At 56.4% G+C, this 115,343-nt stretch carries 96 protein-coding genes, 2 tRNA genes, 1 other RNA gene, 20 pseudogenes and 1 riboswitch (2 of these 120 only partly in view); of the genes and pseudogenes, 37 read left to right on the forward strand and 82 right to left on the reverse strand.

The window, feature by feature from the left end; genetic code table 11:
• The 7 genes and pseudogenes from AC0L7U_RS08245 to AC0L7U_RS08275 form a co-directional block, all read right to left on the reverse strand.
• Positions 1-85: pseudogene (locus AC0L7U_RS08245) on the reverse strand (CheR family methyltransferase); it reaches 782 nt to the left of the window's first position.
• Positions 82-1,295 (reverse strand): annotated as a pseudogene (locus AC0L7U_RS08250) (protein-glutamate methylesterase/protein-glutamine glutaminase). The pseudogenes AC0L7U_RS08245 and AC0L7U_RS08250 overlap by 4 nt, the downstream one beginning before the upstream one ends.
• Before the next feature lie 21 nt (positions 1,296-1,316).
• On the reverse strand, positions 1,317-1,682 hold the full coding sequence (locus AC0L7U_RS08255) for a response regulator (RefSeq protein WP_473695225.1): 366 nt from the start codon (positions 1,680-1,682) through the stop codon (positions 1,317-1,319).
• A 33-nt stretch (positions 1,683-1,715) separates the two neighbouring features.
• Positions 1,716-2,195, reverse strand: a complete 480-nt coding sequence (locus tag AC0L7U_RS08260; protein WP_473695226.1) for a chemotaxis protein CheW — start codon at positions 2,193-2,195, stop codon at positions 1,716-1,718.
• Positions 2,192-4,902 (reverse strand): annotated as a pseudogene (locus AC0L7U_RS08265) (hybrid sensor histidine kinase/response regulator). Before AC0L7U_RS08265 ends, AC0L7U_RS08260 begins: the two are co-directional and overlap by 4 nt.
• A 134-nt stretch (positions 4,903-5,036) precedes the next feature.
• Positions 5,037-5,682, reverse strand: a pseudogene (gene chpT, locus AC0L7U_RS08270) (histidine phosphotransferase ChpT).
• 102 nt (positions 5,683-5,784) lie between these two features.
• On the reverse strand, positions 5,785-6,246 hold the full coding sequence (locus tag AC0L7U_RS08275) for a YHS domain-containing (seleno)protein (RefSeq protein WP_473695228.1): 462 nt from the start codon (positions 6,244-6,246) through the stop codon (positions 5,785-5,787).
• Positions 6,247-6,392: 146 nt separating this feature from the next.
• On the opposite strand from AC0L7U_RS08275, the pseudogene AC0L7U_RS08280 reads away from it, so the two are divergent.
• The 3 genes and pseudogenes from AC0L7U_RS08280 (at position 6,393) to AC0L7U_RS08290 (ending at position 9,517) form a co-directional block, all read left to right on the forward strand.
• Positions 6,393-7,009: pseudogene (locus AC0L7U_RS08280) on the forward strand (DUF1134 domain-containing protein).
• A gap of 94 nt (positions 7,010-7,103) precedes the next feature.
• Positions 7,104-8,507: a hypothetical protein gene (locus tag AC0L7U_RS08285; protein ID WP_473695230.1), complete on the forward strand. Its 1,404-nt coding sequence runs from the start codon at positions 7,104-7,106 to the stop codon at positions 8,505-8,507.
• A 236-nt stretch (positions 8,508-8,743) separates the two neighbouring features.
• Positions 8,744-9,517, forward strand: a complete 774-nt coding sequence (locus AC0L7U_RS08290; RefSeq protein WP_473695232.1) for a DeoR/GlpR family DNA-binding transcription regulator — start codon at positions 8,744-8,746, stop codon at positions 9,515-9,517.
• A gap of 143 nt (positions 9,518-9,660) precedes the next feature.
• Here the strand turns inward: AC0L7U_RS08290 and AC0L7U_RS08295 are convergent.
• Together AC0L7U_RS08295 and AC0L7U_RS08300 are read right to left on the reverse strand one after the other, a co-directional pair.
• Positions 9,661-9,736 (reverse strand) — tRNA-Glu (locus tag AC0L7U_RS08295).
• An 87-nt stretch (positions 9,737-9,823) separates the two neighbouring features.
• Complete coding sequence (locus AC0L7U_RS08300) at positions 9,824-10,207, reverse strand: hypothetical protein (RefSeq protein WP_473695234.1); 384 nt, start codon at positions 10,205-10,207, stop codon at positions 9,824-9,826.
• A gap of 31 nt (positions 10,208-10,238) precedes the next feature.
• Here AC0L7U_RS08300 and AC0L7U_RS08305 point away from each other — a divergent pair.
• Positions 10,239-11,232 (forward strand): annotated as a pseudogene (locus tag AC0L7U_RS08305) (RluA family pseudouridine synthase).
• 180 nt (positions 11,233-11,412) lie between these two features.
• Positions 11,413-12,323: pseudogene (gene rpoH / locus AC0L7U_RS08310) on the forward strand (RNA polymerase sigma factor RpoH).
• Positions 12,324-12,494: 171 nt separating this feature from the next.
• Here rpoH and AC0L7U_RS08315 read toward each other — a convergent pair.
• The 26 genes and pseudogenes from AC0L7U_RS08315 to ruvC form a co-directional block, all read right to left on the reverse strand.
• Positions 12,495-13,440: pseudogene (locus AC0L7U_RS08315) on the reverse strand (ABC transporter substrate-binding protein).
• Positions 13,441-13,598: 158 nt separating this feature from the next.
• Positions 13,599-14,021, reverse strand: a complete 423-nt coding sequence (locus tag AC0L7U_RS08320; protein ID WP_473695236.1) for an ABC transporter permease — start codon at positions 14,019-14,021, stop codon at positions 13,599-13,601.
• A gap of 57 nt (positions 14,022-14,078) precedes the next feature.
• Positions 14,079-14,252 carry a hypothetical protein gene (locus AC0L7U_RS08325; RefSeq protein ID WP_473695238.1) on the reverse strand — a complete coding sequence of 58 codons (174 nt, stop codon included), beginning with the start codon at positions 14,250-14,252 and terminating at the stop codon, positions 14,079-14,081.
• Positions 14,253-14,386: 134 nt separating this feature from the next.
• Positions 14,387-14,494: riboswitch (TPP riboswitch) on the reverse strand.
• Positions 14,495-14,548: 54 nt separating this feature from the next.
• The gene (locus AC0L7U_RS08330; RefSeq protein ID WP_473695240.1) at positions 14,549-15,061 is read right to left on the reverse strand and encodes a hypothetical protein; all 513 of its coding nucleotides are present in this window, start codon (positions 15,059-15,061) and stop codon (positions 14,549-14,551) included.
• Positions 15,021-16,580 carry a hypothetical protein gene (locus tag AC0L7U_RS08335; protein ID WP_473695242.1) on the reverse strand — a complete coding sequence of 520 codons (1,560 nt, stop codon included), beginning with the start codon at positions 16,578-16,580 and terminating at the stop codon, positions 15,021-15,023. Before AC0L7U_RS08335 ends, AC0L7U_RS08330 begins: the two co-directional genes overlap by 41 nt.
• Before the next feature lie 250 nt (positions 16,581-16,830).
• Positions 16,831-18,126, reverse strand: a complete 1,296-nt coding sequence (locus tag AC0L7U_RS08340; protein WP_473695244.1) for an adenylosuccinate synthase — start codon at positions 18,124-18,126, stop codon at positions 16,831-16,833.
• A 254-nt stretch (positions 18,127-18,380) separates the two neighbouring features.
• A complete protein-coding gene (locus AC0L7U_RS08345) occupies positions 18,381-19,529 on the reverse strand; it encodes a phosphoserine transaminase (RefSeq protein WP_473695246.1) in 1,149 nt (382 codons plus the stop codon).
• 206 nt (positions 19,530-19,735) lie between these two features.
• On the reverse strand, positions 19,736-19,963 hold the full coding sequence (locus tag AC0L7U_RS08350; protein ID WP_473695248.1) for an outer membrane protein: 228 nt from the start codon (positions 19,961-19,963) through the stop codon (positions 19,736-19,738).
• On the reverse strand, positions 19,866-20,495 hold the full coding sequence (locus tag AC0L7U_RS08355) for an outer membrane protein (protein ID WP_473695250.1): 630 nt from the start codon (positions 20,493-20,495) through the stop codon (positions 19,866-19,868). Before AC0L7U_RS08355 ends, AC0L7U_RS08350 begins: the two co-directional genes overlap by 98 nt.
• 294 nt (positions 20,496-20,789) lie before the next feature.
• Entirely contained in the window at positions 20,790-22,133 is a 1,344-nt protein-coding gene (gene glmM, locus AC0L7U_RS08360) for a phosphoglucosamine mutase (protein ID WP_473695252.1), read from the reverse strand.
• Positions 22,134-22,303: 170 nt separating this feature from the next.
• Positions 22,304-24,223, reverse strand: a pseudogene (ftsH, locus tag AC0L7U_RS08365) (ATP-dependent zinc metalloprotease FtsH).
• A gap of 279 nt (positions 24,224-24,502) precedes the next feature.
• Positions 24,503-25,693 (reverse strand): tRNA lysidine(34) synthetase TilS, encoded by a 1,191-nt coding sequence (gene tilS, locus AC0L7U_RS08370; RefSeq protein ID WP_473695254.1) that lies wholly within the window; start codon positions 25,691-25,693, stop codon positions 24,503-24,505.
• Between the two features lie 125 nt (positions 25,694-25,818).
• A complete protein-coding gene (ybgF, locus tag AC0L7U_RS08375; RefSeq protein WP_473695256.1) occupies positions 25,819-26,418 on the reverse strand; it encodes a tol-pal system protein YbgF in 600 nt (199 codons plus the stop codon).
• Positions 26,419-26,974: 556 nt separating this feature from the next.
• Complete coding sequence (gene pal / locus AC0L7U_RS08380; protein ID WP_473695258.1) at positions 26,975-27,487, reverse strand: peptidoglycan-associated lipoprotein Pal; 513 nt, start codon at positions 27,485-27,487, stop codon at positions 26,975-26,977.
• 139 nt (positions 27,488-27,626) lie between these two features.
• Positions 27,627-28,946 (reverse strand): Tol-Pal system beta propeller repeat protein TolB, encoded by a 1,320-nt coding sequence (gene tolB, locus AC0L7U_RS08385; protein WP_473695715.1) that lies wholly within the window; start codon positions 28,944-28,946, stop codon positions 27,627-27,629.
• Positions 28,947-29,010: 64 nt separating this feature from the next.
• Positions 29,011-30,087, reverse strand: coding sequence for an energy transducer TonB (locus tag AC0L7U_RS08390; protein ID WP_473695260.1), 1,077 nt, complete (start codon positions 30,085-30,087; stop codon positions 29,011-29,013).
• Between the two features lie 69 nt (positions 30,088-30,156).
• Positions 30,157-30,615, reverse strand: a complete 459-nt coding sequence (tolR, locus tag AC0L7U_RS08395; RefSeq protein WP_473695262.1) for a protein TolR — start codon at positions 30,613-30,615, stop codon at positions 30,157-30,159.
• Between the two features lie 4 nt (positions 30,616-30,619).
• Positions 30,620-31,327, reverse strand: a complete 708-nt coding sequence (tolQ, locus tag AC0L7U_RS08400) for a protein TolQ (RefSeq protein WP_473695264.1) — start codon at positions 31,325-31,327, stop codon at positions 30,620-30,622.
• 265 nt (positions 31,328-31,592) lie between these two features.
• Positions 31,593-32,045 (reverse strand): tol-pal system-associated acyl-CoA thioesterase, encoded by a 453-nt coding sequence (gene ybgC / locus AC0L7U_RS08405; RefSeq protein WP_473695266.1) that lies wholly within the window; start codon positions 32,043-32,045, stop codon positions 31,593-31,595.
• A gap of 106 nt (positions 32,046-32,151) precedes the next feature.
• Positions 32,152-32,292, reverse strand: coding sequence for a hypothetical protein (locus tag AC0L7U_RS08410; protein WP_473695268.1), 141 nt, complete (start codon positions 32,290-32,292; stop codon positions 32,152-32,154).
• A gap of 4 nt (positions 32,293-32,296) precedes the next feature.
• Positions 32,297-32,755 carry a methyl-accepting chemotaxis protein gene (locus AC0L7U_RS08415; RefSeq protein WP_473695270.1) on the reverse strand — a complete coding sequence of 153 codons (459 nt, stop codon included), beginning with the start codon at positions 32,753-32,755 and terminating at the stop codon, positions 32,297-32,299.
• A complete protein-coding gene (locus AC0L7U_RS08420) occupies positions 32,697-34,235 on the reverse strand; it encodes a HAMP domain-containing protein (protein ID WP_473695272.1) in 1,539 nt (512 codons plus the stop codon). The genes AC0L7U_RS08415 and AC0L7U_RS08420 overlap by 59 nt, the downstream gene beginning before the upstream one ends.
• 124 nt (positions 34,236-34,359) lie before the next feature.
• A complete protein-coding gene (ruvB, locus tag AC0L7U_RS08425; protein WP_473695274.1) occupies positions 34,360-35,394 on the reverse strand; it encodes a Holliday junction branch migration DNA helicase RuvB in 1,035 nt (344 codons plus the stop codon).
• Entirely contained in the window at positions 35,384-35,626 is a 243-nt protein-coding gene (locus tag AC0L7U_RS08430; protein WP_473695276.1) for an endonuclease, read from the reverse strand. Before AC0L7U_RS08430 ends, ruvB begins: the two co-directional genes overlap by 11 nt.
• Positions 35,626-36,243, reverse strand: coding sequence for a Holliday junction branch migration protein RuvA (ruvA, locus tag AC0L7U_RS08435; RefSeq protein WP_473695279.1), 618 nt, complete (start codon positions 36,241-36,243; stop codon positions 35,626-35,628). The genes AC0L7U_RS08430 and ruvA overlap by 1 nt, the downstream gene beginning before the upstream one ends.
• Positions 36,240-36,749 carry a crossover junction endodeoxyribonuclease RuvC gene (gene ruvC / locus AC0L7U_RS08440; protein WP_473695280.1) on the reverse strand — a complete coding sequence of 170 codons (510 nt, stop codon included), beginning with the start codon at positions 36,747-36,749 and terminating at the stop codon, positions 36,240-36,242. The genes ruvA and ruvC overlap by 4 nt, the downstream gene beginning before the upstream one ends.
• A 99-nt stretch (positions 36,750-36,848) precedes the next feature.
• Here ruvC and AC0L7U_RS08445 point away from each other — a divergent pair, with 99 nt between their 5' ends.
• Positions 36,849-37,610, forward strand: coding sequence for a TSUP family transporter (locus tag AC0L7U_RS08445; RefSeq protein ID WP_473695282.1), 762 nt, complete (start codon positions 36,849-36,851; stop codon positions 37,608-37,610).
• A 41-nt stretch (positions 37,611-37,651) separates the two neighbouring features.
• Here the strand turns inward: AC0L7U_RS08445 and AC0L7U_RS08450 are convergent, their stop codons facing one another.
• From AC0L7U_RS08450 to AC0L7U_RS08480, 7 genes are all read right to left on the reverse strand, one after another.
• Positions 37,652-37,966 (reverse strand): MazG-like family protein, encoded by a 315-nt coding sequence (locus AC0L7U_RS08450; RefSeq protein WP_473695284.1) that lies wholly within the window; start codon positions 37,964-37,966, stop codon positions 37,652-37,654.
• A 104-nt stretch (positions 37,967-38,070) separates the two neighbouring features.
• A complete protein-coding gene (locus AC0L7U_RS08455; RefSeq protein WP_473695286.1) occupies positions 38,071-38,814 on the reverse strand; it encodes a YebC/PmpR family DNA-binding transcriptional regulator in 744 nt (247 codons plus the stop codon).
• Between the two features lie 118 nt (positions 38,815-38,932).
• Positions 38,933-39,757 carry a TIGR00282 family metallophosphoesterase gene (locus AC0L7U_RS08460; RefSeq protein ID WP_473695288.1) on the reverse strand — a complete coding sequence of 275 codons (825 nt, stop codon included), beginning with the start codon at positions 39,755-39,757 and terminating at the stop codon, positions 38,933-38,935.
• A 14-nt stretch (positions 39,758-39,771) separates the two neighbouring features.
• The gene (locus AC0L7U_RS08465) at positions 39,772-40,335 is read right to left on the reverse strand and encodes a 5-formyltetrahydrofolate cyclo-ligase (protein WP_473695289.1); all 564 of its coding nucleotides are present in this window, start codon (positions 40,333-40,335) and stop codon (positions 39,772-39,774) included.
• A 46-nt stretch (positions 40,336-40,381) separates the two neighbouring features.
• Positions 40,382-40,535, reverse strand: a non-coding RNA gene (gene ssrS / locus AC0L7U_RS08470) — 6S RNA.
• Between the two features lie 166 nt (positions 40,536-40,701).
• Entirely contained in the window at positions 40,702-41,073 is a 372-nt protein-coding gene (locus tag AC0L7U_RS08475; RefSeq protein ID WP_473695290.1) for a cell division protein ZapA, read from the reverse strand.
• Positions 41,074-41,079: 6 nt separating this feature from the next.
• Complete coding sequence (locus AC0L7U_RS08480) at positions 41,080-41,400, reverse strand: DUF4164 domain-containing protein (RefSeq protein WP_473695292.1); 321 nt, start codon at positions 41,398-41,400, stop codon at positions 41,080-41,082.
• Between the two features lie 440 nt (positions 41,401-41,840).
• On the opposite strand from AC0L7U_RS08480, the gene tkt reads away from it, so the two are divergent.
• The 11 genes and pseudogenes from tkt to AC0L7U_RS08535 all read left to right on the forward strand — a co-directional run bounded on the left by tkt (position 41,841) and on the right by AC0L7U_RS08535 (position 54,156).
• Positions 41,841-43,835 carry a transketolase gene (tkt, locus tag AC0L7U_RS08485; protein WP_473695294.1) on the forward strand — a complete coding sequence of 665 codons (1,995 nt, stop codon included), beginning with the start codon at positions 41,841-41,843 and terminating at the stop codon, positions 43,833-43,835.
• Between the two features lie 140 nt (positions 43,836-43,975).
• Entirely contained in the window at positions 43,976-44,986 is a 1,011-nt protein-coding gene (gene gap, locus AC0L7U_RS08490) for a type I glyceraldehyde-3-phosphate dehydrogenase (RefSeq protein WP_473695296.1), read from the forward strand.
• Positions 44,987-45,140: 154 nt separating this feature from the next.
• The gene (locus tag AC0L7U_RS08495; protein ID WP_473695298.1) at positions 45,141-45,767 is read left to right on the forward strand and encodes a LysE family translocator; all 627 of its coding nucleotides are present in this window, start codon (positions 45,141-45,143) and stop codon (positions 45,765-45,767) included.
• 17 nt (positions 45,768-45,784) lie between these two features.
• Positions 45,785-46,981 carry a phosphoglycerate kinase gene (locus AC0L7U_RS08500; protein WP_473695300.1) on the forward strand — a complete coding sequence of 399 codons (1,197 nt, stop codon included), beginning with the start codon at positions 45,785-45,787 and terminating at the stop codon, positions 46,979-46,981.
• 260 nt (positions 46,982-47,241) lie between these two features.
• Complete coding sequence (fba, locus tag AC0L7U_RS08505; RefSeq protein WP_473695302.1) at positions 47,242-48,309, forward strand: class II fructose-bisphosphate aldolase; 1,068 nt, start codon at positions 47,242-47,244, stop codon at positions 48,307-48,309.
• A gap of 132 nt (positions 48,310-48,441) precedes the next feature.
• Complete coding sequence (locus AC0L7U_RS08510) at positions 48,442-49,083, forward strand: thiamine phosphate synthase (RefSeq protein WP_473695304.1); 642 nt, start codon at positions 48,442-48,444, stop codon at positions 49,081-49,083.
• A gap of 208 nt (positions 49,084-49,291) precedes the next feature.
• Positions 49,292-50,146 carry a tetratricopeptide repeat protein gene (locus tag AC0L7U_RS08515; RefSeq protein WP_473695306.1) on the forward strand — a complete coding sequence of 285 codons (855 nt, stop codon included), beginning with the start codon at positions 49,292-49,294 and terminating at the stop codon, positions 50,144-50,146.
• Positions 50,147-50,497: 351 nt separating this feature from the next.
• Positions 50,498-51,061 carry an elongation factor P gene (efp, locus tag AC0L7U_RS08520; RefSeq protein ID WP_473695308.1) on the forward strand — a complete coding sequence of 188 codons (564 nt, stop codon included), beginning with the start codon at positions 50,498-50,500 and terminating at the stop codon, positions 51,059-51,061.
• A gap of 68 nt (positions 51,062-51,129) precedes the next feature.
• Positions 51,130-51,927: an inositol monophosphatase family protein gene (locus AC0L7U_RS08525; protein WP_473695309.1), complete on the forward strand. Its 798-nt coding sequence runs from the start codon at positions 51,130-51,132 to the stop codon at positions 51,925-51,927.
• Between the two features lie 198 nt (positions 51,928-52,125).
• Positions 52,126-53,121, forward strand: a complete 996-nt coding sequence (locus AC0L7U_RS08530) for a flagellar motor protein MotA (RefSeq protein ID WP_473695311.1) — start codon at positions 52,126-52,128, stop codon at positions 53,119-53,121.
• A gap of 2 nt (positions 53,122-53,123) precedes the next feature.
• Positions 53,124-54,156 (forward strand): annotated as a pseudogene (locus AC0L7U_RS08535) (peptidoglycan -binding protein).
• 123 nt (positions 54,157-54,279) lie between these two features.
• On the opposite strand, the gene AC0L7U_RS08540 reads toward AC0L7U_RS08535, so the two are convergent.
• Positions 54,280-55,050, reverse strand: coding sequence for a DUF1013 domain-containing protein (locus AC0L7U_RS08540; protein WP_473695313.1), 771 nt, complete (start codon positions 55,048-55,050; stop codon positions 54,280-54,282).
• A 196-nt stretch (positions 55,051-55,246) separates the two neighbouring features.
• Complete coding sequence (locus AC0L7U_RS08545; RefSeq protein WP_473695315.1) at positions 55,247-56,248, reverse strand: NAD(P)H-quinone oxidoreductase; 1,002 nt, start codon at positions 56,246-56,248, stop codon at positions 55,247-55,249.
• Between the two features lie 710 nt (positions 56,249-56,958).
• Between AC0L7U_RS08545 and rcdA the strand changes: the two are divergent.
• A pseudogene (gene rcdA, locus AC0L7U_RS08550) lies at positions 56,959-57,493 on the forward strand (protease adaptor protein RcdA).
• A 261-nt stretch (positions 57,494-57,754) separates the two neighbouring features.
• Here the strand turns inward: rcdA and rpmE are convergent.
• Positions 57,755-57,979: a 50S ribosomal protein L31 gene (gene rpmE / locus AC0L7U_RS08555; protein WP_473695317.1), complete on the reverse strand. Its 225-nt coding sequence runs from the start codon at positions 57,977-57,979 to the stop codon at positions 57,755-57,757.
• A 351-nt stretch (positions 57,980-58,330) separates the two neighbouring features.
• Between rpmE and AC0L7U_RS08560 the strand changes: the two genes are divergently transcribed.
• Entirely contained in the window at positions 58,331-60,055 is a 1,725-nt protein-coding gene (locus tag AC0L7U_RS08560; protein WP_473695717.1) for an ABC transporter transmembrane domain-containing protein, read from the forward strand.
• Positions 60,056-60,164: 109 nt separating this feature from the next.
• On the opposite strand, the pseudogene AC0L7U_RS08565 reads toward AC0L7U_RS08560, so the two are convergent.
• Both AC0L7U_RS08565 and AC0L7U_RS08570 read right to left on the reverse strand, forming a co-directional pair.
• Positions 60,165-60,957 (reverse strand): annotated as a pseudogene (locus tag AC0L7U_RS08565) (SDR family NAD(P)-dependent oxidoreductase).
• Positions 60,958-61,293: 336 nt separating this feature from the next.
• The gene (locus AC0L7U_RS08570; protein WP_473695319.1) at positions 61,294-61,473 is read right to left on the reverse strand and encodes a YdcH family protein; all 180 of its coding nucleotides are present in this window, start codon (positions 61,471-61,473) and stop codon (positions 61,294-61,296) included.
• A gap of 455 nt (positions 61,474-61,928) precedes the next feature.
• Here AC0L7U_RS08570 and AC0L7U_RS08575 point away from each other — a divergent pair, with 455 nt between their 5' ends.
• The 3 genes from AC0L7U_RS08575 (at position 61,929) to AC0L7U_RS08585 (ending at position 63,883) form a co-directional block, all read left to right on the forward strand.
• Positions 61,929-62,129 carry a YdcH family protein gene (locus AC0L7U_RS08575; RefSeq protein ID WP_473695321.1) on the forward strand — a complete coding sequence of 67 codons (201 nt, stop codon included), beginning with the start codon at positions 61,929-61,931 and terminating at the stop codon, positions 62,127-62,129.
• Positions 62,130-62,267: 138 nt separating this feature from the next.
• A complete protein-coding gene (purE, locus tag AC0L7U_RS08580) occupies positions 62,268-62,750 on the forward strand; it encodes a 5-(carboxyamino)imidazole ribonucleotide mutase (RefSeq protein ID WP_473695323.1) in 483 nt (160 codons plus the stop codon).
• A gap of 107 nt (positions 62,751-62,857) precedes the next feature.
• Positions 62,858-63,883 (forward strand): 5-(carboxyamino)imidazole ribonucleotide synthase, encoded by a 1,026-nt coding sequence (locus AC0L7U_RS08585; protein WP_473695325.1) that lies wholly within the window; start codon positions 62,858-62,860, stop codon positions 63,881-63,883.
• 60 nt (positions 63,884-63,943) lie between these two features.
• Here the strand turns inward: AC0L7U_RS08585 and AC0L7U_RS08590 are convergent, their stop codons facing one another.
• Positions 63,944-65,353 carry an MATE family efflux transporter gene (locus AC0L7U_RS08590; RefSeq protein ID WP_473695327.1) on the reverse strand — a complete coding sequence of 470 codons (1,410 nt, stop codon included), beginning with the start codon at positions 65,351-65,353 and terminating at the stop codon, positions 63,944-63,946.
• A 275-nt stretch (positions 65,354-65,628) separates the two neighbouring features.
• Between AC0L7U_RS08590 and rpsU the strand changes: the two genes are divergently transcribed.
• Positions 65,629-65,853, forward strand: coding sequence for a 30S ribosomal protein S21 (gene rpsU / locus AC0L7U_RS08595; protein ID WP_473695329.1), 225 nt, complete (start codon positions 65,629-65,631; stop codon positions 65,851-65,853).
• 283 nt (positions 65,854-66,136) lie between these two features.
• Entirely contained in the window at positions 66,137-66,985 is an 849-nt protein-coding gene (locus tag AC0L7U_RS08600; RefSeq protein ID WP_473695331.1) for a tetratricopeptide repeat protein, read from the forward strand.
• Between the two features lie 240 nt (positions 66,986-67,225).
• Here the strand turns inward: AC0L7U_RS08600 and AC0L7U_RS08605 are convergent.
• The 5 genes and pseudogenes from AC0L7U_RS08605 to AC0L7U_RS08625 form a co-directional block, all read right to left on the reverse strand.
• Positions 67,226-67,899 (reverse strand): annotated as a pseudogene (locus AC0L7U_RS08605) (pseudouridine synthase).
• 93 nt (positions 67,900-67,992) lie between these two features.
• Positions 67,993-68,274: an aa3-type cytochrome c oxidase subunit IV gene (locus tag AC0L7U_RS08610; protein ID WP_473695333.1), complete on the reverse strand. Its 282-nt coding sequence runs from the start codon at positions 68,272-68,274 to the stop codon at positions 67,993-67,995.
• 143 nt (positions 68,275-68,417) lie between these two features.
• Positions 68,418-69,794, reverse strand: a complete 1,377-nt coding sequence (locus AC0L7U_RS08615; protein WP_473695335.1) for an ABC1 kinase family protein — start codon at positions 69,792-69,794, stop codon at positions 68,418-68,420.
• Between the two features lie 112 nt (positions 69,795-69,906).
• Positions 69,907-70,821 (reverse strand): heme-dependent oxidative N-demethylase family protein, encoded by a 915-nt coding sequence (locus tag AC0L7U_RS08620; protein WP_473695337.1) that lies wholly within the window; start codon positions 70,819-70,821, stop codon positions 69,907-69,909.
• A 109-nt stretch (positions 70,822-70,930) separates the two neighbouring features.
• A pseudogene (locus AC0L7U_RS08625) lies at positions 70,931-72,761 on the reverse strand (M3 family oligoendopeptidase).
• 198 nt (positions 72,762-72,959) lie between these two features.
• Here AC0L7U_RS08625 and AC0L7U_RS08630 point away from each other — a divergent pair.
• The 3 genes from AC0L7U_RS08630 (at position 72,960) to AC0L7U_RS08640 (ending at position 76,730) form a co-directional block, all read left to right on the forward strand.
• Positions 72,960-74,651, forward strand: a complete 1,692-nt coding sequence (locus AC0L7U_RS08630; protein ID WP_473695339.1) for a sigma-54-dependent transcriptional regulator — start codon at positions 72,960-72,962, stop codon at positions 74,649-74,651.
• Positions 74,652-74,864: 213 nt separating this feature from the next.
• A complete protein-coding gene (gene mepK / locus AC0L7U_RS08635) occupies positions 74,865-75,794 on the forward strand; it encodes a peptidoglycan L,D-endopeptidase MepK (protein WP_473695341.1) in 930 nt (309 codons plus the stop codon).
• A gap of 84 nt (positions 75,795-75,878) precedes the next feature.
• Complete coding sequence (locus tag AC0L7U_RS08640) at positions 75,879-76,730, forward strand: hypothetical protein (protein WP_473695344.1); 852 nt, start codon at positions 75,879-75,881, stop codon at positions 76,728-76,730.
• A 120-nt stretch (positions 76,731-76,850) separates the two neighbouring features.
• On the opposite strand, the gene AC0L7U_RS08645 is transcribed toward AC0L7U_RS08640, so the two are convergent.
• The 5 genes from AC0L7U_RS08645 to AC0L7U_RS08665 form a co-directional block, all read right to left on the reverse strand.
• Positions 76,851-77,633, reverse strand: a complete 783-nt coding sequence (locus AC0L7U_RS08645; RefSeq protein ID WP_473695346.1) for a MetQ/NlpA family ABC transporter substrate-binding protein — start codon at positions 77,631-77,633, stop codon at positions 76,851-76,853.
• A gap of 27 nt (positions 77,634-77,660) precedes the next feature.
• The gene (locus tag AC0L7U_RS08650) at positions 77,661-78,329 is read right to left on the reverse strand and encodes a methionine ABC transporter permease (protein WP_473695348.1); all 669 of its coding nucleotides are present in this window, start codon (positions 78,327-78,329) and stop codon (positions 77,661-77,663) included.
• Complete coding sequence (locus AC0L7U_RS08655; protein WP_473695350.1) at positions 78,319-79,389, reverse strand: methionine ABC transporter ATP-binding protein; 1,071 nt, start codon at positions 79,387-79,389, stop codon at positions 78,319-78,321. Before AC0L7U_RS08655 ends, AC0L7U_RS08650 begins: the two co-directional genes overlap by 11 nt.
• Before the next feature lie 419 nt (positions 79,390-79,808).
• Positions 79,809-81,245: a pyruvate kinase gene (gene pyk / locus AC0L7U_RS08660; protein ID WP_473695352.1), complete on the reverse strand. Its 1,437-nt coding sequence runs from the start codon at positions 81,243-81,245 to the stop codon at positions 79,809-79,811.
• Complete coding sequence (locus tag AC0L7U_RS08665) at positions 81,242-81,730, reverse strand: DUF1036 domain-containing protein (protein WP_473695719.1); 489 nt, start codon at positions 81,728-81,730, stop codon at positions 81,242-81,244. The genes pyk and AC0L7U_RS08665 overlap by 4 nt, the downstream gene beginning before the upstream one ends.
• A 439-nt stretch (positions 81,731-82,169) precedes the next feature.
• On the opposite strand from AC0L7U_RS08665, the gene AC0L7U_RS08670 reads away from it, so the two are divergent.
• Complete coding sequence (locus AC0L7U_RS08670; RefSeq protein WP_473695354.1) at positions 82,170-82,472, forward strand: DUF1244 domain-containing protein; 303 nt, start codon at positions 82,170-82,172, stop codon at positions 82,470-82,472.
• A gap of 355 nt (positions 82,473-82,827) precedes the next feature.
• Positions 82,828-83,094, forward strand: coding sequence for a DUF2312 domain-containing protein (locus tag AC0L7U_RS08675; protein ID WP_473695356.1), 267 nt, complete (start codon positions 82,828-82,830; stop codon positions 83,092-83,094).
• 170 nt (positions 83,095-83,264) lie between these two features.
• Here AC0L7U_RS08675 and AC0L7U_RS08680 read toward each other — a convergent pair whose 3' ends face one another.
• The 5 genes and pseudogenes from AC0L7U_RS08680 to cpdR form a co-directional block, all read right to left on the reverse strand.
• Complete coding sequence (locus AC0L7U_RS08680; RefSeq protein WP_473695358.1) at positions 83,265-84,269, reverse strand: alpha/beta fold hydrolase; 1,005 nt, start codon at positions 84,267-84,269, stop codon at positions 83,265-83,267.
• 108 nt (positions 84,270-84,377) lie between these two features.
• Positions 84,378-84,881, reverse strand: a complete 504-nt coding sequence (locus AC0L7U_RS08685) for a tetratricopeptide repeat protein (RefSeq protein ID WP_473695360.1) — start codon at positions 84,879-84,881, stop codon at positions 84,378-84,380.
• 417 nt (positions 84,882-85,298) lie between these two features.
• On the reverse strand, positions 85,299-85,418 hold the full coding sequence (gene ykgO / locus AC0L7U_RS08690) for a type B 50S ribosomal protein L36 (protein ID WP_473695362.1): 120 nt from the start codon (positions 85,416-85,418) through the stop codon (positions 85,299-85,301).
• Between the two features lie 171 nt (positions 85,419-85,589).
• Positions 85,590-85,664 (reverse strand) — tRNA-Val (locus tag AC0L7U_RS08695).
• Positions 85,665-85,813: 149 nt separating this feature from the next.
• Positions 85,814-86,174 (reverse strand): annotated as a pseudogene (gene cpdR, locus AC0L7U_RS08700) (cell cycle two-component system response regulator CpdR).
• Positions 86,175-86,357: 183 nt separating this feature from the next.
• Here cpdR and AC0L7U_RS08705 point away from each other — a divergent pair.
• Both AC0L7U_RS08705 and hisN read left to right on the forward strand, forming a co-directional pair.
• Positions 86,358-87,275, forward strand: a complete 918-nt coding sequence (locus AC0L7U_RS08705; RefSeq protein ID WP_473695364.1) for an N-formylglutamate amidohydrolase — start codon at positions 86,358-86,360, stop codon at positions 87,273-87,275.
• A 419-nt stretch (positions 87,276-87,694) separates the two neighbouring features.
• Positions 87,695-88,469 (forward strand): annotated as a pseudogene (gene hisN / locus AC0L7U_RS08710) (histidinol-phosphatase).
• A 43-nt stretch (positions 88,470-88,512) separates the two neighbouring features.
• On the opposite strand, the gene AC0L7U_RS08715 reads toward hisN, so the two are convergent.
• A complete protein-coding gene (locus tag AC0L7U_RS08715; protein ID WP_473695366.1) occupies positions 88,513-89,469 on the reverse strand; it encodes an alpha/beta hydrolase in 957 nt (318 codons plus the stop codon).
• Positions 89,470-89,616: 147 nt separating this feature from the next.
• Positions 89,617-90,036, reverse strand: coding sequence for a hypothetical protein (locus AC0L7U_RS08720; RefSeq protein WP_473695368.1), 420 nt, complete (start codon positions 90,034-90,036; stop codon positions 89,617-89,619).
• A gap of 285 nt (positions 90,037-90,321) precedes the next feature.
• Between AC0L7U_RS08720 and AC0L7U_RS08725 the strand changes: the two genes are divergently transcribed.
• On the forward strand, positions 90,322-90,768 hold the full coding sequence (locus AC0L7U_RS08725; protein ID WP_473695370.1) for an Hsp20 family protein: 447 nt from the start codon (positions 90,322-90,324) through the stop codon (positions 90,766-90,768).
• 118 nt (positions 90,769-90,886) lie between these two features.
• On the opposite strand, the pseudogene AC0L7U_RS08730 reads toward AC0L7U_RS08725, so the two are convergent.
• From AC0L7U_RS08730 to AC0L7U_RS08755, 6 genes and pseudogenes are all read right to left on the reverse strand, one after another.
• Positions 90,887-91,943 (reverse strand): annotated as a pseudogene (locus AC0L7U_RS08730) (threonine aldolase family protein).
• A gap of 73 nt (positions 91,944-92,016) precedes the next feature.
• Entirely contained in the window at positions 92,017-92,613 is a 597-nt protein-coding gene (locus AC0L7U_RS08735) for a DoxX family protein (RefSeq protein WP_473695372.1), read from the reverse strand.
• A 22-nt stretch (positions 92,614-92,635) separates the two neighbouring features.
• The gene (locus AC0L7U_RS08740) at positions 92,636-93,061 is read right to left on the reverse strand and encodes a hypothetical protein (protein ID WP_473695939.1); all 426 of its coding nucleotides are present in this window, start codon (positions 93,059-93,061) and stop codon (positions 92,636-92,638) included.
• Between the two features lie 127 nt (positions 93,062-93,188).
• Positions 93,189-93,422 (reverse strand): annotated as a pseudogene (locus AC0L7U_RS08745) (HvfC/BufC N-terminal domain-containing protein); the annotation flags it as partial.
• 29 nt (positions 93,423-93,451) lie between these two features.
• On the reverse strand, positions 93,452-94,324 hold the full coding sequence (gene bufB / locus AC0L7U_RS08750; RefSeq protein WP_473695721.1) for an MNIO family bufferin maturase: 873 nt from the start codon (positions 94,322-94,324) through the stop codon (positions 93,452-93,454).
• Between the two features lie 166 nt (positions 94,325-94,490).
• Entirely contained in the window at positions 94,491-94,790 is a 300-nt protein-coding gene (locus tag AC0L7U_RS08755) for a BufA1 family periplasmic bufferin-type metallophore (RefSeq protein WP_473695374.1), read from the reverse strand.
• A gap of 607 nt (positions 94,791-95,397) precedes the next feature.
• Between AC0L7U_RS08755 and gltB the strand changes: the two are divergent.
• Both gltB and AC0L7U_RS08765 read left to right on the forward strand, forming a co-directional pair.
• Positions 95,398-100,131: pseudogene (gene gltB / locus AC0L7U_RS08760) on the forward strand (glutamate synthase large subunit).
• Between the two features lie 90 nt (positions 100,132-100,221).
• A complete protein-coding gene (locus tag AC0L7U_RS08765; RefSeq protein WP_473695376.1) occupies positions 100,222-101,664 on the forward strand; it encodes a glutamate synthase subunit beta in 1,443 nt (480 codons plus the stop codon).
• Between the two features lie 113 nt (positions 101,665-101,777).
• Here AC0L7U_RS08765 and AC0L7U_RS08770 read toward each other — a convergent pair whose 3' ends face one another.
• The 5 genes from AC0L7U_RS08770 to AC0L7U_RS08790 form a co-directional block, all read right to left on the reverse strand.
• Entirely contained in the window at positions 101,778-102,227 is a 450-nt protein-coding gene (locus AC0L7U_RS08770; protein WP_473695378.1) for a DUF459 domain-containing protein, read from the reverse strand.
• Positions 102,160-102,975 (reverse strand): DUF459 domain-containing protein, encoded by an 816-nt coding sequence (locus AC0L7U_RS08775; protein WP_473695380.1) that lies wholly within the window; start codon positions 102,973-102,975, stop codon positions 102,160-102,162. The genes AC0L7U_RS08770 and AC0L7U_RS08775 overlap by 68 nt, the downstream gene beginning before the upstream one ends.
• Positions 102,976-103,145: 170 nt before the next feature.
• On the reverse strand, positions 103,146-103,859 hold the full coding sequence (locus tag AC0L7U_RS08780) for a lytic murein transglycosylase (protein ID WP_473695382.1): 714 nt from the start codon (positions 103,857-103,859) through the stop codon (positions 103,146-103,148).
• Positions 103,837-104,406: a lytic murein transglycosylase gene (locus AC0L7U_RS08785; RefSeq protein ID WP_473695384.1), complete on the reverse strand. Its 570-nt coding sequence runs from the start codon at positions 104,404-104,406 to the stop codon at positions 103,837-103,839. Before AC0L7U_RS08785 ends, AC0L7U_RS08780 begins: the two co-directional genes overlap by 23 nt.
• Positions 104,407-104,511: 105 nt before the next feature.
• Positions 104,512-106,131, reverse strand: a complete 1,620-nt coding sequence (locus AC0L7U_RS08790) for an outer membrane beta-barrel protein (protein WP_473695386.1) — start codon at positions 106,129-106,131, stop codon at positions 104,512-104,514.
• Between the two features lie 253 nt (positions 106,132-106,384).
• Here AC0L7U_RS08790 and AC0L7U_RS08795 point away from each other — a divergent pair, with 253 nt between their 5' ends.
• The 3 genes and pseudogenes from AC0L7U_RS08795 (at position 106,385) to AC0L7U_RS08805 (ending at position 109,181) form a co-directional block, all read left to right on the forward strand.
• Positions 106,385-107,356, forward strand: coding sequence for a KpsF/GutQ family sugar-phosphate isomerase (locus AC0L7U_RS08795; protein ID WP_473695388.1), 972 nt, complete (start codon positions 106,385-106,387; stop codon positions 107,354-107,356).
• 182 nt (positions 107,357-107,538) lie between these two features.
• A complete protein-coding gene (locus AC0L7U_RS08800) occupies positions 107,539-108,306 on the forward strand; it encodes a motility protein A (protein WP_473695390.1) in 768 nt (255 codons plus the stop codon).
• A 23-nt stretch (positions 108,307-108,329) separates the two neighbouring features.
• Positions 108,330-109,181 (forward strand): annotated as a pseudogene (locus AC0L7U_RS08805) (flagellar motor protein MotB).
• Positions 109,182-109,287: 106 nt separating this feature from the next.
• On the opposite strand, the gene AC0L7U_RS08810 reads toward AC0L7U_RS08805, so the two are convergent.
• The 6 genes from AC0L7U_RS08810 to AC0L7U_RS08835 form a co-directional block, all read right to left on the reverse strand.
• Entirely contained in the window at positions 109,288-109,761 is a 474-nt protein-coding gene (locus AC0L7U_RS08810; RefSeq protein WP_473695392.1) for an NfeD family protein, read from the reverse strand.
• Complete coding sequence (locus AC0L7U_RS08815; protein WP_473695394.1) at positions 109,758-110,768, reverse strand: SPFH domain-containing protein; 1,011 nt, start codon at positions 110,766-110,768, stop codon at positions 109,758-109,760. Before AC0L7U_RS08815 ends, AC0L7U_RS08810 begins: the two co-directional genes overlap by 4 nt.
• A 149-nt stretch (positions 110,769-110,917) precedes the next feature.
• Positions 110,918-111,949, reverse strand: a complete 1,032-nt coding sequence (hemH, locus tag AC0L7U_RS08820; RefSeq protein WP_473695723.1) for a ferrochelatase — start codon at positions 111,947-111,949, stop codon at positions 110,918-110,920.
• 266 nt (positions 111,950-112,215) lie between these two features.
• On the reverse strand, positions 112,216-112,935 hold the full coding sequence (locus AC0L7U_RS08825; RefSeq protein WP_473695396.1) for a hypothetical protein: 720 nt from the start codon (positions 112,933-112,935) through the stop codon (positions 112,216-112,218).
• Positions 112,902-114,881 carry a TRAP transporter large permease gene (locus tag AC0L7U_RS08830; RefSeq protein WP_473695398.1) on the reverse strand — a complete coding sequence of 660 codons (1,980 nt, stop codon included), beginning with the start codon at positions 114,879-114,881 and terminating at the stop codon, positions 112,902-112,904. The genes AC0L7U_RS08825 and AC0L7U_RS08830 overlap by 34 nt, the downstream gene beginning before the upstream one ends.
• Positions 114,881-115,343, reverse strand: the 3' portion of a protein-coding gene (locus AC0L7U_RS08835; RefSeq protein WP_473695400.1) for a TRAP transporter small permease subunit. 332 nt of this gene lie beyond the right edge of the window; only the last 463 of its 795 coding nucleotides appear in the window; the start codon falls outside the window, past its right edge — the gene reads right to left on this strand; the stop codon is at positions 114,881-114,883. The genes AC0L7U_RS08830 and AC0L7U_RS08835 overlap by 1 nt, the downstream gene beginning before the upstream one ends.

Consider the following 115,343-nt stretch of genomic DNA (forward strand, 5'->3'; position numbering starts at 1 on the left):
ACCAGATATTGCTTGTCGTTTGAAAGCACCAGCCCAGAGCGCTCTTTCAAAAAGTCTTCAGAAATTCAAAATCGGCCGGTGTCATCTGGCAGTCCCTTTCAGAATACGCGAAACTTTGGGTCCGATTTCAGGCAATGGCAAAACTTCATTACACATGTTCGTATGCGCCGCAGCCCCCGGCATTCCCCAGACCACACTCGTGGCTTCATCCTGGGTCAGAATGTTACCGCCGGCCTGGGCAATCGCCCGAACACCTTCAGCTCCATCATGCCCCATACCCGTCAGGATCACACCAAGTGTGGCGGATCCATAAATCTTCGCCACACTGTTGAACAATGGATCAACGGCTGGCTTGCAGAAATTAACCGGCGGTTCGTCCGTCAGACGGATCTTCACCACGGTGCCTTCCTTTTCCAAAATCATGTGCTTTCCGCCTGGCGCAACATAGATTTCGCCGGGACGCAGCAATTCTCCGTTCTCACCTTCCTTGGCAGGGCGCAGAGAAACCTTGCTGATGTGTTCAGCCAGAATAGCCGTGAACGTCGGCGGCATGTGCTGCGTGATAACCACCGGCACATCCCCCATGGAACTGCCAACTTCCTTCATCATCTGCTGCAAGGCCTGAGGGCCACCCGTGGAGGACCCAATAGCAAGAATACGCGGACGCGCGCCCGTATAAGGCCGCGTCTGAAAGGTTGCGCCCCGTCCAGGAGGAACAGCCCGCGGTGTCGCAGCCACTTGCGCAGCCGTTCTCGGGCGCGCAATCGGAGCCGCCTGCGAAGCCTGACGACCAGCCGTTGTGGATGCACGCATAACCCGGGAGGCCCCGCGCATACGCACGGCACGCGCGCCCAATGCCTTAACCTTGTCGATCAACTCGCGACGGAAGTCGACCGATGTGGTCACTTCCGACGTGCTTTCAGGTTTCGGTACGTAGTCGGCAGCCCCCAATGACATCGCCCGCAGCGAAATTTCAGCATTTCGCCGCGTCAGCGTCGACGCCATGATGACCACTACAGGTCACGTTTCTTCGCCAACATGAGCGGCAACGCCGTCATGCCATCCATTTCCGGCATCTCGATATCAAGCACAACCACATCCGGGTTGCTTTTCTCGATGTCTTCGACCGCCAGCTTGCCGTTCCGGTGCGACCCCACGACAGTGATATCGCTATCGGCATCAAGCCAGCGGCTCAACAAGCCGCGGATGACAACAGCGTCATCAACAACCATGACCCGGATTGCATTTGTCCCGGGGGTTGTCCCCGCCGTGAGAGTTCTTTGCGCAAATGCCATGAACGCGTTCCAGTCGCAGAGTTAGATAAGCCCGACTTCCTGAAATTTCGCTTCCACGATTTCCCGGTCAAATGGCTTCATGATGTACTCATTTGCGCCAGCGCGAATCGCGCGCGCAATATGGGCAACATCGTTTTCCGTCGTGCAGAAAACGACGATCGGCTTTTCGCCGCCCTCTTCGGCACGCAGGCTCGTCAGGAATTCCAATCCGTCCATCACTGGCATATTCCAGTCGAGCAGGATCGCATCTGGCATATGCTTGCGACATTCGTCGAGCGCAAGCTGCCCGTCTTCTGCTTCCGTGATCTCAAAGCTCATATCTTCAAGAATTCGACGCGCGACCTTTCGAATGACGCTCGAGTCATCCACAACAAGGCAAGTTTTCATTTCCCAATACTCCGTTGAAGACCCGGGCTTTGATTATGCCGCTGCGACCGGTTCGGTGAACATAGAGCCCAGCAGGCGGGCGACATCAAGAATGACCATCAAACGCCCGTCAAGGCGATGGACCCCTCCCGAAATCTCGGCCCAGCGCCGATCTAGATTGGATGGGTTCGGTTCGATGGAATCTGCCGGCAGGTTCAAAACCTCTCCGACAGTGTCAATCACAAGCCCATAGCTCTCATGTTTATATTCAATGCCCACGGCCATCATCTGCCCTTCATCCCTTTGCGGGAGGTGCAGACGACGACGCATGTTGATAGCTGTCACGATGCGGCCACGCAGATTCAACACACCCGCGACTTCCGGAGCGGAGAGCGGCACGCGCGTGACACTCTCAGGCACAAAGACATCGTGAACCTGGGAAATCGGCAGTCCGAACAACTGCCCACCAATGATCACAGTGACGTACTGAATCATATGATGACCAGCGGTGACGCTTGTATCGACAGTCGTCATGCGGCAACTCCCATTTCACCCGAGAAGACATCTTTCAATGCCGCGATCAGACCAGGCCGGTCGAACTTGGCAACGTAATCGTCAAAGCCAGCCTGACGGCCACGCTCAATAGACGCCGGAGTGACCAGCGACGACAGCGCCAGGATCGGGATTTCCCTGAACCGTGGATCGCGACGAAGCGTTTCACAGAACTCGAAACCGTTGATCTCGGGCATTTCGATGTCGCTGACAATGGCATTGAACGACGCGCCATTCTCCAGCAGTTCCAAAGCCTGCTTCACGGAAGAACACGTTGTCACATCGTAACCGGCAGCCTTGAGAACAGGGGTCAGCATGTTACGGAAGAAAGATGAGTCATCAACGAAGAGAACCTTCTTCGTCAGCGAGGAAATATCCATTTCCTTTCGCATGAACCAATCTTCAAAGGCCTGCGGCAGATAGAAGCCAAGGTCGATGATTTCCGTCGCGTGTTCCTTGACGATCGCGGACCCCAGAACGCCCGGGCGCTCAGAACCGACCTCAATATTCATGCGATCCTCGACAATATCGACGATCTCGTCGACCACCAGCCCCATGGACCGGCCACTGTCGGAGAACACCAGCATCGGCTGTGTGCCTTCAAGCTTATGCTGTCCGCATCCATCGATGTAGACAAGCGGCATGAGAGCGCCACGGTACTGAACCAGATCGCGTCCGTTGGAACGCTCGATCTTGGACACCTCAAACTCTTCGAGGCGTGTCACCAGTGACAAGGGAACAGCTTTCGGTTCAGGCGATCCGGCGCTGAACAACAGCAGCGACACTGTCGACTGGCTGGATATTGTCCGAGCGTGGAGATCTTCTTCGATTTCCTCGTTCTGCTCCGCAATAGCGCTGGTTGCATGGCTGGCCATAGCACCGGCGATGCCATTCGGGTCAACAATCATGATCACCGAGCCATCGCCCAGAATGGTGTTGCCGGAGAACATTGTCAGATTGCGCAGCATCGTCGACATCGGCTTGACCACGATTTCTTCCGTATGGAAGACACCATCGACCACGACACCGAATGTCTGGCTACCGACCTGCATGACCACAATGAAACCATTGTCCTTGTCGAGGGATTCATCCGCATCACTTTCCTCGGTCAGACCGAGCAAGTAGGACAAATGAACCAGCGGCAGCAACTTGTTGCGCAAGCGCAGGACCGGCGTGTCCTTAATGCGCTCGATACGATGTTCGGAATTGTTCTGAACACGAACCAGCTCAACAACCGAAAGCTGCGGGATCGCAAAACGATCGCCACCAGCCTCGACAATCAACGTCGAGACAATCGCCAGCGTCAGCGGGATCTTGATAATGAAGCTCGTACCCTTTGCGGGAACCGAGCGCAAATCAACCGTACCACCGATGACTTCAATGTTGTTACGCACAACGTCCATGCCCACGCCGCGTCCGGAAACGCTGGTGACCTGCGGCTGCCGTCGAGAATCCGGCAGAGAAGATGAACTTGTGGATCTGGGCATCCGTCATCTTGTCGATTTCGGCTTCGGTCGCCAGACCACGCTCCAAAACCTTGGCCTTGATCCGATCGACGTCCAGTCCCTTACCATCATCCCGTACTTCGATGATGATATGACCGCCTTCATGATATGCAGCAAGCGTAATCGTGCCCTTGTCCGGCTTTCCGGCGGCGCGACGTTCTGCTGGCATTTCAAGACCGTGGTCAGCCGAGTTGCGAACCATGTGGGTCAGCGGGTCCTTGATCATTTCAAGAACCTGCACGATCCAGTTCGGTTTCAGCCCCGACCATCTCCAGTTCGATTGGCTTTTCCAGTTCCTGGCTCAGATCACGCACAATGCGCGGCAGCTTCTGCCAGGCGTTGCCAATCGGCTGCATGCGGGTGGCCATAACGCCTTCCTGCAATTCCGCAGTCACATTGGAAAGGCGTTGCAGCGGAACCTTGAATTCGCTGTCTTCATGACGACGCACGATTTCCAGAAGCTGATTACGTGTCAGCACCAGCTCGGACACCATCGTCATCAGATGTTCCAGAGTGTCAACGGCGACACGAATGGACTGATTGGAAACGGATGAACCACCAGATTTCTTTTCAGCGGCTTCAGCTTTGGCCGGAGCTGGCTTCTTTTCTTCTGCCTTGGGCTCAACCTTGGCTGCCGGAGCGACCTCAGGAATCACGGGTTCTTCAACAGCCGCTTCGACCTCGACTTCCGTCTCTCGGAAGGCGCGTTCAAGTTCATCAAGCGACACTTCACCTGGCCGCAGGGCGCGTTCTTCGACAACCGGCTCAGGCTCAGGTTCCTTCACCGCGCCAGCTTTTGCGGCATCGGCGCTGGTCGACATGCGCTCAAGCTCGGAAATCAGATCGCTGTCATCTCCGGCTGGCTCATCGCCTTCTGCGGCTTCAAGCTCCCCGATGATGTCCTTGATCCGGTCAATCGAATTGAGAATGAGAGAAACAGCATCCTGTGTCACTGCCGCGCCTTCGCGGAACTTGCCCATCAGCGTTTCCGCTGCGTGGGCAATTCCTTCCAGACGGGGCAGCCCCAGAAAGCCACAGGTCCCCTTGATCGTATGAACAAGGCGAAAAATGTTATCGAGAATCTTCGCATCGTTGGGGTCTTGCTCGAATTTAACGAGCTCAACGTCAACTACATCCAGACTTTCGTTTGTCTCAGTAATGAATTCCCTGAGAAGGTCGTCCATGGCCTGCTCTCACCCGACTTGGTTACATACCCTGCGCCCAGGACCGGGCAACAGGAGGAAAATGTCCATGTCTTGAAGGTGAAGCGAAACAGTTAAGATAGCCTGAAACAGGTCTATCCTTTTAGATCAGAAGTTTAGGCGACAGGAACCGCTGTTATTTTTACGGTGTCTACTTCCTTAACAATATCGATCTTCATGTCACTTTCGCGCGCCAGAAGCAATGTGTAGATCGGCTGAACGGAATGCGCATCCACCCGCTCCGGCTCTTCGCCAGACAGGGTTTCCTTCATTCCAAGAGGTATACGCGGATTGACGCCACTGGCGGTCAGAACAAACGACGGCTTCTCTGGCACCCCTGTCATCTCGACAACAATTTCGCCCCCACGCGGCACGCACTGGTTGGCAATCAGGATCAGGTTAAGCAGCATCTTCACGAAGTTTTTAGGCATCAAATGGCGTTCAAGACGCCAATCGAGATTGGATTTCTCGTTTTCCATGAAGCCGGTCGCCACAACCTGCGCGTCACCCATATCAATATTGGCGCCGGCGGATCCCGCCGCGCCAAAGGCCAGGCAGGGCAAATTGCAACTTGGCGGACGCCTGTCGGGCACTCTTGCGGATCAGATCCATGGCGAACTCGCGCATGTCTTCGGATCCCTCCTCATCCAGCACTTCCAGGCCATTGGTAATGGCCCCGACCGGAGAGATGATGTCGTGACAGACACGGCTGGCAACCAGTGCCGCCAGATCGAGGGAGGTGATGTCTTTGAGTTCGGACATGGCGTTTCAAAGGTCTTTCGGAAACGAGGCCAGATTTACGATTCGATTAAACATCATCAGGGATACACAGGCAAACAGCCCGTGCCAAGCCAAAGTGACACACTACTTGTGCGGTTCACACTTCAATTCCTTGGCGTTATCCCCTGCCCGTTTCATCAATTCGGCTTCATTGGCCAAAAAGAGGAACCGATTCACGACGCTGTGAAAAAACACGAGCTTCTTGTCAACCATAGCAAAGATTGATGGATTGCCGGACGCGGCAAAGCCCTGGGCCAGAGAATACGCCCCACAGGCGGCAAATACTGGAGCATAGATCGTCGGATCTCGCTTGAAAGCCGCCATGTTGCCCTGATTGAGGAACTTCCACGACGTGCCCCTCAGGGACAGCGTGAATTTTTCCAGCCCGCTTTCCGGGTAACCATCAATAAAATAGGCGACCGGGTCAAATCCTTGAATGGCATAGCCAGAGATTGGATCCGGGACGAAGGGGGATGGTCGTGCCATCACGGGCGTAGCAAGTGTCACGCAGACAAGAGCGGCACTTGCGCCAGCAACCCGCACCATGCGCCTTAAATGTGTCCTATTTTCAGTCCATCGGAACATGGCATTCATTTCAAATTATCGCTTCCAGAGAGAATCCCTCACTATGGTTAACGATTTCTACACCATAGGGGTATGTTCTCCGGGGAGTGTGCCGCAAGGCTTTTCTGATGGGAGAAACACAGAAAATGAATTCTCTAAGCCGTTTCAGGATCAGAGATTTGGCTGTTTCCGCCTGTCTTTTGATCGCCGCCAGCCTGATGCCGACAATGGCCTCGGCTCAGACGACGAACCAAGGGCGAGGCGACACCTACGGCCAGGATGAAATCGTCGCGGCAGGACACAAGTTTTTCGGAGCAATTTCCGGAAGTCTGGCGACCGTGATCGAAAAGGCATTTGATCGCTACGGTGAACCCAACGGCTATATTCTCGGCCAGGAAGGCTCCGGGGCAATTGTCGCAGGCGCAGTCTACGGCGAAGGCTATCTTTATACCCGCAACGCCGGCAACCATAAGGTGTTCTGGCAAGGACCCTCTATCGGATGGGACTTCGGTGGCAACGGATCGCGCGTCATGATGCTGGTCTACAAACTGCCCAATATCCGCGACATGTATCAGCGCTACGCTGGCGTCAATGGCTCAGCCTACGTCATCGGCGGTGTTGGCATGACGGTTCTGTCGAACCACGACACGCTGGTTGTTCCAGTCCGCGCCGGCGTTGGCGCACGTCTGGGGATCAACATGGGCTATCTCAAGTTCACTCGCAGACCGACTCGAACCCGTTCTAAAAGCCAGTTTGCCGGCGCCGTTTCCGGCGGGGGAATTGACCCTCTGCCCTATTGATGGGAAGCTGATTCCTGTCTGATAACCATGGAGCAAGCCGTGATCGCGCCGGCAATGTATATAATTCTTGGCTTTTGCCTTGCCAGCCTGATCGGATTGGCTCTCCTCCCGGTTTTTTACGGGCGCGCCGTGCGCCTCACCCGCGAAGCGATGCAGGCGGTCAATCCCTCCAGCTACCGCGAAGTTCAGGCCGCGATTGACGCGACCCGCGCACGCCATGCGCTGGAGGAATTACGCCTCGACCGACTGCTCGAAAAGGAACGCAAGACCAGCGTTGAGCACCGAATTGAGAGCGGGCGTCTGGCACGCGAGCTCGCGGACCTTCGTCGCACGAGCGACCGCAAGATTTCCCATCTGGAAAAAGAGCTGACCCGAATATCGGGCACGTCCACCGCAGATGGCGCAGGCGCGCCGGGGATAGACCTTTCTCAGCAATCAGCGGCAAGCCTGCCCTTCAATCTGAGCGAGGCCGAAGAGGAACTAAGCGCAGCACGTGAAGAAATCCGCCGCCTCAATGCTGTCCTCGACAGCTCTGCTCCAACAGAAACCAATCAGAATGCCGTGCTTCTAGACCTGACGCGGACCACCGCACTGGAAGCAGAAGTGGCAGCGCTCAGAGCCCGCCTGACGGTTCAGTCCCAGTCGGAAGCTGGTCTCCCAACAGAGGGAGCCGACCCCGAAGCTATAACGCACCTGGAGCAGATCATTGCCGATCTTGAGGCACGCCTCATCGAAAGCGATGCGCAGCAAATTCGAGCACGAACCGAGATCCGACAATTAACTGCACGTCTCCAAACACGCGAAGAGGGTGACACGTCCGAAAGCAGCGACCTAGAGACAACCTTGCAGCAAGCCAATGATGCCAATGCGCGCCTTGAGGCGCAATTGCTCGAACGCGGCCGGGCCGTAAAACGGGCGGAAACCCAGGTCCGCCAACTGCGTCGGGATCTGCGCGCCCTCCCCGAACTTGGCAATGTGCATCAGGATTTGCTGCGCCTCACGCGCCAACTGACCGAAGAGCATTCTCCCTTTTCGGAAACGGCCGCCCGATTTGCCCGCAACCTGTTGCACCCAGCAGGTGCGAAAAAAACCACATCCTCTTCTGACACAAAGAGCGCCGCAGACGGATCGTCTGCAAAGACACCAGACGCAACCGCAACGCCATCACAGACCCCTGCCACGAGCGCTCATGTCGGCAGTCTGATCAGCAAGATCGTCAAGTCGAGCGCCAAACGCGCGCCTGCGACACCGGCTGCGGACGCCAATCCCCTGCCTGCGCAGAAAGATGCAAAGGCAAAATCCAGCAGCGCCACGGCGGACATCCCGTCAGCCAGTGAAAATGGTGATACAGGGACACAGACAGGCAGCAACGCCCAGTCAGACACGTCAGCGGATGAGACTGCCTCACCCAAAAAAACGGCGGGTCGACGCGACGTTGCGTGACATGCCGAACGTCTCCGACACCCGGCCTTCTCAGACGCCCGCCCGTGCGGCAGGTCGACATTTACAGCGCGCGCAGGACGTCTTTTGCATGCTTTCACGGCATAAACCTGCGAACAGGTCCGACATGACCCGGATCTTTCACTGGCGCTTCGTGCTACACAGGGTGGCGTGGAGATGGTCGCCTTTGACCATGCAATGCTTTATTCCTTTGATTGACCTATTAGAAATTCGACAAGATGCTCATCGCTAGACACAACATGATCCTGGAGCTGGCCCGTCAAAACGGACGTGTCAGTGTTGATGATCTGTCACGCCGCTTCGACGTCAGTCCGCAGACGATCCGCAAAGACCTCAATGAGCTCTGTGATCGTAAGCTTCTGGCGCGCACCCACGGCGGCGCACTGTTGTCATCGGGAACGGAAAACCTGGGGTATGAAGCGCGCCGGATCATTTCCAGCGTTGAAAAGAATGATATCGCCAAACAGGTGGCTGCAATCATTCCCGACAATGCGTCAATGTTCGTCAACATCGGCACGACAACAGAGGCAGCGGCACAAGCACTGCTGCAACATCGCGGCCTGATGGTTGTCACCAACAACATCAATGTGGCGACCCTCATGCGCGGATACAGCCAGATTGAAGTCATCCTGGCCGGCGGTGTTCTGCGCCACTCAGATGGCGGCATTGTCGGCGAAGCGACCGTGGACTTCATCAATCAGTTCAAGACCGACTTTGCCATTATCGGTGTCTCTGCCATCGACGAAGATGGCACACTGCTGGATTATGACTATCGTGAAGTGCGTGTGACACAGGCCATCATAGAAAACGCCCGCCACGTCATTCTGGTCGCAGACAGCACCAAATTTGACCGCAATGCGCCAGTTCGGGTCGGCCACATCTCAATGGCCCAAACCTTCGTCACTGACCAGTGTACCTTGCCAGCGATCCGCGAGTACGTTCGCCTCAACGAGATTGAGATGATCGAGACCAGTCCATTTCGAGGAGACTGACGGCAGCGGTCCTGCGCAAGTATTTTTTCAAATGAGGTTCATGATCGACGCGAAACGCAAGGCAAAGCATCGTTCGCGCGCAACGTACAAGTTTTTTCATGATGATATGAAAAGGAAACATGCGACCACCTTGCGAAGGAAGGTGGTACGCCCAACGGGAATCGAACCCGTGTTTCCGCCGTGAAAGGGCGGCGTCCTAGACCGCTAGACGATGGGCGCGCGGTAAGTCGAGAACCTTGTCTCAACCCGATGAGGGAGCTAATAGAGGTCATAGCTCCCCGGTGCAAGTCATGAAATCGAGAAAATTCAATTGTCCTGTTTATAACCTCCAGGAACCCCGGAAATCAGGCTCGTCGTCCCAACCGACTTTCCTGTGATCGCGTCGAAGTGCATCAGCTTGAAAATTCCATCCTGTCGCACGAGCAGCACGAGCTGACCGCCTTCCAGCGCCATATCGACAACCTCGGTGTTCTTGCCGATATTGATCGTGTCTGGCACCGAGATTTTTGCCGCGCTGTGTTCGGAATGGTTGATCTTGTAAAAGATAGCTGCGAATACAGCGATAAATCCAAGAACCATGACAAGGGATGAGCCGGCCAGAAGCCTTCTCAATTTTCCCTGGATGCGGGCAACAGCCGGATCCAGCTCCTGCTCTTCCTGTCTCTTGTCGTTACGCTCAGGTTGTTTCATGAAAGACGTCACTCCCGAAGATCTGGCCGATATGGACGGGACCTTCACATGCAAGGTTGAACCGGACGATGCCGGCAAGAGACTGGATGCCGTATTGGCATCCAAGCTGGATACACTTAGCAGAAATCGCGTCCAGGCTCTGATCCGCTCAGGCGATGTGACCGTGGACGGGCGCAAAGTAGAGGAGCCCAAATACCGGGTCAATGAGGATGAAACGCTGTTTCTGACGCTTCCCGAACCGGAAGATCCAGAACCGCAGGGAGAGGCCATTCCCCTCAGCATTGTCTTTGAGGACGATGACCTCATCGTCGTCGACAAGCCGGCAGGTCTCGTTGTGCACCCGGGTGCCGGCAACTGGACAGGTACGCTGGTCAACGCGCTGATCCATCACTGTGGCGACACGCTCTCCGGTATTGGTGGCGTACGACGCCCCGGCATCGTACATCGACTGGACAAGGATACCAGCGGCCTGCTGGTTGTGGCCAAGACAGACCGCGCCCATCAGGGACTTGCTGCCCAATTCGCCGACCACGGCCGTTCCGGTCCGTTGCAGCGCGCCTATTCAGCACTCGTCTGGGGCGCGCCGTTCAGCCACAAAGGCACTATCAACACCAATCTGGCGCGATCAAACGCCAATCGGCAGAAAATCGCGGTGGTCAAGACAAGTGGGCGCAATGCCATCACCCATTGGCAGGTGAAAGAACGATTTGGCCCCAAGGATCAGCCTGCCATTGCCAGTTTGGTGGAATGCCGATTGGAAACAGGGCGCACCCATCAGATCCGTGTTCACATGAGCCATATCGGTCATCCGCTGATCGGAGATCCGGATTATGGTGCAGGCTTCAAGACCAAGGTCAATCGGCTGGAAGAAAACGTCCGTGACGGCATCAATGCCTTCACCCGTCAAGGCACTCCATGCCGGTCTTCTGGCCTTTGAGCATCCGGTCTCCGGAGAGACGATGAATTTTACAAGCCCATTTCCTGAGGATTTTAGACAGCTTTTGGAAACCTTACATAAAATTTAGAAACCTTTTCCAATTCAAGCCCTCCAAAAACCACAAAAGCAAACTTATATTTTTAAGGCGGGCCAATGAACGGCCGCGTCTTTTATGCGTTTGCCTTAGCAGAAGGCGACGAGACATCTATTTCCGGTCTCGTCGTCCACCCAAAGGGAATGCTATCTCGGGAGAAAGGGGGCGCATTTTATGGCCCAGAACATACCGATGTTAACAGCCGGGGAAGGTGGCCTGAGCCGCTACCTCGACGAAATTCGTAAGTTCCCGATGCTGCAACCGCAGGAAGAGTACATGCTCGCCAAGCGGTACAAGGAACACGAAGACCCAGGCGCTGCCGAGCGCCTCGTCAATTCTCACCTGCGCCTCGTTGCAAAGATCGCCATGGGCTATCGCGGCTACGGCCTGCCGATTGGTGAAGTGGTATCTGAAGGCAATGTGGGCCTGATGCAGGCCGTCAAGCGCTTCGAGCCAGACAAAGGGTTCCGCCTGCAGCAACCTATGCCATGTGGTGGATCAAAGCGGCTATTCAGGAATATATCCTGCGCTCCTGGTCTCTGGTCAAAATGGGCACAACCGCCAATCAGAAGCGTCTGTTCTTCAACCTGCGTCGCCTCAAAGGTCGCATTCAGGCGCTGGAAGAAGGTGATCTGAAGCCGGAACAGGTTCAGGAAATCGCTACAAAACTTGGCGTCAGTGCTGAGGAAGTGATCTCCATGAACCGCCGTCTGGGCGGCGATGCCAGCCTTAACTCTCCGATCCGGGCAGAAACCGAATCCGGTGAGTGGCAGGATTGGCTGGTGGATGAGAGCGAAAATCAGGAATCTCTGCTGGCAAAGCAGGAAGAACTGGATGTTCGCCGCAAGATGCTGTCCGACGCCATGGACGTTCTGAACGACCGGGAACGCCGCATCTTTGAAGCGCGCCGCTTGGCAGAAGACCCGATGACACTGGAAGATCTCTCCGGAGAATTTGGTGTCAGTCGGGAGCGCGTGCGCCAGATCGAAGTTCGCGCCTTTGAAAAGGTACAAAAAGCGGTCAAAAACAGCGCCACTGCGCTGGAACAGCAGCAGACAAACGCACTGGAACACGCCTCCCATTAAGGGCAGGCCTGTTCCGGGTGCACGCTCTGCAAGCGTGAGCAGTCTCCCGCACACAACAGAAGAACCGGGCTTAGCGCCCGGTTTTTGTTTGTCTACCAGACTATCCGCCTGAATTCTCCGCACCTGACACCTCACGATGAGATGCTACAGGCATGGAAAACCGCGAGAGAATCAGCGCAGTTCGACAGCGTAATCACTGACAGGCTGCACCGTCTTGATAAGCCCCTCGCCGTGCAGGAACTCTGCGAACCGCTTGTAACGACCTGCATCCAAGGCAGCCGGACGCTTGGCGAAACGTGGCAGCGTATCGAACCAAGGCCTTGCGATTCAGCTTGTCGTTCAGACTTGGGTACGCCTTGATGAACTCTTTCCACGCAGCTTCCGGGTGATTTGTCAGATAAAGCGTCGCCTTTTCAATCGCCGCCAGGAACTTGGGAAACCGCGGATCCTTGATCTTGTCCTTGTTGGCAATAAAGATCAGCTCGTCATAAGGCGGCACCCCGTGTTCCTCGGGGAAGAAAGCCCGACCCGGCGTTCCTTCGGCAGCCATCTGGTTGAGCTCGAAATTACGATAACCACCAATGAAGGCGTCCACCTTGTCGGAGAGCAACGACGGCGTCAGTGAAAAATTGACGTTGATCAGGTCAACATCCTTCATCGTCAACCCTGCCCCTTGCAGCATCTTGTGCAGCATCGCATCTTCCATACCGGAGACCGAATAACCAATGCGCTTGCCCTTGAGGTCCTTCAAGGTCTTGATTGGACCATCTTTTTTGACGATCACGCAGTTCAACGGCGTGGAGATCAGGGTGCCGATCCGCATGACCGGCAGGCCTTCTTCAACCTGCGAGTTCAATGTCTGCTGATAGCTGACCGCAATATCACCCTTGCCCGCCGCCACGAGTTTCGGTGGCATGGACGCATCCGCAGGCTCGACGAGGTCAACAGCAAGCCCCTCTTGCTTGAAGAAGCCGTGGGTTTTGGCAATGACAATCGGTGCGTGGTCCGGATTGACGAACCAATCCAGCAGAACTGTGAGCTTTACCGTGCCGGATGCTTCGGACGCATCAGAAGACGCCGCACGGGCTGGAACGGTGGCGACCAACAACAAGAACATCAGGCCGGTGATGAGAGTTTTCAAGAGAACCTCCAAAGGGTCTGGTCCGTCTGCCCGTCAGCTTTCCTGCTGCCAGGGCACAAGACGGCGCGTGAGCACATCAACACAGAAACGTAAGATGAGAACCATCACGGCCAGCAGGAACAAGGCAGCGAACATCATGTCCGACTGCATGCGGGCATTGCTTTGCAACATGATAAAGGCAAGCCCCCCTTGGCACCAACCCACTCGCCCACAACTGCGCCGATCGGAGCAAAAACCGCAGCAATCCGTACTCCAGATGCCAGCGCAGGCAGCGCCGCTGGAATACGGAAATAAGCAAGCTCTTTGACCCGTGAGACACGGTAGAGACGCGCAAGATCAACCAGTCCTTCATCGACACGACGCAGACCGTCGTAGAAGGACGACGTGATGGCAAAAAAGATGATCAGGACCGCCATGACAGCTTTAGACGCAAGGCCAAACCCCAACCACAACACCAGGATGGGTGCAATGGCAAAGACCGGCAGAGCTTGTGACACCAGCACGATAGGCAGAACAGCCCGTCGCACCAAAGGTGAAAACCACAAGATAAGCGCCAACAGACTGCCTGCCGCCACACCGAAGACAAAGCCGACCAGCGTTTCATAGGTCGTCAGTCAGGCGTGGTAGAGCAGGAAAGGCCAGCGGTGGATGAGGACCTCGGCAACGGCCAGGGTCCAGGCGATCATGTATTTCGGGATATCCAGCACACGGACGAAAACCGCCCAGAAAGCTGCAAAACCGGCACACCACAAACCAGCACGAAGGATACGTGAGAAAACATGCATCATATCAACTCTGCTCCAGCACACGATGCGGAGCAGAAAATGTCGACAGATACACAAGCACGCAGGGCGCGCGACAAAATCCACATAAGGATCTCCCGTCTTCGGACAAGCCGAAAGTGACACTGGAGATCCGGGAAAGGCTAAAGGTTTTCCGTCCCTTCGCCGGCATGACCCGGATCAGGTTCTAAGGGTTCGGCATCTCGCCATCTCAGTTCCTGCTTGCAGGAACACCCCTCGGACCAAGATGCAAGATGCCCCGCCTTGCCGGAAAAAGCAAGACGGGGCATCAAAGTTCCAGATCACTCGGCCAGTCTCCTGGCCAGTGTGCGGACAAGACGATGCCAGAAACCTATTTCCGCCAGGACAGCTAATGCCTTGTCAAAGGCCTCAGAACCGGTCTTGCCCTTTTCAAGCGTCAGGATACCGCGCTTTCCATTGCCATAAAGCATGGGAATATCGATCCAGCCGCGGTCCCTCAGAAGCGAAAGATTGCGCTGTTGCTCGGAATCGATGTTCGACAAGGCAATCCAGAAATATTTTGGCGAAACCTTCACGGAGGCGCCAATCAGAGCATCGCCGCGCGCCTCTTCCGTCGGCTTCATCACCAGACCCGGAACATTCACCACATCACCCGGCCCAAAATCCTTGGGCAGCTCGAAGCGGATTTCAACAAGATGGCTGGCCGGCAAGGAACCGTCATCATTCTTCTTGATCTGAATGTTGACGGTGACATTCCGCTCCGGAATGCTCGCCTTGGCGATCAGGATCGGTTCATTCTTGTTCTTGGTCTGCTCCAGGCATCCAGGCGACATTGCCGCGGGCAGCGGTGCCGGATCCGTCCTTGCCTTCGCCTTCTTCATACAGAATAGCGCGCTGCTGGCCGGCCACAGGCTCACTGTCTTCGACCGATCCATTGGCAGCCTTCAAGGTCGCCAAACCGCTGGTGATCGATTCTGCACTGGCAGCAGCAGAGCCGTCGTCGTCATCAGTCGCAGACCCACCGTCCTGAGCATCCGCTGCGCTGGTGTCATTGCGCACTTCCGAAGACGAGGTTGTATCGCCGGTCGTACCTGGACGAATGGTCGTGGTTGTCACGGTACGTGCATCAGGCGCTGCAGCAGGCTCACCGCTATCATTCAGAAGCCGGTCTTCGATCTTGCCGGACTTATCATCCCCAGCCGTTGTGTCACTCAAATCGGTCGGCATCGCCGTGTTTGGAGACGCGGCAGGTGTCTGCTCAGCCGTTTCTTCCTGCGCTGGCGCCATGATCTCGGACACCAGATCACTCTGACTGTAGACAATCACACCGATCCCGCCAAGGATCAGCAGCAACACCACAACGAGGAACAACGGACCTGTCTTGGACTTCTGTCGTTCGCCTTTACGTGAACGTGCAGGCGCGGACTTAACATCAGAGTTGCGCCGTGTCGCCCCTTCGCCCTGAGCGCGACTGACACCATCGAAAGACGATGCATCAGACGCCTCATAGGGGCGCTGCGGCTGCTCCGCACCAAAAGATGGTTCGATAGCAGCATGCGCTTCCTTGCCGGTGCGGCTGGTGCTGCGTGGTATCGAAACCTCATCATCGCTACCACCGAAAACCGGTTCGCGGCGGTAATCAGGCTTCCCGGCAGCCGACATGCTGGACGACAGGGCCGTGGAATTTTTCGACTGCGCTGGTTCAACGTGGGTTTCGTGCTCGATCTCCGCTTCGCGCGAAAATGTTTCCTGCTCAGGCTCTTCATGCACACCAGGCAATTCTGCGGCATGGTAGCCACGTTCATCGTAGTCTGACACATCCGGCTCATGAAGATCATCATCATACTGATATGCTTCAGAAGCGCGCCCATAGGCTGGACGGTCTTCGGGCGCAGGCCGCGTCGGCTCGGCACGCTCTCTGGCACCATATCGGGCCGCGGCATTTCCGTAATCCTCGGCAGGGGAACGGGCATATGAACCGGGAGCGGGAGCCGCTGGGGCAACCGGAGCATCCGGGGCCCGTCTTGGGGCGCTGAGCTGCGGAGCCACGGGCGGTGCGCTCAACGCAGGCTGGCTGGCCGAAGATGCGCTGGCACCGCTTCCACGCGCAGGAGCGGACGGACGCCGCATCGAGAGGCTTGCACGGGCAGCTTCCGCCTCAACCTTGCGAATTGCCTCCTCCAGCCTGAGCTGTTCAGCGGTGATTTCAGAAGGAGAAAGCGGCGGTTCGTAGGCTTTCAGCTGATTGACGATTGCATTGCGGGCACGACTGTAGACGCTCCGCCGCGATCCACCGTTGTTCTCCGGCAAGGATTCAATCGTTCGCTTCAAAATTGAATAATAGTCAGCCATATTCCTGCCCGTTGGCCGTATGTATGCTTTTGCGCACGCCCCTTAATAAGGCATATACCATGTTTTTCTGAGCGCGAAGCCCTCGCAATCGTCTCAAGGTGTCTCAAAACAGCGAGAAGTTGGCCCGAAGAGGGCAAACATGCGAAAATACGCAAGTTTCAAGAAGAAAATATCGTTTTTTCAAGAAGATGGTCGGCAGGATCACGAAGAACCCTGCCGACACGCCCAGCCAGAAGGCTGGGGATAGTTCTTATTGATCGTGAAAGGGATTCTGAACCAGAATCGTGTCTTCCCGCTCTGGACTGGTCGACAACATCGCCACTGGCGCCTCGATCAGCTCTTCCACAAGGCGAACGTATTTCACGGCCTGTGCCGGCAACTGGGCCCAGCTGCGCGCGCCTTCCGTGGTTTCCTTCCAGCCCGGCAGAGTTTCATAAATCGGAATCACACGATCCTGCGCGCCCTGAGAGGCTGGCAGATAATCAATGCGTTCTCCATCCAGCTCATAGGCAACGCAGATCTTGATTTCGTCCAGACCATCAAGAACGTCAAGCTTGGTCAGAGCAATGCCGCTGATGCCAGAGGTTTTGACCGTCTGACGTACGAGAACCGCATCAAACCAGCCACAGCGACGCTGACGACCGGTGACCGTACCGAATTCGTGCCCCTTGGTGCCCAGGAACTCACCAACTTCATTTTTCTGTTCGGTCGGGAAAGGGCCCTCGCCCACACGCGTCGTGTACGCCTTGGTGATCCCAAGAACATAATCCAGAGCATTCGGACCCAACCCACATCCCGCAGCAGCCTGACCGGCCACCGTGTTGGAGCTGGTCACGAAAGGGTAGGTGCCATGGTCAATATCCAGAAGCGCGCCCTGTGCGCCCTCGAACAGAATGCGCTTGCCGTCTTTCTTGGCCTGATCCAGCAAACGCCAGACCGTATCCATATACGGCAGGATCTCGTCTGCAACACTGGCCAGCTCTTCGAAAATGACTTCCGGTGAGATCGGCTCCTGATCAAGCCCACGACGCAGCGCATTGTGGTGCGCCAACAGACGGTCAATCTTTGCCGGAAGCGTCTTGAGGTTTTTCAGATCCATCAGCCGAATGGAGCGGCGACCAACCTTGTCTTCATACGCCGGACCGATACCGCGCTTCGTCGTGCCAATGCGTGTGCCGGTATTGGAATTCTCGCGCAGCGCATCCAGTTCACGATGCAGCGACAAAATCAGCACGACATTATCGGCAATACGCAGGTTGGCCGGGGAGATCTCTACGCCCTGCTCACGCAGGCGCGATGCCTCATTGACGAAGGCATGTGGATCGAGAACCACGCCATTGCCGAGTACAGACAGTTTGCCCTTGCGCGCCACACCGGAGGGAAGCAGCGACAGCTTGTAGCTGACACCGTCGATCACCAGCGTATGGCCGGCATTGTGCCCACCCTGAAAGCGTGCGACGACGTCAGCCTGCTCAGACAGCCAGTCGACGATCTTGCCCTTACCCTCGTCACCCCACTGCGACCCAACGACAACCACATTGGCCATTGCTTGAAAGCTCTCCTAAAGCGGTTATTCTTCAATACCGCTCTCAGGCGGCAGAACACAGATATCCCCGGAGCGTCAGCGCCCGAGGCAAACGCGGCGGACTATAGACTTTCGAACACAAACTTGCGACCCCTATTCGGGATTTTTAAATCGCGCTCGAAGTCTTTGACGCTTTAGAAATTTTATTCTTTAAATTCAATTTATTAGCACCTCCACCGAGACAAGCATCGAGCGACGTCAACACTTAACTTGCCTCAAGCAGGCGTCTGAAGATCAGCCGACAAGGTTGCAAAGGCCCAGTCGAGCCATCCGACAAGAGCAACCACATCGTTCGTCTCAACCGTAGCCCCGGTCCAGATCCGCAAGCCACTGGGCGCATCACGGTGTGACCCGATATCAAGCGCCACCCCTTCGCTTTCCAGCAGCTTCACCATGCGCTTGACAAAAGCGGCACGATCATCAGCGTCCAGTGCCAGGATCGCTGGATCAACCACTTTGAGGCAAACCGACGTATTGGAACGTGTCTCTTTCGTCTCTGCCAGAAAATCGACCCAGGGTGTCTGCGCAACCCAACCTTCAATGGCCGCCAGACTTGCATCCGCACGTTCCCTCAACGCCGTCAAACCGCCCAGCGACTTGCCCCACCTGAGCGTGTCCAGATAATCTTCCACACACAGCATCGAGGGCGTGTTGATGGTTTCGCCGTGAAAAATTCCCTCGATCAGCTTACCGCCTTTTGTCATGCGGAAAATCTTTGGCATCGGCCAGGACGGTGTATGGCTTTCGAGACGCTCAACAGCGCGCGGCGACAGGATGAGCATGCCGTGAGCCGCCTCCCCACCCATGGCTTTTTGCCAAGAAAACGTCACCACATCGAGCTTGGAAAACTCCAGATCCTGCGCAAAGGCCGCCGATGTTGCATCACAGATTGTCAAGCCAACCCGATCAGACGGGATCCAGTCGGCATTCGGCACACGAACCCCTGCCGTCGTGCCGTTCCAGGTGAAGACGACATCGTGATCGAAATTCACCGCACTCAGATCCGGCAGGTGGCCGTAAGGGGCCTCAAGCTTGCGCATGACTGGCAAGCGCAACTGGTTGATGACATCGTTCACCCACCCAGCCCCGAAGCTTTCCCAAGCCATCATGTCGACAGGGCGGGGGCCAAGCAGAGACCACAAGGCCATCTCGACAGCCCCCGTATCAGAAGCAGGCACAATACCGATCCGATACTCCGCTGGCACCTGGAGAACCTCTCGAGTCAGCGAAATAGCTTCTGCCAGTTTTTCCTTGCCGAGATCAGAGCGATGCGAGCGACCAAGTGCAGCATCTTGCAGCGCCGCAAGTGACCAGCCTGGACGCTTGGCGCAAGGACCCGAAGAAAAATTGGGGTTATCCGGCACTGGTGACCGGCTTCACGATCTCGACAGTCATTCTATTCTTGCCCTTAAACTGGCGGCGCGAAAATATGCGTCCGCTCGCTTTGGATAGGACTCTTGAAGAAACAGGTCAAATACAAAGACCCGACAACCTTGTGACCGATACAAACAAAAAAGAAGCCGGATGTCAGAGACACCCGGCCGCAGGCAAAAAGGAATATATAGTCAGATCAGAAATTGCTGCTGATCGGCTGATCGTTGAAGCCTGACGGTGCAACGTAGCTGTCGAACTGGTATCGCATACCGATCCGAACTTCCTGGGCAGCAAGCCCCTTGTATTCGATGCGTGAGTTCCCTGCGTCAAAGATCTTGACGGTCTTGGCCGTACCCATGCTCTTGTACTGGTAGCTGGCGTCGATGCTCCAGTTCGGCGTCAGCGCATAGGATGCACCGGCCATCAGAGCCCATGGCCAGATTCCACTCACCGTTGGACCCGCCATAAGGAATGTCCGTGCCTGTGTTGTTGGAGATCTGGTCCTTGGTATTGACATAAGCCACACCGATACCAGCACCCACATAAGGCGTCAGATTGTGCCAGGTGCCGATGTCATAATAACCATTGAGCATCAACGTCCAGACATCGATTTTAGCACGCTCGGTTGAATACGAGTTAGTACCACAACTTGCGCGACACGGAGACCGCCCGCTGACCTTCGCCGGCGTTTCATAATCCAGCGTCAAGTCGGTGCGGAACCTGTCATTGAACTTGTACCCGACACCGACACCCGCCATCCAGGCATCGTCCATGTCTTCATGCGTAAACCGCAGATCACCAGTTGTGGAACTGTTGTAGTCCCCACTTGGATCATCATACAGCTTGTACCCAACGTCGCCACGCAGATACCAGCCACCTGCAGCAGGCACAGGTGCAACATAATTGATTTGTGGCGCGGGCAAATCCGCCGCATAGGCGGACGAAGAAAGTATCAAGAACGCGCCGACGCTAAACAGACGTCGCAAAAACATAGTATGAGCCTTCCGTAACGACACCCCAGAAATTGGGTTCACAACTCTCGCTAGAAGAGATCATTGTCAAAAATATTTAATTCTGTATTAACCCAAGTCTTTAACCCAGAATATTTACCTTTAAAATTCCTTACCTTCAGCTTACGTCAGAAAGATCTTGGTAAAACATGTTAACGGCACAAAAACGCCGGATCCTTTCCAAGACCCGGCGAGATAAAACACCATTGAACAATATTGTTCAGAGAACAACTCTCTGAATCACGCAGCACTGCTCGACAAAACACCAACAATATCAGAGACAACAGAGCGAACGAGATGATCATCGTCTCCCTCTGCCATAACGCGGATCAACGGCTCGGTCCCCGATGCCCGGATCACCAGGCGGCCCTGACCGTTCAGTCGACCTTCGCCATCTGCAATAGCTTCCTTAACGTTTGCAAGCTGCAGAGGCTGACCACCGCTGTAGCGAACATTCTGCAAAATTTGTGGCACACGCTCAAACCGCCGACAAACTTCAGACGCAGGAGCGCCATGATCCTTGATGCAGGCAAGAATTTGCAAAGCCGCAATCAGTCCATCACCGGTTGTGGCAAAGTCCGACAGGACGATGTGGCCTGACTGTTCACCCCCAACATTAAATCCTTCAGCTCGCATCCGCTCAACGACGTAGCGGTCACCAACCTTGGTGCGCGCCAGCTCAAGACCCAGCGACCCCAGATAGCGCTCCAGACCCAAGTTCGACATCACCGTCGCAACGATCCCTGGGCGGGACAAACGGTCATTCGCATGCCAGAACTGAGCAATCACCGCCATCAACTGATCGCCGTCAACTTCCTCGCCCTTTTCGTCGATAATGATCAGGCGGTCCGCATCACCGTCCAGCGCGATACCAACGTCGGCACGCACTTCATGCACCTTTTCAGCCAGCGCAGCTGTTGAGGTGGAGCCGCAGTCCTTGTTGATGTTGTATCCATCCGGGGTGACCCCCATCGTCACCACATCTGCACCCAGCTCCCACAGCGCTTCAGGGGCAACTTTATAGGCAGCACCATTTGCACAGTCGACAACCACGCGCAGGCCTTCAAGGCTCATCTCGCGGGGCAAGGTGCGCTTGGCAAACTCAATATAGCGCTCTTGTGCACTTTCGACGCGCTTGGCACGCCCAAGGTCCGAGGCCACCGACAATTGCGGCGCCAATTCAGTTTCCATCAGGCTTTCGATTTGCCGCTCGACGTCATCACTCAGCTTGAAGCCATCGGGCCCGAAAAACTTGATGCCATTATCTTCAAACGGATTGTGCGAGGCAGACACCATGACGCCAAGGTCGGCCCGCAACGACCGGGTCAACATGGCAACTGAGGGCGTAGGCATCGGCCCCAGCAGCATGACATCCATTCCAACAGAGGTAAAACCAGCCACCAGTGCATTCTCCAGCATATAGCCAGACAAGCGCGTGTCCTTGCCAATCACAACGCGATGCCGATGCAGCCCGTTCTTGTAGGCCAGGCCTGCAGCCATGCCGACACGCATCGCCATTTCGGCGGTCATCGGATAAACATTGGCTCGTCCACGGATACCATCCGTCCCAAAAAACTTGCGCATCGGTTAATCGATCCTTGCTCGTCGCATTTCAAACGTCGCGGGTATGCGTCTTGTATCGTGAACCACCGGTAAACGCGCTTCAAAAAATATATTGCTTTGTTACGCAGAACGCAAAAATGCCCGGACGGATCCGGGCATTCTCAAACGTCTCAGTGATGGAAAATCAGGCCTCAGGGCTGAGGTTCCATGCCGCCACTGGCTTCGCTCTCTCCGCGCTTGGTGCCCGTGGGCGGAACAGCAGAGGAACGGCCAACCGGCTGATCGTCATCGGTATCACGTACGGGCGGCTTGCCGTCCAGCAGATCCTTGATCTCCACGCCGGACAGCATTTCATATTCGAGCAAACCCTGCGCAATGGTATGAAGCTGATCTTCAAACTCGGTCAGAATCGCCTTTGCAGTCTCATATCCGGTGTTGACGAAGGTCTTGATTTCCGCATCAACAATCTGCTGGGTCTCGTCGGCAACACTTTGATTGCGACCGACAGAATGGCCCATGTACATCTCTTCCTGGTTGTCGCCATAAAGCAGCGGCCCCAACTTGTCGGACATACCGTATTGCGTGGCCATAGCCCGCGCCAGCTTCGTCGCCATCTGGATATCACCAGAGGCTCCAGACGTGACTTTCTCGTAACCGAAAATCATTTCCTCGGCCACACGGCCACCCATCGCAACAGCCAGATCGGCCTTGCACTTGGCACGTGTCAGCGAAACCTGATCCTTCTCCGGAAGGCGCATGACCATACCCAACGCACGTCCACGCGGAATGATCGTCGCCTTGTGGATCGGATCAGACGCTGGCTGATGCAAAGCCACCAGAGCATGACCAGCTTCATGATAAGCCGTCAGCTTCTTTTCTTCTTCGGTCATGACCAGCGTGCGGCGTTCCGCACCCATCATCACCTTGTCTTTGGCATCTTCGAACTCGGCCATCATCACCAGCCGCTTCGACCGGCGGGCAGCCAGAAGCGCTGCCTCATTGACGAGATTCATCAAATCCGCACCCGAGAAACCAGGCTGTGCCACGTGCCAATGTCTTGACATCGACATCGGGAGCCAACGGCACCTTGCGCATGTGGACCTTGAGGATCTTTTCACGGCCAGTGATGTCCGGATTAGGAACAACGATCTGACGGTCAAAACGGCCCGGTCGCATCAGCGCCTTGATCAAGAACGTCAGGACGGTTGGTCGCAGCAATGATGATGACGCCTTCGTTGGCTTCAAAACCATCCATCTCCACCAGCAACTGGTTCAAGGTTTGCTCGCGCTCATCATTGCCACCGCCCATACCGGCACCACGGTGACGACCGACGGCATCAATTTCATCAATGAAGATGATGCAAGGAGCATTTTTCTTGGCCTGTTCGAACATGTCGCGCACACGACTCGCACCAACACCCACGAACATTTCAACGAAATCAGACCCGGAGATGGTGAAAAATGGCACATTTGCTTCACCAGCCACGGCTCTCGCCGTAAGCGTCTTCCCCGTCCCCGGAGGGCCGACAAGCAGAACACCACGGGGAATACGACCACCAAGACGCTGGAACTTTTGCGGATCCCGCAAAAACTCAACAATTTCCTGAAGATCTTCCTTGGCTTCGTCAATGCCGGCGACATCTTCAAATGTCACCCGTCCATGCGCTTCGGTCAGCAGCTTGGCCTTGGACTTGCCAAAGCCCATTGCCTTGCCACCAGACCCCTGCATCTGACGCATCACAAAAATCCAGATCCCGAGAATGATGATCATCGGCAACCAGTAAATCAGGGCAGTCAACAACGATGAGCGCTCGGACGGCGGACGCGCGGTGATCTGAACACCCTTGTCGCGGAGCTGCTTGAGATAAGTTGAAGCCCCTTCAGGCGCATAACTCTTGAAGGTGCCACCAGTGTTGTAATGACCGGAGACCTGCTGCTGCTGAATAATAACGTCGCGAACCTCACCTCGATCGACCTGGTTCAGAAACTGCGAGAACGCGACCTCATTGGAGGCGGTCTGCTGGCCAGCGACTTTGAAACAGCTGAAAGAGCGCGATCAACAGCAGTGCGATGATCACCCAGAGTGCGAAGTTGCGAAAATTTGCGTTCATTTCGATCCCTTGTCCGCCCGAGCGGCGACTAGCACGGGTTTTCTTCCTTATGACAAAGATAGGTTGCTTGTAGGCCTCTGCCAAGGCGGTGACGTGTTCTACCGTACCTCCTTTGACTTTTTCTTAAGAGAAAGTGCATCCACAGCCCTTGCAGACCCCGCCAAGGCCAGAGTTGCGAAACCTTGAGAAACTCTGGTGTGTCATGGCACCAGCGCTTCACACATCACACGTTTGGCGAGACCTGCCTGCTTCAGCTTCTCACGTCAAGTCACCATCCAGTCAGGTCAAACGTTCAATCAGCCCCAAGAGTTGCCTCTGATGTGCACCCTGCAAGGGGTCGGTGGCTTTTTGAAGGCCCGGCACCACCAGCAACCCCGCATCATTCCAGAGCGCCGGTGCGCGCTGAAATGCAATCTTCGGCCAGTCACGTGGAACATCCAACTCTGTGCTGACAACTGGGGCCTGAGCCAGGGCACCAAGATGCAGATCATCAGAGATCATTTCCTTGTGAGCGGCATGCGTCAAGCGCAAGCAAAACCGCCGGTCCCAGACGAAATCGCCGCCGCTTAGATAGTCGGCGACACGAACTGTCTCCGGCGGCACCCGCCCCATCTCGCGCCAAACAGCAACATGCCCAGCGTGAAGTGCAAATTCAGCCCCTCCGAGCGACTGCCGGACGGCATCGCTGCGCAAGGCCTCAGACACCGCTTCAAGCTTAACCAGACGAGGTGTTTGAACCTGCCCCGTAACTTGACGGATCAAGCGCGCAAGAAGACGTAGCCGCACTTCATCGGGCAGCGTGTCAAGCACGGAAAAAGGCAGTCGGACCGGGCCTGCCGGATGAACCTCTAATGCTGAGGCCAACACTTGATCAACCCAGACGTCAATCGCAGCCCCTGCCCGGTGAAGCCGAAAAATGGTTTCAGTCAGGCGCGCCTGCGACAAACCCTCACGGCGCAGATCCTCCGCGACCCGGCGAAGGCGTGAACGTTTGTAGGATCGATTACGGTTGCTTGGATCTTCGCACCAGCCCTGCCCGCGCTGCCGAAGAAATGCCACGAGCGCGGCTCGTTCCACGGTGAGCAAAGGCCGCAACAGATGCAGCCCGCAAGGGCCATGTGGCTCGTCGGCAGCCATACCACCTAGGCCGTAAACACCACTCCCTCGCGTCAACCGATCCAGAAACGTCTCGGTCTGGTCGTCAGCATGGTGGCCAAGCAGCAGCCGAGTTGCCCCGAAAGCCGTCATCGCGGCACCAAGCAACTGATACCGGGCGCTGCGTGCTTCTGCCTGCCGGTTGCTCTCGGGCTTCGGACCGTCCCACGTCAGGATCTGATGAGGCAAACCAAGACGCTGCGCAATTTGAGCGACAAAGGCTGCTTCTGCACCGCTTTCAGATCGAAGCTGATGATCAACGGTGAGAACCACAGCCCGCCCGGTCCAGCGAGACCGCTCCTTCCAGAGTCGCAAAGGCCATCAGAAGAGCGATTGAATCAGCTCCTCCCGAAACAGCCAGCGCAACCGCTCCCTGATCCAAAAGACCCTCAAAAAGATGGATCAAGTCACCCTCAGGCAAAGAGAACCCCTCCTGCCAGTCAGGTACAGCGATTGCGCTGGCTTTCCTTACGCGCTTTTTCCAAGGTCGCAGGAGCAGCGCCCGGGAACTTGGTCACAAGCTCCGAGAATGTGGCACAAGCTGCCTGCTTTTCTCCCAACCCTTCAAGCGACAAACCCAGCTTCAGCAAACTGTCTGTTGTCTTTTCGCTGTCCGGATGGTCCGTGTATGCCTTGAGAAAGGCGTCCGCCGCATCCTTGTAATTCTTCTGCGCGAAATAACTCTCGCCCAGCCAATATTGCGCGCTCGCCGCCAATTTGTCGTCGGGATACTGCGCAACAAAAATCTTGAACTCACGCTCTGATGTTTTGTAGTCGCCGTTCACAGCCTTGTTGTAAGCATTGTTGTACAGTTCTTTTGGCGGCAAATTAGATGTTTCAGCTGTGGCCGTGCCATCCGAGCTGCCTTGATCATCCGTCATATCGAACCCGGAATCGCTGCCACCGCCGCCAGAGGCGAGTGTGGACAAGTCAATCGGAGCGCCATTGCCGCCGGTGTCATCCTGATTGGGGTTGTTGCTCGACCATTCGTCCTGATCGGAATTGCTTTGGCTTGCAGCGCGTTGGGTACTCGCAGACACCGCAGCGGTCTCGGACGCCCCACTGTTCTGCCTGTAGTGCTGCCAGCATCAGAGCGCTTGCCCGGTTTATTTCCTGCACCATTTGAACCACCGGCACCGTTGCCCTCAAGCTGATCAAACCGGTATTCGTTATCGGATTGCGTACGGCGCAATTCATCCTGCAACTGACGCACCTGATGCGACAACTCTTCGATCTTGCCCGTCATCGTGCGCATGCGGTCTTCAAGCTGATTCAGCCGAAGACCTGTATCATCCCCAGTCGATGCCTTGTGACCGAAAAACTGGGCTTGGGAAGGCGTCGCAAAGACAAGCGCGACTGCCGCCACAGATACAAGGAGCTTGTAGCTCCGCAAACTCGCCATGATTACCTCCAGAAAAACCAGATCTGCCGATCATTGAATGATTTCGGCAAGGAATAGCACAAGGCCACTTGGAGTTCGGCCAAAATTTGGCAGTGCGGCATTTTTCCCGTTGTTGGCGGGAAATAAAACAAGAAAAGGGGCGTTGCCGCCCCTTTTCCGCCTGAGATCAGATTTGCGTGATCAAAAATGATCGCTTAGTTGCCGCCCCGCAGAACGGTGACTGCACGACGGTTCTGCGACCAGCAGCTTTCGTTGTCACACACAGCGATCGGGCGTTCTTTACCGTAAGAGATCGTCTTGATACGCGATGCGGCAATACCGCGCGACACGAGATAGTCACGCACCATTTCGGAACGACGAGCGCCCAGCGCCAGGTTATATTCACGCGTTCCACGCTCATCGGCATGACCTTCAATGGTGATGCCATAGTTGGAGTATTTACCCAGCCACTGAGCCTGCTTGTCGAGAATCGAACGGGCTTCAGAGCTCAGGGTCGTCTGGTTTTCCAGGAAGTGAACGCGGTCACCGACGTTAACGGCAAAATCCTGGCTGGACCCACGCGGGACATTGGCGTTCATGCCATTGGCACCACCATTGGCACCATTCATGTTGCCGCGATCAGTCGACGCACAGGCGGCGACCATCAGGACGGCACCCAGAACGGCAACAAATCGCATGCCGCGCAAAATTTTCGTTACTTCGAACATTTTTCAATTCTCCTTGACCTCTCCGATTTGCGGCGAGGATTTTGGTCTGTCTCATCTTGGTCGGGGACCACCGAACACGCGCTTTCACAAGTGCATCGGTTCCCCCACCCTCTTCACAGGAGGAGGGTGGAATTACACATCAATCTATCAGCGGCGACCACGATGGGTCAGACGCAAAGGCGGGTGTCGGAATCCGTTGCTCATTGTAACCGGTGAGGTCCACCGTCCAGAGCTGCGGCCCCCCGTTGGCACCCGGAGTGTCACGGAAGAAGGTGATCACGCGACCATTGGGGGCCCACGCCGGACCTTCGTTGTGATAGCCTTCGGTCAGAATACGTTCACCGCTTCCATCGGGCTTCATAATGCCGATCATGAAACGCCCCTTATGCTGCTTTGTGAAGGCAATGAGGTCTCCACGCGGCGACCAGACCGGCGTCGAATAAAGACCGGGACCAAACGAGATCCGGTGCTGATTGCTGCCGTCCTCGTTCATGACGTAGAGCTGCTGCGAGCCGCCACGGTCGGATTCGAACACCACCTGCTTGCCATCCGGAGAGAAGGACGGGCTCGTATCAATGGCGGGCGTATCCGTCAGTCGGGTCGTCTTGCGCGACCGCAGGTCCATTTCATAGATATTGGCATTGCCACCCTGTTGCAGGCTCATCACCACATCCTGACCGTTAGGAGAGAACCTTGGTGCAAACGTCATGCCGGGGAAGTTTCCGACAATCTCGCGCTGACCTGTTTCAATATTCAACAAATAGACGCTCGGCTCCGACCCACCATAGGACATGTAGGTGATTTCCTGAGAACTGGGCGAGAAACGCGGCGTCAGAACCAGATTGGCGCCCTTGGTCAGGTAGCGCACATTAGCTCCGTCCTGATCCATGATTGCCAGACGTTTGACGCGTTTGTTCTTTGGTCCGGTCTCGGCGATGAAGGCGATACGGGTATCAAAATAGCCTTTTTCACCCGTCAGACGCTGATAGATCGCATCCGCGATGATATGCGCCAGACGCCGCCAGTTGTCCGGTGTGGTATAGAACTGCTGGCCCAGCATCTGCTGCGAAGCAAAGATGTCCCACAAACGAAACTCTGCCCGCAGACGGCCATCGCCCTGACGCGTCACCGTGCCAGCGACCATGGCCTGCGCCCCGATCGTGCGCCAGTCGCCAAACCGCGGTTTGGTGGTGACGCCAATATTTTTCTGAATGTAGCTGGCCGGGTCCAGAGGTTTGAACAACCCGGACCGTTTGAGATCGGCCGAAATCACCGAGGTCATGTCGGCTGCCAACTTAGCATCCTCGCCCTCGCCGGAAAACGACGGCAAGGCGATCGGCATGGGCTCAACGTGGCCTTGTGTTACGTCGATCTCGACCAATGCAAAGGCCGGGGACGACGCCAATGCGCCAAACAGGGTCAACAGGCAAAGGGCGGCCACCGCTCGGAAACGGGACATGAAATAAGCGATACTATTCGCGTCACGCATTTTTGACATAGCTCCTTGCTTCCTCTGCAATGTCCTAACCGCCGAGGAGTTCACGGGGGTCAAAATTGATGATGACTTCTTTCCAGGCTTCATATTTGTCAGCCGGCAACTTGTAAGGCCCGCACCGCATCACCGCACGCACGGCGCTGCTCGACGCAGCCCGAAACGCCGGATTAGAACTGCTGTTGACGACCTGTGGTGAGCCGGTCACCTCGCCATTTTGAGACAACGAGAAACGAACCTTCACATCCAGCGTGTCGGCTCCCACCGCACCAATCGGCGGGTTCCAGCAGCGGGCAATCTGTCCGCGCAAGGCATCCAGCTCGGACATGGTCATCTTGACGTTTTCCTCGCCCGTATGGCTCCCCAGCGACGCTGGTTGCTTCGACTGGTCAGGCGAACCGCCTTCAGGCTGAACCTTGTTCAAAAGGGCAGCAATCTGGTTCGGACTGAAATCGTCTTTCTTCTTCTGCTCTTCCGGCGGCTTGCGCGTCGTGTCTTCCTTCGGCTTCGGCGGCGCGGGCTTGCTCATCGGCATCGTGTTGGTGCGGATGGGTTGCGGCTTCGCCTCCTCGGCCTTGGCAACCTTGGTCTCTTCCGTCTTCGGCGTCTCGGGCTTTTCCTCGGCCTTTTTCTCTGGCGGCTTCTTCTCGTCCGGCGTCTTTTCCTTCGGAGCATCCGCTGGCGCCGGATCCGGTGCTTTCTCAGGTGCTGGCGGTGTCGCAGCCGTCTTCACCGGTTTGGCAGGTTCCACTTTCGGCTCTGCTTTTGCAGGCTCAGGCGCCGGTTTGGCGGGTTCCGCCTTTGCCGGCTCTGGTGCAGGCTTCGGCGGTGTCTGCTTCGGCGCAGGCTTTTCAGGCTGCTTCTGAGGTTCAGGAGCCGGTTGCGGCGCGGGCGGCGGTTGCCGTTGTGCCTTCTGGTCTCCCGGCGTCTTCGCAGCTTCTTCAGATTTTTTCGGCGGCGTCTTGGTCGTTTTCAGCGCCCCCTTGTCCAGAATCTTCGTCTCGGTCTTCTCACCCTTCTGAAGTTTCGTGAACTCGTCGATTGGCACCAGGTCGACAGGCATCGACTCGACCGGTTTGACATTAAACCGCTCGGCGTCTGGGAGCACGATCACCCCCCACAACAATATGGCCGCGTGCCCAACAAGGGACGCCATGAGACCTGCGCGCATATGCCGTTACTGATCCTGTTTATTCTGCAGTGTCACAAGGCCGAGGCGCTTGAACCCTGCTGCATTGATCCGACCCATGATCTCCATCATCGTACCGTAGTCCGCATCCTTGGACCCACGGACATAGATACGTTCATTGTAGCCGTTCTTGGCAATCGCCTTGAGCTTGGGAACGACCTGATCGACCGCAAGCTCTGTGTCCTGAATGTAGATCTGCCCCTTGGAATCGACCGAAATCGTGATCGGCTCCTTATCCCCTTCCAGCGCCTTGGCCTGAGTCTTCGGCAAATCAATCGGCACTCCGACTGTCAACAGAGGGGCCGACACCATGAAGATGATCAACAGCACGAGCATGACGTCAACAAATGGCGTCACGTTGATTTCGCTCATCGGCTGATGGCGACGGCGTCGGCGACCTCGCCGACCCCGGCCTGCACCTGCTCCGGCGCCCGTCTGCATGGCCATGGGATCAGGACCTTTCGTCTATCTGACGCGACAGGATGGCGGTGAACTCGTCCGCGAAAGCTTCCATCCGGCCGATCGTTCTCGACACGTCGGAGGACAGCTTGTTGTAGGCGATAACCGCCGGAATGGCCGCCAGAAGACCCAACGCCGTAGCGAACAAGGCTTCCGCAATCCCCGGCGCCACAACTGCAAGATTGGAACTCTCCGAACTCGCAATGGCCTGGAATGCGGTCATGATACCCCAAACCGTACCGAAAAGGCCAATGAAAGGACCCGCAGACCCAACGGTGGCTAGCACGAGCAGTCGGCTCTCAAGCCGCTCCGCCTCGCGTTGGATAGTGACATCCATCACCCGATCGATGCGCTGTTGCAGGCTGGCAATGGCCGGACGCGCGCCTTCGTGGCTGCGCTTCCATTCGCGCATCGCAGCGACGAACAAGGCCGCCATACCGTGATTGGTTCGGCTTTGCAGCGTACCGTATAATTCTTCCAGCGACTGGCCCGACCAGAACACGGTCTCAAACCGGTTCATCTGACGGCGTGTGCGAGAGAAAAGCATGAGTTTGTCGACGATGATCGCCCAACACCAGACGGAAGCGCCCAGCAGTCCAACCATGACGATTTTGACAACGATATGCGCTTCCCAGAACAGGGAAAAAAACGAAATGCCGCCGCCAGGACTGGATAGCGTCGATTGGACGAGGTCATTCATGAAACTATAGCCCTCTTGGCCGTGTGTATTGCTGATAGTTTTCCGAAGCGGAGTTTCAGGGTCCCCGCATCAAAGGACTCCAGATCCAAAGTCTCTGTGACGGTCGATTTTGGCAAAACTGGGACCCGATACAGACTTTAGATTACCGCCCAAGAGAATCAATTAAGGTTACTGGAAGCTTAAGAGCATCAGTATTTATTGGAATAAATGTGACTGCCTCGTTTAGGGCAGCATTCATCCTTGGCACCAAAACGGCGGGAAGTCGTCATTTTTCACGGAGATAATCAACAAGAAGCGCAAGAACGTCAGCAGGCAGGCGGACCGGGCGATTTTGATCGGAAATGACTGCGACCGACAAATCAGCCTGCACAAGTATTTCTCCGTCACGCACAATTTCTTGCTGCATGATCAGGCGAGCGCCCCGAGCAGACACCAAAACCGTGCGCACCTCGAGAAGATCGTCGATGGTTGCAGGCCTGAAAAATTCCAGATCCAGCTTGCGCACAGCGAAGACAATGGAACCGTCTTCGCGCAATTGCAATTGCTGATGTTGCACTCCGGCGAGACGCAGAAAGTCAGATCGTCCACGTTCAAAGAACCGAACATAGGAGCCATGATAAACGACGCCGGTGAAATCGGTGTCTTCATAATAGACCCGCACCGGGAGCACATGCACTCCCGCATCAAGATGTCCGGCAAGATCCGGCCAAGTCGCCATGAGCAAGGTTCCCATTGTCATTTGTTTCCCTTGCCGGGCATATCAGACAGCCCCTTCGAGGTGCAAACAACAAACGGCCCTCACAATGCCAACGCCAGTTCCCGGATCAAACTGCGGCCACGTCGCGCAAGAAACTTTCAACGGACACATTCATCCTTTCGGCCTGTGCTTTCACCGTCTCCATTGCCTGTGTCATTTCGGCAATCGCCGTCGAATTCTCGTTGATGTCATGATTCAGAATACTCACCGCCTCAGACACCTGCATGGAGCCCGCCGCCGCCTGTGGTAATGTTACTGGTGATCTCGTTCGTGGCATAACCTTGCTGGCGTACAGCGTCTGCGATTGTCTCACTATAGGCACTGACGTCTTCCATCGATGTGGAAACGCGCTGGATCTCTTCGACAGCTGTCGCCGTAGACGATTGGATTGCCGAAATCTGTGAAGAAATTTCGCCCGTCGCTCGCGCGGTTTGCTCAGACAGGCTTTTGACTTCCGATGCCACAACGGCAAATCCTTTGCCCGCCTCGCCTGCGCGGGCGGCTTCGATAGTCGCATTCAATGCCAGAAGATTGGTCTGCGCCGCAATATCCGAGATGAGCGACACGACATCGCCAATCTTGCTAGCGGCCTGCGCCAAGCCCGCGACCTTATCATTGGAAGCCTGCGCGGTGGCCGCTGTGCTGGCAACGATCTCTGCCGAACTCGTCACCTGTCGAGTGATTTCGCCGATTGAAGCATTCAACTCTTCCGTCGCCGACGCCACCGCCTGCACATTGGAAGATGTATCGGCAGCATTCTTTTCCGATACAGTGCCCCGCTCCGCCGCCTGTATCCGACCGCTTGCTCAAATCAGCCGACAAATGGGACAAACGCTCCATATTGTCTTCAACCGACGACAGGATCGACTGAGCTTCCGCGCGAAAATGGCTGATAAGATCATCGACCTTTTCTTCCCGCCCCTTGCGCATTTCCACGTCTGTCTTTTGCAGGCCCGCCAAACGTTCTCGTTCCTGCGAATTTTCCTTGAAGATGGCAATACACCGCGCTAGGGCACCGATCTCATCGCTTCGGGTCAACGACGAAACCTCAACCGACAGATCTCCATCCGCCAGTTTACGCGTCGACGCCTCAAGGCTTGCCAATGGGGCAAACAAGCGCCGTGTCAGCCAGAGGATGAAAATCGCAACAGGAACAAGGCAAAGAATACCAACCCCCACGGCCATCAACGTGATGTGACGGGCTGGCGCCAGCAACTCGGTTTGACGAATGACTGTGAAAATCGCATAGGGCTTCCCCACAACAGAACCTTCGACACGAGTGAAATGGTAAGATTCACCATCGAGGTTCAGCTCTCCGGTCTTATCGTCAAACACCCCCATCGGCAGCAGTTTCCCCTCGGAACTGCCGAGCTTGACTGCCAAAAGCTGTCCTGCACTGTCCCGAAGCAAACCATGTTCGCTTGCCCCCATACCTGTATGGCGTGCAACGATGTCGATGATATTCTGTGTCTTGAGCCGAAGCCCTGCGACGCCGAAAAAACGATCCAGATAAAACACCGGTACCGCCATGACCAGCGACACCTCTCCTGAAGACGAGGTCACAAATCCGGAACTGACCAGACCAGAGCCTTTTTGCTTTGGATCGGGCTTGCTGTCGATCACAGATTGAATGGCGTTGGCCATCGGATTCCCGCTCAAGCTCGGATCATTGGCCTGCTGTGCGAACTCTGGACCTTTATTGTAGGTATAAAGAATATTGCCATTGGGATCGGACAAGGCCAGATCGGAAAACATGCTTTGCTGGAGATAATCGCCCACACTCGCCTGAACCGTCTCATGATTGCGAACGTAGAAATTTTTCACGCCCTCGGCGAGGTAGCGATATCGATCCGGAGCTTTTTCAGGATTATCGTCTATGAAAATCTTTCGCAGGATATTTGACTGATCCTGCTTCAGGTTCTTCCAGCCTACCGTCATTTTCATCAAGGCATTGCGGGCCTGCTCAAGAGAACTGAACAACCGTGTCTCGCTTCCGGCCTGGCGAAGCGTGAGATCCAGGATGGCGTTCTTCCCGGCCGTCGCCCCCATAAGCGCAGTGTTGGCCTGCATGACCGCTGCGCGCTGCGAGGCAAACGACGTGACTGCGATAATTGAAATGCAAAGGAACAGTGCTCCAACAAGAAACACCATGGACACTTTAATCGATAGACTTTTCCGCACAGCGCTCACCATTTTGACTTTTGCATAGTGTGAGCAGGGAAACAAAACAAAGATTTAACGCTGGGGCAGTTTAAGTAAAATACCGTATTATAGTTTACTCGTTAAAAAGACCTACCTGAACACTGTCCATCTTTTCAGGCACAGCCAGCCCCAAATGCTGAAAGGCGCGACGAGTCAACACGCGCCCCCGCGGCGTCCGCTGCAAAAAGCCAGACTGGATCAGATAGGGTTCGACGATTTCCTCGATGGCGTCGCGCGGTTCGGACAAGGCCGCCGCAATCGTCTCGATGCCCACAGGGCCGCCACCGAAATTGAGAGCAATCTGATTGAGATACCGCAGATCAAGGCTGTCGAGCCCTGCCGCATCAACCTCGAGTTGAGACAGCGCGCGATCCGCCAGCCCCCGATCCACCGTGTCAATTCCAGCAACCAGAGCAAAATCACGCACCCGACGCAGCAAACGACCGGCAATGCGCGGTGTGCCTCTGGACCGCTTGGCAATTTCATGAGCGCCATCCTCAGCCATGCCAATTCCCAGAATGCGCGCGCCGCGATTGACGATGTGCTCCAACTCGGGAACGGTGTAAAACTGCAACCGTACAGGAATGCCGAAACGATCTCTGAGTGGGGTCGTCAGCAATCCAAGGCGCGTGGTGGCCGCCACCAGTGTGAACCGGGCAAGATCAATCTTGACCGAGCGTGCCGCTGGTCCTTCGCCGATGATCAGATCAAGTTGATAATCCTCCATCGCGGGATAAAGCACTTCCTCGACGGCCGGGTTCAACCGATGAATTTCGTCGATGAACAAGACGTCACGCTCTTCCAGATTGGTGAGCAGCGCAGCAAGATCACCTGCCTTGGCGATCACCGGGCCGGAGGTGGCGCGAAAATTCACGCCCAACTCGCGCGCCATGATCTGCGCCAGCGTTGTCTTGCCAAGACCGGGAGGTCCGACGAACAGCACATGGTCCAGTGCTTCATTGCGCGACTTCGCCGCCTCGATAAAGATCTTGAGATTGGCCCGCGCTTTCGCCTGCCCCACGAATTCGTCGAGGCCTTGAGGACGCATCGTCGTATCAATTTCATCGCCGCGAATTTCCGGCGTCACGAGCCGCTTGTCATCCGACATGAGAGACCACCAGAATCAGGATTGCCACAAGCACCACGCAATAGACCATGCGGATGAGATTGTATTTGCGAAACTGCCGCCGCACATAGGGGTCATCGCTGATAATCCGCCGCCCCTTGACGGCAAACGAACAACCATCGACGGTCTGCGAAAAGCGATAGTCCAGATACAGCACGCCAAAAATAGACGACGTCAGAAACAGGATCGCAATCAACCCATACACAAAAACCATTATCGCGCGAGTTCCTTCAAACCAACCCGGATCAGAACTTCGGTTGTCGCGTCGTCGCCCTGCGACTGAACCGCCCGCGCCACCGCAGCACTTGCTTCTGCCTGAGCATAGCCGAGGTTGGTGAGAGCAGAAACAGCTTCCGCCACCGGCCGCCCGGAGACCGGATCCTGCGCTGCCTGCGACACGCTGATGGTGTCGCTGTCGACGCTTGCAAAGGCCGGAGCCTTTTCCCTGAGTTCTGCCAGGATGCGCTCTGCCACGCGTTTGCCCACACCCGGCGCACGCGAAATGGTTGCCTTGTCACTCAAGGCAATGGCATTGGCAATTTCGCTGGCCTTGAGGATCCCCAAGATAGCAAGAGCCACCTTGGCACCGACGCCCTGTACTGTCATCAGCAGGCGGAACCACTCGCGCTCCGCTTCATCATAAAAGCCATAGAGGCGAATCATATCCTCGCGCACGATAGTCTCAATGGACAGAACGGCTGGTTCGCCCGCCCGTGGCAATTGTTGCAAGATCCGCGAAGGACAATGCACCTGATACCCGACGCCATGCACATCAAGGATGACATAATCCTCGCCATAGCTGTCGATGGAGCCTCTCAGTTTTCCGATCATTTGGCCCCTGCCTGTGCCATACGCCCGGTTGTCGCGCTGCGGTGGTGAGCATGACAGATAGCGATGGCCAGCGCATCGGCTGCGTCATCGGAATTAAACGTTGCACGCGGCATGAGAACCTTCACCATCGCCCTGATCTGCTCCTTCTCGGCATGCCCGGTACCAACAACAGTCTTCTTGACCAGATTGGGTGCATATTCGGCGACAGTCAGCCCCGCCAGAGCAGGAACCAGCAGCGCAATACCGCGCGCTTGACCCAGCTTCAGCGTCGCCCCGGCATCCTTGTTGACGAATGTGTGCTCAACAGCCGCCTCCATCGGATCCGTACTGTCGAGCACAGACTGCAATCCGTCGTGCAACTGCACCAGGCGCTGTGCCAGATCTTTCTTGTTGTCGGAGGTTACGGTTCCCGACCCCAGAAACGTCAACTTGTTTCCAAGAACCTCAATCAAGCCCCAACCTGTGCGTCGCAGACCGGGATCGATGCCAATGATTCTGAATCGCATGTATCATAGAACAAACCGGTAACAAATAAGAAGCATTGACGCTAGCAGCATTGCATTCTATCGAAGGCTAACGCCCAGTTTTCAGGCTTTTATAATACCATGATCCGCCTTTTTGCCTTTGCGCCCCCAACGACGCTGATCGCGCTTGCGCTTGTTTTGCTCGTCGCGGGTTTCGTGCGCGGATTTGCAGGCTTCGGCGGGGCGATGATCTTCATGCCAGTGGCCGCCAGCCTGATCGCGCCGCAGATGGCTGCCGCAGGCTTTCTTATTCTCGATGGACTGATCGGCTTGCCACTGCTGGCCCGCGCAACCCGCGTCTGTCACTGGCGCTCGATCATTCCAGCCGCCGTCGCTGCTTTAATCTGCGTGCAGGCCGGAGCATGGCTTCTGGTGACTGCCGATGTGCTGTATTTACGTTGGTTTCTGTGCCTGATCGTGACGAGCCTGTTGCTTTTGCTCATCTCAGGCTGGCGATACAAGGGAAAGCCCGGCACAGCCGTCAGCTTTGGCGCCGGATCATTGGCAGGGTTTCTGGCAGGTGTCAGTCAGGTAGGTGGGCCACCGATGATTGCCTTCTGGCTGACAGGCAAGAACACCCCGGCCATCGTACGCGCAAATCTGATTGTCTATTTCACTCTGGCCAGCATCGGCACGGCGTTTGCCTATTTCCTGCAAGGCTTTTTCACCGCAAAGCTGATCGGCTTCCTGATCATCGGAGCGCCGAGTTATGCCCTTGGCCTGACCCTTGGTTCGCGCCATTTCGGGACGGCGGCTGAGAGCAGTTATCGCTGGGTGGCGTACACCCTGATCGCCCTGTCTGCGATCTCCAGCCTGCCACTGCTGGATAATGTCTTGCGATAAGGCTTTTCCGAGGGGGTGAACCTTGCGGCAAAGCACGGGCTTCAGCCCCGCGCCAGAGCGGCTTGCCATTTGCCTATCTTTGCGGAAAACAAGGCCTGCAGGGCGGACCGATACTCTTCCTCGCTGTCGCAAGTCTGCGCCAGAACCGACAGAGCGACAATAGCCGTATCGGCTGCCTCCTCACGCACATCGGCGCGGGTCAGCCCTTTGTAGCCTGACCCCGGCGCGCCCGTCGCACTCAGCACGGCTTGCGCCACTTCGCCCGCTTCCTCGCATAATTTCAGACTACGCTCTTGCAAGGTCTTCGCATCGCGCTGCGTTCCCTCGTAAATCTCAATCACCATTGCATCGAGCATGTCAAAGATCCTCATAAACAAAAAAGGCAGCCCCGATGTGAAACCGGGACTGCCTGAAAAGACGGCAAGATTCTTCTACACCGTGACGCGTCGTCTCACGCCGATCAGCTCAAGGATGCGAATGTCTCGTCATCAATATCGTAGTTGGCATAGACATTCTGCACGTCATCATCGTCTTCCAGCATATCGATCAGCTTCATCAGCGTTTGTGCTTTTTCGGCATCGACCGGTGTCAGGTTCTGCGGCTTCCAGATCGGACGCACAGAATCGGCCTCACCCAGAGCCGTTTCAAGCGCACTCGACACCTCGTTCAGATCTTCAAATGCCGTGATGATCGTGTGGCCGCTTTCATCCGACTGCACGTCTTCGGCACCCGCTTCAATTCCGGCTTCCAACACGCTTTCCGCGTTGCCAACTTCCGGCTTGTATGTAATCTCGCCCACCCGGTCGAACATGAAAGACACCGATCCGGTTTCCCCCAGAGAACCACCACATTTGGTGAAATAGGAGCGAATGTTGGACGCCGACCGATTGCGGTTGTCCGTCAGGGCCTCCACCACGACAGCCACGCCTGCGGGGCCATAGCCCTCATAGCGGATTTCTTCGTAGGTCTCGGCATCACCCTGCTGCGACTTGTTGATCGCACGCTGGATGTTATCCTTCGGCATGGACTGGGCCTTGGCGTTGTTGACCGCCAGACGCAGACGCGGATTGGCGTCCGGATCCGGATCGCCCATTTTCGCAGCAACCGTGATTTCCTTGGAAAGCTTGGAGAACATCTTGGAGCGAACAGCATCCTGTCGGCCCTTGCGGTGCATGATGTTCTTGAATTTTGAATGTCCAGCCATGTCTCTCGTCTCAGCTTGCGCAGATATGATCTTGCAAATTTTCAGTGCTTATAGGCAATGACGCGAGGAAAATCCAGTTTTCGCGCATTGCCGTCTCTCAATTCGAAATGGACCGGCGTCAAGCCTTCCAAAAGCTCGGCAGGATCGGGTCCAGAGTGCCACCGATACGAACCGGGCCGACAGCCGTTGTCAAACCGGTGCGATCATCAGTCTCGATCGCAACTCCGCAAATCGTTGCCTCCCCCGTGGCAGGCGTAAACCGGCCACCAGAGATCTTGCGCTGAAAGCGGTTGACCGGCTCTTCCTTGTCCATGCCGAGAACACTGTCATAAGCGCCACACATACCCGCATCGCTCATATAAGCAGTGCCACCTGGAAGGATTTGATGATCGGCTGTTGGCACATGCGTGTGCGTTCCCACGACAAGGCTGACGCGCCCATCGAGAAAATGTCCCATGGCCTGCTTTTCACTGGTGGCTTCAGCATGCATATCGACGATGATCGCATCGGCAATCTCCCCGAGCGGGCACTCGTTCACCACCCGGTCCATGGCCGCAAACGGATCATCCAGTGCATCCATGTAAACACGGCCCATGACGTTGGCCACAAGCACACGTGCGCCATTGCGAGCGGTAAACAGATTAGCGCCGCGACCGGGCGTCCCCTTGGGAAAATTCACCGGGCGAAGCAACTCGTCATGGCGCTCGATATACACAAGCGTATCACGCTGATCCCAGATGTGATTACCAGTGGTGACGACATCGGCCCCGGCATCCAGCACATCTTGCAGGATCTGCTCGGTGATGCCGAATCCGGCGGCTGCATTCTCGCCGTTGACGACAACAAAATCAAGCTGCTGCTCTTCCACGATGGACGGGAGTTCTTCAATGACGACGGTACGTCCGGTTCGGCCAACCAAGTCGCCGAGAAACAGAATTTTCATAAAGCCTCAACGGGTTAGAAGCTGCGAAATCCTGCTTCCGTCAAGATCCCGTCTAACTTCCGATCATGCGCCTCAGCGGGAATGCTGTCGACTTCCTGCAAGGCGAAGGCAAGGCCAATGCATGTGACGCTTCCCTGCTGCTCAAGCGCTGCAATCGCTTTGTCATAGTGCCCCTTACCATACCCGATCCGGTTTCCCAAATGGTCAAAAGCGGCGAGCGGCATCAAAAGCACATTGGGCAAAACTTCGGCGGCTGTCGACGGTGGACCTTGCGTGCCAAAACCAGCCGGCTCCAGTACATCATCGACATCATAGGACCGAAAGATCAGATGCGGCGCCCCCACCACAGGCAGACAAAGATGCGCACCTGTTGCCCGCAACCGGTCCATCAGAGGGCGCGGATCAATCTCATCGCGGATTGGCCAGAACCCGGCAACGATCTGGTCGGGACCAATCGGAAGACAATCAACATACTGAGGAAGGGCTTGTGCGACACTGGCACGGACTGTCGGAGCGAGCGCTGCACGGCTGGCGAGACGGTCGCGGCGCAGGAGGTCTTTTTGCTGCGCCTTGGTCATGATCAGCCCGTTTCACGCCTCAGATGTGCAAACGACAAGAAATTGATAAGAAGCCGCCTGATCGTTGGAATTGCAATCCTGGGAACCTACAAAGTAGGTGGGCGCCGTGTGCAACAGACCACGGTCCGGAGCAGGGACAGCTCCCTTAGGAGTGCTTAAGGCCCCAGGGATAAGTTTCCTGACGGGTCAGGCAGCCTGATCCTATATAGACCTCCACGGCGCTCTCTTCCAGAGGCACCGACACTTTGATGCAGGAACATTTTTGCCTGACGGCAAAACAATGCAAGAAAGCCCGGAAAACCGGTCTTTCAAAAGCTCTCGCCCAGTCGATTTTTACTGAATAAAGTCGAAATCCGGCGAGCGGCGTCAATTGCTCTTTGGCAAAGAGCCCAAGTCCTCAGCCAGACCCTCAATCCGCTCTGCGGCCTTCTCGATCGCCTCGGCAAACTCGCTTTGCTGCGCCTGACCATCTTCGTCAGCCACATGACGTTCGCCATGCAGCTTCTTCAGTTCGCCCTGAAGGCGTAGAACCTGAGTTTCAAGCGTCGACAACTGGTCAGTCGCCATGATTCCGGCCATCACCGTCAAACGCTGATCACCGATTTCGCCGAATGCCTTGCGCAATTCGGAAATATAACCGTCAAACCGCTGGGCCAGACCGAGAAGTCTTTCTTCTTCACCCTCATCACATGCCATCCGAAACGCACGACCATTAATGGTGACACTGATTTGCGGCATTGCTTGCTAACCCTCTCTCGCGTCCAATACGCCGCGAATGTTTTCCATGGCCGACACCAGCTTGCGCGACACATCCTTGTTGGCGTCATGCAGACGCTCTGCACGGGCCTCGCTCTTGTCGAGTTCATCCGCAAGACGGGAGCGATCATCTCCCAACCGCTGAACGTCCTTGTGGAGCGCGTTCAAGGACCAGTCAGCTTCCATGCGTTTCTCAACCGCATTTTCAAGCTGGCCGAGCGCACGCAACAACCGGTTCAAGGCAACGTCAATCGGCCCGGCGCGTCGACCCTCATGGTCGCTTGTCTTACCCGTATTGTCTTCGCTCATATAACCCCGGATCCACAATTACCCATCCAAAGCGGCCAAACGATGGCTCACCATCTTCCGCTCCACCTCGCACCCACATGCCTTGTGTCTCGCTCCACCCCAGGTGCAGCCAAAAGCCGCCCCCGTCCTATGCCATCCACCAGAACTCTCGAGCAACGTCAGAAACAGTATGTGCGCCCGAGATATGGCGTCAATCCTGCTCACGATGCAATCCTCAAATGGCTTTCGCCCGCAAGCGACGCAGGACGATGCATCGTAAAGACCCTTTTATTGACACGACCGGGGTTCCTGATATTTGTCAGACGCCTCTGGAATTTGGTTTCACAAAGCTTACCTGTCTGCAGAAAGCCTTTTAAAACCGCCCAGGCGCTTAAAAGCCATTCGGGTGCCGTCTTAAAGAACACGCCACCGAGCTGCCGATAAAAAGCAACGGGATAGATATGACCGACCTTGAGAAACACCAACGCATGGCAAATGCGATCCGCTTTCTTGCCATTGACGCCGTTGAAAAGGCCAAGTCCGGCCACCCAGGGCTGCCGATGGGCGCTGCCGACATAGCGACCGTCCTCTTTTCCCAGTTCCTGAAGTTCGATCCGACAGCTCCCGACTGGGCTGACCGCGACCGCTTTGTGCTGTCCGCTGGACACGGGTCGATGCTCCTCTACAGCCTGCTTTATCTACTTGGCTATGAAGACATCACCGTCGATGAACTGAAGAATTTCCGCCAAATTGGCGCACGCACGGCTGGTCATCCGGAATATGGTCATGCAGCGGGCATCGAAACAACGACAGGCCCGCTTGGTCAGGGTCTTGGCAATGCCGTCGGTATGGCGATTGCGGAGCGTCTGCAGAATGCACGTTTCGGCAATGACATTGTTGATCACCATACCTACGTGTTGGCAGGCGATGGGTGCCTCATGGAAGGCATCAGCCAGGAAGCCATTTCGCTGGCCGGTCACCTGAAGCTGAACAAGCTCATCGTTATCTGGGACAACAACGGCATCTCCATTGATGGCAGCGTTGACCTGAGCGACAGCACCGACCAGCTCGCTCGATTTGCAGCTTCTGGCTGGGCGACAATCGCCATCGACGGTCACGACCCCACGGCGATTGCAGCCGCATTCCGTCAGGCCCAATCCAACGACCGCCCGACCCTGATTGCTGCCAAGACGACGATCGGCTTCGGCGCGCCGACCAAAGCCGGCACCAACAAGGTTCACGGTTCTGCTCTTGGCGCCGACGAAATCGCAGGCACTCGCGAAGCCCTGAACTGGCCCTATGAGGCCTTCGAGGTTCCCAGCGACACGCTGGACGCATGGCGCATTGCCGGTCTTCGCTCAAGCCACGCCCATAAGGAGTGGAAAGCACGCTTCGACGATCAGGATTCAGAACTTCGTGCCGAATTCGAACGTCGCAACCGTGGCGATCTGCCAGCCGGCTTCGAAAAGGCCATTCTGGACTACAAGAAGAAGCTTGCAGAAGATCAACCGACGATGGCGACACGCAAAGCGTCACAGGCGGTTCTCGAAGTCATCAACGGCGTTATTCCTGAGACCATTGGCGGCTCTGCCGACCTGACCGGCTCGAACAACACCAACACCTCGCAAACGCCCTCCATCACACCAGACGACTTCTCCGGTCGTTATATTCACTATGGCATCCGCGAACACGGCATGGCCGCTGCGATGAACGGCATGGCACTGCATGGCGGCATTCTGCCCTACTCCGGTGGCTTCCTGATCTTCTCGGACTATTGTCGCCCGTCGATCCGTCTGGCAGCTCTGATGGGCAAGCGTGTCATTCATGTGATGACGCATGACTCCATTGGCCTGGGCGAAGATGGCCCGACTCACCAGCCGGTTGAACATTATGCCGCCCTGCGGGCGATCCCCAACCTTCTGTTCTTCCGTCCGGCAGACATCACGGAAACGCTTGAATGTTGGCAGCTGGCCATCGAAACCAGTGATAAGCCGTCGATCCTTGCCTTGACCCGTCAGGACCTCAAATCCCAGCGTAAGTCCTTTGACGACCAGAACCAGTGCGCTCGCGGCGCCTATGTCCTGCGCGACAGCACTAAGGACGCAGACGTCACGCTGTTCGCTTCCGGTTCTGAAGTCGAACTGGCCGTCGAGGCTTACGATGCCTTGACAGCCGAGGGCATTCCAACCCGCGTTGTGTCCGTGCCAAGCTTCGAGCTCTTCGAACAGCAGTCCGAAGATTATAAGTCGGCCCTGATCGGCTCCAGCCCGGTCAAGATCGCTGTCGAAAGCGGCATCCGCATGGGATGGGATCGTTTCATCAATAACGATGGCATCTTCATCGGAATGTCAGGATTCGGTGCTAGCGGACCTTACAAGGAATTGTATGAGCACTTCGGAATCACCACCGAAGCGATCATCGCGGCTGCCAAGAAAGGCTTGGCGAAAGACGCTTGAAGATTAGGTGTCGGCGTTGCATGAGCAGAGCCGGCATCTCTTTTGAAAAGGGGCTCCCGGCCCTGTGAAATTTGAAAATGCCTGCGGGCATTGAATTACCGGACCCCATTCGCGGTGTCCGCCTCATCAAGGAGTGTAAAATGGTAGCAAAGGTAGCGATCAACGGGTTCGGCCGTATCGGCCGTAACGTTCTCCGCGGGATCATCGAATCCGGTCGGACCGACATCGAGGTCGTGGCGATCAACGATCTTGGCCCGGTTGAAACGAATGCCCACCTCCTCCGGTTCGATTCCGTTCATGGACGCTTCCCGGCAGAGGTCAAGGTTGACGGTGATTCGATCATCATCGACGGCGGCAAGCCGATCAAGGTCACAGCGATCCGCGATCCGAAAGAACTGCCGTGGGGCGAAATGGGCGTCGACATTGCCCTGGAATGCACGGGCATTTTCACGGCCAAGGAAAAGGCCGCTGTCCATCTGGAAGCAGGCGCAAAGCGCGTTCTCGTCTCCGCGCCGTCTGCCGGTGCTGACAAGACAATCGTCTACGGCGTCAACCACGACGTTCTGACCAAGGACGATCTGGTTGTTTCCAACGCTTCGTGCACGACCAACTGCCTCGCGCCGCTGGTTGACGTGTTGCACACCGAATTCGGCATCGAACGCGGCATGATGACAACGATCCACTCCTACACGGGCGACCAGCCGACGCTGGACACCATGCACAAGGATCTCTATCGCGGTCGCGCAGCAGCCATGAGCCAGATCCCGACCTCGACAGGCGCAGCCAAGGCTATCGGTCTTGTGATCCCGTCACTCGCTGGCAAACTGGACGGCATCTCCGTTCGCGTCCCGACCCCGAACGTGTCACTGGTGGACTTCAAGTTCATCGCATCCAAGGACGTCAATCCGCAGCAGGTCAATGACGCCCTGATCGCAGCGGCTGACGGTCGTCTCAACGGCATTCTGGGTTACACCAACGCGCCGAATGTCTCGATCGACTTCAACCACGATTCGCATTCGTCCACGGTTGCTCTCGACCAGACCAAAGTCATGGATGGCACGATGGTGTCGGTTCTGTCCTGGTACGACAACGAATGGGGCTTCTCCAACCGCATGGCCGACACAGCTGTTGCGATGGCAAAGCTCATCTGATCGGACGGACGATGGCTTTGACCATCCCCTGACATCATGAAAAGAGGGCGGATGCGCATCGCGTGCATTCGCCTTTTTCGTGCTAAGGATGACCCTTGCACAAGAGACCTGAGTAGAGGGCCCTCACCCGCCACTCTGTCACAGATGGACCCCAATGATGCATGGCCTTCTTACTGTAATCTCGATCACCCTGATCGCCGCTATTGTGCCGGGCCCAGACCTGGCAGTCGTCATGCGCAATGCGCTGGTCGGAGGCCGCAAAATCGGCATCATGACCGCCCTTGGCATTGGCCTGGCCCTCACCGTTCATGCAACCTATGCCATTGCCGGGATCGGCATTATCGTGTCCCAGTCGATCATGGTCTTCAACATCATCAAGGTCATCGGTGCTGCCTACCTCGTTTTCCTGGGCATCACCATGTATCGCACCGCCAGCCGGGATATGCCCAAGGCCGGCGATCTTGGCGAGATGACCGGCTGGCGCGCGCTGCGCTGGGGGTTTCTGACCAACGTCACCAACCCCAAGGCTCCGTTCTTTGCGATCAGCATCTTTGCGCAGGTGACCAACGCCCATACGTCCCTGGCCGTTGAAATCGTCTATGGGGCGATCATGGCAGGCGGCGTCGCAACTTGGTTCACACTGGTATCTTTCTTCGTCACGCACGCTCCGGTCCGCACCGCATTCCTGCGGGCCAAACTCTGGATCGAACGCAGTTTTGGCGTGCTCCTGACCCTGTTCGGGATAGGCCTCGCGTTCACCACCCATTCCACGAAACCCTGATTTCAGGTAGGTATCCCATGGCTTTCAAAACACTCGACGATCTGCCCGACGTAACTGGCAAGCGCATTCTCGTTCGCGTTGATCTCAATGTCCCGATGGACGACAAGGGCAAGATCACCGACACGACCCGCATCGACCGTATTCTGCCGACCCTGCGCGAGCTGTCTGACAAGAAGGCAAAGATCCTGCTGATGGCCCATTTTGGTCGTCCGAAGGGCAAGCGCGTCGATGACATGTCGCTTGCTCCGGTCGTCCCTGTCTTGTCCGAAAAGCTGGGCCAGCCGGTTCTCTTTGCCGATGACTGCATTGGCGAAACCGTGAATGAAGCCGTAACCCAGCTTCGCGACGGCGATGTTCTGCTTCTGGAAAACACCCGCTTCCACGAAGGCGAAGAAAAGAACGATCCGATCTTCGTCCGAGCATTGGCGGCCAATGGTGATTTTTACGTCAATGACGCCTTTTCGGCAGCTCACCGCGCCCATGCCTCGACCGAAGGCGTTGCGCATTTGCTGGCCTCCTGTGCCGGACGCACCATGCAGGCCGAATTGGAAGCGCTGACCGCCGCGCTCGAAGAGCCCAAACGCCCTGTTCTGGCCGTTGTCGGCGGCGCAAAAGTCTCCTCCAAAATCGATCTGCTGGAAAACCTCGTGGGCAAGGTCGACATGCTGGTGATCGGTGGCGGCATGGCCAACACCTTCCTGGCAGCGCAAGGCATCGATGTCGGCAAGTCGCTGTGTGAACATGATCTTGCGGACACCGCCAAGCGCATTCTGGCCGCAGCCGACAAGTCCGGTTGTGAAATCGTTCTGCCGATCGATGCTGTTGTCGCGCGCGAATTCAAGGCAGGCGCCGATAATGAAACTGTCGAGATCAATGCCATTCCCGCCGATGCCATGATGCTGGACGTTGGGCCCAAGTCGATCGACACAGTCAGCGCTTGCATCGACAAGGCCGAGACACTGGTTTGGAACGGACCGCTTGGAGCCTTCGAGATCGAGCCCTTCGACAAGGCAACTGTCGCAGCCGCCCAATATGCCGCCAAGCAGAGCAAGGCCGGCAAGCTCAAGTCAGTTGCTGGCGGCGGCGACACAGTCTCGGCCCTGAACCATGCTGGCGCTGCCGACGACTTCTCCTATGTGTCCACCGCTGGCGGAGCTTTCCTTGAATGGTTGGAAGGCAAGGACCTACCGGGCGTTTCTGCACTTAACACCTGATTCAAGAAAATTCGAATCGCCAGCCCGCCCGAACAGACGTTCGGGCGGGCTTTCTTTTCGCGCTACTCTGCACTCTTAAATTTAAATCGTTTAAATACTGACAAACAAAATATTTTGTCTATTTAAACGATTTAAGGCAGGAACCAGTATCTTCCTATACCTTTTATACCTGTTACACATGCTTAAGTTTTGTTTGATGACGACATAATCAAAAACAAGGCACTCGCATCAATTCTTTCCAGCGAAGAACAGGAATAAAAATGGCACGCATCACACTTCGTCAGCTTCTAGACCACGCCGCCGAACATGAATACGGCGTGCCTGCCTTCAACATCAACAACATGGAACAAGCACTCGCCATCATGGCCGCCGCGGACAAGGCGGATGCACCAGTGATCATTCAGGCCTCGCGCGGCGCCCGCACTTATGCCCACGACATCATGCTCAAGCACATGATGGATGCGGTCACCGAGATCTATCCGCACATTCCTGTCTGCGTGCACCTTGATCATGGCAACGAACCAGGAACCTGCGTCAGTGCCATTCAGGCGGGCTTCACGTCGGTGATGATGGACGGATCGCTGACCGCCGACGGCAAGACGCCCTCGGAATGGGACTACAATGTCGATGTCACCCGCACGGTCAGTCGGATGGCGCATCTGGCCGGCGTTTCAGTGGAAGGTGAAATCGGCGTTCTTGGTTCGCTGGAAACCGGCGAAGGCGATCAGGAAGATGGTCATGGTGCAGAAGGCAAACTGACAGAAGATCAGCTTCTCACCGACCCGAAGGAAGCCATGGCCTTTGTCGAGGCAACTCATGTCGACGCACTCGCTGTGGCCATGGGCACCTCTCACGGCGCTTATAAGTTCACGCGCAAACCGGATGGTGACATTCTTGCGATGAACGTCATTGAAGAGATCCACAAGCACCTGCCGAACACGCATCTGGTGATGCACGGCTCTTCGTCCGTGCCACAGGACCTGCAAGACATCATCAACCAGTATGGCGGCAAAATCCCCCCCACCTGGGGCGTTCCGGTGGAAGAAATTCAGCGTGGTATTCGCCATGGTGTGCGCAAGATCAATATCGACACCGACAATCGTTTGGCGATGACCGGCCAGATCCGCCGCGTCCTGACCGAAAACCCGGGTGAATTTGATCCGCGTAAATACCTCAAGCCAGCGCGCGATGCGATGGAAAAGCTCTGCTTCAGTCATCTTGAAGCCTTTGGCACCGCGGGTCAGGCATCCAAGATCGGCCGCGTGGCAACGCTGGCCGAAATGGCCGCTCGCTACAAGGACGGCAGCCTGGATCCAAAAATCTCGTAAGGCTGCGCAAAGCATCGTTGCAACCGACAGGATTTGCAAAAATCTGGATTTGACTTAAGAGGGGCCTTGCGTCCCTCTTTTGCCGTCTTTAGGGACGATAGGTATCTTGAAATCCAGCACCGGACATCAATCGTGAACCGACCCCGTCTCTTTCTCGTCACTCCACCGTCGTTCGACACCCAGAAAATGGCTGCCGATCTGACCGAAGCCTTCAAGGGCGGTGACATCTCGTGCGTTCTGATCTACATGCCCGGCGCGAATTCACGTGATGTGCAGCAGACCGCCGAGCTCCTGATCCCCATCATTCAGGACGGCGGCGCCGCTGCGCTTCTCTATAATGACACTCAGGCGGCCGGTCGCTCTGGCGCGGATGGCGTCCATGTGGACACAAGCCTGGACGACGTGAAGATGGCCGTCGAAAGCCTCCAGCCTGCCAAGATTGTTGGCGCGGCGGGCACGAAACAGCGCCACGAAGATATGGAACATGCCGAAACCGGCATTGATTATCTGTTTTTCGGGCGTCTGGATCTGGAAGAAAAAGATGTTCCACACGACAAGACCATCCGACGCGCAGGCTGGTGGGCACAGTTGTTTGAAACACCTTGTGTTGCCCTGGCTGGCAATTCGATGGCCTCTGTCGAGGCAGCCGCCGCAACGGGAGCCGACTTCGTCGCCCTCAAGGACGCGGTATGGACGCATGAGGACGGCATCACCTCGGCCATTTCCAAGGCAAATGCCATCCTCGAAAATCATCCCTTCGAAGACGCTGAGTAAGCCAAGCCAAATGCCGTCGTATCGCCTCGTCCCCCGTCTCCGCGGACCTCTCGCTCTCGCTCTGATCGGACACCTGTGCCTGGTTTCCGGAGCGCCCCCCGCAGTGGCAAAGGATGCAAAACCTCTTCAGATTCCAGACAGCATGGTGCCGCCAGCCAAGCCTACAGAATCGCAATCGGCGGTCCAGGCACCGACGGAATCGGCCTCAATGGGGCAAGAGCCGACCGAACAGAAACCGACAAAACAGGTGTCCGGCAAAAACCTGACACCTGATGGCAAGGCTTCGCAGGAGGTGACCCTCAAGTCGCCCTTGCAGGTCGCCCTGCCGCAATTGCCGCCAAAAGGGCAACTCACGGAAGACTTCGTCTATGGCATCTTTCAGCGTGGCTTTTATCTGACCGCGCTCGGACTTGCCACGCAGCTGGCAGAACAGGGCAATAGTGCCGCACAGACACTGATTGGCGTGATGCGCGAAACTGGACTTGGCATCAAGGAAGACAAGAAGAAAGCCGCCGACTGGTACGAACTGGCGGCCTCCGGCGGCGATCAACAGGGCGCTTACCGGCTTGCGCAATTGTATCTTGCGGGCGAAGGCGTCAAGCAGGACCAGAAGAAGGCCCTGCACTATTTCGAGATCGCCGCGAAGAGCAACAACCCGGACGCGCTGTACAACCTCGCCATGCTTTATGAGCAAGGCGCCGACGGCATTCCGCATAAGCCTGAAAAAGCGCGCGAACTGCTGAAACAATCCGCTGAGTTGAACGACGCCATGGCGCAGTTTCAGCTCGCCCGGTCGTATATGCAGGCAGAGGCAAACGATGACAACAAGCGCCGCGCCGCCTATTGGATGGGCCGTGCCGCACGCCGCGGTAACACCGATGCACAAGTTTACTATGGCATCATGCGGTTTCGTGGCGAAGGTGTAGAGGCCAATGAAAAAGAAGCCGCAAGCTGGTTCGAACAAGCAGCCCATGCCGGAAACCCGATTGCCATGAACCGCCTGGCTCGTGTTTATGCCTATGGGCGTGGTCGCACCATTGACCCTATGAAGGCCGCCGCCTAGCACTATGCCGCACGGGCTGCTGGCGTCTCAGACTTTCAACTGGACGGTTTTGTCGCCAGCCTGGACGAGGGCACGCGCATGCAGGCACGCGATATGGCACGCAAACTGGCCCCTCAGATCATGGCCAGCCAAGACAAAACAGACACTGGTGGCAAGGGCAATAAGCAGTCCAAACCCTAAATGAGCGCCACGCACAAATGACGCGCACGGTAACGCTTTTACGCTTTTTCACTTGAAACCCTGCCGCATTTGTGTAGGACAGGCGAGATCTTGGGACGAAGCACCTTTGTGCCAGCTCTTGTGAGCCGCGTCCTGTCCATTTTACATTCTGTCAATGCAATCGGTCGTTCCATGAAAATCAACGGTAACGAAATCAAGCCTGGTAACGTTCTTCAGCACCAGGAAATGCTCTGGGCTGTCGTCAAGGTTCAGCACGTCAAGCCTGGCAAGGGCGGTGCGTTTGCCCAGGTTGAAATGAAGAACGTCATCGACGGGCGTAAGCTGAACGAACGCTTCCGCTCGGAAGACAAGGTCGAGCGCGTTCGCCTCGAGCAGAAAGACTTCCAGTACCTGTACATGCAAGACGGAATGCTCGTCTTCATGGATACGGAAACCTACGAGCAGCTTGAACTGCAGGATGACTTTGTCGGCGACCGCGCCGCATTTCTTCAGGATGGCATGATGGTGACCGTCGAGATGCACGAAGAACGCCCGATCGGCATCGAACTGCCACAGTTCGTGACGCTGGAAATCACCGAAGCCGACGCCGTCGTCAAGGGACAGACCCAGTCTTCGTCCTATAAGCCGGCCGTCCTCGAAAATGGTGTTCGCGTTCTCGTCCCGCCGTTCGTCAAGTCCGGCGAGAAGATCATTGTCGACACCGGCACGCTCGATTACGTGCGCCGCGCCGACTGATTTGACACATCCTTTGACCCCGGTCCGGCCCCTCGGGCGCCGAACCCAAGAAAAGACGGCATAGTCCTATGGCCCGCACAGCGATTCTCAATGTCATGGTTCAGGCCGCGATGAAGGCTGGCCGCAGCCTTGTTCGCGACTTTGGTGAAGTCGAGAACCTGCAGGTCTCCCGCAAGGGACCCGGCGACTTTGTTTCGGCAGCCGATCGCAAGGCCGAAGACATCATTCGCGCCGACCTCACCAAAGCGCGGCCGACATTTGGTCTGGTGATGGAAGAGAGCGGCATCATAGAGGGCACCGACGGGCAGCACCGCTGGCATGTCGACCCTCTGGATGGCACGACCAACTTCCTGCACGGCCTGCCGATGTTTTCGACTTCCATCGCGCTTGAGCGCCATGGCCAGATCGTTGCTGGTGTTATTTACAACCCGGTGATGGACGAACTTTATACGGCAGAGCGTGGCCGCGGCTCTTTCCTGAATGACCGACGCCTGCGCGTTGCAGGCCGCAAGGATCTGCCCGACATGGTCTTCGCCACCGGCTTGCCATTTATCGGCAAGGGTCACCACGGCCGCGCCTTGAAAGAACTGCGCTACACCATGCCCGAAACCGCCGGCATCCGCCGCACCGGTTGCGCATCGCTGGATCTGGCTTGGACGGCATCCGGTCGTCTTGATGGCTATTGGGAACACAACCTCAACTCCCGGGACATCGCCGCAGGCATCTTGATGGTCAAGGAAGCTGGTGGTTACGTTTCCGATACGGATGGCAAGGAAACAATGCTGGAAAGCGGCAACGTGGTTGCGGGCAATGAATTTGCCCAGCGTCATATTCTACGCCTGCTGAAGACGGCGGAAGAGGCTTAAGGCCCAGCGACTGACGCGGTCTGAACTCCTGAAAAAACTGATTGAAAACGGGCCGTGTGCGGCCCGTTTTTGTGTCTTTCATCCCACTCACCCAGGGGAAAGAAAGGCAAATAAGGCTTTTTTAAACTTAACGGTTTTCAAGCGACGGCTATTCACGTTATCACTTCTGACGACATCCATCGCAAGCAACCGGCACCCATGGCACGCGACTTCGATCCCTATAGTCTGTCCAGTCCCAAGGCATATCTCTCGTTCATGACCATCTTTCTGGTGATCGTGGCCTTTCTCGGACTTATCCTCTATCAGCAAATCGCGACGGCCTTCATGAGCAACCCGGGCCTCAACGGCCTGATCATTCTGGTTGCCGTGTTCGGAACATTGCTGCTTTTCGGACGTGTCGTGCGTCTGTTCCCGGAAATTTCCTGGATGAACAGCTTCCGCATTGGCGACCTAGGCCTCGACACCAGATCTCCCGTTCTGCTTGCACCAATGGCCACGTTGCTTGGCAACCGTATGGGCGAAATGGCTCTGACGCCGAGCACTGCGCGCTCCATTCTCGATTCGATCGGCATGCGTCTCGATGAATCACGCGAGATCTCACGCTACCTGACTGGCCTTTTGGTTTTCCTCGGCCTGCTGGGCACCTTCTGGGGACTGTTACAGACCATTGGCTCCGTCGGTCACACCATCCAGTCGCTTGACGTGGGTGCGGGCAGTGCCAACGTGATCTTCGAAGATCTGAAAGCTGGCCTGGAGGCACCATTATCCGGCATGGGCACGGCGTTTTCCTCCTCGCTCTTCGGCCTGACAGGTTCACTTGTCCTCGGCTTCCTCGATTTGCAGGCAGGTCAGGCGCAAAACCGCTTTTACAACGAGCTGGAAGACTGGCTGTCCACCGTGACGGACATCGAGCCGGATGACCCCAACGCTCTTGTAACACCGGTCAACAGCACCGAGCAGATTCAGGCGTCCATCAGCCAATTGCAGAAGTCCATTGATGCCGGTGGCGGCAAGAACAACAATTCAGCGCAGGCCATGGCCAATCTTGCAGAAGGCATTCAGGGACTGGTGAAACATGTTCGTTCCGAGCAGCAGATGATGCGGCAATGGGCGGACGATCAGAAAGAGCAGCAAAAGCGCATTGAGCGCCTGCTTACCTCGATTTCGGACGCCTTCGAGCGCGCGAAGGAGTAGGCATGAAATCCTGGCGTGGCCGCCGATCCAATCAAGGTACAGATTACTGGCCCGGGTTCGTCGACGCGATGGCCACCTTGCTTCTGGTCATCATCTTTCTGCTGTCAATCTTCATGCTGGCGCAGTTCTTTCTCTCTCAACAGCTCACCGGCCGTGATGCCGTGCTGAAACGTCTCAACACGCAGATCAGCGAATTGACACAGATGCTGTCGCTGGAAAAGGCCAAGGGCAACGACCTGAAGGATACCATTTCCAGCCTGCGCGCGAGCCTGAGTGACATCACAAGCCAGCGCAATTCGCTGCAGGGTCAGTTGAGCTCCAGCTCGGATGAAGCCGAGACTGCAGGCGGCCAAGCAACCCGCCTGCAAGGCAAACTCGATGACGAAAAGCAGGTTTCGCAACGTGCACTTGCTCAGGTCGAACTGCTGAACCAGCAGATCGCAGCTCTCCGACGCCAGCTCAAGGCCGCCAATGCCGCTCTGGACGCCTCGGAGGCCAAGGAAAGCGAGAGCCAGGCTGAAGATTGCCAGCCTCGGCCAGAGACTCAATGCCGCTCTGGTGCAGAAGGTTCAGGAACTCTCGCGCTATCGCTCTGATTTCTTCGGTCGGCTGCGCAAGATCCTCGCCAATCGTTCCGATATCCGAGTGGTCGGCGACCGTTTCGTCTTCCAGTCGGAGGTGCTTTTCCCAACCGGCTCCGATGACATCAACCCGCAAGGGGCCGATGCTCTTAGCAAACTCGCGTCCGCCATTCTGGATCTGACCAAAGAAATTCCGCCAGAAATTCCGTGGGTTCTGCGCGTTGACGGCCATACGGATTCGCGGCCGCTCTCAGGCAATGGGCGGTTCCGGGACAACTGGGAACTCTCGGCAGCCCGCGCCATCTCAGTGGTCAAATTCCTGATTTCAAAGGGCGTTGATCCAAACCGGCTGGTCGCCGCAGGCTTCGGCCAATATCAACCCCTCGATACCAGCGGCACGCCTGATGCCATGGCCAAGAATCGCCGCATCGAGCTGAAGCTGACCGAGCGCTGATTTCACGTAAATCCGCTACGCTCCACTTCTGACCCGGACATAAAAAAGGCCTCGGACAGTGTCCGAGGCCTTTTTCTTAGATTTCTTCGACGATAAGCAGCGCACTCAGGCGAGAAGCGTTCTTCAGTCGCTCTTGTTCTCGTCTTCGGACGAACCGTCATCCGAGTCGGCATCGTCTTCCGCGCTGCTCTCATCCTTTTTCAGAGAGTTGAGCTTTGCAAAGACAGCATCCGCGTCGAACACTTCTTCTTCTTCACGCTGGATCGGCTTGCTCGTGTCGAAGGAGAACGCAGCGGAGATTGCGTCTTCGCTCGTGCTTTCTTCAACCGACATCAGCGTCTCTTCACGACGCACAACCTTATTTGGCGACAGCTTCGCAGCCGTTTCCACTTCCATATCCAGTTCGATCTGGCTGCACAGCCCAAGCGTCACCGGATCAGACGGCGTCAGATTGGCCGAGTTCCAATGAGTCCGGTCACGGATCGCTGCAATCGTTGGCTTGGTCGTGCCGACGAGACGCATGATCTGTGCATCCTTCAACTCCGGATGGTTGCGCACCAGCCAGAGAATAGCGTTCGGGCGATCCTGACGACGAGAAACGGGCGTATAACGTGGCCCCTTCTTGCGCTTGCCTTCCGGGACAACGACCTTGGACGTCTGCAACTTGATCACGTGATTAGGATCGTTCTGCGCGATCTCCAGCTCGTCGCGGCTCAACTGCCCGCCGACGATCGGATCCAGGCCCTTGATACCCTGCGCAGCTTCACCATCTGCAATCGCCTTGACTTCAAGCGGGTGCAGTTTACAGAACGTTGCGATCTGCGTGAAGCTCAGTGCGGTATTGTCAACGAGCCAGACGGCGGTTGCCTTCGGCATCAGCGGCGTATTCGCCATCAGTCAAATCCCTCCTGTGTGCTCACTCGCCCGGCAGGGTCAAGAAAGCGGTCAATTCCATAAGAAGTTCATGGGAGATGAAGCAATTATAAGCATGAATGGCGGGAAACGCAAACGGCACAATGCGTCACAAGGCCAGTAAATACGCATAGAAACCTCGTTTTCTGCCCTTTTCTCTGATTCCCCACTCATGCTCTTAGCTGAAATCAAGAACGATCTTGCCAATATGCTGCGATTCTTCCATTCGCGTATGGGCCTTCGCAGCGTCTTCGAAAGCAAAGACACGATCCATCACAGGCGCGACCTGACCAGAGACAAGAAGCGGCCAGACCTTTTCATGAAGTTCTCGTGCGATCTTGGCTTTGTACTCCGCGCTTCTCGGCCTCAATGTCGAGCCGGTATGCGTCAACCGCTTGGCCATCAGGCGAAAGAAATTCACATCCTGCGCATTGCCATGCATTGAGGCGATCTGGCAGATGCGCCCCTCAACGGCTGCCACCTTCCAATTTTTCTCAATATAGTCCCCGCCGACCATATCAAGAATGACGTGGATACCTTCCTTGTCGGTTTCGGCACCAAAACACTCGACGAAATCCTCTACCCGGTAATTCACCGCAACATCGGCCCCCAGTGCGAGAACAGCCTGAAGCTTTTCAGGAGAGCCAACGGTGGTAAACACCTTTGCCCCAAAAGCTTTGGCGAGCTGAATAGCGGTCGTCCCAATGCCGGAGCTGCCGCCATGGACCAGTAAACGCTCGCCCGGCTGCAAGTTGCCAATATCGAACACATTGGCCCAGACGGTGAAGAACGTCTCGGGCAAAGCGGCAGCCTGCTGAAAGCTCAAACCATGCGGCAGAGGCAAGGCCTGTGTTTCAGCGACCTTGCAAAATTGCGCATAGCCACCACCATTCACCAGCGCCGTAACCGCGTCGCCGACCTGATGCTGAGAGCCGTCTGGCCCGACGGCGACCACCGTGCCACTGACTTCAAGCCCCGGCAGATCCGATGCACCCGGAGGCGGTGGATACGCTCCCTTGCGTTGCATGACATCAGGACGATTGACCCCGGCAGCCATCACCTTGATCAGGATTTCATTGCCAGTGATTGCTGGAACATCACGGGTTTCAACCTTCAGAACTTCAGGTCCTCCCGGCTCCGAGATGGCAACCGCTTTCATGCTTTCTGGCAAACCGGCCATAGTCAGGATCCTCCGTTATCTCTTCAAGCGACAGTGTGACGCCCAAATTGAGACCACACGCTGCGCCTTAGATAAATATCCCCAAGAGTGTCTTGCAAGGGCAACTGGCGCACCAAGCCCTCGGACGCGGCGTTCACGACCTCAGCGGCCGCGTGGCGGACACTATATTTTTCTCAACATTGACCAACCAGAAATCGAAGGTCACCCAAGCCAGCATTATGAGAGATTTCAAAGTTACTTCTCGTAGATTTTTATAAAACAAATCATCATTATAAAAAATAACAACATAGATAATTCTACATACTTGATAAATACATCATAACCTGTATCGAGTATCCCGAAATAGGACAACACACGTTCTAATTAATTCTCATTTTTACACTTTGTTAATCTTTATAATCAATAAATATGTGCATCCAGTCATCTGGATATTGAGTGACTTTAGGTCACTCTGTTTGACGCCTCCCTGTTAAAGACTCAGAGCTGCACCTTGTGCGGCTCTTTTTTTGCCACCTCTTGGCTGTAAACTCGTTGAACTTGATGGTGAGAGGGGTGGAAGCTCCATTTCTCCCGTTTGGCACGAGACTTGCGGGTTGAGGCTATCCGGCACGCCAATGTGTCTCGAAGCGACACATCTTTTCAGAGCATGCAGCTCAGACAAGACCCAAGGCGACCAATAAATGATAAGATTCGAAAGGCGCGTATAGCCAATGACGGACATCAGCACACCCTTTGGCAGAAGGCCCGACACTGTTTCCTTCGCCCACAAGCTCGCAGTTTCAGAAAATTTCTTGGTGCTCTTTCAGGAAGGCATGGCCCTCGTTGAGGAAACCGCCAGCTATCTTGATGGGCAGGGACGCATTGAAAGCAAAGACCTTTCTCGCCCTGCGTCTCTCGCTTACGCCACCGAGTCCATGCGTCTGACCACGCGCCTGATGCAGCTTGCCTCTTGGCTTTTGCTTCAACGCGCCGTCAACGAAGGCGAAATGTCGCTCGATCAGGCCAGTTCCGAAAAAAATAAGGTTCGCCTCGACAAGTTGAGCAGCGCGATTGACGGCCCTGCGTGGGACGGCCTGCCCAACGGCTTCCGAGCGCTTGTGACCCGGTCTGTGCGCCTTCAGGAGCGCATTCAGCACCTTGACCACATGCTGTACCAGGACTGACCAGGACGATGTGCCAAATTCGCACAATCCCGTTTTCGCACAACTCAACGAGTTGCAGGCCGCGTTCTCTCACGCTCGCTGAGGCCACACGTCACATCACAGGAGAGCGTTTGCGTCATGTCCAGGCCGAACACTCCGCCTGAGGGCCATACCTAGGCGTTCCTGACAGAGCCAGACTGAAATGATCCGCCTCACAAGGCGGATTTTTTTATGCACTCAACTTGCTCTCTGCGCTTTATCAGACGGAACAGCCAGCACGCATCATGAAAACACCAGACAAAGAAAAAGCCCGGTCAAAAGACCAGGCTTTTCAAAACATATTTGCGATGACATCGCGGTCCAATCAGGAACCGAGAAAGCCTGCAAACTTGTTCTTGAAGCGAGACACGCGGCCACCGCGGTCCATGAGCTGGCGGTCACCGCCGGTCCATGCCGGATGCGACGTCGGATCAATGTCCAGCGTCAGCGTATCGCCTTCAGCACCAAACGTGGAACGTGTGGTGTATTCGGTACCATTGGTCATGACGACCTTGATGGTGTGGTAGTCGGGATGGATATCCGCTTTCATGACTGGTCCTTTCCAGCACCGGAAACGGTTACGCCAAGCGATGCTCGTTTATAGGTGCAAACGTAACATTAGCCCGCGCGCACATTGGGCGCAGACCCCAAAACATGGAGCGGAGCTATAGCGCAAGGAGGCAGGGGAGACAAGAGGAAAAGGCGCAAGGATGAGATTCAATTTTTCCTTTCCTTTTTCGCAGCGAGTCCCCAAATGCAAAGTGCCCTGCTATGATCAGCCAGACCCGGAGAAACCGTGAGCCAATCAACCGATAGCCAGCCACAAGACGCCAAGGCCACCTCCAGACGCACCCTGCGCCCCTTGGCAAGTCTCCTGCCCTACCTGGCCCGTTATAGGCTGATGTGCGCCGGTGCACTCCTGGCACTTGTTGGCGCGGCGATCTTCACCCTCGTACTTCCATCCACCATCCGCCGGCTTATCGACCACGGCTTCACGTCCAATTCAGCCACTGGCATCGATACCTACTTTTATATCCTGCTGCTGGTGGTCCTGGCACTCGCTGCAACCAGTGCTGCCCGATATTACTTCGTCATGTGGATTGGCGAGAGGGTCGTCAATGACGTGCGCGCGGATGTCTTCGCACATGTCGTGCACCTCAGCCCAGAATTCTACGACGCCTCACGTTCCGGCGAAATCCTGTCACGACTCACGGCTGACACAACCCAGATCAAGTCTGCCTTTGGCGCCAGCGCCTCCATTGCCGTGCGCAATCTGATCATGACGATCGGAGCCATGACAATGATGGTGATCACCAGTCCGCATCTGTCGATCATTGTTCTCGCGGCGATTCCAATCATTCTGGTGCCGCTGATCGGTTTTGGTCGCAAGGTCCGTCAACGCTCCCGCTTTGCGCAGGATCAACTGGCCGGTGCCGCGGCCTATGCCGGCGAGATGCTGACGCATGTTCGCTCGCTTCAAGCCTATGCCAATGAAAAGCGCGTTGCGAACATCTTCTCCCGAACTGCTCAGCAAGCCTTTGAAGCCGCCCGCATGGCCATTGGTGCACGCGCTTTTCTGACGGGGTTTGCAATCTTCATCATCGGCGCCAGCGTCGTCGCCGTGCTGTGGACCGGAGCGCACAGAGTGGCCGCCGGCACCATGACTGGCGGCGAACTGTCCCAGTTCCTGCTGTACTCGGTTCTCGCAGCCAGCGCCCTGGCAGGCTTGTCAGAGGTCTGGGGCGAACTGCTCCTGAGTGCCGGAGCAGCAGAGCGTCTGGGCGAGTTGCTGCGCGTAGAAAGCACCATTACTGCCCCGCCACGCCCCACAGCCATGCCGCCGATGCCACAAGGCCCGGTTCGCTATGAGCATGTCACCTATGGCTATGCCAGCGCCCGAGGAGAAAGCGCCCTCAAGGCGATCGACCTGGACGTCAACCGCGGCGAAACAGTTGCCATCGTCGGTCCCTCCGGGGCGGGTAAATCGACCCTGTTTCATCTGCTGATGCGCTTTTACGACCCAACATCCGGCCGCATGTCCTGGGATGGGATTGACCTGAAGGACTTTGACCCGATCGAACTGCGCCGACAAATCGCGCTTGTCCCCCAGGAAACCGCGATCTTTGCCGACACCTTGGCGAATAACATCGCTTTCGGACGTCCGGATGCGGGCCGAGACGAAATAGAACAGGCCGCCATTGCCGCCTCGGCCCATGACTTCATTCTTGCGCTTCCCGATGGATACGACACACAGGTCGGCGAAAACGGCATCACCCTTTCCGGTGGCCAGCGCCAGCGCATCTCCATTGCCCGCGCCATTCTCAAGGATGCACCTTTGCTGTTGCTGGACGAGGCGACCAGCGCGCTGGATGCCGAGAGCGAACGTCTTGTGCAAACCGCACTGGAACATCTGATGAAGGGGCGTACCACACTGGTGATTGCTCATCGGCTGGCGACAGTGCTCAAGGCCGACAAGATCGTGGTGTTGGACAAGGGAGAGATTGTCGAAACCGGCACGCACCATGAACTGGTCGCACAGGGTGGCCTTTATGCCAAACTGGCCCGTTTGCAGTTCGATATAGAACGCACAGCGGTTGCTGATGCCGCCCTGCCGCCATCCATCTGACGCAGCGAGAAACGGCGCAGGCCGAGCGAGAGGCGACAGGCCCTCAAACCCAAAAAGGCGGCGCTGATGATCGCGCCGCCTTTCCAGAGATAAAACTCATGAAAGTGCTTTAGTCAGCGTCCGGAACATCGACGGTGTAGTTCAGCGGCATGCGCCCACCATCCGCATAGATTGTCTGTCCGGTGACGTAGCTTGAATCGTCTGATGCAAGAAAAGCCGCAACGCCTGCAATCTCGGACGGCTCTCCCAGTCGCAGCATCGGCGTACGGCTCATGATGCGGTTACGCGCAGCCGGATCGCTGTTGACGCTTGCCAGCATTTCAGTGGCAATCGAGTCAGTGCTCGATCGCATTGACACGAATGCCATAAGGCGCCAGCGCGACGGCCGTCGTCTTGGTCAACTGCGATACGCCGCCTTTGGAGACGCAATAAGGAATTTGGCCCGGCAGCGCCAAAACCGCATTGATCGACGACATGTTGATGATCACGCCCGGTTCACCGCCGTTCTTGACCTTTTCCACCAGATGCCGCGCCACCGCTTGGGAACACATGAATGTGCCCTTGAGATTGACGTCCAGAACACGCTCAAAGTCGTCGATTTCCAGATCAAGGAAGTCCTTACCCACAACGACCCCGGCATTGTTCACCAGAACGTCAATATCGCCATAAGCGTTCAATGTTTCGGCAATCAGATTGCGCACATCCAGCTTTTCGGAGACATTGCAATGAACATAAGTCGCCTCACCAATGGTCTTGAGGTCTTCGGTCGCGGCCTGACCGGCAGTGTCATCGACATCGGCGAGAACGACCTTTGCTCCATCAGAGACGAAACGTTTGGCCACCGCCAATCCGATTCCACGGGCAGCACCCGTCACGATGACAATCTTGTTTTCCAAAGGCACTGAAAACCTCTTGATGTGGTTGGCTGACGATTACGGACTGTTTTGCGAACCATAGAAGGCTTGCTTTGCCCTGTCGACCGTCCAATTGCGTAAGCCTTTCCCCCGTGACGGGCAACACCAGCCACCTTTTCAGAGCCTGAAAAGCGCTAAATCCAGCGCGGGACCCGTCCTCACACCTCTTTTGCAGTCCGAACATGCACAACCAAGTAAAACCGCCCCAGCCCCTTAAAAAGACGGGGATTGGGGAAACCGTCCCATGAACGCAACGAAAGGCCACCGGACGAACACAAAAAAACGCCGCGGAAAACCGCGGCGCTTAAGTTTGGAGCTATGCCTTCAGTGAAGTGTGTCGGAGGACCGAATTTTCTCGATCTCCTCCTTCAACCTCAACTTTTTTCGTTTCATGTCTGACAATTCCAGAGAGTCGGTACTCGGGTGAAGTCGGGCATCTTCAATCTGCCGTTTAAGGCTGGCGTGACGGCGCTCGAGTTCGGTGAGGTGAGACTGCATTGACATGGAATTGCCTCCTGTCTTGGTGGTCGATTTTCAAATCCTGCCACACTCGAAAGTTGGTTGTCGATCACCTGAAGCCACGAAAATCGATATTTGATCGCCCTTGAAGAAAAAACCTCTCTTCAGACTTAGAAATGTCTAAAGCCCGTCACAAAAACTACCACGTAGAATCACTTTCTCGAAATTATGTCGACATTTTTGCAAGGAATGCATCAATACGCCGCTGGAAACGCAAAATGATTGCATTAACGGAGAGCACACCGAAATCCCGTGCACAGGCAAATTCTGACCTTCAGGTCCTCATGCACGGACGCGCGGCAAGACTTCTGGACTTCTCTCGCAACTTCGCACTAAACATGAGACACTGACCTTGTTGAGCAAACAGGCCTCGTGTCCTTGGTTCGAAAGTCCATCGACGGAGCGCTCGTATCGCGCGTTAGATTATTTCAGGAACGTCCATGCCGGATGAAAACGCAGTGCGGGTTGAACTCGCCCAGTTGAGACAACAACATCGCGATCTGGATGCAGCAGTAGCCGCTCTTTCGAAGGCGGGAAACGCAGACGCACTGCAAATGCAGCGTCTCAAGAAGCAAAAGCTCAAGATCAAAGACCGGATCGTCAGTCTGGAAGACGATATGTTTCCAGACATCATCGCCTGATCAGATCACCAAGGTGTCTAGCCCGGCGGCCTGTCCCCGCGCGCCATTGCAGCGCCGCAAAGATTTCTTGCGCCCGCCCGGCACATTACTATACTGCCGCTCTTCTTGGGATCTGGCCTTTTTGGAGCCTCGCTTTTCATGGCAGACGTAGCAGTGATCATGGGCAGTCAATCTGACTGGCCGACGATGAAGCATTCGACCGACGTCCTGGACACGCTCGGAATTTCTTACGAGGCGCGGATCGTGTCGGCACACCGCACGCCAGACCGGATGTATGATTTTGCCAAGGCCGCAAAGGCCGACGGCTTCAAGATTATTATTGCAGGCGCAGGCGGCGCTGCCCATTTGCCGGGCATGGTCGCAGCCCTGACGCCCCTGCCCGTCTTCGGCGTTCCCGTTGAAAGCAAGGCGCTGTCGGGCGAAGACAGCCTTCTGTCCATCGTACAAATGCCCGGCGGCATTCCCGTGGGGACACTGGCAATCGGCAAGGCAGGTGCCACCAATGCAGCCTTGCTGGCGGCAGCTGTTCTGGCGCTTGCCAATCCCGCCATTGAAACCGCACTCGACGCCTACCGCGCAGAGCGTACGGCTGGCGTTGCCACGACCCCGTCACTCGATTGAGACTTTTGCCAGCCTCACCCTGCCGAAAAGGACCATCCCATGAGCAAGCCACGCCGTCTCACACCCGGTGATACCATCGGTATTTTGGGGGAGGCCAGCTCGGTCGCATGATGTCGTTGGCAGCAGCCAGCCTGGGCCTGAAAACGCATATCTATTGCCCGGATGAAAACAGCCCTGCCTTTGAGGTGGCCGACACATCCACAGTCGCCGCTTATGACGATATGGATGCACTGGAGACTTTTGCCCGCACGTGCGCGGCTGTCACTTATGAATTCGAGAATGTCCCCGGCCCAACCGCTGCGCGATTGGATGATCTGGTGCCGATACGTCCCGGCGTCAAGGCCTTGGAAGTCTCGCAGGATCGCTGGAGCGAAAAACAGTTTCTGCGCGCAAGTGGTATCGCTCTTGCGGATTTCGCCCGGATCGACAGCGACGCAGATCTGCGCGCCGCGCTTGACGCTTTCGGAGGACAAGGCGTGCTCAAGACGCGCCGTTTCGGGTATGACGGCAAGGGACAGGTGATGATCCGCACGGCGCAAGACGCTGAAAGCGCTCTTGCAACACTGGGCCACGCACCCGCTGTGCTGGAAAAGCTCATCCCATTCGAGCGCGAAGTTTCTGTCATTGTCGCACGTGATCTGGAGGGCCAGTGCACTGCCTATGACTTGACGGAAAACCATCACGAGAACCACATTCTGAAAACGTCGACCGTTCCAGCCAACGTCGACGCGAAGACCGGCGAGATCGCCCGGACCATGGCCGAGCGGATTGCCGCTGAATTGCAGTACGTTGGCGTCATGGGTGTGGAGATGTTCTTGTGCAACAGCACAGATGGCTACGAGCTTCTGGTCAACGAGATTGCGCCGCGCGTTCATAACTCTGGTCACTGGACAGAAGACGCCTGCCTGACATCGCAGTTTGAGCAGCACATGCGGGCGGTCGCCGGTCTGCCGCTCGGATCAGCTGAACGTCATTCAGATGTCGTGATGGAAAATCTGATCGGCGACGATTGGCTGACGTGGGACAAGGTCTTGCTGGAGCGAAATGCGCGCCTGCACCTTTATGGCAAGAGTGAAGCCCGGCCCGGCCGCAAAATGGGTCACGTCAACCGCATCACGCCGCGCAAGGACTAAGTGTGGTTCCCTAAACGTCCTCGCACACGAAGGGGCGGCCTTTGCCCCTTCAATCCCTTATCAGGACCGGCGGTTTTCAATCAAACCAAGCCGGTCCCGGCGCGCGAACCGTCGGTTGGTGAGAACGGCCACAACGGCGAGCCCGCCTGCAAGGCCAAACCAGACCCCCTGCCCGCCGAAACCGCCATAGACGCCGAACCCGAGCGACAATGGCAGACCGATGATCCAATAGCCGAAGATGGCAAAGTAAAGCGGCACTTTCGTATCGCCCAGCCCGCGCAGGTTGCTGATGCCAATCACCTGACCGGCATCAGCAAGCTGGAACACGGCGGCAACGGCTAGAAAGCCAACGCTGAGACGCAGCACTTCTGCCGATTGAGGATTGTTCAGGTCGAGATAAAGCCTGATAAGCGGTTCCGGCACTGTCCAGAAGACAAGGGCAAAACAGATCATGAAGCAAAATGATATGCCCAGACAACTCCACCCGGCACGTGCCACTGCGGGACTGTCGCCACGCCCTGCCGCAAAGCCGACCCGTGCCACCCCCGCCTGACTGAGGCCTACCGGCACCATGAATGTGATCGAAGTGATTTGCAGCGCGATGCCATGGGCCGCCAATGGCACCGGACCGAGCCAGCCGATCATCACCGATGAGGCCGCGAACAAACCACCCTCTGCAATCATTGACAGACCGATCGGCACGCCCATGCGGAAAATGCGCCAAAAGGCTTCCCAATCGGGCCGCCACAACCGCCCAAGAACAGCATATTTACCGATCCGTCGATGCAAGCTGGCATAGCACAAGAGAAAGGCAAAACTTGCAGTAGAGCTGATGACAGAGGCAATGCCAGCGCCTTGCAGTTCCAAACGAGGAAGGCCGAAATTACCAAAAATCAGTCCGTAGTCGAGCACAGCGTTGACCAGCGCAGCAATGAGTGTCGCCCACAAGACGATGCTCGCCCGCCCCATGACAACCAGAAAGCCGCGAATGACCATGATGCCCAGTGAAGGCAGCAGCGTCCACAACAACCACTGCATATACTGGCCAGAATTCGCGGCAATGTCCGGCTCCTGCCCCAGCAACTCAAGAATGGGTGTACAGAAGTGCATCAGAAGCATCGCCGGGATACAATACAAGGTGACAACCCAAAGTCCCATGCGAACAATGCGTCGCAATTCGCGCGGCTCGTGGCGCGCCCGCGCACGGGACCCCATGGGAATGACAGCCAAAGACAGACCAGTGCCAAAGAACCAGCACAGAATATAAAGATTGAACGCAAGAACGGAGGACGCAAGCTGCTCGGCACCCAAACGACCGATCAGCAACACGTCGATGGTGTTGATGGAGATCTGCGCCAGTTGCGCGCCCACCAAAGGCGTACCCAACCGCAATGTCGGCTTGAGGTCACTGCGCCAGAACGCATGGGCACGTCGAACGCGCTCGCCTCCCGGCAGCGACATCTCCCGCATCAACAACTCCATTCGGTTTTCGAAAAAAGACAGGCCAGCAAAACAGCACTGGAAGTGTTTGAAAACTAATCATCCCCCTCTCTGATGTCCAGCATAGAGCCAAGGTTGCGCTGGTTATCACTCCCTTTTGCATCTGGACAGCACGCAGGGAAACTGCTAATAGCGCGCGCAAATGGTGCGAAAGCCGGTCCCTTAGATGTGATCTGGTCCATGCGCCTTGTTATGTGACTTTCCGGCCATGGTGATTGGCCGATGACAGAGCGGGAAATTAACGCGTGCAGGTACTGGTTCGTGACAATAATGTCGATCAAGCACTCCGGGTTCTCAAGAAAAAGCTGCAGCGCGAAGGTGTCTTCCGTGAAATGAAGCTGCGTAGCCACTTCGAGAAGCCTTCCGTCAAAAAGGCTCGCGAAGCTGCAGAAGCAACACGCCGTGCTCGCAAGCTGGCCCGCAAGCTCGCTCAACGCGAAGGCATTGTTGTCGGTCGCGGTCGTCACTGACACGCCTCGGCCGGATTCATGATGCGGCCGGCTGGTTCCCACAAGACCGCAGCATCCGCATGAAAAACAAGCCGGCGATCTCACGACGCCGGCTTTTTCATGGAGTGTGGCTCGCCTCTGCGCCACGATGCCCAGTGGATGTTCGCTGCATGACAATACGCAGGCTTTTTCTGGCTATCGCATCGGCAAGGCTCTAGGATCTCCGCGGGGGCCGAAAGGACCCGCTGCTTCAAAGTCCTCCCTGGCGCACCGCCAGCTTTCAGTCGCAAGGAAAAACAAGACGATGCACGCTCAATCTCAGACGTTTCCGAAGTTCACCCTATCGCGCGCAGCTCTGGTGCTTTCGGTTGCCCTGTTGTTGACCGGCTGTCAGACCAGCGGCAGTTACAACAATGTGCCTATTGATGCGGCCGCAGGCTCCAGCGCCAACATCGACAGCCTGACCGCCGTAATCAAGGCCAGTCCAAACGAGGCCGGTCCTTACGAGACACGCGGTATCGCCTATGCCAAGGCTGGCCGTCTCGACGACGCGCTCGAAGACTTCAACCATGCCCTGAAGCTTGATCCGAATGGCTACCAGACCTACGCCAACCGCGCATTGGTCTATCGCCGTGAAGGCAAGCTGAAAGAAGCCGTGGCGGACTATTCCCGCGCCATTCAATTGAAACCAGACTACGATCTGGCCTATGTCGGACGCGGCAACGCTCTCCACCTGATGGGCAATGCCAATGCTGCGCTGCAGGACTTCAACATGGTCATCTCGCATGACAGCTCCAATGCACGCGCCTTCTACAACCGTGGTCTGATCTATCAGCAGCGCGGCGAACAGCAGAAAGCTGTCGATGACTTTTCGACGGCCATTGGCCTGACGCCTGGTGCCCCCAAGCCCTATGCCGCACGCGGTATCTCCTATCTGGCGTTGAACAAGCCCAAGGTGGCGCTCGGCGATTTGAATGATTCGCTTGCCCGCGACCGCCACTCTGATGTGGCCTGGGCCAATCGCGGACTAGCGCTTGAGAAACTGGGCAAATATTCAGATGCCCGCCATTCTTTCTCCAGCGCCTTGAACATCAACGGCTCAAACGCGATGGCTCGCCAAGGCCTGTCCCGCATCGACCGTGGACAGCATTGACGCGACAAGCCCTTTCTGAAGAAACGATGAATGACAACAGCCCGCGCCTTCCAGCGCGGGCTGTTGTCATTCAGACGCAAATCACTCAAAGAACCGCATCCCCTCGCACTCAACAATCTTGCAAAACTGAACGGCGACGCTCCACATGTGAGGTGCCCATCGTCGGGTCTGCCCCTCTCAACACGGAAACATCACCTTCTTCGCAAACTGAAAGTTACGATGGAGGACTTCGGTAGCCCCTCAAAACGGACATGGAGCCGTGAAAGTCACCCGCTCACCGCCCTGCGGATGGTGCAAGGTCAGGTGCTCTGCGTGTAGCTGCAACCGGGACGCAGCCGTAAGCGCTTGCCCAGAGGCATAAAACCGATCACCGAGAATGGGATGGCCGAGAGCGAGCATGTGAACACGCAGCTGGTGTGAGCGTCCAGTGAAAGGAAAAAGGCGCACACGCGAACTGTCACCGTCTTCTTCTTCGACTTCATACCGGGTCAAAGCAGAGCGTCCTTGCTCGTGACAGACCATCTGTCTTGGTCTGTTCGGCCAGTCGCACCGCAACGGCAGATCGACTTCGCCGGCCTTGTCCGTGAGCTGCCCCCAAACCCGAGCGACATAAACCTTGGCGGTCTTGCGACGTTCAAACTGCAATCCCAGGTGCCGATGCGCTTCAGGCGACATGGCAAGCACCATCACCCCGGATGTATCCATATCCAGGCTGGTGCACAATACGGGCGTCAGGATAAAGTTTGCGCGCGCGTGATTCCACGCAATCGGCATGATCAGCGTGCTTACCTTAGTACACTCAACAAGCCACTTGGCTTGCACACCACAAGCAGGTGATCATCCTGATGCAGGATATCAAGAAACGGATCTTGTGGCGGTTCATAAGTAAATGCAGGTATTTGGGGCGCAGTCATCCTCACCTTATACGGCATGCGCCCCAAAACGAAAGTCGTTATCTCACTCTTGCATGAGCCCGACGTACAGACGCCAGACTTACAAGCTCAATCTTAAAGGGTCAGGATCGTCAGGGCGAGCGTAATGCCCGTGATCATGATCCCGGGGCGCCATCCCTGTTCTCCCATAGGGATACCGAAACCAACCGCGCCCAATGTGCCCACAAGCATCAACGCGCCAAAGGCAATTGATGTCGGACCACCGAAGCTCAGCAAAATGAGACATAGGAGACAATTGATAACCGCAAGGACCGAAATCTTGAGAAAATTCAAGAAGCCGACGTAGGTGTGCTCGTGGGCATGATAGTCCATTGCCGGAGACTTACTTCTGTGCATAGCTCTCTCCTCCCGCATTGACGCAAAGTCAACAACAAGATTAGTAGAGCACGCAAAAGCAAAATTTTCAATTTTTCTTTTCAAGAAAAGTTTCCGCAATGCAACATTCGGAAATAATTTAATTCGATAAGTAAATTATACCGTCATTGCTGCAACGCACTCAGACCAGACTCCTCCATTACATGGTTCTGACTTTGCTTAACTTTATCAATGTCAAAATCAGCGATCTGCTGATTGAAGAGTTCGTAGAAATTCAACTCTGCACGCAGATGCAGGAAGACACCTCCCAAGCCAACAGCCGCACGATCCATGAAGACGAACTCCTGCGGAACGCGCACTGGGCCCAATTCCTTGAGCGCCTTGTGCACCCGGAAAGCTTCCTTGCGGCCATATTCTGCGGCACTCACGCCATCGGCGATCTGCCGGGTCCGGTCGGTCAAAAGCGGTCCGTAGATGAACCCCGCCCAGATGTTGAGAACATCCACCAACTCATTGGACAAGCCAGTGAACCCCCAACGTTCATATGCTGCCACAATTTGATCCCGATCGCCTTTCAACAAGCCGTGATAGAGTTCAACAACACCGGCAACAAACGTCGGCGGGAAAACACGAATACAGCCATAATCCAGAAGGTTGATACCCTGCGGCTGTTCGTCTTCATCAGTAAACACTGTGTAATTGCCAAGATGAGGATCACCATGGATCACACCATAATGGCTGAACGGATGCCACCAGGCATGAAACATCGTACGCGCCAACCGATTGCGCGCGTCCTCATCTGCATCTTTGAACGCCAGAAGTGGGCGTCCTGCCTGCCATGTCATTGTCAACAACCGATTGGTAGACAGATCCGAGACCACATCCGGCACACGCACATCCTCGCGGTCAGCAAGCATCAACCGATAGGCGGCCATGTTCAGCGCCTCGCGGCAGTAGTCCAGCTCCTCACGCACCCGAGCGCTGATTTCCTTGGCAATCTCCGAGGTATCAATGACAGACTGCATGCGTCGATGCATCGAGAACAGGAACTGCAATTGGCTGAGATCCGCCTCCACGGCAGACGTCATATCCGGATATTGCAACTTGCACGCCAGCGCTTGTCCATCATGCCCGGTTGCACGATGAACCTGCCCGAGAGACGCAGCCGCAGCAGGCTCACGGGAGAATTCGGCAAATCGACCCTGCCAGTCCGCGCCAAGCTCCGCCCGCATACGCCGCTTGACGAAGGCCCAGCCCATCGGGGGCGCATTGTTTTGCAATTGGGCCAATTGAGTGGTGTATTCGGGCGGCAGAAGGTCCGGGATGGTGGACAGGAGCTGCGCGACCTTCATCAGCGGACCTTTCAGGCCGCCAAGTGCAGCGGTAATTTCGGCCGCATTGCGTTCCTTGTCGAGCGTGTAGCCGAACAGACGCGCGCCAGCCATTTTAGCCGCAACACCGCCCATGTTCGTTCCGACTTTGGCATATCGCCCGATCCGGGCCCCGACCCGATTTCCTTCACGGTCTTTGCGATCTGCCATGTCTTGCCGTCTCCATCTCATTCAAGGGCGTGAAGACTATTTAGGTCAGCTGTCCCCGGCATCCAAGGTGGCAAGGAAAACCGCTGGTCTCAAAGGGCATCAGCCCCACCCCTCACCCGGTCACCATCGCTGACGTGGGGTCCCGCGCAGTTTCGGCAAGCTCGCCCAAAAGCGCCTTCAAACGCTCTGCATAGGCGGTCAGCCCCTTGTAGGCCAATTGGTCCGCACTCAACATGCCGATTTGATCACGCAAACCGCCAGCCAACGCCGCACAACGATCGGAATGTATGAGCAGGTTCAGCGGATCCTGCAAAATCTTGATCGTGAAGAGGATATCGCCGGTGCCCGGCAACCGCCGCAGGGTCTGGCGCTCAACGCGGATAAAGGCGTTGGCAAGCGCCACTGCTGCGCCCCCCTCCAGTTGCGGCATGGACTGTTTGGCATCCGGACGATGCAACTCCGGGCCATCATAAAGCGACCAATTAAAGCGGTTCACAATTTGCCCGACCTTGAGATTGTCGAACAAGCGTGCAACGACCTGCCCCATCCGTCCGTCATTAAAACCCGGAACCTTGGCGTGGATAGACATCATCGGCTGCCCGATATGCTCGCGCAGCGACCAGCTTGACGGAAAGCAAAGGCAGGCGGCTGCAAGCCGATACCCTTCCGCACTTGGCCGCATGATCACCAGATCTTCCTGCACAAGCCGTGCTGCCGCAATCAATGGCGGCTCATCTGCACCATCGCCCAGACGTTGGAGTACGGCAGCCCCGTCTCCGGCGGCAAGATCCTGGTGGTGGGTTTCCAGATGATCCAGGATGAGCTCCAACACTTCGGTCTGTGCGGCCTGCGTATCGCCACTTGTACGAAAGACAGCATCTCGCCGGTTTGTCAGCAGCTCTGCCTTGTGCCGGCGAAACTCATCCCGCCGTGCGTCGAAATGCAGCCAACCAGAGGCATCGGTTGGCTGCAATCCAACGGTAAACGGCTGTTTGGACCCATCATACGGCGTATAGTCGAAAGGCATCAGACACCCCCGGATTTCAACTCAAGGAAAAGTCTGCGCCGGAGCCGTCTTGCAAACCAGCCGCCACACGGAAAATTCCGTGGGGCCAGAGGTTCACAGATGCAATGGCTCAGTCTTCCATGGCTTCCAGTTCATCGATGATCCCCTCGATCACCGACAGCCCCTTCTTCCAGAAAGAAGGATCACTGGCATCGAGACCGAATGGCGCCAGCAACTCGCTATGGTGCTTGGTGCCACCAGCCTTGAGAAGGTCGAAGTATTTGTCCCGGAAACCGTCTTCGGCCTCCTGATAAACCGCATAGAGCGAGTTCACCAGACAATCCCCGAAGGCATACGCGTAGACATAGAACGGTGCATGGATGAAATGCGGCACATAGCTCCAGAACGTCTCATAGCCATCATTGAGACGCACCGCATCGCCCAGAGCATTCCTTTTGCGTTTTCAGCCAGATCTGACCAATCTGCTCGGAGGTCAGTTCCCCCTTGCGACGCTCTTCGTGCACTTCGCGTTCAAACGTATAAAAAGCGATCTGCCGCACGACCGTATTGATCATGTCTTCCGCTTTGGACGCCAGCATCACCTTGCGGCGCGCGGGCGTGTCCGCCTGCTTCAGCAACGACTGGAATGTCAGCATTTCACCAAAAACGCTTGCAGTTTCAGCAAGTGTCAGCGGTGTTGGCGCCATCAAGGGTCCGTTCTCACCTGCCAGCACCTGATGCACGCCGTGCCCCAGCTCATGAGCCAGCGTCATCACATCGCGCGTCTTGCCCTGATAGTTCAACAAGACATACGGATGCGCACTGGGCACTGTCGGATGGGCAAAAGCACCCGGGGCCTTGCCCTGCCGCGAAGGCGCATCAATCCAGTTCTTGTCAAAAAAGCGTTTGGCGATCTCCGCCATTTCAGGCGCAAAACCTTCATAGGCCGTCAGTACGGTCGACTTGGCAGCCTCCCAGGATACGACCGTCTGATCCGACTGCGGCAAGGGAGCGTTCCGATCCCAGAAATTCATCTGGTCCATACCAAGCCATTTCGCCTTCATTGCATAATAGCGATGCGACAGCTTCGGATAAGCCTCGCGCACGGCAGCGACCAGAGCGTCAACAACCTCGCGCTCCACCCGGTTTGCCAAATGACGGCTGTCGGCGATGTCCTCGAACTTGCGCCAGCGATCGGAAATCTCCTTGTCCTTCGCCAGCGTGTTGGTCACCAGCGTGAAGGTCGGCAGCTTTTCCTTGAACACAGTCACAAGCGCATTGGCCGCGCCTTCGCGTTTCGCCTCGTCGGGGTCTTGCAACAGATTCAATGCCTGCTCAAGTGCCAGTGTCTTGCCATCGATCTCGACTGACATGGACGCCATTGTCTCATCGAAAAGACGGTTCCACGCGCCGGCACCCGTCACTGATTTTTCGTGAAAAAGCTGCTCGACGCGATCTTCAAGCTGAAAGGGCTTCTCCTTGCGCAGATCATCCAGCCAAGGCTTGTAATGAGCAAGACCGTCATCGCTTTCCAGTGCCGCATCCAGCACGGCGTCCTCGATCCGGTTCATTTCCAGAGTGAAGAACAGCAAGTGCGAGCTGGCATTGGTAATCCGCTCCTGCACATCGCCGTAAAACTTCTGTACTGCAGGATCCGTAGTGTTTTGAGCGTAAGACAGCCCCGCATACGAGACGACGCGCCCCATCAGGTCTTCCAGCTCTTCATAGGCCCGAATGGCCGTCGTCAACGCGCTGACATTGGAGGCTGCAAGCTCTGCCAAACGCCCTGCATAAGAAGCTTCAAACGTCTTGGCACTGTCGAGACAGGCACCGAGATCGGCCTTGACTTCATCGCTGTTCAAGCCGGGATAAAGATCCGACAGGTTCCATTCGGGCAAAGCCCCAAGCTCCGTGGAAGATCCGGCATCGCTGGCCGACCGGCACTGGGTGTGAAACTCCATCTCAACTCTCCACTTCGCGTATCAGCATGACGACCATTTGCGACCGCCTGTCAGGTCTCTTCTTGTAGGCGGTGCTGGCCATGGGACGCAATTGTCTCACTTGGTAATTTTCTTGGGTATCTGCAGGATTTGTTTACCGCTTCAAGACCATGATGCCCCGAATTGAGACAATAACAAGAAAAGCGGATCCCGACGCTCATGCATGCCACAAGCGGTAAAATTCTGGTCGTAGACGATGACCCCATCCAACGCCGCCTGCTTCAGGAGGCCGTCAAGAAATTCGGTTATCGTAGCAAAACCGCCGAAAACGGCATAGAAGCCGTTCAAATCATGACCGGGCCGGAAGGCCAGGACATTGACCTGATCGTGCTCGATATGGTGATGCCGGAGCTCGATGGCATCGGCGCCCTGACCGAAATGAGAAACCGGCGCATCTCGACACCCGTTATCGTGCAGACAGCCCATGGCGGAATTGATGCCGTTGTCACCGCCATGAACGCCGGTGCACAGGATTTTGTCGTCAAACCGGTGAACCCGGAACGGCTTAGCGTGTCGATCCGCAACCTGTTGAAAGTCTCGGTCCTTCAAGACGAGATCAGCCGGGCGCGCAAAAAGGCGTCAGGCACGCTGACCTTCGAAGACATCATCACCCAGTCGCCTGCGATGGACCGCGTGATCAATCTGGGGCGTCGCGCGGCCTCCTCTCATATTCCGATCCTCATCGAAGGCGAAAGCGGCGTCGGCAAGGAGCTGATTGCCAGTGCCATTCATGGCACTGGAGATCGAAAGTCGCGCGCCCATGTCGCGGTCAATTGTGGCGCCATTCCACAGAACCTGGTCGAATCCCTGCTGTTTGGTCATGAAAAAGGGGCCTTTACCGGCGCGAGCGAAAAGCACATCGGCAAATTTCAGGAAGCCAACGGCGGTACGCTGTTTCTCGATGAGGTCGGCGAATTGCCAAGCGATGTTCAGGTCAAGCTGCTTCGCGCCATCCAGGAGGGCGAGATCGACCCCATTGGCGGTCGTCGCCCGGTCAAAGTCGATTTTCGTCTGATCTCAGCCACCAACCGTCGGCTGGTCGATCAGGTCAAGGAAGGGGCGTTCCGCGAAGATCTGTATTACCGGCTGAACGTGTTCCCGATCTGGATTCCGCCGTTGCGCGACCGCATCGACGACATCCCCAGCCTCACCTATCACTTCCTCACGCGCTTTACGGCAGAGGAAGGCAAGCCACAGATCAATGGCATCACGCCAGATGCACTTGCGTTGCTGCAAGCTTATCGATGGCCGGGCAACATCCGCCAGCTCGAAAACACCATCTTCCGGGCCGTGGTTCTGTGCGACGGGCCAAGCCTTAGCATTGACGACTTTCCGCAAGTGGCCGCGGCGGTCGAGGCAGACCCGCGTCCGGCATCCTCGTCATATGGCGCCAGCGCCCCTGCGACGACATATCAGGCATCGACCCAGACCTCTGACACACCGCCGAGTGAGCACATACACTCTGGCAGCCAGCCCCCGTCCGCGGGCGCTGTGCCTCTGCGTGAACCTCTACCGCAAGCGATCAGCGGCGAGATGGCACACCGTCCGGTCCACGGCCACGGAATGCCAGAGCAGCCGTCCAGAAGCCTGTCCCCCCATCTCCGGTCAGATCAGCCACGCGAGCCGATGAGCACCGATGCGTTTCGCCAGACTGCGCCTTTCGGCTTCATGCGCAACCTCGACAAGGAAGGGCATATTCGCAAGATCGCCGACCTGGAGGAAGAATTGATCCGTATGGCCATAGATCATTACTCGGGCCGCATGACAGAAGTTGCAAGACGACTTGGTATTGGCCGATCCACACTGTATCGAAAGCTCAAGGAATACGGTCTGGAAGAAGAAACTACGTAGTCTATCGTAGTTCTTTCAATATACATGCCCCACAATCACCGTATTCTCCGGTTATCCAGCCTCTAAATGCGCCAGCTCACGGTAGTTTGATGCGTGACCATTGAGACAATCAGAAAACAGAGTAAATTCTTTTTAACCTTGCGAAGCTATAAAGCGTGAAGGCCGGGTGGTGGGCACATGGGCGATCAGCCTCAAAAGCGGCGAGAGAGTAATTTGCGTAACAGACTGATTGGACACTTCGCATCGCGGGTGGTCTGGCAGATAGCCGCACTCACCGGTGCCTTTCTGGCATCTTGCCTGGGCTTGAGTGCGGAAGCGCTGGCGGAAACCCGAACGCTGAAGCTTTATAACCAGCACACAAAGGAACGGGTCAACATCACCTTCAAGAAGGATGGTCGATACCTGCCGGATGGCCTGAAGAAGGCCAACCAGTTCCTGCGCGACTGGCGCCGCAATGAAGCGACCATTATTGATCCGCATTTGCTGGATCTCGTCTGGGAAGTGTACCAGAAGGTCAATGCGAGCCAGCCAATCCACGTCGTGTCTTCCTATCGCTCTCCCGCGACCAACAACATGCTGCGCACCCGCACACGCGGTGTCGCAAAGAACAGCCAGCATATGCGCGGCAAGGCGATGGATTTCTTCATTCCCGGCGTCAACCTGGCAACTTTGCGCAAGACAGGCCTGCGCAAGCAGATCGGTGGCGTTGGCTATTACCCCACATCAGGCTCTCCATTTGTGCATATGGACACAGGCGGCGTGCGCCATTGGCCAAGGATGACCCGGTCGCAGCTTGTGAGTGTGTTCCCGGATGGCAAGACCATTCACGTACCAACGGACGGCAAACCGTTGAAGGGCTACAAAGTGGCGCTGGCCGAAATCCGTGCGCGCAAAGCTGGTCAGACAACGTTGATGGCCAAGGCAGGATCAGGCACGTCCAAATCTTCGTCGTCCAGCGGTGGACTGTTTGCCTCGCTGTTTGGTGGCGGCTCGACCAAATCCAAGGCCGCTGCAGATACGTCTCTACAGGCGCCAGGGCTCTTGTCCGCTCCACCGCACCCGTGCAAGTTGCCTCGGTTAACCCCGTTCTCGCACGCGCACCGGTCCCCTCCCTCAAGCAGATCGACCTGGATGATGGCGTAAGCACGACAGCGGCCAGCGACATGCAAGAGGATCAAAACGACCAGGCTCGATGCGGAAGAGGACACCGCAGAAGACGCTATCATCGTGGCAGCGCTGCAATCCATCAGCTCCATTCCGACCATCAAGCCACATCTGAGCGCCAATGTTCCAGCGGAACAGGACGAAATGGCTCCGGCTTTCGAGAATGCAGCACCCAACACCTTCGGCTCACAAGTCGTCGCCATGCGGAGCAGCAAGAGCAACCCGGCGCAGTCTGCACCTATGGCACAGCGGTTCGCGATGACGATGGCCTCACCGCACCAGAAGCCGTCGCAAGCCTTGGCGGATGCCGCACGCCGCCATGCGGTCAAGCGCAGTATGCAGGTTGCGCAGGTTGCGATGGCAAAACCAGATATGGATGATCCCATCGCCGCGATTGCAGCCGTCGCCAGTGAAGAACCAACCCGGCGGACACGAGATGATACTGGCGGCACCCTGGCCTTTGCATCGGCAACGCGAACCTCGCAGTCTGCCCAGATCGCGCAAGCACGCATGGGCCAGCCAGACATTCACCATACGGCATCCCGAAAAGCTCTACAGGCCAGTCTGAAACAGCGTGTCGCCGCGCTGACCCGACGCAAGGCGGAAATGGACGCCGCGCAACGTGCACAAGCCAGCCGCCGGTTGCCGACATCCCAGATCCATGATCCCCTGGCGGGTTTTGTCGCCGCGCGCAACGCAAGGCTGGATGAGCTTGTCGTCTCACAGGGCAACTTGCAAAACCGCTCCATGGCCTCGCTTATTCACCCCGGCCAACGGCAGTTTGATGAACGCCTGATTCGCCCGGGCAATCGCTTCGTCAGCGGCGGCTTCGCCCGCAAGCCTTACGGCGTGTTGCAAACCGCAGCGTTTACCGGGCCTGCTGTCGTCACCTTGCCGCTGACATATATGCAGTGACGTTCGACGATCCTCACAGCGGTCAACGCAAAACCACATAAAAACGCCCCGGATCTCGTGAATGAGGTCCGGGGCGTGTTCAGTTGTCTTCATCGCGCCTGTCTCGACGCAGCTTTCGGCTTACCAGGATGTGAGCACAAAGCCTTTGTACTTCGTATTGATGAAGTCCTTCACAGCATCACTGTGATAGGCCTTGATCAACGTCTGAACCCAGGGCTTGTCCTTGTCTTCATCACGCACAGCGATAACGTTGACATAAGGCGACTTGGCACTTTCCCGTGCAATCGGGTCCTTGGCCGGGTTGTAACCAGCCTCAACCGCATAGTTAGTGTTGATCACGGCGGCATCAACGTCCGTCAGCGTACGCGGCAGCTGTGCTGCATCGAGTTCGATGATCTTGATATCCTTCGGATTCTTGGCAATATCAGCCGGTGTGGCGCTGAGGCCTGCACCCGCACGCAGCGTGATCAGGCCCTTGTCGGCCAGGATCAACAGTGCACGTCCGCCATTGGTAGGGTCATTCGGGATCGCAATGCTGCCGCCTTCCGGAAGATCATCAAGACTTTTGATCTTCTTGGAATAAATGCCCATCGGGAAGTTCAGGGTCTTGGCAACGCTTTCGATCTTGAACCCGCGATCCTTGACCTGATTGTCGAGATACGGCTGATGCTGGAACGAATTCGCATCCAGATCGCCATCATTCAGAGCCTGGTTCGGCACAACATAATCCGAGAAGGACATGATCGTGATATCGAGGCCGTCCTTGGCCGCGACTTTCTTGACCACTTCCATGGCTTCTTCGTGAACGCCCGGTGTGACACCGACCTTGATGGTCTGAGCCATTGCGGTGCCTGCGGAGAAAACAGCAGCGGCAAGTGTTGCTGCAGCAATCAATTTTTTCATGACAAAACTCCTCAAGAGTGCGGCGGGTCAGTTCTTGCGATTTCGCTTGTCGAACTGCCGTGCCAGTAGATCGCCGGTTGTCTGGACCAGCTGAACAAGAAGAATAAGGACAATCACCACCGCCAGCATGACGCTCGGCTCGAAGCGTTGATAGCCATAACGAATGCCAAGGTCCCCCAGACCGCCGCCACCAACTGTCCCCACCATGGCAGAGAAACCAATCAGACTGACGATGGTCAGCGTGATTGCATTGGTGATCGCAGGGCGAGCTTCAGCAAGAAGCACCTTGCGCACAATTTGCAAGGGCGTTGCCCCCATGGACCGGGCAGCTTCGATCAAGCCCTTGTCGACTTCGCGAATGGCGGATTCCACCAATCGCGCTACGAAGGGAATGGTCGCAACCGTCAGCGGGACGATGGCCGCACCTGTGCCGATGGAAGTCCCAGCCACCAACCGGGTGAAGGGAATAATCGCCACCACCAGAATGATGAAAGGGGTGGAGCGGGTTGCATTGACGATCAAGCCAATAGTCCGGTTCACAAGCGGTGCAGGAAACAACTCACCTTTGCCGCTGGTGGCGAGGAACACGCCAATTGGCAGGCCGATCAGAGTCCCGATCAGACCGGCCACCGCGACCATGTCGACGGTCTGCCAAAGCGAATGGGCGAGCAGGCTGAAAAGTCTGTCAAACGGCATAACCAATGACCTCCGTTGCGAGACCGGTTTCTTCGTAAAAGCGGTTGGCGCGTGCCATAACGTCCGGCGTTGCCGGGTACGACACAACCAATGAGCCATAAGGCTCACCGTCGATCTCGTCGACGGTGCCTGCCATAATGTTGACGCTGGTGCCAAGCCCGGTCATCAGGCGCGACGTCAAAGGCTGCCCGGACGTTGCCCCGAAGAACGTCAGGCGGACGTAAACCTGATCGCCATCCTGCGGCTGTGGGCGCAGTCGTTGTGCAATCCAGTCAGGCAACCGCGTGCCCGGCAGCGACGACAACAAAATGCGTGTCGTCGGATGCTCCGGTCGTGTGAAGACGTCAAAGGTGCGACCACTTTCGACAATCAAACCCTTGTCGATCACAGCAACGCGGCTGGTGATCTCTTTCACCACTTCCATCTCATGGGTTATAAGAAGCACGGTGAGACCCAGGTCCTTGTTGATCTTGCGCAAAAGTTCAAGGATCGACTGAGTGGTTTCCGGATCAAGTGCCGATGTGGCCTCATCCGACAACAGCAGCTTGGGGTCTGTCGCAAGCGCACGGGCAATACCCACACGTTGCTTCTGCCCGCCGGAGAGCTCCGCGGGATAGCTGCTTGCCTTGTCTCCCAAGCCGACAAGATCCATCAGCGGCCCAACTTTGGCGCGGATGGTCGTGCGGTCCACGCCAGCAATTTCCAGCGGCATGGCGATATTGTCGAAAACGGTGCGTGACGACAGCAAATTGAAGTGCTGAAAGATCATGCTGACCGAGCGGCGCAATTGGCGCAACTGACGCTCACCCAAAGGGGCGACGTCCGTGCCGTCTACGATGACCTTGCCGCTGGACGGTTTTTCAAGACCGTTGACGAGGCGCACCAGCGTCGACTTCCCGGCGCCAGAGCGGCCGATAATACCGGTGATCGAGCCGTGCGGAACCTCGAAATCGACGCCACCGAGAGCAGAGAACGCAGGCTGGTCTTTTTGTCCGGAGAAGGTCTTGGTGACCTTCTCGAACGCCACCATCGGTTGACGCCCCCCTGACAACGAAGACATCTCGGGCACCGACGTGCTCGCAGCCCCAGGCGCAGTTTGATTTACGTGCATAAGAAACTCTTTTGTAAAGTCACGGAAGGAGAGGAAGAGGACCCGCAAGAGCCCCCACACAGCCGTGCTTCACATTCGCAACGAAATGACAGGTCCTGACATCGTTGGTTCACCTTTCGAACACGAGATTCAAAATCCCTCAACAACAGATAAGGATATCTTTATACGTAAATATGAGTAGAGTAAAAGGAATATTTTTCGAAAGTTTTCCAGCTCTGCACAAAAACCGCCCACCACATGTCTTCGGATGGCGCATAAAAAGCAAGGGCAGCGTCGCAAAGCCAGCGTTCGCAATGCAGTGATGGCAAAGAAAAAGGCGAGCCCCAAGGCCCGCCTTTTCAAATTTCATTCAATGACGCGCAGTCGAGTTAACCGGCCGCCTGACCTTCCTGACCAACAAATGCAATACGCAACATGTTGGTGGAGCCAGGTGTTCCAAATGGCACGCCTGCCGTCACAATGATCCGCTCGCCAACTTCGGAGAAACCTTCGTCAGCAGCAATCCGGCAAGCCCGGTTGACCATGTCATTTTCGGTCTTTGCGTCATCACTGACAACACAATGAACGCCCCATGCCAGCGCCAGACGACGTGCCGTATCCACAACCGGAGACAACACGATGATCGGCGAAGACGGCCGCTCGCGGCTGGCACGCAGAGCTGTTGCACCGGAGGTGGTGTAACAAACGACTGCGGACAGCTTCAGCGTTTCGGCAATCTGACGCGCAGCAGCCGAGATGGCATCTGCCCCGGTTGCTTCCGGCTCGGTGCGCTGTGCGTAGATGATGTTCGGATAATTCGGGTCCTGTTCGACCTGATGAGCCACCCGGTCCATCGTCGACACGGCCTCGATGGGGAAGTCACCAGCAGCCGATTCGGCTGACAGCATGACGGCATCCGCACCTTCGAACACAGCAGTTGCCACATCAGACACTTCAGCGCGTGTCGGCACCGGAGAGCTGATCATGGATTCCAGCATCTGCGTTGCAACAACGACCGGCTTGCCTGCACGGCGGCATGCGCGGATCATCTGCTTCTGCAAACCCGGAACCTGCTCAACCGGCATTTCCACACCCAGGTCACCACGGGCAACCATGATTGCATCAACCAATTCGATGATTTCAGGCAGACGGCCAATGGCCTGCGGCTTTTCAATCTTCGCCAGGATACCAGCCTTGCCGCGCACGATTTTACGTGCCTCAGCAACATCTTCCGGGCGCTGAACGAACGACAGGGCAATCCAGTCAACGTTCTGTTCCAGAGCGGCCGTCAGATCCTTGTGGTCCTTGTCCGTCATCGCGCCAGTGGCAATTTCGGAATCCGGAACGCTGACACCCTTGCGGTTGGACAACTTGCCGCCAACGACAACTTCGGTCGTTGCCGATGTGTCGGTGCATTCCAGAACCTTGAGCTGGATCTTGCCGTCATCGAGAAGGAGACGGTGACCAGGCTCAAGCGCCTTGAGAATTTCAGGGTGAGGAAGATGAACCCGGTTCTTGTCGCCTTCAGTCGTATCGGAATCGAGCGTGAATTTCGCACCGTTCTCCAAAACGACTGGCCCATCGGCGAAAACGCCGACACGCAGCTTGGGGCCCTGCAAATCGGCCAGAATACCGATCGGACGTCCAACTTTCTCCTCCACCGCACGGATACGCTTCACAAGCGTTTGAAGCAGTTCGTGATTGGTGTGGCTCATGTTGATACGGAACACGTCCGCGCCAGCACGATGCAACTTTTCAATCATCACTTCGTCCGAGGAGGAGGGTCCGAGAGTTGCCAGAATTTTAACGCGTCTATTACGCCTCATCGCCCACCTGTTCCTTTTTGAACGGGCTCGGTCAACTGCACGGTCCAGCTGCTTTGTTCGCCCGTATCAACTTCAAAAAATCCCGTGCGTTCATAGCCGCGAGCAACACAATCCTTGATACCGCGGATGGTGAATTCCTTTTCCTTGGTACACATGAAGGCTTGTCCGCCCCACTCGCCGAATTGGTCGTAATCAACAGCGTAGATATAATAGTATCGTGACAGAAGAGTGCCGGGAACAAGAGTTTCACAGGAATTGGACTCCAGGTTCCACCATCCCTCGGTCACCCAATCTGTCTTGTCCTTGTATCCAATCGCGACACCGACTTTGCTGTCCGTCTTATTGCAAAGACGAAGCTCAGCCTGCGCTGCGCTGCTGTAGAGAAAAACAAGGAAGAAGGAAAAGCAGGCGACCTTGAGCGCTGAGGTGGCGCGTTTCAGTACCGAGACGGCGTCCGCCCGGTGTGGTTGCCCATCCTTGATCATGTCGAACATTATTCTCGCAGCTTTTGACTTCCGCTTTTTGATAGGACACAGGCTCATTTGTCAACGATCATGGCGCGAAAGTCATTCATGTTTATGAGGGGCGGCCCCAAAAGCGAACCAAAGCGAAAGGCCGTTGCAACCGGGGCTACTCTGGTTTCATGCCAAGAATGAGGCAAGCCCTCTCCTCCACACACACAAAGCTATGCGCTGGCGTGGCAATGGTAAAGTGGACAAAGATCGAACCTTGCATCTCAGAGGGCACTCAACCCCGTTTTCCCGCGAACATCAGTCTCGCTCTTCATTTTCCCGACCACATCGCTTCCTCACCAACCGCAAAATCATGTCAAAGATCACCGTCCCCTTGCTTTTGCCATATCGGGCAGTGACCTTGCGTGCTCAAAGCATGGTCCGACTCATTCACGTCTCACGGAGCTTCATCATGAATCAAACCACACGCACAGAACTGGAGGCCGCCGCCTTTCGGCGTCTTGTCGCCCATCTGCAAACGCGAACAGATGTGCAAAACATCGACCTGATGAACCTGGCTGGATTTTGCCGAAACTGCCTGTCGAACTGGTATCGTGAGGCAGCCGAAGAGAAGGGGTTGGAAATGGACAAAGAGTCTTCCCGCGAAATCATTTACGGCATGCCTTACAGCACCTGGAAAGACCTTCACCAGAAGGAAGCGACACCAGAGCAAAAGGCCGGGTTCGAGGCATCCAAACCGACCGATGCGGCCTAGGAAGCGGACTCATAAATGCGCTTTAAATGGCGTCAGAAAGCACAAAGAGCTGCAAGGAAGGCGGTGAAGGCGGGCTTTGGTCGGTTGAACCGTCTGACGCAGACGGATCGCCGCAGTTTTGACATTCAGGAAGGACCGAGCAGATTTCCCTGCCTGTGGCGTTGTGATGTCTTGAAAACTGAACGGCTTTCTGCGCAGCCGCGCCTCACAGGCAGAAAAATCCGCTTCGACCATTTGAAACGCATTTATGGGGCCACCCCCTAACAAGGCTTGACCTGACAGGCCAGTTCTGGCACGGCAGTTCATCCTTCAGCATTGAAAATCAAGAACACAGACAACTAGGAGAAGCAGACCCATGTCAGATCCGGGCGGAGTTGCCGGCGATCAGCTGCGTGCCTTTATCGAGCGCATCGAACGTCTCGAAGAAGAAAAAGTCATTTCCGACGACATCAAGGATGTCTACGCGGAAGCCAAGGGCAATGGGTTCGATAACAAGATCCTGCGCAAGGTCGTTTCCCTGCGCAAAAAGCAGCCGCATGAGCGCGAAGAGGAAGAAGCCGTTCTCGAGCTTTACCTTCAGGCTCTCGGCATGCTTGGCGCAGGCTCAGCCGCAGAATCCTAAAAAGGTCGTCTGCGCAGCATGGTTCACCCTGCTGCGCAGACCTGACTTGACCCGAGCCCCCCTCTGCGTGTGCCTACGCAACTTCTGGTGCGCGCGCACAGGTCCGGTCCCTCCACAAGACCGATTAGCCATGCGCAAGACGTCAGATCGACCACATCCCAACCGGCATTTCAGGCCTGAGCCTCGCGGCTGAGTAGATCAGGTTTGCCGACGCTCCGGCTCTCGCTCACGTTGAAGACCTCATCCATGATCCGGGCTGCATGGCTATGATGCGGCATGTGCCCTGCCCCTTCGAGCACAATCAACCGGGCATTGGGCAAGTCTCGCTCAAGTCCCTTGGCATGAATACTCGGCCAGACCACTCCATCCGTATCTCCTGTCACGATCACAGCTGGCTGCCTGATCTGGTCATAAGTTTTTGCCATGCGTGCCACACAGGCATGAAGCGCATTGATGTCCATTGTGTTGGCTCTAAACGTCCCCGGACGTAGCAGCAATTCCAACTGAAGAGCATCGGCATAACCAGCAGGCGCAGGTTCCGGCGCAAACGTGCTGAGGATCGCTGCGGGAGCGATGCGTTCTGCGACCGGCAAAGCCACCGTCCAGCAGAAGAGCCACCCCAGCACAGGCCAAGACGCAACGTGATTGTACCAGGCCACTCCGCCCGGCCACGGATGCGTTGCCGGAGAGATGAAGCAGACAGCCTCCACCTTGTCGGCACGCTCCTGCGCCAGTGCAGCAGCAACCGCGCACCCGTAGGAGTGTCCAACCACCACACACCGAGCAATCCCGAGATCGTCGATCAGCGTGGCGATTTCACTCGCCTGCGCAACCGGATCAGAATGCTTGGAGAAATCACGCGTCGAAAAGCCGAGACCAGGACGGTCCATAAACAGACAGTCCTGATCGTCTGGCAGATGCGCATCAAAAGCCATGCGCAGATCTCGCAGGTTACCACTGGCACCATGAATGAAAACCAAAGTTGGTTTTTCACGTGCGGCCTCAACATTGTGCGCCGGGATCAGGAGATAGTGCTGCGTCACGCCATTCCGCTTGATCAGTGCGCCGAGAGGATGACAACTTCGGTTGATCTGCGCCACGCGAAACGCGGTGTAGGCGGCAAGCGCTGCCAAAAGAACACAAAGAGCACCAAATAGAACAAGAACATCAATCATGCGGTAGTATCTGGAGCTCTTGCGCAACAAGACAAGGGACTGAGGCTCTGCCCTCCGATCCGCCCCTTGTGAAAAGAACTGCGTCGCAGAGAAAAAGCTCAGAGTGGACTAAATGGACTGCCCTGCTTCTTCAGCTTCAATTTCCTCGACGGCCTCTTGTGCGTCTTCAAGACCCGGATTGATGGACAGCGCCTTTTGAAAAGTGGCGAGCGCTTGCTTGTCCATCCCCAACATCCGCTGAATGATACCAAGTCCGGAGATCGCGCCCCAATGGCGCGGTTCCAGCTCCAGCGTCCTTTCGATGTCAGACAGGGACTTGCCGAAATCTTGCTGCATGTAGAACACCGTCGCACGCCGGTTCCAAGCCTCCGCATATTTCGGGGCAAGCACGATGACTGTGTTCAAAAGATCCAAGGAAAGTGGGTAATTCTTTTGTCGCAAGGCAATGGCCGAGCGTTCCATCAGCAAATTGACCGTGTCACTGCTGGTTGTCAGCCAAAGACCCTGAATCTGACGCGCCAACAGCTTGGCACTTGGGCCATCTTTTGCCTTGGCGAGCCTTGGCAAACAGGCTATTGAGACGCTCTGCTCTTGTCGCAGATGCTCGCCCACTTTCGGCGACCTCAGGGGGCGCCTGGTCAGCCTTCTCACCAGACGCTGAGGGCATATCCTCATCCGATGGCAAAAGTGTATCGAGATCATCCGGAGCGGGATATTTTTCTTCTGGCAAGATGGGCGTCTTGGCCGAGCCTGCGACCGACAAGAGGCCAACAGACAAGATCCATGTGCCAGGCGCATAATTTGGACATGAGTCAACACACCGCACAGTTCCAGACTGTGCGGAACTGAATGTCAGAGCTGTGGCCTGCGCCGCCTCTGGCAGAAGCAGATAAAAGAAAAGCCCGACAATCGATCCGACAAACGAAAAAAACCGCATACCGACAAGATGACCTCGTCGGTTTCAGCGGTCAATCCGTTAAACGGACAATCAAGAAGAAGCTGGCGCCAAAAAGGCGCCAGATATCAACCCTAGCGCGCTTTGAAACGCGGGTTCTTCTTGTTGATGATGTAGACGCGGCCGTTACGACGAACCATCTTGTTGTCGCGGTGGCGGGCCATAAGCGCTTTGAGCGAATTTTTGATCTTCATGAGATTGTCCCCCAAAAGGACCCTGTTACCGTAAACATGAAACGAGCGCCAAAGGCGCTCGCAGCTAAGAATGATCCTCTTCGAAAACTGCTGCACGGATCCAGCCTCGCGCAATTTTCTTTTTCGAGAACCATCCACGTCAATCGAACATTTCGTTCAAAAGCGTATAAATGGTGGGCGTGACAGGGATTGAACCTGTGACCCCTTCGATGTCAACGAAGTGCTCTCCCGCTGAGCTACACGCCCGAATTTCTCGGTGTTACAGCGCCTCAACGCCGTCGGTGGATGGGGATATAACGGGCTTCTGAGGCCGACGCAACACCCTTTTTCAAAGAACCTGCGAATTCGTCCACAGCCTCTTGAAAAGTCTGAACATCCTGGGACAGATGGCGGCCTCAGGCTGCCAGCATGCGATCCACTTCATGCACGAGGTCCTTCAGGTGGAAAGGCTTGGACAGCACCTTCGCATCCTTCGGAGCATCGGATTCCGGATTAAGCGCCACTGCTGCAAAGCCCGTGATAAACATCACCTTGAGATCGGGATCGAGCTGTGTCGCGCGGCGCGCCAGCTCAATGCCATCCATCTCAGGCATGACGATATCGGTCAGCAATAAGGAAAAAGGCTCTTCGCGCAAACGCTCGTAGGCGCTCTTTCCGTTATCGAAGGAAACGACATCATGGCCAGCGTTTTCAAGCGCCTTGGCCAAGGAAGCGGCGCATGTCATTGTCATCTTCCGCAAGAAGGATACGCGGCATGTTCTGCAACCATATTGATCTAAGAGAATTATTGTCGTGGCAGGACTACCCGCCAACCCTGCGCCGGTTATATAGTCTGTACGAGTTGTAAAGATAGAGTGAAACTGCGAATACGTGCTCGTCAAGCGCATCTGTGGACGGCATGTTAATGTCCAGAACAGGGAAAAAGCATAAGGGTTGTACATGCCGGCTGGCTCGAACGCGTGGGATCAGGCACTTAGAGACTTTGACGGGACATCTGCGTTTGAAGTGCTGGCGCCTGCGCAACAGCGCGTGCCATTCATTTTCAACTCTCCGCATTCCGGTCGTGTCTATCCGGACACCTTCCTGGAGCGCTCGCGTCTTGATCCTCATACGATCCGCCGCTCGGAAGACGCCTTCGTCGACCAGTTCTTCACCGCTGCCGTTCCATTGGGGGCAGCGCTCCTGCGAGCCCATTTTCCACGCGCCTATCTGGATGTGAACCGAGAGCCCTACGAGCTTGATCCGCGCATGTTCGATGGAAAGCTGCCGAATTACATCAACAGCCGGTCCATTCGCGTTTCTGGCGGGCTTGGCACCATTGCCCGCATCGTCAGCGAAGGGCAGGAGATCTATCGCTCGCGACTACCTGCAGACGAAGCATTGGGACGGGTGGAGCACATCTACAAACCCTATCACCGAACCTTGCGCCGGATGCTCGCTGAAACGCATGTGACCTTCGGGTATGCCATCCTGATCGACTGTCACTCGATGCCGTCGACCGTCAAATGCAAGGACACCGGCTATCAGCCAGACTTCGTGCTGGGAGACCGTTTCGGCACCAGCTGCGCCCCAGATCTGACCGAATTTGCAGGTAATCTGCTGCGCAACCTTGGCTATCGCGTGTGCTGCAACAAGCCTTATGCCGGTGGCTTCATCACAGAACATTATGGGCGGCCGACAAAAGGGCTGCATGCTCTGCAAATCGAAATCAATCGCGGCATCTATATGGATGAGGCAAGCCACACGCCACACTCGCACTTCTTGCAACTTCAGGCAGACTTGCAGCTCTTCATCGAAACCTTGTCATCAATGCCGGACAATTGCTTCATTCGGGATGATCGCATCGCGGCTGAATGACTGCGCCATTGACGTGCCATCCCCTCCATTCCTCTCCCAAGAGAATCAAAGAGTGCGGTGCATCATTTCTCCATTGAGAAAGCCCGTAAACGCTTTTGAAGTCTGGACACAGAAAAAAGGGCCGCACAACCGGCGGCCCGAAAGTCTAGGGAGGAAACGCCCAAGGAGGGCGACGCTACTCGGAAAAAATCGTTTCGCGATGCAATAAAATTCTCACCGCAACGCAAAAAGGTCAAGCCTTGCTTATGGGCACAACCGCCCCAAAACTATGCAACAGGCCCGCGTTTAAAGTTTCCCCTGACACGCGCCATTTGAAAGCGTATGAAAAACCTCACCTTTATTCGAAACCCTTCCATCAATGCCCGCCAAACATTGAGGCTGCAAAAATGACTTTTCCTCCCGCTTCTTCAGAAAATTCCATGGCTGCGTTCATGAACGAGCTTGCAACAGCCGCCGGGCAGGCGATTCTGCCCCATTTTCGCAGCTTGAGAGCGGTCGAAAACAAGGAAGCCGACGGCTTTGATCCCGTGACCATTGCCGACAAGGCCAGCGAAGCCGCCATGCGCGCGCTCATTCAAGCTCGGTTCCCCGAGCATGGCATTCTGGGTGAGGAAGAGGAAAGCCTCAATCTGGATGCTGAAACCATCTGGGTTCTGGACCCGATTGACGGCACCCGCGCCTTCATCAGCGGCCTGCCCACCTGGGGAGTACTGATCGGCCTCAAGACGGCCGACGCACCCGTGCTGGGCATGATGTCTCAGCCTTACGTAGGCGAGACCTACATGGGCGACACAAAAAGTGCCTGAGTACAGCGGGCCACTTGGCGAAATAACGCTGAAGACACGCGCGTGCAAGGAAGTGTCAAATGCAGTCCTGATGACCACCTCGCCACGTATTTTTACAAGCCCAGAAAAAGCAGCCTATGACGCCGTCGAAGCCGAGTGCAAGCTCGCGCGCTACGGCACGGATTGCTATGCCTATTGCATGCTGGCCGCCGGACAGGTTGATCTTGTGATCGAAAGCGGCCTGAAGCCTTATGACGTAACGGCTCTGATCCCCATCGTTGAAGGCGCGGGCGGTGTCATGACCACCTGGACAGGGGGATCCGCCACGGATGGCGGCCAGATCATCGCCAGTGGCGACCCACGTTTACATGACATCGTACTCAAGAAACTGGCCCACGCTGCGATTTAAGCGGAACCACTCACGACCCACAGCAAGGAAACAAAGGCGCAGATCAGTCTGCGCCCACCTCGCTGCCCGGAATGAACGCATCAAACGCAGCCCAGAACTGCTGCCGATAGACATCGGCCTCCATCATGATTTCGTGTTTGCTTCCAGGAACTTCCACATAGCCTGCAGCTTTCATGCGAAAGGCCAGATCTTCGGCCGCTTGCGTTGACACAATCCTGTCCTTGCCCGCCGTGATAAACAAGCAGGGCAGCGACACCGACCCGCCAAAAAGACGATGCCTGAAGGCCAACAATGCGCGGCTCATCGCCCGAACCCACATATAGGTCGGACCGCCCAGTCCAAGTTCGTCGGACGCTTCCAGCACATGAACCATACGGGCAAAGCGGCGTGGGTCACTGGTCTGTCGATTGCCTTCGAAAGGATGGATATGCCGTGCCTTTGTGCCAGGCACGAAACTGCGCCCGAAACCCACCCAGGACAACACCCGGACAAGATACAGCAAGTGCCGTTCGCGTCGCAGTGACTTGACGAAAAGCCCGGTAAAGGGAGCGCAGAGCACCGCCCGATCCAGCATGGTGCGCAAACGTCGATGCGAGGCGAGCAGAACCGTTCCACCAGCTGAATGCGCAAGCGCAAAATGCGGCCCGGCATATTCGGCAAGTGACACTTTCCTCAAAATGGTCAGAAGGTCGTCCTGATATTGCGTCAGACTGCGCACATGACCCTTGCGGCGATGACGCAACGCGCGCTGCGACCCTCCCTGCCCACGCCAATCAAAGGCAACGACATCGAACCCGCGCGCACGCAACTCGCCAATGACTTCAAAATATTTCTCGATAAACTCTGCACGACCTTGCAACAGGGTCACTGTGCCACGCCGTAGCGATCCTGTTGCCCGCCAATGCGCATAACGCAAAAACACGCCATCAGCGGTTCTTACCATCCCGCTTTGCGCGTTGGCCGGGATCAGATTGTCCGGTGTTTCAATCAGATCTATCAACGCGGGCAATCTCCCGTGAGCGCTCGAACAGAACCACAGTCTCACTGATACCGGGGATACCTGCCCCCTCAAGAGCAAAGGCCCCGGCACCCACAAAAGGAACGCCGAGACCTTTGACACATCACAAAGGCAGTGTTGCCTGCCATCTTACCAACGGTATCCCCAATGACGACCTGATGCCCCCATCGGACGCTGGCCGATCACGTGACCGCTGCGGCTATCAACGACAAGGCGCATGGTCATGCCCTTCCAGCCTCGTGCCCGCACGATATAAACATTGGGACGCTGACCGATCACCCGGATGTGGCGATAGCCCTGTCGATGCAAGCGGCGCGTGACGCCACGGGCGTCCAATTTACCATTGGGACGATGATTCCGGTCCCAGCGACGGTCACGGCGCTCCTGACGTCCACGCCAATCGACCTTTTGAACATGAGCCTGCTGACTGGTGGTCTGCGCAACCGTCGCGGTTGCATTCCCTAGCGCCGCCGAGGCGACGCCGGCGAAGATCGACAAGGCGATGGCTGCGGCGAAAGGCGCTGCGATAATTTTTCTCGTGAAGGTCATGGCGTTTCTCCTTGGCTGATGCGCCGCCTTTTCTGCGACGTTGATCTTACCTTGCCATGCCCGACTTGAACCAAATTCGAACCGCCTGTTCATCTGCCATTCAGGCGCAAACCACGATCACGATAAAAATTGACAACACTCGTTGACAGAGACCTTGAAAGCCGAAAATCGGCTCCCCATCTACTTTGCATGGTCGCCAGTAAGGGGCCATTAATACTTGTCAGCTCGCCAGTACCGGGAGCTGAATGAACGTAAATTCGTTGCTCATTCAAGAGGACAGAAACAATGCGTCATTTTGACTTTACTCCACTGTATCGTTCCACCGTTGGGTTTGACCGGCTCTTCTCCATGCTCGATTCGGCCAACGCCGAAGCTCCGACCTACCCGCCCTACAACATCGAACGGACTGGCGAAAACGCCTACCGCATCACGATGGCTGTTGCCGGGTTTGCGGAAGAAGACCTCACCGTAGAGGCGAAGGAACATGCCCTGACAATCAAGGGTGACAAGGCTGATGAAGATGGAGAGAAGGAAATTCTCTACCGCGGAATTGCCTCGCGCGCTTTTGAACGCCGCTTCCAGCTTGCCGAATTTGTTCGCATCGAAGGCGCGCACCTCGAAAACGGCTTGCTGCATATTGATCTCGTCCGTGAGCTTCCTGAAACAATGAAGCCGCGCAAGATCGAAATTGGTACGTCTTCGCCGAAGCAAATTGAGACTTCGGCGGTCTGACGGACCCACAGACCTTCCTCCTGAAGCTGTTCAGGCGATCCCCCACCTGAACTGAATAAAAAAGCGCCCGGTTCACCCCGGGCGCTTTTCAGCTTTTATAAGATCATTCGCTTGAATATCACGCGGCCAACAGTGCAATGAAGGCGTCAACCTCGGCATCGCTGGTAGCAAAGCTGGTGACCAGACGCAGGCAGATCTCATCGTCTGCCGGACGATCGCCCGGCCCCAGATCATCCGTCGGCCAATCATAGAAATTAGCACCAGCCTGCCGCAATCGTTCACAGGTACTGCGCTTGATGACCGGAAACAACTCGTTGCTTTCCACCGGCCACAAGGTGCGTCCGCCAACATTGCGAATGCCCTCCGCCAGGCCGCAGTGCCATTTCATTGGCATGTGCCGCGTTCTCCAGCCAATGCTCGTCCGACAGATACCCATCGAACTGTGCCGAGACAAATCGGGACTTGGAAAAGAGCTGACCGCTTCGCTTGCGGAAATACTCGAACCCCTTCGCTTGTTCCGGATTGAAGAAGATCACTGCCTCAGCGCACCAGCACCCATTCTTCGTACCGCCGAAGGATAGGATGTCGACACCTGCTTTCCATGTCATGTCCGCAGCTGAAACCCCAAGAGACACCAACGCATTGGCAAAGCGCGCGCCATCCATGTGAACCGGCAGATTGCGTTCCTTGGCGACAGCACTGAGGGCTGCAATTTCATCCAACGTGTAAACTGTTCCGCATTCACTTGCCTGGGTCAAAGAAACCGCTGTGGCCTGACCGTGATGCACAACGCCGTCCGGAAAGCGCGCAATCGCCTCGCGCAGCAGATCCGGGTCCATCTTGCCGTCAGGTCCGGCGACAGACACGAGCTTGCCACCACCCGTCATGAATTCAGGGCAACCACATTCATCAACCTGAATATGGGCCTGCGTCTGGCAAAAGAAAATGCCGCCCGGCTTGGCCACCGAGGCCAGAGCCAGAGAATTGGCGGCAGTGCCTGTGCCGACGATAAAGACGCTGAGATCTTCCTTTTCGAAAATCTCGCGCAATGTCGCTTCGACAGAGAGGCTCACAGGATCTGTGCCGTAAGCTGGCGCAAACCCCTCATTATGGCGTGCCAGAGAGGCCATGACCGCCTCCGAAGCACCTGCCCAGTTATCACTCGCAAAGTTCATGCCTGTGTTTAAGCACCAGATGGCAAGCCTGACAACCGGGAACCTGAGCTCAGGCAAACACCATCAGCCGAAATCAATAATAGCGCTCATGCCTGCGGTAATAATTGAAGAGAAATGCATCCAGAGAGAGCGTTCCCGCCCCCTTCAACATCGGCACCAACAGCAGGGCAATCCACAACAGACGCTGGTCTGCGATTGGAGAACTTGGATTGCCATCAAAAACCATACCGATGGCCTTGGCCCCGACATGATGGCCATAGATATCCGTGTAGGTCATCACCGCGATGAAGATAATCATCCCGAGCCCGGAGATCCGGGTAAACAGACCCAGCAGAATACAGACCGGCAGAACGAACTCTGCCCATGTTCCGACCAACACAATCAGTCCATAGGGAAAAAAGTCTATCTTGCTGACGTCATACCCGACCCGCTCCATCATCTGTGGCAGGATCTGAGCATAGGCGCCGTCTGTGGGATACAGAAAGCCCAACGCACCGCTCCCAATCTTTGTCATGCCGGAATTCAGGAAATAGACAAGCGCCACGGAAGAAAACGCAAGCCGCGCCGCCAGTTCGACCAGCCAGCCGAACGTCAATCGCTCCAGCGTGCGGAAAAAAGCCTGATAGGCCTCAAGAAAAAAGAAATCAGCCCGTTCACGTCCCACCCTCACGAAATTGCAATTCATTCGTCTGTTACGGCCTATTCATCGCACAAAAAGAACCGGTTTCAAGCAACAAGGCCAATATCTGCGAGATCGGCACATCTGGCACATTGATCAGAGCCGCCTGAACGGCATCGCCAAGCGTCTCCCCCTCCAGCAATGCCGCTGCCAGCTCCGCACCGCCGCAAGGCACGGCCCTCAGTTCGACATCAACGTCTGGCCGTGTCACGAGACAGGTTTCGGCACATGCCATATCCAGCGCCGGATCTATCTCTGAATCCGGATTCTCCACCGTTGTGCGGTTGGCCTGAAACAGCGACATCACCGGCCAGCGCGATGCCACCAGCGCAGCCGCCGGATGGGCAACGAAACAACACGCCTGCAAGTCCGCCTCCGACATCCCGCTCAGGCAGAAAGGATCGAGCGGACGAGCATCGGCGGCATGATAGGCCTGCAACTAAGGCCCACTCGAGCCGCGCAACGTCACTCAAATAGGGATAAGCGTGCAAGGGTGGAAACGCCTCAATGAAATCCGCAAGCTCGCCGCCAAACCAGATCAACACAGGTGAACGCGGCGGATTTGCTGCGACGAACACCTGCGTGAGTGCGCGAAAATATTCGTCTCCGACCAATGCCCGCAGCGCCGGAAAGCTGGCCGCCAACGCTTCAGTCAGCCCCACGCTGACATTGTTGCGATAGACATCGAAGCGTTTTCCGGCTTCTCGTCCATTTGGCCCGATCACACCTCCGGGCACGGCGAGAGAAGCATCGCCGACAGCCTGCCGGAAGGCAGTCCAAAGTGGCTCCTGATCAATCATTCCTGACCCGTTGCTTGTTGCACAAGCGCTCAACCGTGGTGATCGGTGAAAGCCTGCAACCGCACATCGGCCCTGTGGGCCTGCTTCAGTAATCCTGCCCACTCGGGAACCTCATTATCCCATTCAATCAATGTCGGCACGGCTCCAGTGCGCGCCAGCACCTGATCATAAAGCGCCCAGACAACCTCATCGACTTCGCGATCATGCGCATCGATCAACAGGGGTTCTCCGGCATCGTCATGATCCGGCGCGTGGCCCCCAAGATGCAACTCCCCAACCGCCTGCATCGGGAATGCCTCAAGATAGGCCTCAGCATCCATCGCCTGATTGGTACACGACACGTGAACATTGTTGACGTCCAGCAACAGCCCGCAGCCTGTTCGAGTCACGACCTCATGCAAAAAGGCCAATTCGCTCATAGTGCTTTGCTCAAAGGCAACATAGGTGGACGGATTTTCCAGCAGCATCTGACACTCCATCACATCCTGCACCAGATCAATATGGTCACAGACGAGTTGCAGCGTCGCCATGTTGTAAGGCAAGGGCAACAGGTCGTTCATATAAACTGTATCATGTGTCGACCATGCCAGATGCTCCGAAAACAGACCCGGCTCATAGCGTAACTTCAGATCCCGCAGGCGCGCCAGATGATGCTTGTCGAGCGGTTGCGGCCCGCCAATAGACAGTCCGACGCCATGCAGCGAAATGGGGTATTCCGCGCGAATGGCTTCAAGCTGGCGATGCGGCAGGCCACCTGCCCCCATGTAATTTTCCGCGTGGATCTCAAAGAACCCAAGCGATGGCCGAGTGCGCAAGATCGCTTCAACATGCTGCGCCTTCAGACCCACACCAGCCCGCGCAGAGATGTCTTCCGAGGTCCTCCCGCGTGGCGAGGACGACATCGCCCCAGACCGCGACACATCTGCAGCGCGCGGACCCGTTACCTGCTCACTCTGGTGCACCATGCCACTCTCCCCTTGGCAGTTTAACGTTTTCCGACAGCCGCAATATCCCGCCCGACTGATTGTCCCGAGAAACCGCGACTGCCGCCGATCTTGACTTCAAGCCTCAGCCTTTGGGGGCATCCCGATCCAGCTCTTCCAGCGATCCCTGTCGGCCGTCCGGCAAATCAATCGAGGCACACGTTCCCTTCGGCACCAGTTTGCAGGCGTTGCCCTGATAGTCCACTTTGGATGTCCCTGCGCATGTGGTGCCAGGGCCAGCCTTGCAGTCATTCTGACCAGCAAGAGCGACGCCGTAGCATTTTTCCTTTGCCTGCGCCTGCGCCTCGGCGGTGACCGCCAGACTGGCCAAAGCTGATGTTACGGCGGTTGCCAAAACAGCCGTTGCGAGTGTCTTGTTCGACATGAGTTGTCTCCGATTAAAGAATCCGACACGAAAACGCTCTGAAACGATCGCGTGCCTTGTCGTTCCCCTTCGCCAGCATGCCCCAGCGGTGCCGTGAGCGGAAATCAAAGCGACGTGACACTCAACCTCACCATGCAGAGTTGAGGCACGTAATAATATTTCAAAAAAGTCTTTATTTTTGTGCGCAAATGATCACACAGAACAAGAAGCAAGAAACAATTATAACAGAGTAGTGAGAAGAGGCTTGCTCCCTCCCGGAAAATCTGGCAATGTCTCGCAGCTTGCGATAGGACAGCATCACTGTCCTTTGTCCAACACTTCGGATCAGGACCCCAAAAGGGCCGGATCCGCCACGGCGAATTATCAGAGCAGCGGAACGACTGCCTGGATAAGATAACAGCCCGGGAAGGAAACTGCGAGCGACGACGCAAACACGCGTCGTGACCTGAAAAACGGTTCGCTTTGTTGGAGCGAACCGGGCAATATTCGACAGAACCGAGGCCGAAAGCCAGGGTTGTCGCACGAGCCGCGTCCGGAGAGGAACGCGACCCGAACGCAACCTTTCGCTTCAAGCCACGGGAACCGCTGGAATTTGGTGAGGACGCACATGACGAGAAAACAGCTGAGTACAGACACAGCTATTCAGGCAGGGCCAACCGATGCGACGCCAGTCGCACCCATGACATCCCTGACTGCTCGCCGCGAACAGGCAACTGCGCTGGGCCTTTATAACCCATCGCGCGAACATGACGCCTGTGGTGTCGGCTTCATTGCACACATGAAAGGTGACAAGTCTCACCGCGTTGTGGCTGATGGCTTGCAGATCCTGGAAAATCTGACGCACCGTGGTGCCGTGGGTGCTGACCCGTTGATGGGCGACGGCGCAGGCATGCTGGTCCAGATGCCACATGAGTTTTTCAAACAGGAACTGTCAACGCAGAGCGTGGACCTGCCCGAGCCGGGATTTTACGGTGTTGGCTTTGTTTTCCTGCCGCAGGATGACACGTTGCGCAGCCAGTGCGAAGCGATCATCGAGCAGGTGATCAAGGCAGAAGGTCAGGCGTTAATCGCATGGCGTGATGTTCCCGTCGACAATTCGTCTCTCTCCAAGGCTCCCGACATCGCGGCCACCGAGCCTGTGTCACGCCAGGTGTTCATTCGTCGCGCCCATGAGGAAGACGAAAACGATTTCGAACGCCGCCTCTATGTCTTGCGCAAGGTTATTTCGAACCGCGTACGCGACGAGTTGAAGGCCTCCAAATCGAACTTCTACATCGTATCGCTGTCTAGCCGGACCATTGTCTACAAGGGCATGTTCCTGGCCTATCAGCTCGGCGCCTATTACCGCGACCTCAAGGACGAGCGCTTCACCTCGGCCCTGGCTCTGGTTCACCAACGTTTTTCCACCAACACATTTCCGTCCTGGGAACTGTCGCACCCCTATCGCATGGTGGCGCATAATGGTGAGATCAACACTCTGCGCGGCAACGTCAACTGGATGGCAGCGCGTCAAGCCTCCGTCTCCTCGCCGCTGTTTGGCGAAGACATCTCGAAGTTGTGGCCAATCTCCTACGAGGGCCAGTCGGACACGGCCTGCTTCGACAATGCGCTCGAATTCCTGACTATGGGCGGCTACTCGCTGGCCCATGCCGCGATGATGCTGATCCCGGAAGCCTGGGCCGGCAATCCGCTGATGGATGAAAACCGCCGTGCCTTTTATGAGTACCATGCCTCCATCATGGAACCGTGGGATGGCCCTGCAGCCGTTGCCTTCACCGATGGCCGTCAGATCGGCGCGACGCTGGACCGCAATGGTCTGCGCCCTGCCCGCTATGTCGTCACCGAAGACGATTTCGTCGTCATGTCGTCGGAAGTCGGTGTGCTGCCGATCGAGGAAAGCAAGATCGTCAAGAAATGGCGTCTTCAGCCTTAGCCGCATGTTGCTGATCGATCTGGAAGAAGGTCGCATTGTTTCTGATGAAGAAATCAAGCGCAGCCTATCAACCGCCAATCCCTATCGGGACTGGCTACATCGCTCGCAGATCGTGCTGGAAGACATGCCGCAGGTGCGCGACCGTGCGCCGATTGCCGGTGAAAGCCTTCTCGACCGACAGCAAGCGTTCGGGTATTCCACCGAAGACATCAAGATCCTGATGCAGCCGATGGCCACTGTTGGCCAGGAAGCCATCGGGTCGATGGGCACGGACACACCGATTTCGGCTCTGTCAGACAAATCCAAGCTGCTTTACACCTACTTCAAGCAGAACTTCGCACAGGTGACCAATCCGCCGATTGATCCGATCCGCGAAGAGCTGGTGATGAGCCTTGTGTCTTTCATCGGACCACGCCCGAACCTGTTCGATCTGAAAGGCCTCTCGACCTCCAAGCGTCTTGAGGTGCGTCAGCCGATCCTCACGAATGAGGATCTGGAAAAGATACGCGCTATCGGCGACATTGCCGACAATCAATTCTCGGCCAAGACGCTCGACATCACCTACACGTCCGAAAAAGGCGCTGACGGGATGGAAAGCGCTTTGACAGATTTGTGCGCCCGTGCGGAAAAAGCCGTCCTGGATGGCGACAACATTATCATCTTGTCGGATCGTCTGATCAGCCGCTCCCGCATCGCCATCCCGGCGTTGCTGGCAACCGCAGCTGTCCACAACCATCTGATCCGCAAGGGTCTGCGCACTTCCGTGGGCATTGTGGTGGAAACTGGCGAAGCGCGCGAAGTACATCACTTCTGCGTTCTTGCAGGCTACGGCGCCGAGGCGATCAATCCGTATCTGGCCTTTGAAACGCTGGCTTCGCTGCATGCCAAGCTCGACTTTCCCGAGGAAGTCGATGCGTCCGAAATCGTGCATCGCTACATCAAGGCTATCAACAAGGGCATGCTCAAGGTCATGTCCAAAATGGGCATCTCCACATACCAATCTTATTGTGGAGCTCAGATCTTTGATGCCATCGGCCTGTCGACCAAGCTGATCGAGAAATACTTCTTCGGCACCGCCTCCCAGATCGAAGGCGTCGGGCTGCCGGAGGTTGCTCATGAAACAGTGATGCGTCATGCCGAAGCCTTTGGCGATGCAGTTGTTCTGCGCCGGGCGCTTGAGACGGGTGGGGAGTATGTCTACCGCGTGCGCGGTGAAAACCACACTTGGACGCCGGACAGCATCGCCATCCTGCAACATGCAGTTCGGTCCAAGCTGCCCGACACCTATCGCGCCTTCTCCAAGATGATCAACGAGGAAAGCGGCCGTTTCTCTATTCGCGGTCTTTTCCGTATCAAGAGCGCCGATGAACTAGGCCGCACTCCTGTGGACCTTAGCGAAGTGGAATCCGCCGAAGACATCGTCAAGCGCTTCGTCACGGGCGCCATGTCCTTCGGCTCGATCTCGCGCGAAGCCCACACAACGCTGGCCATGGCGATGAACACGCTGGGCGGCAAGTCCAACACCGGTGAAGGTGGCGAGGAGCCAGAGCGCTTCAATCCGCTCCCCGATGGATCGGCCAACCCCAAGCGGTCTGCCATCAAGCAGGTTGCCTCCGGACGTTTTGGTGTGACCACAGAATACTTGGTCAACGCCGACATGATCCAGATCAAGGTAGCCCAAGGCGCCAAGCCGGGTGAAGGCGGACAGTTGCCGGGTCACAAGGTGGATGCCGTGATCGCCAAGGTGCGTCACTCCACCCAAGGTGTTGGCCTGATTTCACCTCCGCCCCACCACGACATCTATTCGATCGAAGATCTGGCACAGCTCATCTACGATCTGAAGAACGTCAACCCGGAAGCCGACATCTCCGTCAAGCTCGTCTCTGAAGTAGGCGTCGGCACGGTGGCGGCCGGTGTTGCCAAGGCACGCGCCGACCATATCACGGTGTCGGGCTACGACGGTGGAACGGGGGCCTCACCTTTGACCTCGATCAAGCATGCAGGCAGCCCTGGGAAATCGGCCTGGCGGAAACGCAGCAGACGCTGGTTCTCAACGGCTTGCGGTCCCGTATTGCGCTTCAGGTTGATGGCGGCCTGCGCACAGGTCGCGATGTCATGATCGGCGCGCTTCTGGGCGCTGATGAATTTGGCTTCTCGACCGCACCGCTGATTGCGGCTGGTTGCCTGATGATGCGCAAGTGTCACCTCAACACCTGTCCGGTTGGCATTGCCACCCAAGACCCGGTTCTGCGGAAGCGCTTCAAGGGGACGCCAGAGCATGTCGTCAACTACTTCTTCTTCGTTGCCGAAGAGCTGCGTGAATTCATGGCAGCCCTTGGCATTCGCAAGCTGGAAGAAATTGTCGGCCGGTCTGACTTCCTCGACAAGAGCGCTGCAATCGACCATTGGAAAGCCAAGGGCCTGGACTTCTCGCGGATTTTCTATCAGCCGGAAGCCGCTCCCGAGGACATTCGCTGGACGCAGCTGCAAAAGCATCCGATTGACGACATTCTTGACCGTCGACTGATCGAAGCCGCGAAACCGGCTCTTGAAGACAAGACGGCCGTCGTCATTGACGAGACGATCTGTTCCGTTGATCGCTCTGCCGGGGCCATGCTGTCGGGCGCAATTGCCAAGAAGTACGGCTCCAAAGCGCTGCCGGATGACACGATCCACGTCAATCTGAAAGGCACCGCCGGACAGGCATTCGGCGCATTCCTCAGCAAGGGCGTGACCTTCGATCTCGTCGGCGATGCCAACGACTACGTTGGCAAGGGCCTGTCAGGCGGACGTCTCATCGTGCGCCCCTCGGAAAACAGTCGTATCATTGCGGAAGATTCCATTATTGCAGGCAACACCCTGCTCTATGGTGCCACAACCGGCGAGTGCTACATTCGCGGTGTTGCAGGCGAACGCTTTGCCGTTCGCAACTCCGGCGCCATTGCAGTTGTCGAAGGGGTCGGCGATCACGGTTGTGAATATATGACCGGCGGTGTCGTCGCCGTGCTCGGTGAAACGGGACGCAACTTTGCGGCTGGGATGTCTGGCGGCATTGCATATGTGCTGGACGTGGACGGCCAGTTCGCCTCCCGTTGCAATCTGGCCATGGTCGAACTGGAACCGGTGTCCGCGGAAGACGATCTGCTTGAAAAGCTGCATCACCATGGCGGCGACATTGAGCACAAGGGCCGTGTTGACGTGACTTGCGACATGAATCGTCACGACGATGAACGTCTGCGTCAGATGCTCAACGACCACATCGACTACACCGGCTCGACCCGGGCGCGCACCATTCTGGAACATTGGGACGAGTATCGCCCCAAGTTCGTGAAGGTAATGCCTGTCGAATATCGCCGCGCCCTTCAAGAAATGGAAGACAAGCGCATGGGAATGGTTGCTGCCGAGTAACCTGAAGACGACACCAAAAGGCGCGCGGGCGATGATGAGATTGCCCGCCAGCCGCCGACAAAAGTGACGAAAGATTTTGAGGAGGTCGCCTTGGGTAAGGTAACCGGTTTTCTGGAAGTAGATCGGCAGGAACAAAAGTATCAGCCTGCATCTGACCGCATCCGCCATTTCAAGGAATTCACCATTCCCTTGACCGAGGTGGAAGTACAGCGACAGGCTGCGCGCTGCATGGATTGCGGCATTCCGTTCTGTCATGGCCCAACAGGTTGCCCCGTCAACAACCAGATCCCCGACTGGAATGATCTGGTCTACAGCGGTGACTGGGAACTGGCGCTGCGCAATTTGCACTCAACCAACAACTTCCCCGAGTTTACCGGCCGCATCTGTCCGGCCCCTTGTGAGGAAGCTTGCACGCTGAACCTTGAAGATGTTCCTGTGAACATCAAGAGCATCGAGCAGGCCATTGCCGACAAGGGTTTTGAAGAAGGCTGGATCCTGCCGGAACCGCCCTCCCACAAGACTGGCAAGGCCGTTGCTGTGATCGGTTCAGGCCCGGCTGGCATGGCCGCTGCACAGCAGTTGGCCCGCGCAGGACACACGGTTCACCTCTATGAGCGCGAGCCAAAGGCCGGCGGTCTGATGCGGTACGGGATTCCGGACTTCAAGATGGAGAAGCGCTTCATCGACCGTCGCGTCCAGCAGATGGAAGCCGAGGGGGTGACCTTCCATTATGGTGTCGACGTCGGCACCAATGTCACCCTGGAAGAGTTGACCGCACGCCACGACGCGGTCGTCTTGTGCGTTGGCGCAGAGCGGCCGCGTGATCCCGGCGTCTCCGGCATGGAGATGGAAGGGTGCCATTGGGCCATGGACTATCTCGTTCAGCAGAACCGTCGCAATGGCGGTGAGCCCGAACTGAGCCAAGGCTCCAACGTACCGCCGATCTGGGCCGCGGGCAAACACGTCGTTGTCATTGGCGGCGGCGACACGGCATCAGACTGTGTCGGCACAGCCTTCCGCCAGGGCGCGCTTTCCGTGACACAGCTCGACATTCGCCCGATCCCTCCGGTCAAGGAAGACAAGTTGTCGGTCTGGCCCTATTGGCCGACCAAATTCCGCACGTCGTCGTCTCAGGCAGAAGGCGCAGAGCGTGAGTTTTCCGCAGCAACTCTGGGCCTTGTCGGTGAAGACAACCACATCACCGGCGTAAAATGCGCCCGCGTCGATGAGAAGCGTCGTCCGATCGAGGGAACAGAGTTCATTCTGCGGGCTGATCTGGTGTTGGCAGCAATCGGTTTCTCAGGCCCGCGCCTCGACACCTATATTGCCGAGGCCGGCGATGCCCTGGAACTGGATGCCCGCACCAACGTCAAGGCCGACACCGTCAGCTACAAGACCAGCATCGACAAGGTCTTTGCCGCAGGTGATGTGCGTCGTGGCCAGTCACTGGTGGTCTGGGCGATACGGGAAGGACGTCAGGCGGCCCGGTCAGTCGATGAATACCTGACCGGCTCGACAAACCTGCCGCGTTAAAATCCGCGCAAGACAGACTACGAAAGGCCGTCTTCGAACAGAAGGCGGCCTTTTGACGTTACCGTCGATGAAGGTCTCACTCAGTCGGTGCGTTGCCCGCAAAATAGGGATCATCAACCCGCCCGGGCACAACAGGAAGGCTCTTGCCATCCACCAAGGAAACTTTGGGCGATTTCATCTGAATCTGTATTCAGACGTGGAATGATCGACGGGCCGTCAGCCGTTTCCGACTTCTTCCCCGAGACGTCAGGAGCATCTTTGCCGAGCAGGCGCGGCATCAGGCCATTTGCCCGCCCGGTCAGGACAATGAAATCGGGATCATCAAGAACACCATCATAGGCTAGGCCTTCGAAGCCCCCAAGCACGCGCGACACGGCCTTGTCGACAAAAAAGGCGAGCTTGTCATTTCCGGCAAGTGTGAAGCCAATCTTGTCACCTGCGCGCAAACGACGTCGGCGGCCTTCCGTATCCGGGCCATAGGACGTGTATTTACCGTTATCTGATAAAAAGACGCTCCACGTATCTATGAAGACAGCACCGCTTTGGCGGGCGCGCGTTTCCAAAAGGTCGTTCAGAACAACCGCATCCGTGTTCATTCTGGTGTAAACTGTCGGCGCTCAGGCCAAGCCAGAAAACCGGGCGGCGGGTCCAACGCACGGCCTCGGTCATCGCCGCGACCTTGTGATCATACAAGGTCTTCCAGCGTTCATCTTCGAAACTGCTGTCATGACCATTCTGGGTCATGGATTTGGTCGAATCTTGCCGCCCCAGCACAAAGACAACAGCCACGACCTTTTCCTTGCGGATTTGCGCCAGCACCTCGGCCTGCCAATCTGGCAGACCGGATCCGGCAAGTCCCTTGCCCGCATGTTCAATGGTATCAACGCGAACCATCGGCTTTTTGGCATAGGTCCGTTTCAAGCCGGCAGCCAGACCATTGACGCGCTCATCTCCAACCACCAGGACAACACCCGCATTCGGATCTTTCGGGTCAATATCAGGAACCGGGGCACTTTGGACACGACGCGGGCGGGAGCTGCGCCGCTGTTTCGCCTGTCTTGCCTTGCGTGCATTCTCCGCATCGCGGGACCGACCACCTCCGAAAAACCGCGCCAATGCCCGGAAAGGATTAAACCCCTGAGGCTTGTCAGTATCCGAGGCGGCAAATGCGGGCGAGACAAAGCCAATGTCCTGCACACCGGAGAACAGAGCAGATGTCCCCAGAGCAAAAGCACACATCACACAAGCGACAAGTACGCGGCGACGTGTCCATCGCACCAGAGGACGAACCTTCTCAGCAAAAAATCTCATGCAGAAAGCCCCCACGCATGCGCCCAACGACGATCGGGACATGGTTGTGATCTGCCCCGAAAACCGCTGCATTGTAGAAGCGCACAAGCCGTCTGGAAAGGTACTTCATCGGCTCACCAGTATTGTTCACGACAAGTCGCGCACAGACAGCCCCCTACCAGGAGGTAGTCCTAGCTGTTCATCCTGACGTGGGCGAGAAGGATGACCGACGCGTATCCGTCCGGGACCATATCATGGGACTTCTGATAGCGCCGAATGCCCCGGCGTGTTGCCGGCCCAAGCAGCCCGTCAGGCGTCCCCACGTTATAGCCGCGACGATTGAGAGCAACTTGCAGTTCCTTCGTTTGACTCCGGGTCAGCGGCAGATAATTCGTTTGCCACTGCCCGATGAGCTTGCCCCCACCGATAATGCGATCAGCAAGATGCCCCACGGCCAGCGCATAGGCTGTGGCGTGATTGTAGTGCTTGATGACATAGAAATTGCGCAGCATCAGAAATGTCGGACCATGTGCCCCAACGGGCGTTACCAGAATGGCCTTGTCATCAGGTCTGGGGAAGGCGCGGCCATTGGCGCGCTGCACACCGTGGCGATGCCACTCGCCCAGTGTCAGTTCTCGGTCATGCTCTGTCAGCGAATAATCGAAATTGCGCGGCAACTGCACTTCGTAGCCCCAGGTCTTGCCATGCTGCCAACCATGTTTGTGAAGATAGTTGGCTGTCGAAGCAAGGGCATCCGGGATCGACGTCCAGATATCACGCTTGCCGTCACCATCGAAGTCAACCGCATAGGCTTCCCAGCTTGTCGGCATGAACTGCGTGTGACCCATGGCACCGGCCCACGATCCTTCCATGTCCTTGAACTTAACGTTCCCTGCTCTGGACAATCTTAACAGCCTTGAAAAGCTGCTCGTCCCAGAAGTGACGCCGCCGCGGCGCCGCATAGGCCAGCGTTGCCAAGGCCCGGATGACGTTGTGACGGCCCATATATGTGCCGTAGTTGGTTTCCATGCCCCAGATGGCCAGGACGGCTTGAGGCTCCACCTGATAGCGCGCTTCGATGCGGCTCAAAAGACCAGCATATTTATGCAGCAGCTCCCGTCCTGTGTTGACTCGATCATCCGACACAGCCCCTTCGAGATAGCTCCATAACGGCTTGACGAACTCCGACTGCTTACCCATCAAACGCAGCGTATCCGGATCCGGGTCCATGCCGGAAAAGATATGGCGAAAGGTCGTGCTGCGCACGCCAGCCGCTTGCGCTTTGGGCCAAAGGCCGGAAACAAACCGATCGAAGCCCGGGTCTGCCTGCGCCGAAACGACCGAGAAAACGACCGTGAAGGCCGCGACGAGAGGAACAAAACGTGCCCCTGGTCCTTGTTTCCGTGGCTGGCTCGTCTTGAACAGATTCGCAATGGATACGAACGACTTCATTCAGGTCTCCTAGGGCAGATTGATGGCCGCCCCGCTTTTGAAAGTGTGGTTTTATCTTTGCGTCGACAGCAGGCGAAATGATGTCAACGCGTCGCGGGCCACTCCTCAGTGGCGGTATCTGATACCTGCCTGGATCAGATTTTCGTCGTAGTCGTCGGCGCTCGTAGCACCGCTGAAGTGGCTGTAGGTGTAGCCCGTCAGCAGTGCGAAGTGACGCGTGAGCGCATAGGTCACCTGACCATTGGCCGACAGTGTTTCTTCCTCTGCATCCGTCCCCTCATAGGTCCGATATGAATAGGAAACGCCCGTCTCCGCCGCCAGACGATCTGTAAACTTATGGGCAACACGAAGGCCACTCGAATAGACGACCGATCCGGACACTCCGCTCACCTGCGAGGTCTCAAAGCGTGTATTGCCATCCAGATAGACGGTCGTCAGACGGGTTGGTGACCAGATCAGCGATGCATCGGCGACCAGACCACTCAAGGTATCGAGAGAGTCATCTTCCGGGTCCTCACTGCGATAGCCACCAGACAGTGTGCCCCGCAGTTTCGGTCCTGTATCAAGGGCAACTCCGGCAAGGACTTCGTACCCCTTCGTGTCGCGATTGACACAGCTGGCGTTCTTGCAGTCGCGATCATAACGCCGCGCCAGAAAATCCCCCTCGACAAAGGGTTGGAAGATCGCGCCGCGGTTGCTGGAAAGCCGCAAGCCGGTCGAATAAAGCGTGTTGTCGTCGTTATCGGCATCATCGGTGCCTTGATTGGTATAAATCGTGCGCTGCGCACCGACATGCGCGGTGGCAGACACCACACCAAGATCGCGCGTCAACGCCACATCGCTCGTCAGTGTGTGGGAATCCCGACGGCCATTTTGCGTTTCCAGCGTCGAGGAATCATCACGGCTGAAGCTATAGCCACCCGACAGGGTCAGGCTTGTGGCATCAAGCAAATCCAGCCGCAGCGCTGCCGTCAGATCCACCGAGGGATCATCGCTCACCTGGGAACGAGAATACGCACGATAACTTCCACGCAAGCCAACGGAAAGCTGATGGCGCGACCAGTCGGATGTAATGTCCACGGAGGGATCGATTTCATAAAAACCCGCAGATGTGTGCTGCGTGTCTTCGTTGCCGTTGTCTGTCCAGCCGGTGGTGACCGTCGCTGTTGGCGTAATGACAAAGGTGCCAAGACGAATGCCCTCAGCCTCATCAAACGTCGTTCCGCCATCATAGGACCCATCGTCAAGCTTGCCCGTGCGCCCGGTGATGTCTGTTACCCGGCTCATGCGCGCGGCGCGCGTTCCAGCCAGAGTTGGAATAATCGCTGAGCCGGGCCTAAGCGCTTTTTTGTCGGCAGCATCCGTTTGCTCGGCATCAGCCTTCGCTTTGGCAGCAGCAGCATCTTCGACATCTGCGTCCGCAGCATCTGACGATTGCTGTGCACTCGTCTCTCGCAGGCTGGAGCTTGAAGACGATGCATCAATGTCATCGTCTATATAGCCAGGCCGGGAATAGCTCGGCCCAGTATAATCAGGAGAGGCATACTTCGGCGTGATCGCACCGGTAACCAAATCATCGTCGCTGCCCCCCACGGGTGCCAGAACCAATGGAGTGCCGGCATTTGCCTCAATTGGCCCGCGCAAACCGGCAATAGTCTCCTGCGCACTGACCGGGAAACCGGACAGCGCCAGCAACACGGCACACAGGAGAACGGAACGTAACATGAATGATCACTGTCGATTTAACCTAGCTTGCCAGACAGTGAAGAAACAGGGTTAATTGTTTATTGATAGAGCCTGCGCCCTCCCGACTATTTGATCAGACCTGCAAAAAGATACCGGGGGAACCGCTCCGGCCTTGCTTCTGGCATTCATCTGTCTTAGGGCGTGGGCACATGACTGCGCTTTAAGTGGCGTCACACCTTGCCAGACCATCTGATACAGACAGATTGCAACAAGGCGGCGTCCTGGAGGATCAATGACCAACCGCCAGCACGCCGTATCTGCTGCCCGTACCCTTGAAACCGAAATTGCAGGTCTGAGCGCGCTTCATGCCGCGCTGGACAACGGCTTGTCCGAGCCTTTTGCAGCGGCAGTCGAACTGATCCGCAGCCGCTCGGGGCGCGTGGTCGTGACCGGGATCGGCAAAAGCGGTCATATCGCTCGCAAGATCGCGGCAACACTGGCATCCACCGGGACACCGGCCTTCTTTGTCCATGCGGCAGAGGCAAGCCATGGCGATCTGGGCATGATCGCCAATGATGATGTCATCCTGGCCCTGTCCTGGCCGGGTGAAACAACCGAACTGGCAGGCCTCGTCTCCTATTCCAGACGCTTTTCTGTACCTCTTCTGGCCATGACCTCTTCCGCTGACAGCACACTGGGGCGTGCCGCCGACGTCGTTCTGCAAATGCCGCCGGTCACGGAAGCCTGTCCGCATGGACTGGCCCCAACAACCTCAACGGTCCTGCAACTGGCGCTGGGGGATGCGCTTGCGATCGCTCTTCTTGAAAGCCATGCTTTTACAGCCCGCGACTTCAGAGTTTTCCACCCTGGTGGAAAACTGGGTGCCACATTGCGCAGTGCCTCCGACATCATGCACACCGGCCAGCGCGTGCCTGTGGCCGGAGAAGCCACGCTGATGCAAGATGCCATCATCATGATGAGCCAGTTCGGTTTTGGCACGCTGGGCATTACCGACGCGACAGGCGCCCTCGTGGGCGTCATTACGGATGGCGACCTGCGTCGTCATATGAGCCCGGATCTTCTGACCCGTCCCGTGACGGACATCATGAACCACAGCCCCAAAACCATCGACAAGACCATGTTATCCGGCGCCATTCTGGAGTTCCTCAACAGTCGCGGCATTACCTCGACGTTCGTTGAGGAAGCGGGCAAGCCGGTTGGACTGATCCACTTGCATGATTTGCTGCGTCTCGGCGTTGCCTGACGGAAAATTTCCAAAGTCTTGAATATCAAGACAATATTGATATCGGTTTGCCTCCACGCATACTTAAAAAATTAAACAATTCCGCAGCGCACACCAGCCTGGTTAGGAATTGATTAGCCTTGTTCCACGTAGAATGACCTGCAAGCACAAAACGGGTCTGCCTCCTAGGGTTAAGGTGTGGAATGGATTTAGCAACACTCATCGGGATTGTTGGTGCCTTTGGCATTGTCACGACCGCAATCTTCATGGGCGGAAGTTTCGGCCAGTTCATTGATATTCCCTCCATGCTGATTGTGATCGGGGGCGGCCTGACTGCAACCCTGATCCGGTTTCAGCTTGCCGATATCATTGCGTCTTTCGGAACAGGGTTCAAAGTCGCCATCGCCGGCAAAGGCCCTAGTCCGCGCGACCTCATCGAGGAAATTGCAAATCTGGGCGAAGTCGTGCGCAAGTCCGGCCCGCTCGGCCTTGAAAATGTCGACGTGTCCGACCCGACCCTTGCAAAGGGCGTCCAATATATCGCTGACGGCTACGAGCAGGACTTCATCCGCGAATCCATGGAACGTGAGCGTGACCTGAACCTGACGCGCCTGTCGGAAGGCAAGCGCGTTTTCAAGGCTCTGGGCGATTCCGCTCCTGCTTTTGGCATGATCGGCACGTTGATCGGCCTGGTGCAGATGCTGGCCAACATGGATGACCCTTCGGCCATTGGTCCGTCTATGGCCGTAGCGCTTCTGACAACTCTTTACGGCGCGTTGATCTCAAACGTTCTGTGTCTGCCGCTGGTGGACAAGCTGGACGCGAAATTCGACGTCGACGAACTCAATCAGACGCTGATCATCGACGGCATTCTTCAGGTCCGCGAAAGCAAAAGCCCCGCGCTGATCAAGGAAATGCTGATCGCCTATCTGCCGGAGAAGGCACGGGCGGAATTTGAAGACGCGGCCTGACGGGCGCAGACAGGACACAGCAAATGCCAAAGAAAAAACAAGAAGGGGGCGGTGCTCCCGAGTGGCTGGTTACCTTTGCTGACCTGATGTCTCTGCTCGTCTGTTTCTTCGTGCTGATCATTTCCTTTTCCATTCAGGACAAGCAAAAATTGCAGGTGGTTGCCGGCTCTATGAAGGAAGCCTTCGGCGTCAAGGAAAACTCCAAACGCACAGGCATCATCGAGGTACAGGGCATTCCGGTGCGCGACTACATCAAGAACGTGTCGCAGGTGCAGCAGGAAAACGATACCGAGTTTGCCAGCCAGTCGCACGATCAAAAGCGCAAGCAAGGTCCTGAAGCCGATACGCACGACAGCCGCGAAACCGACATCGAGAAGCCGCGCCAATTTGCCACCGCTGCTGCTTCGTTGCGTCAAGCTTGGCAGGAAATGCCTGAAATCACAGAGCTTTCCTCAAACATCATTATGCAGGAAACGGATGAAGGCCTGAACATCATGCTGGTCGACTAGGACGGTCGATCCATGTTCCGTGAAGGATCGAAATATCCGTATGAAACGACCCGGAGGCTGTTGGCGAAAATGGCACCGGTCTTGGCCAAGATGCCAAACCGGATCGAGATCACCGGGCACACAACCGCAGGCCGTAAATCCACGGATCCCGCCTATACCGGATGGGAATTGTCGGCAGAGCGCGCCAATGTCGCACGCCAGATTCTCAATGAATATGGCGTTCCGAATGACCATTTCTATTCCGTTGCGGGCAAAGCCGACACAGAACCCCTGTTTCCCAACGACCCGTATTTGGCAGCCAATCGACGGATCAATATTCTGCTAAAAAGCGAAGCTCCGCCCATCCCGCCTGATTTCCAGCCGTGATCGACACATGCTCTTGCTAGGGTACGGACCCATCAACGACAAACAAAAAAGGCTGACGCAGACCCTGCGTCAGCCTTTTCATGTTCTGTTCAGGGCAGGCGCGCGGCTATGCCTCGACAGGGCGCACGATCAGGCGAGAGCCTTCTATGGCCACCACCACCACACGAGTCCCCGCAGCAAGGTCAGGTCCCTTGATGCGCCAGACAGTATCATCAACGGACAAAGACCCAGTCCCCAAGGCCAGTGCTTCCGTCAACACAAACTCCCGTCCCACATAACGACTTCCGCGCCGATTAAGATGTGCGACATCCCCATCTGGTAGCGCATTATCCTCCTTGCGATTGCGGAAATAACGCCGCCCGACAAGCAGGCAAACACAGGACAGAACCGCAAACAGAATGAGGTTCGTTTGCCACGACAAATCAACGCCCAGATTGACCGCGCCGACAAGCAGGGCAGCCACGCCGAACCAGAGAAAGACCGCGCCCGGCGCAGCGATCTCCAGCGCCAGAAGCAGGAGGCCGACAAGCCACCAACTCCATGGGCCGAGTTCCAGCAAAAGAGCCTGAGTGGCACTCACGCATCATCCTCCAATGATCCGCCACGTGTGCGGCCGGCGGCCGGAACGGCGCCGCTGCCACGGCGTGGGCTGGAACTGCTGGGAGGTGTGTTGCCAAAAGCTTCCTTGGCAATGGCTCCGATACCACTGAGAGAGCCAAGCAGCGCACTTGATTCCATAGGCAGGATCAATGTTTTCTGGTTGCCCGAGGTCGCCAGCGCCTTAAAGGCTTCAACATATTTGTTGGCCACGAAGTAGTTGATGGCCTGAACGTCGCCTGTTGCAATGGCCTCACTCACCATCTGCGTCGCCTTGGCTTCGGCTTCGGCCTCACGTTCACGTGCTTCAGCATCGCGGAACGCGGATTCACGGCGCCCTTCCGCCGCCAGAATCAAGGCCTGCTTGGCGCCTTCAGCCTTGAGAATTTCCGACTGGCGTTTGCCTTCCGCTTCCAGAATATAGGCGCGCTTTTCACGTTCCGCCTTCATCTGACGGCCCATCGCATCCACAAGATCCGTCGGCGGATTGATGTCCTTGATTTCGATGCGTGTGATCTTCACACCCCAAGGCTCAGCGGCCGCGTCAACAACATGCAGAAGCTTGGTGTTGATCTCATCGCGGTTGGAAAGAAGCTGATCCAGATCCATCGACCCCATCACCGAGCGGATGTTGGTCATGGTCAGGTTGCGGATCGCGTTTTGCAGACCCAGGACTTCATAGGCGGCCTGCGCGGCATTCACCACCTGATAGAAGGTGATGCCATCGGCAGCGACGGACGCATTGTCGCGAGTGATGACTTCCTGCGAGGGAACGTCCAGCACCTGCTCCATCATATTAAGCTTGTGCCCGATCCGATCAACAAAGGGGACGATGAAATTCAGTCCCGGGTTCAGCGTCTTGCGGTATTTCCCGAAGCGCTCGATCGTATAGGCATAGCCTTGGGGAACAGTTTTGACCCCGGCAAGGATCGTCAGAATGACAACAACGACGACGCCGATCAAGACGACGTCCAGGCCCATGAATTGCATTGGCATTCTCGCTCACCACTTTCAAATTAATCTGGCGGCAGTATGAGTGGAATTCTACCTAGGCGCGAGTCATTCAAAGCCTTTTATACAAGAAGACGGGCCGAAATGGCCCGTCCTGACGTTCTTGTGTTCGCAGCGTTAGAAAAGACTTAAAGCCAGCCGGCCAATTCACGTCGAACGACATGCTCCAGTACTTCAAGTCCCAGATCGCTATCATTCAGACAAGGGATGTGAGTGAAGGTCTCGCCGCCATTCTCATGGAAGATCTCGGCTGCTTCGCCAGCGATCTCTTCCAGCGTTTCGAGACAATCCGCCACAAACCCCGGGTTCATCACGGCAACGGACTTCTTGCCTTCTTTCGCCAGTTTCTCAACCGTCTTGTCCGTGTAAGGCTGCAACCATTCTTCCGGCCCAAAGCGCGACTGGAAGGTGATCTGCAACTTTTCCTTGGCCCAACCCAGCGTCTCACGCAAGAGGCGAGCCGTCTTTTGACACTGGCAGTGATAGGGATCGCCTTTGCGGAAATAAGACTGCGGAATACCGTGGAACGAGGTCAACAGCACATCCGGCTGCATGTCGACAGAGGCGAGGTGGCGCTCAACGGATTTGGCAAGTGCTGTCACATAAACGGGATCATCATGATATGGGGGCACCGTACGAATGGCCGGTTGCCAGCGCATTTCCAGCAGCTTGCGGCACACCTCGTCATTCACCGTGGCAGTGGTGCTGGCTGAATACTGCGGATAAAGCGGGAAAATCAGAATACGATCGCAGCCTTCATCTTTCAGAGCCTGAAGCCGGGACTGGATCGAAGGCTTGCCGTAGCGCATGGCCCAATCCACCTTGAGCCGACCGCCAAAATCGCCCATCTGTGCCGCCAATTTATCCGATTGGCTGCGCGTGATGGTGCGCAGAGGCGATTCATTCTGCTCGTGGTTCCATATCTCTTCATACGCCTTGCCCGATTTCTTGGGCCGCGTCATCAGCACAATGCCATGCAGGATCGGATACCAAAGCAAGCGTGGCCACTCGATCACCCGCTTGTCAGAGAGAAACTCGCGCAAATAGCGCCGCATCGACGTGTAGTCCGTGCCATCAGGCGTACCCAGATTGACCAGAAGCACACCAATGCGACCAGCCCGAACCTCTGGATGACCCGGCGGCAACTGCAACTGGCTCATATCACTGGAAAGACGATCTGGTTCTTGTGGCGTAGACTGAGAGGTCATGCTGATCCCATAGATTGCAAGTGGACTTCCCCACGATAGGCGGTCGCGTCGCATCTTCCAATGCGACAAAATACCTTACGCGTATGCTCATGATTTAGATCATAATGATTCCAGATAAAAGACACCTGCATCACAAAGGCTTGCGTCTCCTTGCGAGGCACAAAAAAGCCGACACGGAATGCTCCGCGTCGGCTGATCTGATCGAGATCTTACGCACCTTAAAAATTGAGCGAAATATCCCGGTGGTAGGACAGGCATCCGGCGACCGTCAGAGCATCCGGCTTGTCCAGATGCGGCTGCTGGCGCAGACCGATGGTGTTGCGAATGGCCTCATCATAGGCTGCAAGCGCAGGCAGCAGCTCTTTTGCGCCTTTCTGCCGCCAGGCAAGATCCTTATCGAATTCGGCAATCGAATCGTTGATTGCAGCCACAGCCTTTTCGCTGTCCGGCTTGCGACCGCGCATGATTGAACGCGCCTTGCTCAACCCCTTGCGAATATCGCTGGTCCTCTCAACCTTGCCGATCGACGTCCGCACCGTTTCGATTTGCTCGACAGCAGCCTTCGGATCCAGTGCCGGCAGGGCCTCCCTCAGATCGGTCAACTCAGACCGCTTGGCGGCCAGAGCATCAGCATCCTTGAGAACTGCCATCGTCTCCACGACCGGGCGATAAGCACTGTCGACGGTGCTGCGATACTGACGACGCGTGGCTTCCTCAGCCTTGGTCAGCTTCGCAAAAGCCTTGTTCTTTTCGCTCCAGTCCGCCGGAATTTTCGCCAACGTCTGTTTGCGTTGTTCTTCAAGAACTTCACGCTTTGCAGCCGCATCCTCACCCTGCTTCTGGGTGTAAATACCTGTCGGGCCAGAACGGCTCTCGATCACCTTCAACTCCTTGACCTTCGCCGTCAGACGCCCGGCCTGCCGTTGCAAGGCACGCACATCGTCGTGCAAAGGCCGGTAGGCAACAGCCGCTCTGTCAACTTCGGAAGCGGCTGTCTTGATCGCTTCGACATCGGCTTTGGCCTGCGACGCGTCATCCAGTCCTTTTTCAAAGACTTCTGCATCCGGCTTGGCAGATAGCTCGTATCAGCGGCCTGCATCTTTCCGATCGCACCGGTAATCTCGCCACCATGCGCCTGAAACCGATCATAGACCATATCCTCGATGCAATACTGCAAGCGCGGATTGCGCGGAGGAGGTGCAGTCTCAGACGTCAAAGAGGACCGATAGGGCAGATAATTCACGATCGGAGGATAAAAACCAACAATGGCCAACGCCATGATCTGAAGGCCGATGAAGACAACCACGCCCTTGTAGATATCCAGCGTCTTGACCGATGCCGGGGCAACACCACGCAGATAGAACAGCGCGAACCCGAAGGGAGGGGTGAGGAAACTGGTCTGAATGTTCAGGCCAATCATCACTCCGAGCCAGACTGCCGTGACATTGGCAGATGGATCCGCCAGCAGGATCGGTGCGACGATTGGCACCACAACCACGGCAATCTCGATAAAGTCGAGAAAGAACCCCAGAATGAAGATCACCAGCATGACGATCAAAAACTGAGCCCAGAAGCCTCCCGGCAGGCCTTGCAGGAAATTGCGCACCAGCTCTTCCCCGCCGAAGGCACGGAAGGTGGAGGTCAGCATTGCCGCGCCCAAAAGAATGATGAACACCATCGCCGAGGTCTTGGCGGTCTCACGCATGACACCGCGCAGCGTGTCCTCGATGTTCAGCGTGCGCCAGCCGCTCCAGAACACAGAGATCAGCAACAGCGACACGGCGATGCCAGCCAGAATGAGTTTGATCACATCCAGAGAGGTTTCAATGCGGCGAATATTGACGGCTCCCCAGAAGCTCATCACCACGGCAATGGTCAACAGCCCCAAGATGCCGATGATCGCGGGAGAATATGCCCCCCTCCTCCCCTCGCGCAAACGGTAACCAGCCATAACGGTGGCGCCCACAGCGCCGATGGCGCCCGCCTGATTAACCGTAGCCACACCACCGATGATCGACCCCAGAACCAGAAAGATCAATGCAAGCGGCGGCACCAGCGTGACCAGAACCTGCCACAGGAAAGCAAGATTGAAGCTACCCTTTTCATGCACGGCCGGAGCAGCACTCGGTTTGATCAGCGCAAACCCAAGAATGAACAGCATATACAGGCCCACCAGCAGCAGACCCGGCACAAATGCGCCAAGAAACATCTCACCGGCACTCGTCGACACCACAGAGAAGTCGGAGGGCATCGAGAACTCGCCCGTTGCCTGCTTGTAGAGCACCTGACGCATTGATCCGGCCTGATCGACCGCGCTGGAAAGCTGGTCGGCGAGAATGATCAGCACGATGGACGGCGGAATGATCTGCCCCAAGGTCCCCGAGGCAGCAATCGTTCCGGATGCAAGCGGCACGGAGTATTTATTGCGCAACATTGCCGGCAGCGAAATAAGCCCCATAGCTACAACCGTTGCGCCAACAATGCCTGTCGTTGCCGCCAGAAGTGCGCCGACAAACACCACAGAGATACCAAGACCTCCCGGCACCGGGCCAAACAGCCGTGCCATAGTCACCAGAAGATCTTCAGCGATCTTCGAGCGTTGCAGCATGATGCCCATGAAGACAAACAGAGGAATGGCGATCAGCGTATCTCGCTCCGCCTCCCAATAGACGCCCCGGAAGTTGGTCACCCCGGCGCTCAGCCATTGCGACGGCCCGCCGACGGTGAAGAAGGCATCCGGCGTTCCGGCGTAGATCACTCCCGCGAGCGATGCCAGAGCAATGGTGATGATCGCAGAGCCGGGCAGCGAAAATGCCACCGGAAAGCCCATGCCCAAGGCTGAAGCCATCAGCACGATCAGCAGGACAAGAAAGAAAATTTCCATCAGACGCCCTCTTGGAGCAAGTCATGGGACAGGTCCGGATCCCCCAACGGATCCACTCCGCCCGGTTCCTGACGCCAATCGGCAACGGCTGTAAAGAAATAGCCGACGAACTGGATCATCATCGACACAGCGAACACCCCAAGAAACCCGGCCATGAGATACTTGACGTAAAGGCCAAAACCCGCCTGCGTTGTTTCATAGCTCAAGAACGGACTGTTGATGATGTCATGCTTGCCGCTCAGGCTGACGATCAGGATCACCCAGCACAGCGGCAGGCCGAGAAACAGTGTTCCCAGCGCATTGATCCGCCCCCGCGCCCGACGCGAAAATCCGGCGAAGAACACATCGACACGCACATGCCCTTCTTCTTTCAACGTGTAGGCGCTGGCAAAAAGGAACAAGGCCGCATACCAGAACCGCACAAGATCGGCCATGAAGGCCTGCTCATAGGAAAATACAAAC

It is taken from the genome of Roseibium sp. 10G30-5 (genome assembly GCF_055809635.1).

Coding starts and splice junctions, on each gene's coding strand:
- AC0L7U_RS08255 (WP_473695225.1), bottom strand. CDS start 1,682: ATGAAAACTTGCCTTGTTGTGGATGACTCGAGCGTCATTCGAAAGGTC.
- AC0L7U_RS08260 (WP_473695226.1), bottom strand. CDS start 2,195: ATGACGACTGTCGATACAAGCGTCACCGCTGGTCATCATATGATTCAG.
- AC0L7U_RS08275 (WP_473695228.1), bottom strand. CDS start 6,246: ATGGTGCGGGTTGCTGGCGCAAGTGCCGCTCTTGTCTGCGTGACACTT.
- AC0L7U_RS08290 (WP_473695232.1), top strand. CDS start 8,744: ATGCTCATCGCTAGACACAACATGATCCTGGAGCTGGCCCGTCAAAAC.
- AC0L7U_RS08300 (WP_473695234.1), bottom strand. CDS start 10,207: ATGAAACAACCTGAGCGTAACGACAAGAGACAGGAAGAGCAGGAGCTG.
- AC0L7U_RS08325 (WP_473695238.1), bottom strand. CDS start 14,252: ATGATGCATGTTTTCTCACGTATCCTTCGTGCTGGTTTGTGGTGTGCC.
- AC0L7U_RS08330 (WP_473695240.1), bottom strand. CDS start 15,061: ATGTCGCCTGGATGCCTGGAGCAGACCAAGAACAAGAATGAACCGATC.
- AC0L7U_RS08335 (WP_473695242.1), bottom strand. CDS start 16,580: ATGGCTGACTATTATTCAATTTTGAAGCGAACGATTGAATCCTTGCCG.
- AC0L7U_RS08340 (WP_473695244.1), bottom strand. CDS start 18,126: ATGGCCAATGTGGTTGTCGTTGGGTCGCAGTGGGGTGACGAGGGTAAG.
- AC0L7U_RS08350 (WP_473695248.1), bottom strand. CDS start 19,963: ATGGCCGGTGCATCCTATGCGCTGACGCCGAACTGGAGCATCGACGCC.
- glmM (WP_473695252.1), bottom strand. CDS start 22,133: ATGCGCAAGTTTTTTGGGACGGATGGTATCCGTGGACGAGCCAATGTT.
- pal (WP_473695258.1), bottom strand. CDS start 27,487: ATGTTCGAAGTAACGAAAATTTTGCGCGGCATGCGATTTGTTGCCGTT.
- tolB (WP_473695715.1), bottom strand. CDS start 28,946: ATGTCCCGTTTCCGAGCGGTGGCCGCCCTTTGCCTGTTGACCCTGTTT.
- tolR (WP_473695262.1), bottom strand. CDS start 30,615: ATGGCCATGCAGACGGGCGCCGGAGCAGGTGCAGGCCGGGGTCGGCGA.
- tolQ (WP_473695264.1), bottom strand. CDS start 31,327: ATGAATGACCTCGTCCAATCGACGCTATCCAGTCCTGGCGGCGGCATT.
- ybgC (WP_473695266.1), bottom strand. CDS start 32,045: ATGGCGACTTGGCCGGATCTTGCCGGACATCTTGATGCGGGAGTGCAT.
- AC0L7U_RS08420 (WP_473695272.1), bottom strand. CDS start 34,235: ATGGTGTTTCTTGTTGGAGCACTGTTCCTTTGCATTTCAATTATCGCA.
- ruvB (WP_473695274.1), bottom strand. CDS start 35,394: ATGTCGGATGACAAGCGGCTCGTGACGCCGGAAATTCGCGGCGATGAA.
- AC0L7U_RS08430 (WP_473695276.1), bottom strand. CDS start 35,626: ATGGTTTTTGTGTATGGGTTGATTGCGATCCTGTTTCTGACGTCGTCT.
- ruvA (WP_473695279.1), bottom strand. CDS start 36,243: ATGATCGGAAAACTGAGAGGCTCCATCGACAGCTATGGCGAGGATTAT.
- ruvC (WP_473695280.1), bottom strand. CDS start 36,749: ATGCGATTCAGAATCATTGGCATCGATCCCGGTCTGCGACGCACAGGT.
- AC0L7U_RS08445 (WP_473695282.1), top strand. CDS start 36,849: ATGATCCGCCTTTTTGCCTTTGCGCCCCCAACGACGCTGATCGCGCTT.
- AC0L7U_RS08450 (WP_473695284.1), bottom strand. CDS start 37,966: ATGCTCGATGCAATGGTGATTGAGATTTACGAGGGAACGCAGCGCGAT.
- AC0L7U_RS08455 (WP_473695286.1), bottom strand. CDS start 38,814: ATGGCTGGACATTCAAAATTCAAGAACATCATGCACCGCAAGGGCCGA.
- AC0L7U_RS08460 (WP_473695288.1), bottom strand. CDS start 39,757: ATGAAAATTCTGTTTCTCGGCGACTTGGTTGGCCGAACCGGACGTACC.
- AC0L7U_RS08465 (WP_473695289.1), bottom strand. CDS start 40,335: ATGACCAAGGCGCAGCAAAAAGACCTCCTGCGCCGCGACCGTCTCGCC.
- AC0L7U_RS08475 (WP_473695290.1), bottom strand. CDS start 41,073: ATGCCGCAAATCAGTGTCACCATTAATGGTCGTGCGTTTCGGATGGCA.
- AC0L7U_RS08480 (WP_473695292.1), bottom strand. CDS start 41,400: ATGAGCGAAGACAATACGGGTAAGACAAGCGACCATGAGGGTCGACGC.
- tkt (WP_473695294.1), top strand. CDS start 41,841: ATGACCGACCTTGAGAAACACCAACGCATGGCAAATGCGATCCGCTTT.
- gap (WP_473695296.1), top strand. CDS start 43,976: ATGGTAGCAAAGGTAGCGATCAACGGGTTCGGCCGTATCGGCCGTAAC.
- AC0L7U_RS08495 (WP_473695298.1), top strand. CDS start 45,141: ATGATGCATGGCCTTCTTACTGTAATCTCGATCACCCTGATCGCCGCT.
- AC0L7U_RS08500 (WP_473695300.1), top strand. CDS start 45,785: ATGGCTTTCAAAACACTCGACGATCTGCCCGACGTAACTGGCAAGCGC.
- fba (WP_473695302.1), top strand. CDS start 47,242: ATGGCACGCATCACACTTCGTCAGCTTCTAGACCACGCCGCCGAACAT.
- AC0L7U_RS08515 (WP_473695306.1), top strand. CDS start 49,292: ATGGGGCAAGAGCCGACCGAACAGAAACCGACAAAACAGGTGTCCGGC.
- efp (WP_473695308.1), top strand. CDS start 50,498: ATGAAAATCAACGGTAACGAAATCAAGCCTGGTAACGTTCTTCAGCAC.
- AC0L7U_RS08525 (WP_473695309.1), top strand. CDS start 51,130: ATGGCCCGCACAGCGATTCTCAATGTCATGGTTCAGGCCGCGATGAAG.
- AC0L7U_RS08530 (WP_473695311.1), top strand. CDS start 52,126: ATGGCACGCGACTTCGATCCCTATAGTCTGTCCAGTCCCAAGGCATAT.
- AC0L7U_RS08540 (WP_473695313.1), bottom strand. CDS start 55,050: ATGGCGAATACGCCGCTGATGCCGAAGGCAACCGCCGTCTGGCTCGTT.
- AC0L7U_RS08545 (WP_473695315.1), bottom strand. CDS start 56,248: ATGGCCGGTTTGCCAGAAAGCATGAAAGCGGTTGCCATCTCGGAGCCG.
- rpmE (WP_473695317.1), bottom strand. CDS start 57,979: ATGAAAGCGGATATCCATCCCGACTACCACACCATCAAGGTCGTCATG.
- AC0L7U_RS08560 (WP_473695717.1), top strand. CDS start 58,331: ATGTGCGCCGGTGCACTCCTGGCACTTGTTGGCGCGGCGATCTTCACC.
- AC0L7U_RS08570 (WP_473695319.1), bottom strand. CDS start 61,473: ATGTCAATGCAGTCTCACCTCACCGAACTCGAGCGCCGTCACGCCAGC.
- AC0L7U_RS08575 (WP_473695321.1), top strand. CDS start 61,929: ATGCCGGATGAAAACGCAGTGCGGGTTGAACTCGCCCAGTTGAGACAA.
- purE (WP_473695323.1), top strand. CDS start 62,268: ATGGCAGACGTAGCAGTGATCATGGGCAGTCAATCTGACTGGCCGACG.
- AC0L7U_RS08585 (WP_473695325.1), top strand. CDS start 62,858: ATGATGTCGTTGGCAGCAGCCAGCCTGGGCCTGAAAACGCATATCTAT.
- AC0L7U_RS08590 (WP_473695327.1), bottom strand. CDS start 65,353: ATGCGGGAGATGTCGCTGCCGGGAGGCGAGCGCGTTCGACGTGCCCAT.
- AC0L7U_RS08600 (WP_473695331.1), top strand. CDS start 66,137: ATGCACGCTCAATCTCAGACGTTTCCGAAGTTCACCCTATCGCGCGCA.
- AC0L7U_RS08610 (WP_473695333.1), bottom strand. CDS start 68,274: ATGCACAGAAGTAAGTCTCCGGCAATGGACTATCATGCCCACGAGCAC.
- AC0L7U_RS08615 (WP_473695335.1), bottom strand. CDS start 69,794: ATGGCAGATCGCAAAGACCGTGAAGGAAATCGGGTCGGGGCCCGGATC.
- AC0L7U_RS08620 (WP_473695337.1), bottom strand. CDS start 70,821: ATGCCTTTCGACTATACGCCGTATGATGGGTCCAAACAGCCGTTTACC.
- AC0L7U_RS08630 (WP_473695339.1), top strand. CDS start 72,960: ATGCATGCCACAAGCGGTAAAATTCTGGTCGTAGACGATGACCCCATC.
- AC0L7U_RS08645 (WP_473695346.1), bottom strand. CDS start 77,633: ATGAAAAAATTGATTGCTGCAGCAACACTTGCCGCTGCTGTTTTCTCC.
- AC0L7U_RS08650 (WP_473695348.1), bottom strand. CDS start 78,329: ATGCCGTTTGACAGACTTTTCAGCCTGCTCGCCCATTCGCTTTGGCAG.
- AC0L7U_RS08655 (WP_473695350.1), bottom strand. CDS start 79,389: ATGTCTTCGTTGTCAGGGGGGCGTCAACCGATGGTGGCGTTCGAGAAG.
- pyk (WP_473695352.1), bottom strand. CDS start 81,245: ATGAGGCGTAATAGACGCGTTAAAATTCTGGCAACTCTCGGACCCTCC.
- AC0L7U_RS08665 (WP_473695719.1), bottom strand. CDS start 81,730: ATGATCAAGGATGGGCAACCACACCGGGCGGACGCCGTCTCGGTACTG.
- AC0L7U_RS08670 (WP_473695354.1), top strand. CDS start 82,170: ATGAATCAAACCACACGCACAGAACTGGAGGCCGCCGCCTTTCGGCGT.
- AC0L7U_RS08675 (WP_473695356.1), top strand. CDS start 82,828: ATGTCAGATCCGGGCGGAGTTGCCGGCGATCAGCTGCGTGCCTTTATC.
- AC0L7U_RS08680 (WP_473695358.1), bottom strand. CDS start 84,269: ATGATTGATGTTCTTGTTCTATTTGGTGCTCTTTGTGTTCTTTTGGCA.
- ykgO (WP_473695362.1), bottom strand. CDS start 85,418: ATGAAGATCAAAAATTCGCTCAAAGCGCTTATGGCCCGCCACCGCGAC.
- AC0L7U_RS08705 (WP_473695364.1), top strand. CDS start 86,358: ATGCCGGCTGGCTCGAACGCGTGGGATCAGGCACTTAGAGACTTTGAC.
- AC0L7U_RS08720 (WP_473695368.1), bottom strand. CDS start 90,036: ATGACCTTCACGAGAAAAATTATCGCAGCGCCTTTCGCCGCAGCCATC.
- AC0L7U_RS08725 (WP_473695370.1), top strand. CDS start 90,322: ATGCGTCATTTTGACTTTACTCCACTGTATCGTTCCACCGTTGGGTTT.
- bufB (WP_473695721.1), bottom strand. CDS start 94,324: ATGTCGTCCTCGCCACGCGGGAGGACCTCGGAAGACATCTCTGCGCGG.
- AC0L7U_RS08755 (WP_473695374.1), bottom strand. CDS start 94,790: ATGTCGAACAAGACACTCGCAACGGCTGTTTTGGCAACCGCCGTAACA.
- AC0L7U_RS08775 (WP_473695380.1), bottom strand. CDS start 102,975: ATGAGATTTTTTGCTGAGAAGGTTCGTCCTCTGGTGCGATGGACACGT.
- AC0L7U_RS08785 (WP_473695384.1), bottom strand. CDS start 104,406: ATGAAGTCGTTCGTATCCATTGCGAATCTGTTCAAGACGAGCCAGCCA.
- AC0L7U_RS08790 (WP_473695386.1), bottom strand. CDS start 106,131: ATGTTACGTTCCGTTCTCCTGTGTGCCGTGTTGCTGGCGCTGTCCGGT.
- AC0L7U_RS08795 (WP_473695388.1), top strand. CDS start 106,385: ATGACCAACCGCCAGCACGCCGTATCTGCTGCCCGTACCCTTGAAACC.
- AC0L7U_RS08800 (WP_473695390.1), top strand. CDS start 107,539: ATGGATTTAGCAACACTCATCGGGATTGTTGGTGCCTTTGGCATTGTC.
- AC0L7U_RS08815 (WP_473695394.1), bottom strand. CDS start 110,768: ATGCAATTCATGGGCCTGGACGTCGTCTTGATCGGCGTCGTCGTTGTT.
- hemH (WP_473695723.1), bottom strand. CDS start 111,949: ATGAGCCAGTTGCAGTTGCCGCCGGGTCATCCAGAGGTTCGGGCTGGT.
- AC0L7U_RS08830 (WP_473695398.1), bottom strand. CDS start 114,881: ATGGAAATTTTCTTTCTTGTCCTGCTGATCGTGCTGATGGCTTCAGCC.